The sequence below is a fragment of the Actinomadura monticuli genome (assembly GCF_041463655.1).
Classification (GTDB): Bacteria; Actinomycetota; Actinomycetes; order Streptosporangiales; family Streptosporangiaceae; genus Spirillospora; species Spirillospora monticuli.
This window is the reverse complement of the sequence record NZ_JAXCEI010000019.1, coordinates 1-114045: the sequence shown is the minus strand read 5'-3', so window position 1 is coordinate 114045 and position 114045 is coordinate 1. Positions and strand designations below refer to the sequence as shown.

At 68.2% G+C, this 114045-nt stretch carries 110 protein-coding genes and 4 pseudogenes (1 of these 114 only partly in view); 32 read left to right on the top strand and 82 right to left on the bottom strand.

Annotation, left to right across the window (positions count from 1 at the left end):
• From SM611_RS31915 to SM611_RS31785, 27 genes and pseudogenes are all read right to left on the bottom strand, one after another.
• Positions 1-919, bottom strand: partial view of a hypothetical protein gene (locus SM611_RS31915; RefSeq protein WP_371954035.1) — the 5' portion only. It extends 86 nt beyond the left edge of the window; only the first 919 of its 1005 coding nucleotides appear in the window; its start codon is at positions 917-919; its stop codon lies off the left edge, out of view.
• Between the two features lie 700 nt (positions 920-1619).
• Positions 1620-2108 (bottom strand): ATP-binding protein, encoded by a 489-nt coding sequence (locus SM611_RS31910; protein WP_371954034.1) that lies wholly within the window; start codon positions 2106-2108, stop codon positions 1620-1622.
• A 182-nt stretch (positions 2109-2290) separates the two neighbouring features.
• A complete protein-coding gene (locus SM611_RS31905; protein ID WP_371954033.1) occupies positions 2291-2992 on the bottom strand; it encodes a class I SAM-dependent methyltransferase in 702 nt (233 codons plus the stop codon).
• Complete coding sequence (locus tag SM611_RS31900; protein WP_371954032.1) at positions 2989-4083, bottom strand: Gfo/Idh/MocA family protein; 1095 nt, start codon at positions 4081-4083, stop codon at positions 2989-2991. The genes SM611_RS31905 and SM611_RS31900 overlap by 4 nt, the downstream gene beginning before the upstream one ends.
• Positions 4080-5219: an aminotransferase class I/II-fold pyridoxal phosphate-dependent enzyme gene (locus SM611_RS31895; RefSeq protein ID WP_371954031.1), complete on the bottom strand. Its 1140-nt coding sequence runs from the start codon at positions 5217-5219 to the stop codon at positions 4080-4082. The genes SM611_RS31900 and SM611_RS31895 overlap by 4 nt, the downstream gene beginning before the upstream one ends.
• Before the next feature lie 21 nt (positions 5220-5240).
• The gene (locus SM611_RS31890) at positions 5241-5870 is read right to left on the bottom strand and encodes a PIG-L deacetylase family protein (protein WP_371954030.1); all 630 of its coding nucleotides are present in this window, start codon (positions 5868-5870) and stop codon (positions 5241-5243) included.
• Positions 5864-6706 carry a 5'-3' exonuclease gene (locus SM611_RS31885; protein WP_371954029.1) on the bottom strand — a complete coding sequence of 281 codons (843 nt, stop codon included), beginning with the start codon at positions 6704-6706 and terminating at the stop codon, positions 5864-5866. The genes SM611_RS31890 and SM611_RS31885 overlap by 7 nt, the downstream gene beginning before the upstream one ends.
• Positions 6707-7822 (bottom strand): glycosyltransferase family 4 protein, encoded by a 1116-nt coding sequence (locus SM611_RS31880; protein ID WP_371954028.1) that lies wholly within the window; start codon positions 7820-7822, stop codon positions 6707-6709. It abuts the gene before it with no gap.
• Positions 7819-8376, bottom strand: coding sequence for a phosphoribosyltransferase (locus SM611_RS31875; protein WP_371954027.1), 558 nt, complete (start codon positions 8374-8376; stop codon positions 7819-7821). The genes SM611_RS31880 and SM611_RS31875 overlap by 4 nt, the downstream gene beginning before the upstream one ends.
• The gene (locus SM611_RS31870) at positions 8373-9320 is read right to left on the bottom strand and encodes a radical SAM protein (protein ID WP_371954026.1); all 948 of its coding nucleotides are present in this window, start codon (positions 9318-9320) and stop codon (positions 8373-8375) included. The genes SM611_RS31875 and SM611_RS31870 overlap by 4 nt, the downstream gene beginning before the upstream one ends.
• Positions 9317-10288 carry a glycosyltransferase family 2 protein gene (locus SM611_RS31865; protein WP_371954025.1) on the bottom strand — a complete coding sequence of 324 codons (972 nt, stop codon included), beginning with the start codon at positions 10286-10288 and terminating at the stop codon, positions 9317-9319. Before SM611_RS31865 ends, SM611_RS31870 begins: the two co-directional genes overlap by 4 nt.
• Before the next feature lie 53 nt (positions 10289-10341).
• On the bottom strand, positions 10342-10773 hold the full coding sequence (locus SM611_RS31860) for a DUF6884 domain-containing protein (protein ID WP_371954053.1): 432 nt from the start codon (positions 10771-10773) through the stop codon (positions 10342-10344).
• A 32-nt stretch (positions 10774-10805) separates the two neighbouring features.
• A complete protein-coding gene (locus tag SM611_RS31855) occupies positions 10806-11354 on the bottom strand; it encodes a formylglycine-generating enzyme family protein (RefSeq protein ID WP_371954024.1) in 549 nt (182 codons plus the stop codon).
• A 24-nt stretch (positions 11355-11378) separates the two neighbouring features.
• Entirely contained in the window at positions 11379-11978 is a 600-nt protein-coding gene (locus SM611_RS31850; RefSeq protein WP_371954023.1) for a reverse transcriptase domain-containing protein, read from the bottom strand.
• Between the two features lie 337 nt (positions 11979-12315).
• Positions 12316-13023, bottom strand: coding sequence for a 7-carboxy-7-deazaguanine synthase QueE (locus SM611_RS31845; RefSeq protein ID WP_371954022.1), 708 nt, complete (start codon positions 13021-13023; stop codon positions 12316-12318).
• Positions 13020-13421, bottom strand: a complete 402-nt coding sequence (gene queD, locus SM611_RS31840) for a 6-carboxytetrahydropterin synthase QueD (RefSeq protein WP_371954021.1) — start codon at positions 13419-13421, stop codon at positions 13020-13022. Before queD ends, SM611_RS31845 begins: the two co-directional genes overlap by 4 nt.
• A gap of 56 nt (positions 13422-13477) precedes the next feature.
• Positions 13478-14185: a 7-cyano-7-deazaguanine synthase QueC gene (gene queC, locus SM611_RS31835; protein ID WP_371954020.1), complete on the bottom strand. Its 708-nt coding sequence runs from the start codon at positions 14183-14185 to the stop codon at positions 13478-13480.
• 35 nt (positions 14186-14220) lie between these two features.
• Positions 14221-15156 carry a hypothetical protein gene (locus SM611_RS31830; RefSeq protein ID WP_371954019.1) on the bottom strand — a complete coding sequence of 312 codons (936 nt, stop codon included), beginning with the start codon at positions 15154-15156 and terminating at the stop codon, positions 14221-14223.
• Between the two features lie 46 nt (positions 15157-15202).
• Positions 15203-16474: an SAM-dependent methyltransferase gene (locus SM611_RS31825; RefSeq protein WP_371954052.1), complete on the bottom strand. Its 1272-nt coding sequence runs from the start codon at positions 16472-16474 to the stop codon at positions 15203-15205.
• Between the two features lie 33 nt (positions 16475-16507).
• Positions 16508-16666: pseudogene (locus SM611_RS31820) on the bottom strand (BldC family transcriptional regulator); the annotation flags it as partial.
• A gap of 87 nt (positions 16667-16753) precedes the next feature.
• Positions 16754-17992 (bottom strand): acyl-CoA dehydrogenase family protein, encoded by a 1239-nt coding sequence (locus SM611_RS31815; protein ID WP_371954018.1) that lies wholly within the window; start codon positions 17990-17992, stop codon positions 16754-16756.
• Positions 17993-18057: 65 nt separating this feature from the next.
• Entirely contained in the window at positions 18058-18645 is a 588-nt protein-coding gene (locus SM611_RS31810) for a GAF domain-containing protein (RefSeq protein ID WP_371954017.1), read from the bottom strand.
• The gene (locus SM611_RS31805) at positions 18642-19283 is read right to left on the bottom strand and encodes a GTP-binding protein (protein WP_371954016.1); all 642 of its coding nucleotides are present in this window, start codon (positions 19281-19283) and stop codon (positions 18642-18644) included. Before SM611_RS31805 ends, SM611_RS31810 begins: the two co-directional genes overlap by 4 nt.
• A complete protein-coding gene (locus tag SM611_RS31800; protein ID WP_371954015.1) occupies positions 19273-19677 on the bottom strand; it encodes a DUF742 domain-containing protein in 405 nt (134 codons plus the stop codon). The genes SM611_RS31805 and SM611_RS31800 overlap by 11 nt, the downstream gene beginning before the upstream one ends.
• 53 nt (positions 19678-19730) lie before the next feature.
• Positions 19731-20165: a roadblock/LC7 domain-containing protein gene (locus SM611_RS31795; protein WP_371954014.1), complete on the bottom strand. Its 435-nt coding sequence runs from the start codon at positions 20163-20165 to the stop codon at positions 19731-19733.
• A gap of 105 nt (positions 20166-20270) precedes the next feature.
• Positions 20271-21749: a histidine kinase gene (locus SM611_RS31790; protein WP_371954013.1), complete on the bottom strand. Its 1479-nt coding sequence runs from the start codon at positions 21747-21749 to the stop codon at positions 20271-20273.
• Positions 21746-22147, bottom strand: a complete 402-nt coding sequence (locus SM611_RS31785) for a hypothetical protein (RefSeq protein WP_371954012.1) — start codon at positions 22145-22147, stop codon at positions 21746-21748. The genes SM611_RS31790 and SM611_RS31785 overlap by 4 nt, the downstream gene beginning before the upstream one ends.
• A gap of 411 nt (positions 22148-22558) precedes the next feature.
• On the opposite strand from SM611_RS31785, the gene SM611_RS31780 reads away from it, so the two are divergent.
• Entirely contained in the window at positions 22559-23959 is a 1401-nt protein-coding gene (locus SM611_RS31780) for an NsdA family TPR-like regulatory protein (protein ID WP_371954011.1), read from the top strand.
• Complete coding sequence (locus SM611_RS31775) at positions 23956-24477, top strand: GNAT family N-acetyltransferase (protein WP_371954010.1); 522 nt, start codon at positions 23956-23958, stop codon at positions 24475-24477. Before SM611_RS31780 ends, SM611_RS31775 begins: the two co-directional genes overlap by 4 nt.
• On the opposite strand, the gene SM611_RS31770 is transcribed toward SM611_RS31775, so the two are convergent.
• Positions 24452-25480 (bottom strand): NAD-dependent epimerase/dehydratase family protein, encoded by a 1029-nt coding sequence (locus SM611_RS31770; protein WP_371954009.1) that lies wholly within the window; start codon positions 25478-25480, stop codon positions 24452-24454. The two genes, SM611_RS31775 and SM611_RS31770, sit on opposite strands and share 26 nt — an antisense overlap.
• 156 nt (positions 25481-25636) lie before the next feature.
• On the opposite strand from SM611_RS31770, the gene SM611_RS31765 reads away from it, so the two are divergent.
• A complete protein-coding gene (locus tag SM611_RS31765) occupies positions 25637-26380 on the top strand; it encodes an FkbM family methyltransferase (protein ID WP_371954008.1) in 744 nt (247 codons plus the stop codon).
• Here the strand turns inward: SM611_RS31765 and SM611_RS31760 are convergent.
• From SM611_RS31760 to SM611_RS31690, 15 genes are all read right to left on the bottom strand, one after another.
• Complete coding sequence (locus SM611_RS31760) at positions 26370-29831, bottom strand: hypothetical protein (RefSeq protein ID WP_371954007.1); 3462 nt, start codon at positions 29829-29831, stop codon at positions 26370-26372. The genes SM611_RS31765 and SM611_RS31760 overlap by 11 nt on opposite strands.
• Before the next feature lie 115 nt (positions 29832-29946).
• Positions 29947-32676: a BTAD domain-containing putative transcriptional regulator gene (locus SM611_RS31755; RefSeq protein WP_371954006.1), complete on the bottom strand. Its 2730-nt coding sequence runs from the start codon at positions 32674-32676 to the stop codon at positions 29947-29949.
• Positions 32673-33068, bottom strand: a complete 396-nt coding sequence (locus SM611_RS31750) for a pilus assembly protein TadG-related protein (protein WP_371954005.1) — start codon at positions 33066-33068, stop codon at positions 32673-32675. Before SM611_RS31750 ends, SM611_RS31755 begins: the two co-directional genes overlap by 4 nt.
• 44 nt (positions 33069-33112) lie before the next feature.
• A complete protein-coding gene (locus tag SM611_RS31745; protein WP_371954004.1) occupies positions 33113-33565 on the bottom strand; it encodes a TadE/TadG family type IV pilus assembly protein in 453 nt (150 codons plus the stop codon).
• Complete coding sequence (locus tag SM611_RS31740) at positions 33562-33954, bottom strand: TadE family protein (RefSeq protein WP_371954003.1); 393 nt, start codon at positions 33952-33954, stop codon at positions 33562-33564. Before SM611_RS31740 ends, SM611_RS31745 begins: the two co-directional genes overlap by 4 nt.
• 1 nt (position 33955) lies before the next feature.
• Positions 33956-34180 carry a hypothetical protein gene (locus tag SM611_RS31735; RefSeq protein WP_371954002.1) on the bottom strand — a complete coding sequence of 75 codons (225 nt, stop codon included), beginning with the start codon at positions 34178-34180 and terminating at the stop codon, positions 33956-33958.
• Positions 34181-34216: 36 nt separating this feature from the next.
• Positions 34217-35107, bottom strand: coding sequence for a type II secretion system F family protein (locus tag SM611_RS31730; protein WP_371954001.1), 891 nt, complete (start codon positions 35105-35107; stop codon positions 34217-34219).
• Positions 35104-35985 (bottom strand): type II secretion system F family protein, encoded by an 882-nt coding sequence (locus SM611_RS31725; RefSeq protein ID WP_371954000.1) that lies wholly within the window; start codon positions 35983-35985, stop codon positions 35104-35106. Before SM611_RS31725 ends, SM611_RS31730 begins: the two co-directional genes overlap by 4 nt.
• Positions 35985-37355 (bottom strand): TadA family conjugal transfer-associated ATPase, encoded by a 1371-nt coding sequence (locus SM611_RS31720; protein WP_371953999.1) that lies wholly within the window; start codon positions 37353-37355, stop codon positions 35985-35987. Before SM611_RS31720 ends, SM611_RS31725 begins: the two co-directional genes overlap by 1 nt.
• Entirely contained in the window at positions 37352-38161 is an 810-nt protein-coding gene (locus tag SM611_RS31715) for a hypothetical protein (protein ID WP_371953998.1), read from the bottom strand. The genes SM611_RS31720 and SM611_RS31715 overlap by 4 nt, the downstream gene beginning before the upstream one ends.
• Positions 38158-38751: an SAF domain-containing protein gene (locus SM611_RS31710; protein ID WP_371953997.1), complete on the bottom strand. Its 594-nt coding sequence runs from the start codon at positions 38749-38751 to the stop codon at positions 38158-38160. Before SM611_RS31710 ends, SM611_RS31715 begins: the two co-directional genes overlap by 4 nt.
• Before the next feature lie 119 nt (positions 38752-38870).
• A complete protein-coding gene (locus tag SM611_RS31705) occupies positions 38871-39446 on the bottom strand; it encodes a hypothetical protein (protein ID WP_371953996.1) in 576 nt (191 codons plus the stop codon).
• A 186-nt stretch (positions 39447-39632) separates the two neighbouring features.
• Positions 39633-40181 carry a hypothetical protein gene (locus SM611_RS31700; protein ID WP_371953995.1) on the bottom strand — a complete coding sequence of 183 codons (549 nt, stop codon included), beginning with the start codon at positions 40179-40181 and terminating at the stop codon, positions 39633-39635.
• Between the two features lie 697 nt (positions 40182-40878).
• Positions 40879-41778 carry a BsuBI/PstI family type II restriction endonuclease gene (locus SM611_RS31695; protein WP_371954051.1) on the bottom strand — a complete coding sequence of 300 codons (900 nt, stop codon included), beginning with the start codon at positions 41776-41778 and terminating at the stop codon, positions 40879-40881.
• A 200-nt stretch (positions 41779-41978) separates the two neighbouring features.
• Positions 41979-43121 (bottom strand): Eco57I restriction-modification methylase domain-containing protein, encoded by a 1143-nt coding sequence (locus SM611_RS31690; RefSeq protein ID WP_371954050.1) that lies wholly within the window; start codon positions 43119-43121, stop codon positions 41979-41981.
• Between the two features lie 2508 nt (positions 43122-45629).
• On the opposite strand from SM611_RS31690, the gene SM611_RS31685 reads away from it, so the two are divergent.
• Entirely contained in the window at positions 45630-46646 is a 1017-nt protein-coding gene (locus SM611_RS31685) for a DUF4238 domain-containing protein (RefSeq protein WP_371953994.1), read from the top strand.
• Positions 46647-46905: 259 nt separating this feature from the next.
• On the opposite strand, the gene SM611_RS31680 is transcribed toward SM611_RS31685, so the two are convergent.
• Positions 46906-49266, bottom strand: a complete 2361-nt coding sequence (locus tag SM611_RS31680) for an AAA family ATPase (RefSeq protein WP_371953993.1) — start codon at positions 49264-49266, stop codon at positions 46906-46908.
• Between the two features lie 559 nt (positions 49267-49825).
• On the opposite strand from SM611_RS31680, the gene SM611_RS31675 reads away from it, so the two are divergent.
• From SM611_RS31675 to SM611_RS31660, 4 genes and pseudogenes are all read left to right on the top strand, one after another.
• Positions 49826-51307, top strand: a complete 1482-nt coding sequence (locus SM611_RS31675) for a hypothetical protein (protein ID WP_371953992.1) — start codon at positions 49826-49828, stop codon at positions 51305-51307.
• Between the two features lie 275 nt (positions 51308-51582).
• The gene (locus SM611_RS31670; protein WP_371953991.1) at positions 51583-52008 is read left to right on the top strand and encodes a hypothetical protein; all 426 of its coding nucleotides are present in this window, start codon (positions 51583-51585) and stop codon (positions 52006-52008) included.
• A 333-nt stretch (positions 52009-52341) separates the two neighbouring features.
• Positions 52342-52587, top strand: coding sequence for a hypothetical protein (locus SM611_RS31665; protein WP_371953990.1), 246 nt, complete (start codon positions 52342-52344; stop codon positions 52585-52587).
• Positions 52588-52700: 113 nt separating this feature from the next.
• Positions 52701-52907: pseudogene (locus SM611_RS31660) on the top strand (helix-turn-helix domain-containing protein); the annotation flags it as partial.
• A 299-nt stretch (positions 52908-53206) separates the two neighbouring features.
• Here SM611_RS31660 and SM611_RS31655 read toward each other — a convergent pair.
• Complete coding sequence (locus SM611_RS31655) at positions 53207-54604, bottom strand: recombinase family protein (RefSeq protein WP_371953989.1); 1398 nt, start codon at positions 54602-54604, stop codon at positions 53207-53209.
• A 174-nt stretch (positions 54605-54778) separates the two neighbouring features.
• On the opposite strand from SM611_RS31655, the gene SM611_RS31650 reads away from it, so the two are divergent.
• From SM611_RS31650 to SM611_RS31640, 3 genes are all read left to right on the top strand, one after another.
• Positions 54779-55018: a hypothetical protein gene (locus SM611_RS31650; RefSeq protein WP_371953988.1), complete on the top strand. Its 240-nt coding sequence runs from the start codon at positions 54779-54781 to the stop codon at positions 55016-55018.
• An 800-nt stretch (positions 55019-55818) separates the two neighbouring features.
• Entirely contained in the window at positions 55819-57252 is a 1434-nt protein-coding gene (locus SM611_RS31645; protein WP_371953987.1) for an ATP-binding protein, read from the top strand.
• A gap of 250 nt (positions 57253-57502) precedes the next feature.
• Positions 57503-58615, top strand: coding sequence for a tellurite resistance TerB family protein (locus tag SM611_RS31640; RefSeq protein ID WP_371953986.1), 1113 nt, complete (start codon positions 57503-57505; stop codon positions 58613-58615).
• Between the two features lie 290 nt (positions 58616-58905).
• Here the strand turns inward: SM611_RS31640 and SM611_RS31635 are convergent, their stop codons facing one another.
• Together SM611_RS31635 and SM611_RS31630 are read right to left on the bottom strand one after the other, a co-directional pair.
• Positions 58906-59619: a hypothetical protein gene (locus tag SM611_RS31635; protein WP_371953985.1), complete on the bottom strand. Its 714-nt coding sequence runs from the start codon at positions 59617-59619 to the stop codon at positions 58906-58908.
• Positions 59620-60627: 1008 nt separating this feature from the next.
• Entirely contained in the window at positions 60628-61023 is a 396-nt protein-coding gene (locus SM611_RS31630) for a winged helix-turn-helix transcriptional regulator (RefSeq protein WP_371953984.1), read from the bottom strand.
• 108 nt (positions 61024-61131) lie between these two features.
• Here SM611_RS31630 and SM611_RS31625 point away from each other — a divergent pair, with 108 nt between their 5' ends.
• The gene (locus SM611_RS31625) at positions 61132-62049 is read left to right on the top strand and encodes an NADP-dependent oxidoreductase (protein WP_371953983.1); all 918 of its coding nucleotides are present in this window, start codon (positions 61132-61134) and stop codon (positions 62047-62049) included.
• Between the two features lie 65 nt (positions 62050-62114).
• On the opposite strand, the gene SM611_RS31620 is transcribed toward SM611_RS31625, so the two are convergent.
• The 5 genes and pseudogenes from SM611_RS31620 to SM611_RS31600 all read right to left on the bottom strand — a co-directional run.
• Positions 62115-62444, bottom strand: a complete 330-nt coding sequence (locus SM611_RS31620; protein ID WP_371953982.1) for an Imm51 family immunity protein — start codon at positions 62442-62444, stop codon at positions 62115-62117.
• A 144-nt stretch (positions 62445-62588) separates the two neighbouring features.
• Complete coding sequence (locus SM611_RS31615) at positions 62589-63182, bottom strand: hypothetical protein (protein WP_371953981.1); 594 nt, start codon at positions 63180-63182, stop codon at positions 62589-62591.
• A 128-nt stretch (positions 63183-63310) separates the two neighbouring features.
• Positions 63311-66028 carry a TIM-barrel domain-containing protein gene (locus SM611_RS31610; protein WP_371953980.1) on the bottom strand — a complete coding sequence of 906 codons (2718 nt, stop codon included), beginning with the start codon at positions 66026-66028 and terminating at the stop codon, positions 63311-63313.
• A gap of 38 nt (positions 66029-66066) precedes the next feature.
• Positions 66067-66942 (bottom strand): non-ribosomal peptide synthetase, encoded by an 876-nt coding sequence (locus SM611_RS31605; RefSeq protein ID WP_371953979.1) that lies wholly within the window; start codon positions 66940-66942, stop codon positions 66067-66069.
• An 88-nt stretch (positions 66943-67030) separates the two neighbouring features.
• Positions 67031-67809 (bottom strand): annotated as a pseudogene (locus tag SM611_RS31600) (AMP-binding protein); the annotation flags it as partial.
• A gap of 244 nt (positions 67810-68053) precedes the next feature.
• On the opposite strand from SM611_RS31600, the gene SM611_RS31595 reads away from it, so the two are divergent.
• The 3 genes from SM611_RS31595 to SM611_RS31585 all read left to right on the top strand — a co-directional run bounded on the left by SM611_RS31595 (position 68054) and on the right by SM611_RS31585 (position 70499).
• Positions 68054-68479: an MFS transporter gene (locus tag SM611_RS31595; protein WP_371954049.1), complete on the top strand. Its 426-nt coding sequence runs from the start codon at positions 68054-68056 to the stop codon at positions 68477-68479.
• Positions 68480-68529: 50 nt separating this feature from the next.
• A complete protein-coding gene (locus SM611_RS31590; protein ID WP_371953978.1) occupies positions 68530-69768 on the top strand; it encodes an MFS transporter in 1239 nt (412 codons plus the stop codon).
• A gap of 395 nt (positions 69769-70163) precedes the next feature.
• Complete coding sequence (locus SM611_RS31585; RefSeq protein WP_371954048.1) at positions 70164-70499, top strand: hypothetical protein; 336 nt, start codon at positions 70164-70166, stop codon at positions 70497-70499.
• Here the strand turns inward: SM611_RS31585 and SM611_RS31580 are convergent.
• The 5 genes from SM611_RS31580 to SM611_RS31560 form a co-directional block, all read right to left on the bottom strand.
• Positions 70439-71065 (bottom strand): TetR/AcrR family transcriptional regulator, encoded by a 627-nt coding sequence (locus SM611_RS31580; RefSeq protein ID WP_371953977.1) that lies wholly within the window; start codon positions 71063-71065, stop codon positions 70439-70441. The two genes, SM611_RS31585 and SM611_RS31580, sit on opposite strands and share 61 nt — an antisense overlap.
• 618 nt (positions 71066-71683) lie before the next feature.
• Positions 71684-72010 carry a histone-like nucleoid-structuring protein Lsr2 gene (locus SM611_RS31575; protein WP_371953976.1) on the bottom strand — a complete coding sequence of 109 codons (327 nt, stop codon included), beginning with the start codon at positions 72008-72010 and terminating at the stop codon, positions 71684-71686.
• 22 nt (positions 72011-72032) lie between these two features.
• Positions 72033-72527 (bottom strand): hypothetical protein, encoded by a 495-nt coding sequence (locus tag SM611_RS31570; RefSeq protein WP_371953975.1) that lies wholly within the window; start codon positions 72525-72527, stop codon positions 72033-72035.
• 657 nt (positions 72528-73184) lie between these two features.
• Positions 73185-73598 (bottom strand): DUF5994 family protein, encoded by a 414-nt coding sequence (locus SM611_RS31565; RefSeq protein ID WP_371953974.1) that lies wholly within the window; start codon positions 73596-73598, stop codon positions 73185-73187.
• 367 nt (positions 73599-73965) lie between these two features.
• On the bottom strand, positions 73966-74127 hold the full coding sequence (locus SM611_RS31560) for a hypothetical protein (protein ID WP_371953973.1): 162 nt from the start codon (positions 74125-74127) through the stop codon (positions 73966-73968).
• A 351-nt stretch (positions 74128-74478) separates the two neighbouring features.
• Between SM611_RS31560 and SM611_RS31555 the strand changes: the two genes are divergently transcribed.
• Positions 74479-74958: a DUF5994 family protein gene (locus SM611_RS31555; protein WP_371953972.1), complete on the top strand. Its 480-nt coding sequence runs from the start codon at positions 74479-74481 to the stop codon at positions 74956-74958.
• Positions 74959-75052: 94 nt separating this feature from the next.
• Here the strand turns inward: SM611_RS31555 and SM611_RS31550 are convergent, their stop codons facing one another.
• A complete protein-coding gene (locus SM611_RS31550; protein WP_371953971.1) occupies positions 75053-76762 on the bottom strand; it encodes a SpoIIE family protein phosphatase in 1710 nt (569 codons plus the stop codon).
• A gap of 343 nt (positions 76763-77105) precedes the next feature.
• Here SM611_RS31550 and SM611_RS31545 point away from each other — a divergent pair, with 343 nt between their 5' ends.
• Positions 77106-77513: an STAS domain-containing protein gene (locus SM611_RS31545; protein ID WP_371953970.1), complete on the top strand. Its 408-nt coding sequence runs from the start codon at positions 77106-77108 to the stop codon at positions 77511-77513.
• A gap of 112 nt (positions 77514-77625) precedes the next feature.
• On the top strand, positions 77626-78231 hold the full coding sequence (locus SM611_RS31540; protein WP_371953969.1) for a GAF domain-containing protein: 606 nt from the start codon (positions 77626-77628) through the stop codon (positions 78229-78231).
• A 317-nt stretch (positions 78232-78548) separates the two neighbouring features.
• Here the strand turns inward: SM611_RS31540 and SM611_RS31535 are convergent, their stop codons facing one another.
• Positions 78549-78845 carry a hypothetical protein gene (locus tag SM611_RS31535; RefSeq protein WP_138635671.1) on the bottom strand — a complete coding sequence of 99 codons (297 nt, stop codon included), beginning with the start codon at positions 78843-78845 and terminating at the stop codon, positions 78549-78551.
• 178 nt (positions 78846-79023) lie between these two features.
• On the opposite strand from SM611_RS31535, the gene SM611_RS31530 reads away from it, so the two are divergent.
• Positions 79024-79296, top strand: coding sequence for a hypothetical protein (locus SM611_RS31530; protein ID WP_371953968.1), 273 nt, complete (start codon positions 79024-79026; stop codon positions 79294-79296).
• A gap of 78 nt (positions 79297-79374) precedes the next feature.
• On the opposite strand, the gene SM611_RS31525 is transcribed toward SM611_RS31530, so the two are convergent.
• Positions 79375-79773, bottom strand: coding sequence for an STAS domain-containing protein (locus tag SM611_RS31525; RefSeq protein ID WP_371953967.1), 399 nt, complete (start codon positions 79771-79773; stop codon positions 79375-79377).
• Positions 79774-80139: 366 nt separating this feature from the next.
• Between SM611_RS31525 and SM611_RS31520 the strand changes: the two genes are divergently transcribed.
• The gene (locus tag SM611_RS31520) at positions 80140-81234 is read left to right on the top strand and encodes a fatty acid desaturase family protein (RefSeq protein ID WP_371953966.1); all 1095 of its coding nucleotides are present in this window, start codon (positions 80140-80142) and stop codon (positions 81232-81234) included.
• A gap of 969 nt (positions 81235-82203) precedes the next feature.
• On the opposite strand, the gene SM611_RS31515 is transcribed toward SM611_RS31520, so the two are convergent.
• From SM611_RS31515 to SM611_RS31500, 4 genes are all read right to left on the bottom strand, one after another.
• Positions 82204-82881, bottom strand: coding sequence for a hypothetical protein (locus SM611_RS31515; RefSeq protein WP_371953965.1), 678 nt, complete (start codon positions 82879-82881; stop codon positions 82204-82206).
• A gap of 143 nt (positions 82882-83024) precedes the next feature.
• On the bottom strand, positions 83025-83150 hold the full coding sequence (locus SM611_RS31510) for a hypothetical protein (RefSeq protein ID WP_371953964.1): 126 nt from the start codon (positions 83148-83150) through the stop codon (positions 83025-83027).
• Between the two features lie 217 nt (positions 83151-83367).
• Positions 83368-83589: an SPFH domain-containing protein gene (locus SM611_RS31505; protein WP_371953963.1), complete on the bottom strand. Its 222-nt coding sequence runs from the start codon at positions 83587-83589 to the stop codon at positions 83368-83370.
• 170 nt (positions 83590-83759) lie between these two features.
• Complete coding sequence (locus SM611_RS31500; protein ID WP_371953962.1) at positions 83760-84674, bottom strand: LysR family transcriptional regulator; 915 nt, start codon at positions 84672-84674, stop codon at positions 83760-83762.
• Between the two features lie 248 nt (positions 84675-84922).
• Between SM611_RS31500 and SM611_RS31495 the strand changes: the two genes are divergently transcribed.
• From SM611_RS31495 to SM611_RS31485, 3 genes are read left to right on the top strand one after another with little or no spacing between them, the layout of a single operon-like run.
• Positions 84923-86020 (top strand): fatty acid desaturase family protein, encoded by a 1098-nt coding sequence (locus tag SM611_RS31495; protein ID WP_371953961.1) that lies wholly within the window; start codon positions 84923-84925, stop codon positions 86018-86020.
• Between the two features lie 41 nt (positions 86021-86061).
• Positions 86062-86379: a UBP-type zinc finger domain-containing protein gene (locus tag SM611_RS31490; RefSeq protein ID WP_371953960.1), complete on the top strand. Its 318-nt coding sequence runs from the start codon at positions 86062-86064 to the stop codon at positions 86377-86379.
• 51 nt (positions 86380-86430) lie between these two features.
• Positions 86431-86646, top strand: a complete 216-nt coding sequence (locus tag SM611_RS31485) for a hypothetical protein (protein WP_371953959.1) — start codon at positions 86431-86433, stop codon at positions 86644-86646.
• A gap of 4 nt (positions 86647-86650) precedes the next feature.
• Here the strand turns inward: SM611_RS31485 and SM611_RS37655 are convergent.
• A pseudogene (locus SM611_RS37655) lies at positions 86651-86971 on the bottom strand (hypothetical protein); the annotation flags it as partial.
• A 92-nt stretch (positions 86972-87063) separates the two neighbouring features.
• Between SM611_RS37655 and SM611_RS31480 the strand changes: the two are divergent.
• Positions 87064-87321, top strand: coding sequence for a DUF6458 family protein (locus SM611_RS31480; protein WP_371953958.1), 258 nt, complete (start codon positions 87064-87066; stop codon positions 87319-87321).
• A gap of 426 nt (positions 87322-87747) precedes the next feature.
• Here SM611_RS31480 and SM611_RS31475 read toward each other — a convergent pair whose 3' ends face one another.
• The 3 genes from SM611_RS31475 to SM611_RS31465 form a co-directional block, all read right to left on the bottom strand.
• Positions 87748-88146, bottom strand: coding sequence for an STAS domain-containing protein (locus SM611_RS31475; RefSeq protein ID WP_371953957.1), 399 nt, complete (start codon positions 88144-88146; stop codon positions 87748-87750).
• 79 nt (positions 88147-88225) lie between these two features.
• A complete protein-coding gene (locus SM611_RS31470) occupies positions 88226-88804 on the bottom strand; it encodes a DUF5994 family protein (protein WP_371953956.1) in 579 nt (192 codons plus the stop codon).
• 47 nt (positions 88805-88851) lie between these two features.
• The gene (locus tag SM611_RS31465) at positions 88852-89205 is read right to left on the bottom strand and encodes a hypothetical protein (protein ID WP_371953955.1); all 354 of its coding nucleotides are present in this window, start codon (positions 89203-89205) and stop codon (positions 88852-88854) included.
• Positions 89206-89544: 339 nt separating this feature from the next.
• Here SM611_RS31465 and SM611_RS31460 point away from each other — a divergent pair, with 339 nt between their 5' ends.
• Complete coding sequence (locus tag SM611_RS31460; protein ID WP_371953954.1) at positions 89545-90237, top strand: hypothetical protein; 693 nt, start codon at positions 89545-89547, stop codon at positions 90235-90237.
• A 478-nt stretch (positions 90238-90715) separates the two neighbouring features.
• On the opposite strand, the gene SM611_RS31455 is transcribed toward SM611_RS31460, so the two are convergent.
• Positions 90716-92218 carry a cryptochrome/photolyase family protein gene (locus tag SM611_RS31455; RefSeq protein WP_371953953.1) on the bottom strand — a complete coding sequence of 501 codons (1503 nt, stop codon included), beginning with the start codon at positions 92216-92218 and terminating at the stop codon, positions 90716-90718.
• A gap of 246 nt (positions 92219-92464) precedes the next feature.
• On the opposite strand from SM611_RS31455, the gene SM611_RS31450 reads away from it, so the two are divergent.
• Positions 92465-93706, top strand: a complete 1242-nt coding sequence (locus tag SM611_RS31450) for an NAD(P)/FAD-dependent oxidoreductase (protein WP_371953952.1) — start codon at positions 92465-92467, stop codon at positions 93704-93706.
• A 148-nt stretch (positions 93707-93854) separates the two neighbouring features.
• On the opposite strand, the gene SM611_RS31445 is transcribed toward SM611_RS31450, so the two are convergent.
• From SM611_RS31445 to SM611_RS31430, 4 genes are all read right to left on the bottom strand, one after another.
• Positions 93855-94097, bottom strand: a complete 243-nt coding sequence (locus SM611_RS31445) for a hypothetical protein (RefSeq protein ID WP_371953951.1) — start codon at positions 94095-94097, stop codon at positions 93855-93857.
• Between the two features lie 51 nt (positions 94098-94148).
• Positions 94149-95105: a transporter substrate-binding domain-containing protein gene (locus SM611_RS31440; protein ID WP_371953950.1), complete on the bottom strand. Its 957-nt coding sequence runs from the start codon at positions 95103-95105 to the stop codon at positions 94149-94151.
• A gap of 20 nt (positions 95106-95125) precedes the next feature.
• Positions 95126-95866, bottom strand: a complete 741-nt coding sequence (locus SM611_RS31435; RefSeq protein ID WP_371953949.1) for a serine/threonine-protein kinase — start codon at positions 95864-95866, stop codon at positions 95126-95128.
• Positions 95867-96538: 672 nt separating this feature from the next.
• On the bottom strand, positions 96539-96829 hold the full coding sequence (locus tag SM611_RS31430; protein WP_371953948.1) for a P-loop NTPase family protein: 291 nt from the start codon (positions 96827-96829) through the stop codon (positions 96539-96541).
• A 29-nt stretch (positions 96830-96858) separates the two neighbouring features.
• Here SM611_RS31430 and SM611_RS31425 point away from each other — a divergent pair, with 29 nt between their 5' ends.
• Complete coding sequence (locus tag SM611_RS31425; RefSeq protein ID WP_371953947.1) at positions 96859-98091, top strand: glycosyltransferase; 1233 nt, start codon at positions 96859-96861, stop codon at positions 98089-98091.
• A gap of 49 nt (positions 98092-98140) precedes the next feature.
• On the opposite strand, the gene SM611_RS31420 is transcribed toward SM611_RS31425, so the two are convergent.
• Both SM611_RS31420 and SM611_RS31415 read right to left on the bottom strand, forming a co-directional pair.
• Positions 98141-99274, bottom strand: coding sequence for a DMT family transporter (locus SM611_RS31420; RefSeq protein ID WP_371953946.1), 1134 nt, complete (start codon positions 99272-99274; stop codon positions 98141-98143).
• A gap of 474 nt (positions 99275-99748) precedes the next feature.
• Positions 99749-101278 (bottom strand): serine/threonine-protein kinase, encoded by a 1530-nt coding sequence (locus SM611_RS31415; RefSeq protein WP_371953945.1) that lies wholly within the window; start codon positions 101276-101278, stop codon positions 99749-99751.
• A gap of 124 nt (positions 101279-101402) precedes the next feature.
• On the opposite strand from SM611_RS31415, the gene SM611_RS31410 reads away from it, so the two are divergent.
• The 4 genes from SM611_RS31410 to SM611_RS31395 all read left to right on the top strand — a co-directional run bounded on the left by SM611_RS31410 (position 101403) and on the right by SM611_RS31395 (position 104655).
• Complete coding sequence (locus tag SM611_RS31410; protein ID WP_371953944.1) at positions 101403-101744, top strand: ArsR/SmtB family transcription factor; 342 nt, start codon at positions 101403-101405, stop codon at positions 101742-101744.
• Between the two features lie 3 nt (positions 101745-101747).
• Positions 101748-102254: an SRPBCC family protein gene (locus SM611_RS31405; RefSeq protein WP_371953943.1), complete on the top strand. Its 507-nt coding sequence runs from the start codon at positions 101748-101750 to the stop codon at positions 102252-102254.
• Entirely contained in the window at positions 102254-102874 is a 621-nt protein-coding gene (locus tag SM611_RS31400; RefSeq protein WP_371953942.1) for a dihydrofolate reductase family protein, read from the top strand. The genes SM611_RS31405 and SM611_RS31400 overlap by 1 nt, the downstream gene beginning before the upstream one ends.
• A gap of 269 nt (positions 102875-103143) precedes the next feature.
• Entirely contained in the window at positions 103144-104655 is a 1512-nt protein-coding gene (locus SM611_RS31395) for an SDR family oxidoreductase (RefSeq protein WP_371953941.1), read from the top strand.
• Here the strand turns inward: SM611_RS31395 and SM611_RS31390 are convergent.
• The 6 genes from SM611_RS31390 to SM611_RS31365 form a co-directional block, all read right to left on the bottom strand.
• Positions 104622-105353 (bottom strand): vWA domain-containing protein, encoded by a 732-nt coding sequence (locus SM611_RS31390; RefSeq protein WP_371953940.1) that lies wholly within the window; start codon positions 105351-105353, stop codon positions 104622-104624. The two genes, SM611_RS31395 and SM611_RS31390, sit on opposite strands and share 34 nt — an antisense overlap.
• A gap of 14 nt (positions 105354-105367) precedes the next feature.
• Entirely contained in the window at positions 105368-106597 is a 1230-nt protein-coding gene (locus tag SM611_RS31385; RefSeq protein ID WP_371953939.1) for a hypothetical protein, read from the bottom strand.
• Positions 106594-107880, bottom strand: a complete 1287-nt coding sequence (locus tag SM611_RS31380; RefSeq protein WP_371953938.1) for a protein phosphatase 2C domain-containing protein — start codon at positions 107878-107880, stop codon at positions 106594-106596. The genes SM611_RS31385 and SM611_RS31380 overlap by 4 nt, the downstream gene beginning before the upstream one ends.
• An 80-nt stretch (positions 107881-107960) precedes the next feature.
• Entirely contained in the window at positions 107961-109010 is a 1050-nt protein-coding gene (locus SM611_RS31375; protein ID WP_371953937.1) for a hypothetical protein, read from the bottom strand.
• A gap of 80 nt (positions 109011-109090) precedes the next feature.
• Positions 109091-111226, bottom strand: coding sequence for a hypothetical protein (locus SM611_RS31370; protein ID WP_371953936.1), 2136 nt, complete (start codon positions 111224-111226; stop codon positions 109091-109093).
• Positions 111223-111951, bottom strand: a complete 729-nt coding sequence (locus SM611_RS31365) for a nucleotidyl cyclase domain-containing protein (protein ID WP_371953935.1) — start codon at positions 111949-111951, stop codon at positions 111223-111225. Before SM611_RS31365 ends, SM611_RS31370 begins: the two co-directional genes overlap by 4 nt.
• 284 nt (positions 111952-112235) lie before the next feature.
• On the opposite strand from SM611_RS31365, the gene SM611_RS31360 reads away from it, so the two are divergent.
• Positions 112236-112736 carry a Pycsar system effector family protein gene (locus SM611_RS31360; protein WP_371953934.1) on the top strand — a complete coding sequence of 167 codons (501 nt, stop codon included), beginning with the start codon at positions 112236-112238 and terminating at the stop codon, positions 112734-112736.
• A 28-nt stretch (positions 112737-112764) separates the two neighbouring features.
• Here the strand turns inward: SM611_RS31360 and SM611_RS31355 are convergent, their stop codons facing one another.
• Entirely contained in the window at positions 112765-113487 is a 723-nt protein-coding gene (locus tag SM611_RS31355) for a Crp/Fnr family transcriptional regulator (protein ID WP_371953933.1), read from the bottom strand.
• Positions 113488-114045 lie beyond the last annotated feature (558 nt).

The window sequence follows — 114045 nt, the reverse complement described above, 5'->3', positions numbered from 1 at the left end:
GGCGGGGGCGCTCGTTGGTCAGGACCGCCTCGCCCCGCCCGACGAGGGTGTCGAGGGCGTTGGCGACGGCCCCGGATGACCGGTCCAGGACCTTGGCGATCTCGCTGGGCGTGAACTCCAGGTCGGGGAACGCGTTCAGGTGCCCGGCGACCAGGGGCCGTAGGGGCGACGGCGCGCCACGGTCGCCGGTCACGCGCGGCGTCCGCGTCCCGGTACCCGTCCGGGTGCCGGTGGTGGCGCGCGTGGTGCGCCGGACGCTACCGGCATAGCGCGCGATGTCCTCCATGCCGCTCGTGATGCCCTCGTCGTCGTCGGCCGCGATCGCGGCGAGGGTGGTGGTGACCGTGCTCAGCAGGTCGGTCAGGATCACGCGGGCGGTTTCGCGCTGCTCGGCCTTGCGCAGCTCGGCGTCGACCCGCGCGCGCCGTTCGGCCTCCTCGTCCTGCGCCTTGCGCAGCGCCTCGGCCGCCGCCGCCCGCCGGTCGGCCTCGTCCGACAGGACCTGCATCGCGGTAGCGAGGGTGTCCGCTGAGATGACGCCCGCCCCGGTGGCGTCCGGTGCCGTCGTGGTGTCGGTGGCCGTGTCGTCCGCCGGGGCGGACGGGGTGGTGTCACCGCCGTCGGTGGTGGCCGTGGGGGCGACCGGCGACCACACGTCCGGCGCGCGGCCCCGACCGGTGCCCTCACCGGCCGCCCGGACCGCGCGTCCGGCGTCCGCGAACGCGTTCAGGGCTTTGGTCACGGTCGCGCGGCTGACCCCGGACGCCTCGGCCAGCGCCGTCACCGTCGCACCGTCCGGCGCGGCGTTCAGCGCGTCCCACACCGCACCGGCCGCCCCGGTCGGACGTCCGTCCGCCGCGCCGTCCGCCGGGGCGGTGGTGGCCGTGTCAGCGGTCGCGGTGGTGATGATGTTCGCCATTGTTTCTGCCTCCCGATTGGCGGCCGATTCGGCGGGACTTTCCCGCCCGGCGTCGTCCGCCATAACGACCATTGCTTGACGTCACGACGAATGCAACACGGAGCGCCGACCAATTTCGTCACCGGGACGACTGGAGAGGCTTACCTCAGTAAACAGAAATTTAATAATCCGTCCGAAAGTCGCGACGTCACCCCGGCTGGGGCACACGACCTCGGGCGACATTCCGCCAAAGTTCGACGCTCAGCCTCGCCCATTCGGGGCATCGACTCACACTGGGCGCGGCGCGAACTTCTCGCCAAGGCATCAATAGCGCGGCCGCATGGCAGCGCGCCGCCGGCGTCCACCCGAACTTAATTACTTGCCTGGATAGGCGATAAAAATCGATTTGGACCTTGGAATTGAGCGAGGTCCGCCGTGAACGGCTACGCCCCATGCATGTCCCCCTTCGGGGGTATCCGGGTGTACCGCCGCGTCACTCGAGGCACGGGCTGACCTGCGCCAACGGTGGTGCAAGGCGGGGGTGCCCATAGGCAACCCCCCGGTTGCGCCCCCGGTCACACCCCCGACCGGCCCCACCAGTTCATCCGCTGTGGACGAGCAAAGGTCCCGCCCGCACCTGGCCAAGGAGCGGACGGGACCTGGGCTTGGCCCTAGCCTTTGAAGGGCGGGACCAGCCTGCTATGGACAGGCTGGTCCCGCCCTATGCGGCAGGGTTCACCGGCGTGACCAGCGGCTGGTCCTCGTACGGCTTTTCGACGCAGATCAGGTCCGCCCAGACGGTGTGACCCTCGGCCGGGCTTCCATGGACGCCCAGCATCGCGGCGAGCTGGGAGACCGCCCGCAGGCCACGCCCGCCTTCGCTCTCGAGCAGACCGTCGAGGGGGTCGTGCCTCACCATGGGGTATCCGCCGCCGCCGAGGTCGCTGACGCCCACGTAGGCCAGGCCGCCGAGCACCAGCTCGACGGTGAACTGGCCTCCGTGCTGGCCCGACCGGGTGTGACGTACCGCGTTGGACGCCAGCTCCGTCACCACGAAGCCCACGTCCGAGGCGATCGAGGTCTCGGCGAACAGGAACATTGCGAACTGGCGCGCCAGTGGAATCTGGTCCGCCCGCCCTGGGAAGACGCGTCGCCACGACATCGACGCGCCCATAACCGAGGCCGTGGGTTCGAGGTTGAATCTCGGCATTCCTTGAATCCTCCTGATCGGCCGCCGCGCCGCCGCGTTCCGATGAGCGGCGAATTTGCGTGGCGAACCGGCCACCATCAAGGAACAGCTCGAATCGGTTTGTCAAGCATCCCGATTTTCATCCGCCGTAAGCCGTCTCAGGCGCATGGACGGCTCTCCGCCCCGTGCATCTTGAGTGCGCTCTATCTGTAGCGCGTCCTCCATATGGAGACCGTATTTTCTCCACTGACTGCCAGCCTCACCAGGTCGCCCCGGTAATTGAGCTGAGGAAGGATCTGAGCGTGGTTCAGCCCTGGATGTAGATCGGCGGAGCCGAAGCGATGTCGCGCGTCGTGCGGAAGCATGTTCACGGCGACGTGGTCCGCGACGGCGAAGAGGCGATCGATCAGCGCGGCCGGATCTGACGCATGCCCGAGCACGTCTACCGCGTAGGCCAGTTCGTAGCGACGTTGCCCCAACTCCGACATCTCGAAGACCCGGTCGCTGACGCCCACTTCCTCGGCGATCCGCCATCTCGCGTAGGCGAGGCTCGGGTTACGCAGATCGTAAGCGTGGAGGTCGTACCCGCGGCCGAGGAGTACCTGGGCGTCCAACCCGATGCCGCAGCCGACGTCGGCGATGCCGGTGAGTCCATGCTCGCCGGCGAAATCGATGAGCGTCTGGAAGAAGCCGTCCTTGGCGCCGCTGTAGTGGAACAGGGTGAGATCGTAGAGGTAGCCGACGCTGCGCTGGTAGAAGTGCGGGCGCAGCCGTGCCCACTCCTGATCCAGGAACCGTCGGAGTACCTGAGGGTTGGTGAGGGCGGGGTCGAACCTCTCACCCAGGTAGGAGGCGAGCGGCTTCCAGGCGTCTGCGACCGCGGGGTAGGCCCGCAGGGGGGTCATGGGGCCGCTCTCCGTGTGGAGACGCTCGGCCGATCTAACGTGACCTGCACGGAAGCGCCTGTCACAGCGGCTTCGCGAATGGCGTCCAGAATCCGGCAGACGTGCAGGGCCTGACATCCCGTCGTTCGATGTGGTTCCGCCGTGCGGAGCGCGGCAGCGAGTTCGAGCACGCCCATGCCCCGGCCGACCGGGTGGCCCGACCGCTCCGCGCCCGTGGGGAGATCCGTCCACCCGCTCTGGTCGCGGCACCGGATCCGTACTGTCCCCTGATGGAAGTTCGGGTCCGGGAGAACCAAGGTGCCCTCACTTCCGTAGATCTCGAGATGCGGGCGGGTGCTTGCCTGGACATCGCTACTCACAGTGAGTGCGATGGTCACACCTGCCGCCGATCGAAGGACGGCCTCGACATGGGTGAACGCCTTGGTGCGGAAGACCTGGCCGGCTCGGTTTCCCGACCGGATCGTTCGCCGTGCCACGGTGGTACCGGTGGCGGCGTCCACTTGCGCGATGGAACCGAGAAGGTGGACGAGTTGGGACAGGTAGTAGGGGCCCATGTCCGCCAGCGGACCCAGATCGGGCTCGTAGAAGCCTTCAGGTTCTGGATGCCATCGTTCGGGTCCGGCGGTGAGTAGTGCCGCCGAGGCGGCCGTCGGCTTCCCGATTCGCCCTTGCGCGATGGCGGTCAGCGCGCTGGCCGCCGGTGGGGCGAGGTAGGTGTCGGGTGCGCCGCCGACCAGCACCTGGTGGCGGTCGGCGAGGGTGAGCAGGCCGGCTGCGTCATCACCGGTCAGTGCGAGCGGCTTCTCGACGTAGACCGAGGTTCCCGACCTGACGGCGGCCTGCGCCACGGCGATGTGTGTGCCCGGTGGCGTAAGGACGATCAGAAGCTCGGCGTAGCCCTCTTCGAGCGTCTCGTCCAACCCGAGGGCATGGGGGACGCGGTGCCGTGCGGCGAACGCACGGGCACGTTCCATGTCGACGTCGACGCAAGCGACGACGTCGACCAAAGCGCTCCCCTCGAGCGTCCGGACGTACTCGTCGGCCACGGCGCCGCAGCCGACGATCGCGCAGCGCACGGGGTCCTTCATCATCGGCCTCCGGCGGGCAGCAGCAGACCCGCTTCTTCGGCGGCTTCTTGAAGGAGCCTCAAGAACGCGTCGTGCTCAGACGGGTCCAGAACTGGAATCTGCACATCGATGTACCGGTCCATCGCGATGGAAGCCCCGTCCGACCGCACCGGCCACGCGTCCTGGACGTGCAGGTCTCCAGCCGCCGGATGCCAGCCGCGGAGCCCGGCGGCGTACAGGCCGGCCCATAGTCGGCGAGCCGATTCCGCCGACGACCAGAACGTCCCGACGTGCGTGCCGTTACTGCCCGCCGATTCTCCGGCGGTGGGCAAGACTCGCTCGGCGACAGTGGCTTTCGCGAAGAGTTCCGCGACCTTGAACTGGAGGGGGCGGAGCATGGCCATCAGCTGATCGAGCTTCTGTAGCTGCGGGATGGCGAGCGCGGCGGCGGGTTCGCTCATCCGGACGTTACCTCTCCAGATAGCGCGCTCTGTCGCCATCCGTGTATCCCCGGAAAGGGATCTCATGCGGGCCATCAGTTCCGGGTCGTCGCAGAGTACGAGCCCGCCTTCCCCCGCCGCGATCAGCTTGTACGCCTGGCAGGAGAAGACGGCGACGGTTCCGCGTGCGCCTGCCGCTCTGCCATCGACGCTCCGTACGCCCCATGCCTGCGCGCAGTCCTCGATCAGCGGGATACCACGTTCCCGCAGTTCAACGGCTATGCGTTCTATCTCGGTCGCGGGCATCCCTCTCAGGTGGGCCACGACGACGGCCTTCGTGGCCGAGCCGATGAGGGGCTCCAGACCATCCCATGACGGCGTGAGATTCGACGTGACGGGGACGACCCGGACGGCTGCCCCGGTAGCGCTGGCAGCGGCTCCGACCGATACCCAGCCGAGGGCAGGAATCACTACCTCGGCGCCAGGCGCGGCCCCGAGGGCTCGCAGGGCCAGCTCGACGCCGGCGGTCGCGCTGGATACCGCCAAGGCTTGGGCACGTCCGGTCCTGAAGGCGGCGAGGCGTTCGAGTTCGGGCACCTGGGTGCCGCCGATAGCCGCGAGCCTTCCCGTGGTGACGACCTCGGCCATCCGGGCGAGCTGCGCGTCGGCGGTGATCCGGCCGTATTCGTAGGTGGCGGATTCGAGGAGATGGCTGGGCACGGGGCCTCCGGCTGTTCTTGGTCACAGGTGGGAGATGGAGGGCAGCCTTCCGAGCACGGGGATCGGGGTGAACTGTTCGGCGTACGCGACCCCGATACGGGCGCCCCAGAGCCGGGCGAGGGTCTCGGCCATGGGGCCGAAGTGATCTTCGATGGGCTGGGAGTTGTGGACGCTGAGGGCTCGCCTTTTCTTGGCGAAGGTGCTGCTGACGTCGATGATGGTTCCGGGGCTGGTCGGTCCATCGAGCGTGAGGCCGTTATAGGTCTCGCAGCCGTAGACGCGTCTGGGCCGTCCTGTTTCGATCACGGGATCCGGAAGGGCCTCCAGAACGGTCCGGCCGGTGCGGTGGTGGTCGGGATGCGTGTCCGTGAGGGAGTGCGTGATGAGCACCTCGGGCCGAAGGCTTCGCAGTATCCCGGCGAGGACCTCGCTTTGCAGTTCGGGCACAGAGTGGATCTCGGCGCCCAGGACGGCCGCTCCGGCGGCTGCCTCAGCGTCACGAACGGGGCCGTGCGAGGCGACGACGATCGCCACGCGTGCACCGTGCTCGGCGTGCAGCGCGAGCGCGCCGCCTGCCCACAGTTCGGCGTCGTCGGGATGTCCCATGACGGCGAGCACGGAGTCCGGCCAGGCCGAGCCGCCGCTCACCACAGCCCCAGCTTCTCGACGATCTCGGCGGGTGCGGGTAGCGCCGGGCTCGGAAGCCCGGTCGGAAGCATGGGCACCTGAACGTCCGAGCGAACCGTGATCAGGTCGCGCCAAGCAACGACCTGGTCGAAGGCGTCCCGGATACGCTGCCCCTTCGCTCCGGTCAGGCGCCCGGATTCAGGCAGGTCCTCCACGCTCAACCCGTCGGCGAGTACCGCGGCGGCGGTCTTCTCACCGATGCCTTTGACGCCTGGGATGTTGTCGGAAGGGTCGCCGCACAGTGCCCGGAAGCACGGCCACTGGGTGGGTGTGACGTCATGGCGTTCTTGTACTTGATCAGGGCCGATGAGTCGCCTTCCCGAACGCATGGCCGTGTTGAGAACGCGTGCTCCCGGGATGTCGAGCAGTTGGTAGAAGTCCTTGTCCATGGACATGATCAGCCGGTCGCGGCCGGGAGTCGCGTGGACGAGGGTGGCGATCACGTCGTCGGCTTCGGCGTCCTCGATCTCGATCCAGGGGAGCCCGTAGGCGTCCAGGCCGCGTTTGACCTCCGGCAGGGCGAGGATCGGCTTGAGCGCGTCCTCGTCGGTGGGCCGGTTGGCCTTGTAGCCATCGTCGGCTTCCTTGCGGGCGGTGGAGCCCTCCTGGCCGTCGAACACCACGATGACCTCTGGTGGCGCGGGGATCTCGTCACGGATCGCGACGCGCAGAAGCGCGAAGAATCCGAAGATGCCCGTCAGGTCTCGTGTCTTGTCGCGGGAGAAGATCGGCGCCGGGAATCCGTAGGCGGCTCGGAACACCAGGTTGTGGCCGTCGACAAGCAACAGTGGAACTTCCATTCACCACACCGCTTTCAAGAAGTGCTCAGCGATCGAGGTGGGCCGGAAGTCCCGTGAACGGTAGTACGCAGCCCGTGACGTGTGCAGATACGTTACCCGGTCCTGGACGAGAGCCAAGGCGGCTCGCCACAGCGCGCGGGGACCGGCCTCGCGCTCGACCAGGGTTCCTCCAGCGTCGTCGCCGGTGCCGATCAGATCGGGAAGGTTCCCCACGTCGTAGGCCACGACGGGGGTCCCGGCGTTCATCGCCTCAAGCGCCACCAGTCCGAAGCTCTCCGCGTGCGAGGGCACGAGCACGACGGCTGCTTTCGCGAGCCAGGCAGGGGCCTGCGCCCAGGAAAGCCGCCGGACGGACAACTGGGTCGGTGGAACGCATGCCCGCACGCAGCGGTCGACGATCGACTGCTGTGTCTCGTGGTCAGTGTCGAACGGAGCGGCGGCCAACATCATGTGAGCAGGCCGATCAAGACCGGCGGGTACGGATTTCAGTAAGTCGAGAACCCCCTTGTTGAGTGCCGGACGCGCGAGCGTGCGGAACGGGCCCTCGCGCCGAAGCCGTTCCCGCTCCCCCACATCGGCGGGGATCCGCTCGTGAAGCAGGGCGTTGGGCACTACCCGCCAGGAATCGGCCCTGTATCCGCGAGCTGCGGCATCGCCGATCAACGCGGGAGATGGTGCGATGACGCGGTCCGCACGGCCGATCGCGGGGTCCATGTCCTCACGGTGACCAAGGACATGGACCGCCAAGACCCTCCTGGCGTGGTGATCGGGCATGATGCAGCCCAGCCCCCAGAGAGCGTCGACGTAGACAACAATGTCGATCGCCTCGCGCGTGAGGATGCGGCCGAGTTCGGACCGGATCGTGTGGGACTCCCTGACGATGGCCTTCCTGAGAGCGGCATCGTCCATGGGGAACTCGACCCGCAGGCTCTGGAGCCGGATGGTGTCCGGGGACGGTGCGAGGTTGGCGGACGCGGTGATGATGATCGTCCGGCACCCCATGGCGTGCAACCCCATGGCGAGCGCACCGGTTGCCCTCTCCATGCCCGCTGGGGTGTCGGGCGCGTACGACACGAGAACGAAGGCAACCCGGGGGCTCGTAGTGCGGCCGATCACGAGCTGTTCACCTCCGTGGGCACCGGAAGCGTCCTGTCGTGCTCGTCGGGGTGATCCGGCTCCCAGGGGAAAACAACCCAATCAGCGACACTCCATACATGGAGATCCGGCGTTCCCGGTGGGGCCCCGACGTTCCGGCAAAGCGTGGCTGTGCAGATCTTGGCTTCGGGTTCGGTGAGCCAAGTAAGAATCTCGACCACGGCGGCCAGCGTGGCGCCGGTGCCGCAGATGTCGTCTACGACCAGGAAGGGCCCCGGACTGCCCATCAGCGGAATGAAGGAGGCGAAGTCGCACTGGACTTGGCCGGTGGCCTGGCAGTAGGTGGTGTCGTCGGGGTTATGACGGGCTGTGACGGCGACCGCGGGCGCCCCCACCTTGCCCGCGATCGCGGATGCCGGCGCTCGCCCACCGTTGGCGATTCCGACGATGGCCCCGATTCCACCGAGCCGAGCAAGCGCGGCTTCGGCGAGGAGCTCCACACCGGCCTGGTAGGCGGGGAGGGTGAGTCGCCACACAGCCCGGTGCTCGAACACCCGTCTCGCCATGTCGTTCATGCCGATCCGTCCGGACCGGTGAGTGCGAGGTCATCGGCGATGCGCAGAGGACGAAGCCCCGAGATCCCTTCCGCTGGGTAGCCGTTCCGCCAGATCCGGCCATCGGCGCGGACGACCGTGAAGCCTCCCGCGTCACCACGAGTGCGCAGACGCACGGTCGTCGGCGACGGAACGGCCAGTTCGCGAACAAGTTCCCGCGCCGCCTCATCGGTGAGCATCTCCGAAGGGCCGAGGCGGGTGCCTTCGCCGATCGGCAGCATTTGCAGGAACGTGACCCCGTTTACTCCGAGTTCAGCGGCCAGGTGCACAACCTCTTGCGCGAAGCGCCTGGTCGAGCCCATGAGCACGGTCTGAATCTGAACTCTCATGCCAGCGGTCACCGCGGCACGGATCCCCTCCACAGCTCGGGAGAAGGACCCCTCTCCGCGCCAGACGTCGTGTACTAAGGCGGCTGGGCCGTCCAGGCTCACCCGTACGGCGTCGATGTGCTCCGCCAGAGCGGCGGCGCGGCGCCGCAGATGCCATCCATTGGTGGTGACGCTGACGACGGAGCCCCGGCGGCTGAGGAGGCGCGACAGGTCGGCGAGATCACCGAGGAGCAGGGGTTCTCCACCGGAGATGTCCACCCCGAGTACACCGGCGGCCCCGATCACTTCGGCAATGCGCGCGCGCTCGGACGGTCCGGCTTCAGGGACGGTCTTGTCGTCCAGGCAATGCGGGCAGTGCAGATTGCAGCGGATGATGGGAGACCAGCAGACACTCAGCGGGAAATCGCCGTGGTGATCGCGCGGGACGACCACCGGAAGACTAGAGACCAGGCGGGGGTCGAGGACCACCCGGCCGGCCGGGATGCTCTCCTCGGACAGATGTGTGAGACCCGTGGCGGGATCGTGCACGAGTGTCGACTGGCCGCGTTCGGCGGCGCTGAACCGGGCGGTCTTCATCGCAGCACCTCGCATCGTGGGCGCAGGGCATTGGCGTAGGCGGTGAACTCGGTTGCGCGGCCAGCGGGGGCGGGAAGTTCCAGCAGGCGCCGGTACCGGTCGAGGGTCCTGGGCCAGGCGGCGAGCTTGGCCTCCCATTGCGCCGCGGCATCCGGCGGGTCCAGGTGGAACCCGACGGCCTGGCGGAGCGGCACGACCAACAGGCCGGCGGCGATGAGTTTCGCGCCGAGGTGGGTGTCCTCCATGCCCCAGCCGATCCGGCCGAACTCCGAATCGAAGCCGCCCACGTCCAGGACGGCCCCGCGTGGGACGCCGAGCAGGGCGGTGACGGCCATTCGCGGCAGGTCCCAGTCGTAGTACGTGCGACCGAATCCGAGGTCGCGGAAGTCTTCCGTATCGTCGAGCGGGCGGCCGTCGAGCGGCTTGTCGAGAACGAGCCCCGAGTACATCAGCCGCCGTCCGACCGGCGGCCTCCACCGGACTCGGTGATCTCCTTCCAGAACGGGTCTCGTCCCGGCAAGCAGGACTCCGCGTCGGTCGCCGAACGGAAGGTTGTGGCGGAAGCCGACGAGCACGAGGTTGCCCGCGGCACGAGCCGAGAAATCCGCGATCACGTGTTCGGGCAGCAGCATGTCCGCGTCGACGTACAGGATCGTCTCCGACACGGCGAGCGCCGTCCCGATGTTGCGCGCTGTGGCGGCTCCGGAGCGTTCCTTGATTCGGACGAGCCGAGTGACCGCCGGATGGGTCCTGGCAATGGCGGCGGTCTCGTCGGTACTGGCATCGTCCACGACGATGACCTCGAACCCTCCCCTGTCCGTCTGGGCCGCCAGGGCGTCGAGGACGGACCGGAGGCAGTGGCCGACGTTGTGGGCGGGAATCACCACGGACAGACGCCGACCGGTCGCGGGCCCCGCTGTGGCCGGTGCGTGCCACGGGTCACCGGTCAGGGCCTCGAAGCCCTCCATGACGCGCTTGTTCTCGTTGCCGCGGCGCCGCAACGCGTTCCGCAGTGACTCGGTCATGACCAGCCCCAGGTATCGAGAACGGCGGAGAACGCGGCCCAGTCCCGAGCGTCATCGACCAGGTGGAGGCACGGACGAATGTTCTGTGCGGTGAGCGCGCCGATGATGAGGCCCTGGTAGATGGGTTCCGCCGCTACGAGAACGGCCTCCGGCGGCCCTGACATCTCGACGTCGAGCCGCAGCGTCTCCGTCACCCGCGGACGAAGCTCAGCGGCACGGCATTCGGTGAGGACGCGGTCGTACGGCATCACCAGCCTGTCGGCCATGATGAGCCCGTACTCGGCCGACAGGATTCTGGTGCGAGCACCGAGCGCCGGATGGGCCTGGACGCGATGCCGCAGCTGCGGAAAACATCCGCCCTCGTACAGTTCCAAAGCCGGAACGGGCTTCCTGGTAGCGCACTTCCGGCGGGAACATCCCGCGATCACCAAGGGAGGGGCGAGGCTCCGGGATGACGTGCTCACGGCTCGCGCACCACCCGTACGCCGATGCCCCGCGAGCGCAGCTCGGCCGGGGCCGCGTTGAGGAAGGTGCACTGGGCGTAGAGGGCCGGCGAGTCGAACGAGCCGCCCCTGATCACGTAGCCGTTGCCCATGACGCGCGTTCCGGTCCACTCCCAGACGTTGCCGGCGACGTCGCGGACTCCGTCCGGTGTCGCGCCCTGTCGGTGCGCCGTGACGGGCGTGGGCGTATCCCGGCCCGAGTCTCGGAGGTTGGCCAGCTCCGGCGTCCAGGGCCGCTCGCCCCAGGGGTACCGGCGCCGCTGTGGTCCGGCCGCCATCCACTCCCACTCGCTCGATCTCGGCAGCCGACCACCGAACCGTGCGGCGATGGAGGCCGCCTCGTGCTGGGGGATCTCGGTGACGGGAAGGCCGGGCTCGCCGGGCAGCCCCAATTGACCGACCGTGATCGGCGCTTCCGTCCAGTAGAGCGAGGGGATGTCCAGGGGCCGTCCTTCATCACCGTAGCGACAGCATCCTCCGGGGACGAGAACCCAGTTCACGCCCATACTTCGTCCTCCTTCGCACACGATTCAGCCGCCGATGAGGAAGAGGTCTTCGACGCACGCGTCCGGACGTATCCGGCTCTTGGCCGTGTTCGCCGCCAGGTCGATCTCTGCGAGGGCCTCGGTGATCCGGGTGAACGCGTCCTCGGACTCCTCGCGGTTCCGGGCGAAAGCGCAGTAGTTGTCGGTGAACCGCACGATGCGCAGGTCGGTCAGCATCTGATCCGCTCGGACCAGGCGGAGGTTGATCAGTGTGGGCGCGAGTCCGCTTCCCGGAGCCATCGGCCAGGGCATGCCCGCGACCGCCGTGCGGAAGCGGTCGAGGAAGGTTCCGTCATGGACGTAGTCGGCGAGCCAATCGGTCACCTCTGCGGCGTCCGAGCCGAACGAGACACGCTCGGCGTCAACGTCCGCGACCCACCTGAATCCCGCCGAGTGATAAGTCATCGCGTGCCGGAGCGCCGTGATGCGGTTACGGCGTGCCCGGTAGCCCGAGACCCAATCGGCGAAGGCGTAGGCGTCCAGAATGGGCTCCACCGCGTTGCGCAGCGCACGCTGAACGATCCGATCCTCGACGGTGGGGATCACGCACGGCAGGTGCTTACCGGTGTAGGTGTTGAAGGGCACCGGACGGACCGGGCCGGGTCGCCAGGTGCCCTCCCGCAGGGCGCGCGCCAACAGGGGTATGCGCATGCCGGCGTCGCGTCGGTAATCGGCCCAAGTCACGTCGTCCGCGCCCGGAGCTGATCGCCGTCGCCCTCCTTCGCGCAGCGCCCGAACCAGAAATCGTGTGCCGAGAAATGGCATGAGCGAGTGGGATTGCGGTCCTCTGTGGGTTATCGTCATACTCGCCTGGGCGGTAGGAACGCTCCCTTCGCCTTCTTCATCCAGGGGCTCGCATCCCAACACGCGCGGCCCGGGACGAGGGGAAAGACGGCCCCGCTCAGGTCCGGCTCCACTGTTGTCACCGGCCACGGACATCGCCCCACAACAGGACATGTAGCCGAGGCGTCAGGTTCCAGCCGTGCGCTAGGACGTCTTCCGCGAGGTCTTGGGCTCGGCGTAGTACCTGGTCCGTCGTGACGCCCAGCGGCATCACCCAGATCGGCGCCAGCCCGTACGTGGTCTCAAGCTCGGCGACCTCGGCGAGGTCGTCTGGCGTGTCGACCACGAACTTGAACACGGCCTTGTCGGACTTAGCGAACGTCCGCAGGGCTTCGGGGTTGATCCTGCGCTCGACCGGTACACCGGAGTTGGCGAGCTTCGGGGAAACGTTGAAGCCCCGGGCGGCCGCGAGGATGCCCCTGCTCGGCACGATGGCGCCGTTGGTCTCGATCTCGACTCGCCGTTTGCGGGTACGGCACATGTCGATCAGCCAGACAAGCCGGTCCTGCTGCAACAACGGTTCACCACCGCTGATCACCACGAGCGGCGCGGGACGGGCGAGGACCTCGTCCAGTGCCTGGGACTGGCTCAACCGGCGGGTTTCGGCCGACAGGTCATGGCGTCGGGCGTCCCAGGTGTAGGGCGTATCGCACCATGAGCAGTTCAGCTGGCATCGGCTGAGCCGCAGGAAGACGGCGACTTCACCGAGGGACGGTCCTTCGCCCTGGAACGTCGGCCCGAAGATCTCCGAAACCAGAAGATCTTGATCAGCGGCCCTGCTCGTCATCGTCCCGGCTCCGTCTTTGGGGCGGTGGCGGCGGGCCGGTACTCAGCCCAGGTGGTTGCCGTCTCCGCCACACGAACAGCAGAGAGGTGGAGGCGAGAGCGACCAGGCAGGCTGGCGGCGCACTGCTTGAAGACCATCGCGGCGATACGTTCGCTGGTCGGGGGTCCATCCATCACGTCGTTGAGGTGACGGTGGTCGAGGTTCTCGCGGAGCCACCGTGCGGCGCGGTCCAGCTCGGCGAAGTCCGCGACGAACCCGTGGTCGTCCAAGTCATCGGCGCTGAGGCGAATCTGGACGGTGTAGTTGTGACCGTGAAGCCGTCGGCACTTGTGCCCGTCCGGCAGCCCCGCCAGCCGATGGCTGGCGCTGAAAGTGAACGTTTTCGCGATCTCGTACATGTGAGCCTCCTGGGAAGTGCGGACTCGATACCGCACGTCACATGTTCCAGATTTGGTCAGTCCTGGCCTGAGTCGATGTATTCGGTGGGGTCTCCCACACCCGCCAAGACGAATGCCTCTTTGCGCTCCGTGCATGTGCCGCACTCCCCGCAGTGCCTGGGCCCCCCGCGATAACACGACCAGGTGTCGGAGAACGGCACGCCCACCTCGGCACCGAGGCGGACGATGTCGGCCTTGGTCCAGTTCAGAAACGGCGCGAGGACCTCAAATCCATCGGCCAGGAATCCCTCGTTAGACACCGCGACCATCTGGGCGTACGCCTTGACGAATTCCGGGCGGCAGTCGGGATAGATCGGATGATCTCCGGAGTGCGCACCGAAGGCCACCGCCTCAGCCCTGGTCGAGACCGCGACCCCCACCGCCAGGTCCAGTAGCAGGGCGTTGCGGTGGGGAACGACCGTCACCTTCATCGACGGGTCGGTGTAGGTGCCAGCAGGGACGTCGACCCGCTCGTCGGTCAGAGCGGTACCCGCGAGGCGCTTACCGAAGTCCGAAATCTCGAGTTGGACGTACGGCGCCTTCAACACTGCGGCGGTACGTTTGAGGAAGGACAACTCGGTGCAGTGACGCTGACCGTAGTCAACGCCAAGCAGCGTAAGATTCCAGCCCTCGGTGCCCAGCCAGTAGGCCAGGGTCGTGGAGTCCAATCCTCCTGAGGCGACGACTACGACATCGCGCCTCGGCGCTTGGTCCGCTCGGGTCATGACTCCTTACCTCCTGTTCAATTGGCTAAATCGACCTAGGCGTCAACAGTCACGCTGATGCGTTTGTGGTCGGAGTCGGGGTGTTGGGGGTCGCGGAATTCGTGGACGCGGTACGAGCCGGGCACGTAGGCGTCACGGAGCGGGTCGTTGAGGAGGATGCCGTCGATGACCAGGCACTGACGGCCGTTGGGCCGCTCGATCTGCGTCGGGGTGAAGTTCTGAGCGAGTTCGGCGGCGTGGTGGAACCCGACGCCGCCTTCCCGCTCCTGCGTGGCGGGATTCCACCATCCGACCAGGGCATCCAAGGCGCGGGTGTCGTAGATGTGCGGGCCCGCCTGGCGGGGGCCACCTTCCCACTGGACGCGGTAGTTGATCGCGCGCGGGTTGTGCAGGCCGGGCTTGTTCATGTCGGTCGGCTCGAAGTGCGGGCCGCTGGGGACGGTGTTCCAGTCGCCCAGCAGCGCGCACGGGATGGCGGGATCGGCGAGCCGATCGAACCGCCGGTTGTCGGCGAGCCGGGTATCGCCGGAGTAGATGTCGCCGTGCGAAACGGCGATCCGGAACGGGTCGCGACGTCCGGGGAGGGTGAACAGCAGCAGGTTGCGGTTCCGCGAGGCGAAGTCGGGCAGCCGGTGGGAGTAGAACCGCCGGACCACGACCTTGGTGGGGTCGACGTAGATGACGGGCGCGAACATGCCCCACTCGCGAGGCAGCGAGCACGGGTGGGGGACGTATGCGGGCCCGCCCGCCTCCCGTAGCGCGGCGGCGGCCTCGTAGGCGCCCTCCATCCCGTTCAGCTCGTAGCGGTCGCCCTCACCGATCACGGCTATGTCGGGCCAGTCGCCATCGTGGAACATCCCGGTGACCTTGGTGTAGTCGTAGGGGCCGCCGTCACCGGAGTAGGAGGAGTAGCCGGCGTCGGTCCGGCCGCCATGTTCGATGTTGACGTAGCTGAGGCGCAGGTGGGTCATCGCGTGGACTCCTTCGAGCGAGACGAGGCAGGGCTGTGGGCGGGGCTCATACGGTCTTGGCCACGGCGCATCGCGCGTCGGTGTTGACGGGCCCTGTCGGGGGCTGGCCGGGCCGCCACAGCTCGGGTGGAACCAGGCCGGGCTGGACGGGGGTCAGGCCGGTGAAGAACTCGGCGATGCGGTTGGGGCCGCGGAGCCGGTAAGGGGCGGCGCCAGTGCCGTTGTAGGTCTCTTGCGCCCAGGTGAGCGCGGTTCGGGTGGGGGTGGCGTCTGACAGCGCCAGGTAGCTGCCCGCCGCCAGGGCGTCCATTAGACGGCGTACGACCGCGTGCGCGTCGTCGGTGTCGTCGATGTGGCCCATGACCCCGATCAGCAGGAGTGCCACCGGCTGGCTGAGGTCGAGATGACGGGCGGCGCCGGCCAGGACGGTTTCGGTGTCGGCGACGTCGGCGTGGACGAGGTCCGCGCCGCAGCCGGGGTTGTCGTTGAGGAGTTCTTGAATGCGGATGGTCACCAGCGGGTCGTTGTCGACGTAGACGGTTCGGGCGGCGGGGGCCGCCGATATCGCCACGGTGTGGGTGTCGGTGAGGTCTTTGGGCGAGGGCAGGCCGGGGCCGATGTCGAGGAACTGCCGGACGCCCTGCCGGGCGAGGTAGTCGATCGCCTGGCGCTTGAAGCCTCGCTGGCTCACCACCAGGTGCGCCAGGTCGGGATAAAGCTCCTGGAAGGTGTCGGCGGCGTCCCGGTCGGCCTCGTAGTGGTCGGCGCCGCCCAGGATGTAATTCCAGACCCGCGCCGAATGCGGCACCAGCCGGTCAACCTCGTCCAACGTGAGAGCCCGAATAGCGCCCCGCGACGAAGCCTGCTCCGGCAGCGGTCCGTACGGGTCGGGGTCGGGATGAAGCCTCGTGGTGTCCTGGACGTCCGGAACCAGCGGCAGTTGCGATACGGCGGGCGTGTCGCCGGGTGTCGGGCTATGCGCGGTGATGCCGCTGCCCGGCCCCTGGCCCTCCCGGGCTGCGGCGGGCAGGAGCGGTAGTTCGGTGGCGGTCGTGTCCGGTAGCGGGACGCCCGCGGTGTCCAGCACGGTGCAGGCGTAGTCGAATAGGTGGGTGGCGCAGGACTGCTGGAGCGAGTTGCTGAAGTCGCCGAGTTCGGCGGCGATGCGTTTCCACTCGTCGTCGGTGAGGTCGCGTCGCGTGAACTGGGTGAACCAGGTCCGGTCAAGGACGGCGGCGGCGAGGCCGTACCGGTCGGCCAGGTCCAGCAGCACGCGGGTGGGGTCGGCGCCGTAGTAGTCGTCGACCAGCGTCTCCATCTGGGCGTACCGGTCGGAGCGGCGTTCGGCGTTCAGCAGTGCGTAGACATCGCAGGCCCGGTAGCGACGGTGGCCTCCCACCGTCCGGATCGAAGCGAGCTTGTTTCCCTTTGCCCATCGGGTGACCGTCTTCGGGTCGACGCGGAACAGCGCCGCCACCTCGGCCGGCGTGAGCAGATCAGGTGAAGTCATAGGACCGGTGGTTTCTACGAAGGAGAGGGGAGGCGGTGCGGCCCCAGGGTCGGGGGCCTTCGGCGCTTCCAGGGGCCGCACCGCAGGTCAGGCGGCAGGTTCGTGCGCGGTTTCGGACCGGGAGGACGGAGGGCGCAGGGCGGTCAGGTGCGCGAACCGCACCGACCATTGGGGCCCGTGGACGATGCCCAAAACGGTCTCGGCCAGGCGCAAGAGCTGGATGTCTCCGGTTCCAGCGGGGGCATAGACGCAGGCGGCGTCGCGGTAGTACCGCTCTGCCTCGCGGTCGGTGCGCAACCCGGCGGCCGCGTGGATCTCCAACGCGGTGCGGGCCGAGTCCATCGCCGCCTCGACGTTGCCGTACTTGGCGCTCATCAGCTCGTCGTCACACGGCTCGCCGTGGTCGAGCAGGTGCACGGCGTGGTAGGCGGCCACACGTGCGGTGAGCAGCCGGTGCCGCATCAGCCCGAGCTTGTGCTTGATGGTGGGCAGCTCGGCCAACGGGGCGCCATAGCGGACTCGGGTGGTCACGAACTCGACGGTCGAGTCCACGATGGCCTGATGGATGCCCAGCGCTACAGCCGTCAAGTTGGGGCGCCCGTACAGGACCGACGAGCTGTAGGCGACGTCCAAGCCGTCGCCCTCGTCGCCGAGCCGGTTAGTGGCCGGAACCCGAACGTCCTCGAACACAACGTCGCCGAAGGAGAACCCGCGCAAGCCCACAGCGGACTGGTACGGCTCCACCCGGACTCCGGGCCGGCTAGCTTCGACCAGGAACGCCATCAAGCTCCGAGAACCGTCCGATTCGGCCGCGCTGCGGAACACGGCGCCGTGAACGTGCGCGGGGTGAGCGTTACCGACGTACTTCTTGCGGCCGTTGAGGACGTAGTGGTCGCCATCGCGGCGAGCGGTGGCCTGCATCCCCAGCACGTGCCCGCCCGAGCCCTCTTCGGTGGTGGCGATGGTGGGCAGACACTCGCCGGCGGCGATCGGAGGCAGCCACTGCTGTTTTTGCCGTTCGGTGCCGAAGTGCAAGATCTTGGCGACGCCGAGCTGAGAAGCCTGCGCGATCGCGCCCGCCGCTCCGCTCACCCGGGACAGCTCCTCGATGATGATGGTCTTGGCGAGATGACCGGCGCCCATGCCGCCGTACTGGCGGGGGATGGTCACCCCGATCCATCCCTGCCGGGCGATGAGGTCGGGAAGGACGGTGTCGACGACGGCGGAGGATTCCATCTCAGCGACCCGGGACGCGACCTCGGCGAGTCCGAACTCACGGACGGTCCGGCGAAGCTTGTGGTGGTCATCGGTCTCGAACACGAACATCCCCTTCCTCCTGGAGCTGCTGCCGGACGGTCGGATCCGGCAGACGTCATCGCGGCGGACTGGCATCAGTCGCTCTTCGCCACTGGCCCATGGCTGCCGGCGTCGGCTCGCTGCGCGAGCACGTCCATGAGTGCGTCACGGTGACGCTTGATGAGCGCGAGGGAGGTTTGGCCAGTCTCTTTGGGGAGCGGGTCGGTGCCAATGACGCACACGGTCCCCAGCACGGCCCCGGTCGGCTCATGGATGAGCGGTGCGCCCGCGTAGGTGCGGACCCCCAGCTTGTCGACCACAGGATTGGAGGCGAAGTGCGGGTTGGCGCACACATCGGACAGGATGAGCGCCTTGGTGCGGTCGAGCATCTCGGGACAGAACCCATGATCGGGCCGCATGGTCCGGTCCACCGCGCGCATGCCCGGCGGGATGTGCAGCCCGACGAACGTCTGCTCCTCCTCGGTAAACAGATTCACCATCGCGTACAGGTTCTGACCGTGTCCGCCGAGTCCCGCGGCGAAGGCGCCGGAGATATGAGTGGCGAACCGGTCGAACTCGGCGGTCGGCTCCCCCAGGCCGAGTTCGGCCAGCAGCTTCAGGCGCTGCTCTGCTGTGTCATTCCAGGTGGGGACGGACATGCCAGCGTCGGCGTCGTACCTCATACCGGTCCTCCCTGGGCCGTGAGCTGGTGCGGCCTTTCGGGCCCGCGCGGGTGGGTGAGTGCGTGGCCGACCAGGGCGAGCAGGACGGTGATCGCCGAGCGCGCGTCACGGGCGTCGCAGCGCACGACCGGCACGGTGTCGGGGATATCGAGGGCCTGGCGCACCTCCGCGCGCGAGTAGCGGTGCGGGGCGTCAGCGAACTCGTTGACCGCGATCACGAACGGGATGCCGCGCCGCTCGAAGTAGCCGACCGGTCCGAAGCTGTCGGGCAGTCGACGGGTGTCGGCCAGCACCACGGCGCCCACCGCGCCGTAGGTGAAGTCCTCCCAGTTGAACCAGAACCGGTCCTGGCCGGGCGTGCCGAACAGATACAGCACCATCTGCTGCTGAGGAAAGGAGAGGCGTCCGAAGTCCAGTGCGACGGTGGTGGTGGTCTTGTCCGCCACTCCGGCGAGTGAGTCGACACCGTCGCTGATCACGGTCAGGCGTTCCTCTGTGGTGAGAGGATCGATCTCGCTGACCGCTCCGATCATGGTCGTCTTGCCGACGCCGAATCCGCCACTGACGATGATCTTCACTGGGGAGGGCGCGGAATCGCATTGGCCGGGTTCGGTGGCCCGCGTGCGGTCAGGCGACATCCGACAGCCTCGTTTCCAGGCCAGAACGCAGCGCCTCCAGTAGTTGCAGATGGTCGGGCGCTCCAGGACCCGGAAGGGCCATGACCAGCGCGCCATGGTCGATCAGATCACTGAGGATGATCTTGGTGACCTGGACGGGGAGACCGAGGCGGGCGGCTATCTCGGCTACCGGGCAGGGCCGTTCGCGGCACAGCTCGACGGCGCGGGACGACTCAGGACCAAGCCCCTGCACATGTGCGTCTTCGGCGACTTCCAGCAGGGTCACGAGCCGCATCGAGTGCTGCGGGCGGGTCCGCCCACCGGTGATCGCGTAGGGGCGCACCTGTTCGGCGTCGTAGGTCTCCCACGCCTGATCCCACTCGACTGCACCGCTCGGTCCGGTTACGGCCGCCATGGCGTAGGGGCCTGGAGGGCGGCGCGGGTCATGGCCTGCTGGTCGCGGCATGGTCACCGGTCCCCGTCGGTGTGCCGGCCGCCGCGGGTCTCGGTGACCATGTGTTCGGCAACGCTCTTGACCAGCAGACTCATCTCGTAGCCGACCACGCCTGGGTCGGCCCCGGGCTCGGCCAGGACGCCGAGGACGCTACCGACCAGGCCGGATTCGCTGCCCGTCCCGGTCGTGGCGGCGTGATCGGCGCTCACGACGAACACCAGGACGCTGTTGTCCTCGATGATGGCCTGCCGGAAACCGCCGTCCGGACCACCGATAAGGGTGGCGGCGGACCGGGCGAGGGAGTGCAAGCTGGACATCCACGCGGCTGCCCGGTCTGCCCGGTCGGAGCCCAAACCCGACACCGCCATCTTCAGCCCGTCCCGCGACACCAGCACGGCGCCGATGACTCCCGTGACGCGACCGGTGAACTCCTCCAGAAGCCAGCTCAAGCCTTCACCCGTCCGGACCGATGCGGCCTGGAGTGGCGGGGCAGGTGGGGGTGTGGGGGTCGTCATCTGCGTGTCTCCATAGGTGTCAAACGCCTGGGGCGGGGGTCAGCCGGTCTCCGGCTCATGGGTGTCGCCGTACCGCTGGTCGCCTTTCCCGCGCCGGACGCCGGAGGCGAAGCGCGCCATCAGCTCCGGTCTTGGCGGCTGCGCCGATACAGGCGCCGGGGAGGGCTCGGGGGTCGGCTGTGGCGTCCCGCTCGAAGCGAGGCGTCGCTTAGCACGTCGAGGGAGTGGGGGGCGGTGACCCGCTGTCTGCGCCGACGGGTCGGTGGACGCCACTGGGTCGAGCGGCGCAGGTTGCTCACCAGCCGACGACCCGTCCGTGGCCGCACCGGACAGAGCCGGATCGTGTGGGGATGGCCGCAGTGGCGCAGACGTGGGAGGGCCGGTCGGGACGGGCGTACGGGGGCCCGCGGACACGCACGGCGACCCAACGGCGGGCACCGGGGACGCCAACAGGCTGCGCGGCAGGACCACCAGCGCGCGCATCCCTGGCGCTTTCGGGTGCAGCTCGATCTGGATGCCGTACCGGGCGGCCAGCCGGGCCGCGACCAGAAGCCCGACCTGCCCAAGCCGGACTTGCTCGCGCAAGCTGATCTGGAATGGCTCAGCCAAGATCCGCCGGACCACGGTAAGCCTTTCGGCCGACAACGCCAGCTCACCCTCGTCACGGATCTCCACGCCCAGGCCCCCGGGTGCAGGGACCGTCACCATCCGCACCGTGGTTCCCGAGAAGCGGGTGGCGTTCTCCACCAGCTCCGCCAGGATGTGAATCACGCTTGGCCCCGCGTACCCCGGGATTTCCACATCGTCGTCCGGCAGTGTCAGTCGGACCCGCTGAAACGCCTCGACCTCGGCCATCGCCTGCCGCAGCACCGTCGAGATCGGCATCGGCGCGGCGGCACGACGCGCGGTACGCCCGCCCAGCACCGCCGACCGCTCGGCCGCCCGGCGCAGTTGGGTCGCCAGATGATCGATCCCGTACAGATCCGCGAGCAGATCGGGATCCTCCAGGTCGTTCTCAATGATCTTGAGGCGCTCCAGCATCCGGCTCACCAGCGCGTGCACACGGTGCCCGACGTAGACCAGAACCTCACCGTCGGGCTCCTCTGGCGCGTCCAGCCGGGAGGCCGACGCGTGCAGCAGGCGGGTACGGGCGCGCACGTCAGCATCTATCGCGGCAGCGATGTTCTCGGCCGCCGTGACGACGTCACCACCGCGACAGAATGGCTGGAACCACCGGGCACCGATCGGTGCGTTGCGCAGTGGCCGCTGCCAGTGCCAGAACAGCTCGCCGGGATCGCGGGGGCCCGGCAGCAGCACCACCAGGCGACCCGCGTAGGGGCGGACGTCCGTGCGCTGGGCGGAGACCGCGCTCGCACCCACGGGGCTCCCCACGAGCGGCGCGCTCGATGCGCGTAACCCCCGGCTGGTGAGGCGCTCGACCAACTCGTGTGCATGATCGGGGGGCCGCCCGGACGGTTCATCGCCGCGCAAGTCGAACACCATCTCGCCGGCGCTCACAAGGCACCACCCAGCGAGGGCCCTTGCCCTTGTCTGGGGGCGCTTCCGGGGAGAGCGAAACCCACCGCCTTGCCGGGAAGCCCGGTTGTGTGCATCACCGTCGGGAAGGCACCACACCGACCGCCAGAAAGCTGGTGCACGATCATCAGGCCGTGACCATTCTCCTGCGGCGGCTCTTCGATATGAACCGCATCACTGGCCGGAACGTCAGAACGAAGTTTGGTGAACATTTCCGGGATACCGGCGAGGTCCTCGTCGGCGTCGATCACCTCGCACCAAACTGGGTGACCACCGGCCAGCAAGATACGAATCTCGTACGGGCCTCGGGAATGGGTGTCAGCGTTCGCGGCCAGTTCACCGACCGCCAGTTCCGCGTCCGCGATCCCGGACTCGCACACGCCGGCGGCCTCCAGTGCCTCACGAAGGACGGCCCTGGCACCCCGTCCAGCCCGTCCGGCTGGAAGAACATCCGCGATCAGACCGTGGTCTGAACGGAGTTGTGCGGTCGATCCGCCGGGAGGAACGTCGTAAGCCGCTGAATACGCCTCTGAGCCGCCAAGCCACGTTCGTCGCGTCCGGACCACAGTCACACCTCCCCTTGTCGTCGTGGGCCGTTGTCGCCGGCCGTTGCACCCTCAGTCGACCAGGGCGTGTTGTCGTCCGGTAGCGCAGCGCGACGTGAACGTCGTGAAGCTGCCGGATCACCTCGTGAAGGTCGTGAAGGTCGGCGAGAATGCACTCGCTGGACACTTCATTTGCCGTAGTCGTGGGGCTACCGTTCCCCAAGGACGCCAGTGGTGGGAGGCCCGATGCCCGAAGAGTCGTCGGCACTGGCTTTGGCGCTCGCACACGCAGGACTGAATCCACGTCAGCTCGCCATCGAGATCAACCGATGGCTGGACGGCAGGAATCTCAGCGACCGGCGGATTGATGTGACCGCGCCGTATTCATGGGTACGTCATGGATACAAGCCATATGCCCCGATTCCTTCGGTGGCCGCTGCGGTCCTGTCCGAAAAGCTCGGCTCTCCGGTCTCCGTCGATGAGCTCTGGCCTGCCCATCTGACGACCGATCCCGGTTCGCTGGCCGCAGTAGACGGGCTGGGTGGTTTCAAGACGGTGGACGACCCGCTCGCGGCGCTCGACGAGCTCGCCGCGCTCAGCGCCGGGTCAAACACGAACGTGGCATCGGCCAACGGGGTCGCCCTCACCGCCGCCGTCCATCAGGGGCTACAAGCCACGCTGCGATGGACGACGCCCGCTGTTTCGCACCGGGAACAAGTTCTTCAACCTCAGGTCGACGTCATCGCCGGGCACGTCACGGCCTTACGGAAGCTGGATGATCGGCATGGCGGCGGAGCGTTGAGCCTGCGCTACATCACAGGCCAGCTCCGGACTGTGCTGGACCTCGTCCGCTCGGCGGACTACGAGCCGTCCATCGGCAGGCAGCTCCTCACGATCCTGGCCGACCTCGCCCAGCTCGTCGGCTGGGTACATTTCGACGCCGGGCGCCAGGGCGCGGCGGAGCGGTATCTGCTGCTCAGCGAATGGGTGGCCAGAGGGCTGGGTGAGCACGGCCGCGCGGCGAACGCCATCGGCATGCTCTCGTACGTCTCAGCCTTCTCAGGGCACGGCCCCGAAGCCGTGAACATCTCCGCGGCCGCCGAGCAGACATGCCCCAAGGTCCCCGTGCTACAGGCTCGCGTGCTCGGCAGGAAGGCGACCGCCTACGCCGCAGCCGGCAACCTATCCGGGTTCCGGGCGGCATCCGATGCAGCCCGCTCGCTGCTGGACCGGCACCGCCCGGACGACGCTCCCTCTTACCTCTACTATCTGGAACCCGAGCAGCTGATCTCGGAGGCCGGGCAAGCGCTCATCGTGCTCGCCGAGCGAACTCCAGTCGGCCGGAAGGCGCTGCTCCGCGAGGCCATCGGACTCCTGACTCCGATTTCCGAGGTCGGGGCACGGCCCGACTATCCACGGTCCGCCCTCCTGCACGGCTCCTTCCTCACCAAGGCACATCTGATGTACGGCGACCTCGACGCTGCGGTACACACCGCACGGGCCACCCTGACACGGCTCCGGGAAGTCCAGTCCATCCGAGGCATCGCCTATCTTCGGGGGCTCCGCCCCGCGTTCGCTCGACGCAAGCGCTCCGAGGTAGTCTCGGATTTCCTACCGGAACTCGACTCAGCGTTGCCCCGAGCATGATCAATAGCAGTACCCGCGCTTCAGATACGCCCTTCGACCCCCGTCAGGTCACCCTTCAGCAGCGAGCGTATGACCACCCGGACGCCGCTGCCCTTGTCCGCGCTCTCTTTGACGACCAGGTCGAACGCTACGGCTACGCCGATCCGGTCGAAGCCGACCCCGCGGTGTACGTGCCTCCCGAGGGGCTGTTCCTCGTCGCCTACCACGGCGAAACACCGGTCGCGTGCGGCGGCTACCGGACACACGACGTCACGGCGAAGACGGTCGAAGTCAAGAAGATGTTCGCGTTTTCGGAGCTGCGGGGTAGTGGTCTGGGCCGTCTCATCCTCAACGAACTCGAGCGGCATGCCGCCCACGCGGGGTTCAAGTCGGTGATCCTCGAAACCGGCATTCGGAATACCGCCGCGCTCACCCTTTACGTCAGCGCCGGATATCGGCCCCGGTCCCGCTACGCCACCGGTTACCGAGACCCCGCAGTCAATCGGGCCTTCATCAAGAACCTGGTGCCCGGGAGCTGACCCGGTCCCACTCCGCCAGTAGCCGCTCTTCGCGTTCGGGATCGATGCCATGTTCCGCGAAACGCTCATGGTCTATTGGGCGCCCACCGGCTTGCAGCCAAGCCCATGTATCGCACACGGTCTCCAGAAGCGGGCGGGTGCGCAGCCCCGCAGCCTGAGCGCGACCGGTGTCCATACTCCAGGCAGTCGGCAATGCCCGCCAGAGCGGAAGTTCCGTCCATTCCGTGACGCCCCGCTTCACAAGCCACTGTTCGTCCGCCCAGACGAACTCAGCCGAGCTGCCGGTAACCTCAGCGCAAGCGTCCAAGAAGTCGCCGTAGGTGTCACGTCCCACAGGAGCCGCGACGTTGAAGACACCGGCGTCCCCTCGCATCGCTCGATCAACGGTGAACTCGGCGAGGTCCCGGACGTCCACGGGTTGAAAACCGCGATCAGCCGGCGCTGGGGCCAGCACCCTCCCGCCCCGAGCGATCCTCCCCAACCACCAGGGGAGGCGCCCTACGTATTCGCGAGGCCCCAGTACGACGTGGGGCCGGATAGTCAGGACGTCATCACCGAATTCGCGGCGGATCGCCTTCTCACACCCGACCTTCAACGGGCCGTAGGCATCCGGATCCCACCGCCGTGTACCTGGTTCATAATCAGGATCGCCGTCCCAGAGCGGAGACGCCTCGTCCACCGGCTCGTACGGCCAGTCTCGATAGGCAGAGATCGTTGATATGAAGACGTAGCGCCGAGTGACGGGAGCCAATGCCCGCGCGACATCGCGGACGATAGCGGGCACCGATCCCGCCACATCCAGCACCGCGTCCCACGGACCGTTTTCCGCCAACCGCAGAAGATCCGCGTGATTCTCCCAGTCCCCTTGAACGAAGTTGACACCGCTCGGCACAGGGCCAGAACGTCCTCGGTTGAAGACCGTGACCTCCGCATTCCGATGGATGGCAGCAGAGACGATCTCCCGCCCGACGAACCAGGACCCGCCCACGACCAGCAACCGCATAGCCGCCATTGAAGCACGGACGAGCAAAGTCCTACTGGAAACGGCCTTCGCCGCTAGACAGGCGGCCGACCGTCTCTCGTTAGTAGAAGCGCGGGCCGAGACTGACGCGCGTGGGCTCAAACTGGGGGCCGACGAAGCGGCCGTAGGTTGGCGAGTGTGAGTGGTTACGACTTGATCGCGTACGCGGGGAACGCGGAGGACGTCGTGCTGATGCGCGCCTTCGCCGGCCGTCGGGGTGGGTTCTTCGTGGATGTCGGCGCTGGCGAGCCCGTCAGCGGCTCCTTGACGAAGAACCTTGTGGACGGTCTGGGTTGGCGAGGGGTCAATATCGAGCCATTGCCCGAGCGTCACGCGCGCCTTCGTCAGGCCCGGCCCCGCGACGTGAGCCTGTGTGTAGCCGCTGGAGATAAGCCGGGCGCCGCAGAGTTCTTCCGGGTCGTCCCAGGACCAGGAAAGACGGGCGGTGGCGGGCTCAGCACCCTGCGCAGGGATGTCTTGGGTGGGCATCTCGCGGACGGCTGGCGCCACGAGGAACTACGGGTCGAGGTCGTCACCCTGGAGGCGATCCTCAGCGCACACGCGGAAGAGGGTTTCGATCTGTTGAAGGTCGATGTGGAGGGGTCTGAGGCTGCCGTCCTGCGGTCGGCTGACCTGCGGGTGTGGCGTCCGCGGGTGATCGTGGTCGAGGCGACGGTTCCGCTAACGGCCCGGCCGAGTCACGAGGAGTGGGAGCCTTATGTCCTGGCGGCCGGGTACAGACTCGCGCTGTTCGATGGTCTCAACCGCTTCTACGCACGCGATGATGAGTCCGATTTGTATGAGCGGCTCTCGGTGCCTGCGAACGTGCTGGACAACTACATCCCGTACGCGTGCGCCCGCCGGGCCGGGCTCATCGAGTGAGGGTGAGCAGGTCGGGGCGGTGGTCGCGCAGCCATCCCGTGATCCATGCTCCGTCTGTATCGGCGAGCCCGAGGGCTGGGGCGTCGATGAGGCGGCGCAGCATCATCAGCGGCAATAGCACCGCTAGAGCGTCCTGGTCAACGCCGTCGTGACCGTAACCGTCCAGGAGGGAGTCGGGTTCCACTCCGCGCGGCATGTCGACGGCCAGCGACCATGCGAGGTCGAGCATCGGAGGGCCTGCCTCGGTCGCGCCCGGGTCGAGCAGCCCGGTCAGGGTGTCGCCGTCGAAGAGGGTGTTGTGGCAGACGGCGACGTCGCCGTGGATCGCGGTCATGGGGAGCCCTCGGCATGCTGCGTCGACCTGTTCGGCGATGGCCGGGTAGGCGTTAGGTACGGAGGTCCGTGCCCAGCCGAGCAGAACGCCCAGCGCGCCGGGGTCGTCCAGGCGCAGGCCCTCGCTGGGTGGCCGGGAATGCCAGAGCCGGAGCTGGTGGCCCAGGTCCCGCTGACGTGCGGGTGTCGGACGGTCCGCGGGCATACCCGGGAGGCGTTCCAGGACAGCCCACCAGGTTTCTCCGGCCGTTCCCGCGTCGAGCAGGCGAGGCGCCAGGACGCCGGCCGTGACGCGTAGCTCCTCGAAGGCATGGACGGTCTCCAGGCGTTCGTGCAGCCGCCGGCGCACCTTCACCACCGTCCGCACGCCCGGCACGACGCCATCGGAACCGAACGTCGCCAGCGCGGCACCGAGGTCACGCGGGCCGTCGAACGCCGGGCTGGCCATCGCGCCGCGGATCGCGGCCTCAACCAGCGTGTCGGGTACGCGGCCGGTCGGGATCAGGCTGTGCCGGTCGCCGACGTCCAGCGGGCCGCAGATCGGTGCCTGTAGTCGCGACAGTGCCTGCGACCAGCGACGTCGCGCGGATTCGGGGTTGTCCAGCCATTGGATGGCGGTGAAGTCGGCGTCTAGCCCGGCCCAGGACCGGGTGACCGGCTTCCAGATGGGAAGGCAGTCCTCGCCTAGCCTTTGTGCGGTGCGGGCGGCCTGCTCCGTACGTCCGCTGGAGGCATCGAGGAGGATCTGCAGCGCCTCGACGGGCAGCAGTTCGCGGGTGGCCCCGAGCTCACCGAACCGGTGCGCCGCCGCGTCCAGGAGTTCGGCGGCGGTGCGGCGTTCGCCTCGCAGCGCGCGGGCCATCGCCTCGGCCATGTCGCACTGGGCGAGGCCGATCGGTTCGCCGGCCGTGGTGTTGAGTTCGCGTGCCCGGCCGAGGAGCGCCAGCGTGCGGTCGGGGTCGAACCACATCAAGGCCAGGAGCAGGTGCCGCAGCGCGCGAGCTTCCCACAGGGGGGCGCTGGCTTCGCGTGCCGCCTCCAATGTCGTTTCGAAGAAGCGAGCGGCCTCGGCGAACCGGGCGTTCTGCAGGTGTGCGTGGCCGAGCAGGTCGGCGGCCCGCACCTGGTCCGGGCCGTTCTGCGATGCGCCGTCCATCAGCCGCGCCACAGACCGGTAGTCGCTACGGCGTAGCGCGTTGTCGGCCAGACCGAACCGCGCGTTCGCACCGATCAGGGACGTGGGGTCGATGCCGGACAGGTGCGCGGCGGCCTCTTCGACCCGTCCGATGATGTGCGCGCGGCTCGCCAGCTCGTGCCGGTAGTAGTCGGCGAACGGTCCGTCGGGTTCGCCGATCAGCTCGCGTAGCTCGCGGTAGCGGTCCTCGGCGTTGACGTCACCGCGGGCCGTCAGTCGCGCGACGGCTGTCAACCGGTCCAGCTCGGGTGACGCGGGCAGCTCGGGCAGAGACGACAGGACTTGCCAATGCCCGAGCACGGTGAGGCTGTAGGCGACATCACCGAGGGACTCCGGCGTGAGCCGTTGCTCGTCTGCGGCGCTGAGGACCAGCAGGAACGCGGCCACGCATTGCCTGCTCCGCACGCCCAAGGGCAGTGGGTGATCGGCGTCGTCGTCCCAGACCGTCAGCGCGGCACGCGTCAGGTGCTCGATGGCCCGTTCGGTGTTGCGGGCGCGCTCGGTCTGTGTCCAGCCGTCGTCGGTGTCGGAGTCGCAGTCGATGACGCTGCGGCGCAGGTTCTCGTGCAGCCGGTACGGCGGCCACACCGTCTCGTCTCGCCGGACAAACGGGCGCTGAACGAATCTCTCGATCTGCCGGAGCCGCAGATGCGGCAGCACCGCGTGCAGGACGTCCTCGTCGAACGCCTCCAGTAGCGATGCGGCCCGCAGCAGGTCGCGGTCGGTCGCGGACAGATCCCGCATCGTCCGCAGGACCAGCTCAGGGAAGCCCAGCCCGAACACGTCCGCGGGCGGGACTTCTCCCCGCGCGAGGTACTGCCCGAACAGCTCGGCCGATAGATCGAGGTAGAGCGGTGAGCCACCCGACCCGGCGATGATCCGTTGCCGGATCTCGGGCCCGATCGCGGGGGTTCCGTCGATGGTGAGCCGTGTCGTCAGATACGTCTCGGCTGATGCCGTGTCAAACCCGCCGAGGCCGAGCTGGTCGTCGTGGGCGAGTCCCGGCCAGCGGCGCTCCCCACCGTAGGTCAAGGCGACGGCCTTGCCCGGGTCGTGCCAGCGCAGCGCGAGTCGCCCGGCCGCGATGAACACCACGTTCGGCATCAGATACACCAGCCGCGAGACCAGGTCCTCCAGGCCGCCGCGTTCGGTGGGCGGACGCTGGACGTTCTCCAGCGTGTCCAGCACGCACAGCGCCAGCGACGGGTTCTTGCGCCTGGCTCGCTCCAGGTCGGCGGCCAGCAGCACCGGCATGTAGCCCAGCATCCGATCCGGGTCCTGCTCGCCGAGGATCGGATCGAGGGCCGGCAAGTCGGCACGCAGCCGTTTCAGCCGGGCCTTCTGCGTAGCGGTCTTACCGAGGAGGTTCAGCGCCCAATAGGCCACCGAGAGCGCGCCGAAACCGCCCAGAAGTTGATCGACAGCGTCTCCGACCTGCTCGGCGACCCCGAGTGACTCCGCCGTGGTCTCCTTCTGCAGAACCGCCGTCAGCGACTCCCCGGGGTGCTTGCGCTGCCAGTAGACGGCCAGCGCGACGTCGAACGCGGGCCAGGACTTGGCCAGCGGCGCGAGGGCGGCGCGTACCCGCAGCAGGACGGCCTCGAAGCTGGAACTGGCCGGGTCGGCGAAGTCCAGTACCGCTCGCGCGCCGCGCGGCGGCAACCCGTCCAGCTTCCCGGTCACCGCCAGTTCTGCGACGTGGCGGGCCAGCGTGGACTTGCCGATCCCGCCCTCGCCGGACACGGCGATGAGGTTGGACGCCGGCCGCTGGAAATCGAGCAGTTCGTCGACGGTCCACGACCGTCCGGACAGCTGGACGAACCGGTCCCGAAAGGCCCGGATCGGCCCTTCTCGGTCGGTGAAGACCTGCTGGACTTCGAATGGAGCGCGCGGCCCGTAACTGAAGAACTGGTCGACGTCCACGCCGATAGCCGATCACATCCCCTCGGTCCTGACAACGCGCCGCCCGTGCACAAGCCCCTACCGGATGCTTGCAGGAAGCCAGCGTTCGCGCGTGTGTTGAGCGCAGGCTCCGTCCTTAGGGTCGGTTCGACGTCCGCATTGCGGAACTGGCGAGCTTACGAGTCTCATCGTCGGGTTCGGCGTTGAGTTCATCGAGGCGGGCCGTGAGGAGTCCGTAGGTACGGCGGACGGCGTCCAGACGGTCGAGACGGACTTGTAGCCGCATGACGTGTCGGTAGAGGGGCTCGGAGTAGGGATCGCGAGTGATGGCCTGTTCAAGCACCATCAGCGCCCGCTCCGGATCGTCTTCCTGAATGAGCCGGGCGAGGTTCACGAGGGCGTCGCCGACGGTGCGGCACAGGAATTCGCGATGGGCCTCGGCCCATGGCTGTGTGAGGCCAGTGGCGAACTCACCGGCGCAGCGGTCGGCCACGAGCGTGAGCGCCCTGATCCGGGCGGCGTCGTCGTCGGCTTGTTGGGCATCGGCAAGGGCGCCGGTCAGTTGCCAGAGGTCGATGTCGACGACGTCGGGATCGATGCGGTAGCGGCCAGCACTGTGGATGACGTACATGGGACTGCTGAGTCCGGTCGTGCTCCGGAGGACGTTACGGATGTTCGTGACGGCGGTGTTGAAGGCCGAGATGACGGTTTGGGGGCTCTCATCTGCCCAAAGGTCGGCGCTGGCCCGGTCACGAGTGACGCCATCCGGGTGGAGGGCGAGATAGGCGAGTAGGTCGCGGGCACGCTGGCGTAGCCCCGTCTTGATCGGGCCGTCCGCAGTGGAGAGACGAACGTCCCCAAGCACTTCCAGACTGACCGGGCGGCGCGATGCGCCTTCGGATGGGCGCGGCGGCGGGACGATGGCCGAGGGAGCCTCGGATTCGGGCGTGGGGCCGGTGTTTGCTGGCGAGGGTGCTTCGGTGCCGGTGGCGGTTCGGATGGTCCGGAGCATCTCTGCGGCATCGTCGGTGGTGAGGTGGAACAGGCTGGCCCGGGTGAACCGCGCGGCATTGGGGCCGTCAGTGTTCGTGACGGTCGCGTCGGTGGCGAGTTCCACGCTGGTGCCGGACGTCCAAGCACCGAGCACCAGGACGCCGAGGCCGAAGCGGCACCCGAGGGTCGCGAGGGCGTCCACCCGTGCGTTGTCGGAGGGTATGGAGGCGACCAGCAGCACGGTCGGCAATGGCTCGGCAGGGTCGTCGGCGCGTAGTGCGGCTACATCGGGCTGTTCGGTTGTCTCCAGGATTCGGCCACGACGGAGGAGTTCCGTTTCTAGATGGTTGATGGCTTCGTGCAGGGAGGACTTGAGGGTCAATCCGTCGTGGGCCGTGGACAGGTCGGTGATGTCGTCGCCTGGGAAGAGCGCCTGTGCGTCGGGCTGCGGGATGATGACCTCGGCTCGGTAACGGTGGGCCTTGGCCAGGAGTTCGGTGATGATGGCTCGGGCGGCAGCGTGCGCGCCGTTCCCGGACAGGCCGAGGCTGAGACCTGCCAGGGGGATCGTGACGGCCTGGCCGTCGCGGGTGCCCACGACGAGGTGATCGGGTTCCGGGGTGAGTAGGTCCTTGCGGATGAGTTCCGGGTCGGACGGTACGGGCGCCTCGCGAACGACGTACGTGTCCAGGTGCGCTTTGCGGGCTCTCAGGACTGGGGCTGGGATCGGGGGTTCGGGAACGTGCTCGGCGGCCTCGGGATCGCTTTTCAGTGGACGCCGGCGGCGTCGGTGCAGGCGGGTGGCGGCTACGGCCACGCTGAGTGCGGCGGCGAGACCGAGGCCGATGCGCGAGCCGGAGGGTAGGGAGATCGCCAAGGGCGAGCCCGCATCATCCAGGTCGATCGATGTCGAGGGTGCTGGGCTGTTGGAGTGCTCGGCGGGCGGCGCCACGACCGGGCTCTGCACCAGCGACTCTGTCGCCTTGCCGGACGTAGAACCGGGTGGAGTGGGGGCGCGGGTACCGCTCTGCTTGCCCTGCTCGGATGGGGCCGTGTGTGCACCTGCACGCGGCGAGGCCGGTCGCGAGGGGGAAGGCGTGCCACCCGGCGCGTTGGGGCGTGGGAGTCGTACGCGTTGGCCCGGGTGGATGACGTCGGGGTCGGTCAGTGCGGGGATTCCCTCGGGTTGGTCGATGTTCCGGCTGCTTTTGAAGATCTCGGGGTATTGGTCGCCGGAGCCGTAGGTGCGATCGGCGAGGCCCCAGAGGGTCTCGCCTCGCTTGACGACGTGGGTTCGCGCCTCGTGGTGGTCGGGCTTCGGCTGGGCTGTGGGTTCGTCGGCGAGCAGCGGCGTCCATTCAGCTTCGGTTGGTTCCCGTGGCGGTGTGTCTTGCCTGGGCGATAGGGAGCCCACGTCTGGAACGGCGGGATGGGCATCGGCGGTGACAGTGTGCGTGTGCGTCGCGGCAGTGGCAGAGGCCGAAGCGCTGAGGGAGGCGACGGCGCTGAAGGTGAGAGTGGCCGTGGCGACCAGGTTCCGGACCAGTTCTTGGAGCGGCCGGACCGGGCGCGGCGCGGCGGGCCGGGAGCGTCCGGCCAGGTAGTTCACCGCCTCGGCGCAGACGATGACGATGAACAGGCACCATGTGGCCCAGCCGATGAGGCAGATCGTGGCCAGGAACACTCTCTGGTCGGTGTCCTGCCGCATCAGGGTCGCGCTGACCTCCTCCCAGGACGGGATCCGGTCCGGGATGGGAGAGCCACCCATGGCGTACATCGCGGCAGGAAAGCCGACTAGGAAGAACAGGAAGACCGCAAGAGCGGTGAGTCCGCGTGCGAAGTCGGCGAGGCGGCTGCGTCCGGTGTAGGTCACGGCTGGCGGGTTCCTTCCACTCCGGTGGTCAGGTTCGCGGTCGCGCTACCGTCGGCGCGCAGGACGGATATCCCGATCACCGGCAGGAACCGTGCGGGGCGGGTGGTGGTGACGTGGACGTGGATGGCGCGCGTTCCGGACGTGGTCACGGTGCCGCTGTAGCCGCTGGACCGCAGGTAGGCGCGCGCCGATCGGATCGCGGCCTCACGGTCCACGACGAACTGTCCACGGGTGTAGGCGCGGTTCCGGTCGACTCGTCCGGCTCCGGCACGGGCGGCTTCCTGCGCAACGGTGTTGGCGTCTTGCCGGGCTTCGAGGGCCTGCTCAAAGTCGACGACGGCACCGAAGAACACCACGACGACCAGCGTGATGATGACGGCGAAGACGCTCACGCTTCCGCGCTCGGGTCGTTGCCGGAGTCGGCGCAGGCGCCTGGTCATCGGGTGCCCCGGTAGGGGTCGATGGGAGACCGATGGGTCTTGGTGACCGTCCGGGCACCGGGCATCCCGGGCAGCCCGACATCACTGAGCCGGATTACGCAGGTCACCTGCGCCGACACCGTGGCCGGCTGTCCGACCGGACGGTTGAAGCCCGACAGGTCGAGTCGAATCGAGGGCGCGCAATGCAGGCCGCGGTCGCGCAAGGTGCTCATGGCGCTGGTGTTCGCCTCGGCCCGCGCCTGGTGGGCGGTGCGGGCGATGGACGCTTGCCGCGCGGCATCGGCGGCGGCTTGTGCGACTACGGCACTGCCGTGCGTCACCCGCATCACCACGAGCAGGCCGGCGAGGAGCGTGATGAACACTGGTGCGAGGATCGCGGTCTCTACGACCGCGTTGCCCGCGTCGCCAGCCCGGTCCGCACGTTCCGGCGTCCCGTTCCCCGCGATCACGTCGGCCCTGGGGTGGTGAAACGTTCACGGGTGCCGCGCACGGTGCCGGTAACGGTGATGTTGACGCCCGGCAGCAGCGACGGCGCGCGCCCGGCCACCCGCACGGTGACGGTGTTGGCACCGGACACGGTGACGCTGGGCGCGTCCAGGACGGGTTCGTGGTGGGCGAAGGACGCTGCGGCGTCGCGTCCAGCGGCGAAGGTGCCCTGGCGGGCACGTGCGACGCGAAGCCCTTCTTCAGCGGCCGACTGAGCCACATCCCGCGCCACTGACACCATGACCGCCTGAGCGAGCGCCAGGAACAGCAATCCGACGACGGGGAAGGTAATGGCCGTAGCGACGGTGGCCGATCCTTTGTCCCGGCCTCGTGCTCGTTCGCGCACGGTCATGTCACGGGCCGCTTGCGCCGGGAATCTTGTCGATCCAGCCGTGGACCTTGCTGGACACGGCCAGGTAGACGGCGAACGCCAGCCCGGCGAATCCGGCCACGAGGATGATCGTCTCAACGACCCCGGAGCCCCGGTCGCCGCGGTCTCGCAGGTCGGTGGCGAGTCGCTGGCCTCGGTCATGGACGGCGAGCGCTACGCGGATCGCCGCAGCGTTGAGTGTGCTCATGGTCCCCCGATGCGTTGGTGCGGTCGTCCGGGGCGCTCAGCCGGACGCGAGAAGTTTGGAGAAGAACGGGAAGCCGACCAGGATCACGAAGCCGAGCATGAGCAGGCTGGTCGGTACCCACATGGCGGTGGTGCGGGAGTTGGCCTCGGCGCGCGCGGCGGCGGACGCCTCGTGCCGCATCGAGGTGATCTTGGCGACCAGGACGTCATGCATCTTGGCGCCCTCGCTCCCGGCGATCTCTGCCGTGTGCGCCAGGTCGATCAAGTCGCGGACACCGATCTCCTCGCCGAGCTGGGCGAGGGCTCGCCAGGGCTGTTGCTGGGCGTTCCGGGCGCGCGTCAGGGCCTCGTGGATCCGCTGGAACGGCCACCCCTCGGTAATCGTCGCGGGGTTCTCCAGCGCGGCGTTCAGCGCGGCTCCGGCCTCACGCTCCAGGACGACGAGCTGAAGGTAGGACGTGAAGGCGTACCGGAAATCGCGGCGGCGCTGGCGAGCCTGGGACCGCACATTCAAATCCGGGACCAGCCACAGCGTCGCGGCCAGGACGAACCCGGCGACAACCGGGAACATCCACGACGGTGAGCCGCCGGCCACCGCCACCAGGCCGCTGAAGACCGACGGCACGACGAGCCCGGTGATGAACAGGGTCAGCTTGTCGAGCATGAACCGTTCCACCGGGCGTCCGAGCAGCGCCAGATCAGTCCGGGGAACGGCGAGCAGCCCGGCCGGACGCGCGACACGGTCGACCAGCCACCGTCCTACGCTGTCCCGGGTGTTCAGACGCTCGCCGGTCGGCAGGTGACTCGGCACGAGCTGGACGCGGGCCAAGGCAGCGTCCAGCCGCGGCGGCGCGGGCCGGAGTTCGCCGATGAGCACGATGAGGCCGACAGCGACCAAGCACCCGGCGAAGGCGGCGAGCACGGTCACAGCTCGGCCCCCTGATCAGCGGGCGCGCGACGTGCGGTGTGCAAGAACCGCGCCCCGGTCGACAGCACAGACAGCCGTCGCATCCAACAAAGACCTGCCGAGTAGATCGCGGCTACCACGGCCATAACCGTCTGCCCGAGCGCGGTGCCGTAGGGCGCGGCGAACGTCTGCGACGAGGCGAACAACGCGCTCAAGACGACGACGGACGCGACGATGACGATCAGCGTCGTACGCAGCCCCGCGCGTTCAGCCTCGACGTCCCGGCGGACGAGAACCTCGTGTTCCACCGCGTCGGCAAGCATGCGCAACGCCTCTCGTGTCCCGGGGCCACGCCGCCGTGAGGCCAGCACCAGCGCGCATGCGATCAGATCGGCGATCGGGTCGTCCAGCTCGTCGGCGAACACCCGGAGCGCCTGCTCGGTGTTGGCGTGGTTGTTCAGCCGTTCCGAAAGGACGGACACTGGCGCGCGGATCGCCTCGGGCGCGATGCGGGCACTGTCGGCCAAGGCTTGCTCCAGGCCGCGGCTGGCGCCCATCATCTCGGCCAATCGTCGGGACCACTGCGCCAGTGCCTCCAGGCGCGCGATCCGGCGTTGCGATGCCCGTCCCGACAGCATCGGCGGAACCGCGTACGCCCCGGCACCCATCGCGAGGGCGGCGACCGGCCAGCCGGACAGCAGGAACACCGCGAGGGCCACCACGGCGGCGGCGAGCAACCGGTTACGGCGTCCAGGCCAGGCCGACGACCGCAGAACCGTCTGCAACCGCGACGGCGGGCGCACTCGCCGTTCCGCGGGCTCGGGTGCCCGAAGTCCAACCACGATCGCGAGGACGGCCCCGGCGGCGCACAGTCCGGCCAGGGCGGCGAGCAGGCTCATCACAGCCAGCCCCCTGCGTCCGGACTGGGCTTGAGTATCTCGGGGTCGAGCCCCTGCGCCACGAGTTCATCTAGCAGGGCGGCGCTGATGTGACCGCCCGCCGGTGTGGCTCGTCCGTCGGCCCCCGGAGTGAAGATGAGGTTGCGGGTCGGTTCGACCGCGTCCGCCGGTGGCCCGATCTCCATCACCTGCGAGACGAACCGTTCGTTGCTCGCCTGGTCGCGCTCCAGGTAGACGATCAGGGGCTCTGCCAGCCCGAACATCAGGTGCACGTCATCGGCCCCGAGGCCGATATCGGCACGGCGGCCGAGCTGGACAACACGGCTGAACACGTGTTCCGGCCGGTGGACGTGAAGGGTGCACATCGAGCCGCGCGCCCCGGAGTACATCACCTCCAGCATCGGCGCCAGCTCCCCATGCCGCGCCTCGCCCACGATCACCCGGTCGGGATTCAGGCGCAGGCACGCCGGCACCAGGTCCTGCAATCGGACCTCGCCCGCACCCTCGGCGTTGGCCTGCCGGGCCTCCATGGCGACGACATCGTGATGGCGATGCGCCAGACGCGGGTCGTCCAGAAACAGCTCGAAGTCGCTCTCCAACGTGATGACCCGCTCCTCGGGCGGAATCTCGTTGGCCAACGCGCGCACCAGCGTCGTCTTGCCGGTGTTGACCTCCCCGCACACGATGACGTTGCGTCGGGCCCGGATCGCCGCCTTCAGGAACGCTTCGAGGGGCTCGGTCAGGGTGCCGATGTCGGTGAGCTGCCGCAGCGTGACATCCACCAGCCGGTGTACGCGGATCGCCAGATGCGGGCGCCTGGACACCCAGCCCACCACGGCCAGCCGGACGCCGTCGGACAGCGCGGCGTCCAGCAATGGCGAGGCATGGGAGAACTCGCGGCCGGTGTTCCCGCGGCGCGCCAGCAGTTGAACCCACTCGATGAGGTCGTCATCGGTTTCGGCGACCGGTGGCCCCGGTCGCTTGGTGCCGTCGGTGTAGCTGATCCAGGTCTGTCGGCAGCCGTTGACGACGATGTTCTCGACGTCGGAACGGTCCAGGTACGGCTGCAACGGGCCGAGCCCGAACCTGCGGTCGAAGACCAGCCGAGCGATCTCACGCAGTCCCTCCGCCGACATCACCCGTCCGGACGCCAATAGCCCATGCGCCCAAGTCTGGACCTGCGTGTCTATGAGTTGCCGTGCCCGTATCCGGTCGATGCCGTCGACTAGGACGTCCACGAGCTGCGCGGAGACGTCACGGACGGCCGCCCATACGTCCGCGTCACCCGCCTCTTCAGGTGGTGTCGCCGCCGTGGGGTCGGCATAGCGGACTCCCTCCGGCCTGGCGAACGTCCAGCCGGACGCGCTCACCGGTCACCCCAAGCGCCAGCACCGGATAGAACCGGGCTGCGCTCGCCTCCATCATCCGTCGACAATGACTCGTTGGTCGCCCGGAGGCGCCGGCCGAGACATTTGAACGAGCGAAGAAGCAGCGAAGTCCTGAAGGTCCTGCGGGGCCGAGCACCATCGGAGAGCACCTGGGCGTCGGCGGGCGAGCACGGCAGCTCGGCCAGCACCGGTGTCCCAAGAACGCGCTCGACCTCCGCCGCGCTGTATGGCCCATCCATGAGCAGACACAACCCGATGGTCACGCGATCGTCCACCAGATCCCTCAGGGCATCGAGGCGCGGCCCGGCGACATCGACCTGCGTCAACGTCGGCTTCAACACCATGACCACGGTCTGCGCGGCCCGCAGCAAGTCATCCGGCGTGTCCTGCCCACCAATGCGCCCCAGGTCCGCGATCACATCACCCGGCCGAGACACCAACGCCCCGGCCAGTCGGCCCCACAACGACCCAAGGCGCACACCGTGCCGAGGATCGCGGACACCGTGCAGCAGCTCCACGAAGTCCGCGCCCGGAACAGGGACCACATACTCCTCCAGCGGAAGCCGAGCGGCCGACCCCGACTCGGCGGCCATCGCCAAACCGAGCAACCCCGAGCCGGCCGACTCGCGAAGCCGGTCCGCCATGAAGCCCGGCAGCACACGGCGCCCCATCGGGTCGCACTCAGCCAGCAGCAGCTCGCTCGGCCAGGTCATGGCCAGCCCCAACGCGGTAGTCGTGACGCCCGGCGATCCGCCCGGCGAGACCATGCAATGCAGCGCCACGGTCAACCCCGCCTTTCCGTCACCACGAGGACGACCATCCCAGCGGCCGCCTGCCGCGCCACGGCGCTGCTGTCGGCATCGGGCACGATCAAGGACACCGTCATCGCGCCCTCGGCGTCCGGTCCGTCCACCTCATCGACCACCGCGGCGACATCCCGCAGGGCGGTGGTCTGTGCGCGGCTCTCCGAAACGCCGGCCACGGGTTCCTGTCCCTGATTGCCGAAGGTGAACACCACCCGGACACTCCAGCCGGGAGCCAGCCCGGGCGGTATCGCGCTCGCTTTCAACGGCACGGTGACCAGTGCCCGTCCCTCAGGAGGGCTCTGTTCCGTCGTCAGTTGCGATGCCGCCAGGAGCGTTCCCTTCCGCAGCCCCACGGCGGCCCGCTGCCCGACGATCTGCTCGAGTTGGCGGCTCGGGATCACGGTCACGCCCGGCACCACCGGGACGCGAGCCCTGTCGAGATCGGCTTGCGTGATCTTGTGCCCGACCGCGACATCACGTGCCACCCTGACGACCGAGACCCGTTCGCCCGAGGAGCGGAACAGGTACACGTTGGCCGCCACAGCCAGCACCAACAGCAGTACCGCCGCCACGATCACCCCTGGACGGCGCTGCCGTGCCAGTCGCTTGGACGACGGCGCACCCGCACCGCCAACGGTTTTGGCAGCGATGGGCCCCGGCAACACTCGGCCACTCGATTTCATACCTATCCTCATCCGTAAAGGGCCTGTGCCTCGGCCACCCGCAACCGGAAGGTCGTGGACCGGCTCAGCGGCGGAAGCGCACCACCGGATCCGTCAGAAGCGCGCCACGTGCCGCCCCACAGCACGGTCACTCGCACCCGATACGCCTGACCGGGCTCACGCAACGACGACCGCGCGAAGGTGTAGGAACAATCGGTGCGCTGCGACGCGGCCGACCGGGTCTTGTCATAGGCCGTACCTGGTCCCGAGCATCGGACGACCGTCTCGCCGGGCCCCGGGGCGATCGTCATGCTCTGCGGACGAGCAGTCACCTCAACCCACACGTTCCGAGCCGCCGCCCGACCGCTCAGCGGAGGCCAATTGGTCACCCAGAACCACTCGGGCAGCCCCACCAGTCCGCCGCTCTGACGCGGCGGCGCCGTCCGTACAGTCGGCGCCGGAATGGGCATACGCGCCCACTCGGTCAACGCCAACTCGGCCGGAGAGACCCCGCCGCCGCCCTCACCCGCTTCCGGGCAGACCACCTGCACGTATTCACTCAGCGCCTGGCAATCACGCCGGACCGGCTCCTGCGGAGCCTCCACGTAGCCCCCACCCGACTGAGCGGCAGGCGGTCGCCGTCCACTCGCAGGCCGGCCGCCGTCCTGGGCACCGAAGTTGTAACTGTAAAAGTTCGCGTCTGGCGGAATTGGATCCTGCGGCGGCGGCGCTGCGACGAAAGACGAAATCAGAAGACCAACTCCGAGCATGGGCGCTACGACTTCCACTCGTCAGCACCCTTCCCCGATCATGATGGACTTCCTGACCCGCCACTTCCCATCAGAGCCCTTCACCAAGAGCGCCTTGGCATGCCCCTTCCCAACCCCACGTTTAATCTTCTTGCCCGTAATCGAGTTTCGAATTCCAGCGCCACTGGAGTTCTGGCAGTCAAAAACCGTGGCGCCACTCGAAGTCAACTGGACACTTCTTATGTGAACAACCACGCGGCCATAAGTCGTGATGTGCTGCTTTTTCATCACGTCAATACGTCGCATCACACGCGAGAGCTGAGGATCGACCATGACCGTAGCGAGGTCACGCTTACGAGACTCAACGGGGAGAGAATCCGCACGATCCAGCATAGCGACGAACTTTGTGTAAGCCGACGCCACAGCATCCTCATTCGTCACTGTCGATGAGGGCAACGGAGTAATAGAATTCGTCGACGAAGGCAAGGCAACAGCTTCCAGACCCCCACCGCAACCCGAACAGATCAAGATCGCGACCGCGACACCGAGCCACCAAAACCGATGCGCCACCCGCTTGTCAGTACCAGACAAGTCCCACCTTCATGCACTTGATCGTTTGCGCGCGTTACCGCGACATCAACGTCGAGCGATAGTAGGTGCAGGTTGGCCACCTTGCCTACACGTCACAGCGTCAGGAAGGTAAATCTCTTCACAATAAAATTCGGACCATTCACCATAAATCCCATGATATGCACAGTCCCACGACTCGCATCGATCCGGCAGAAAGTCAGAGGGTATGCCGCAACTCGAAGCCCCGTCCTGGACTTACTGGCCGAACAGCGGATCGGACGGAATCACTGCAACCGTGACAGACTCCCAGCGCTCATGAATGTACCGCGCCGATAGAGTTCACCCTACGCGTCCATCATGATAGTTACCGGCGTATACCGCCCGCACCGTGATAGCATGATGCGTCTGGATGTCCTCAAGACCATGTCTCTGGTCTCAACCACGGTGCATAAGTCCACGTGTTACGACATCTACGCCGCCTTGGCGATTTACGGCAATCCGCGTCGAGCGTACCTCAGCATCGAATCCGGAGACTACAAGATGAAGCGACCACCTCCCCATCTAGAGAGTGTGATCGCGACAGTAAACAGACAATCTATCAAGTGCTCAATAGATAGCATTCGACTCGATTGCACGAGCCGACCAAACTTAGAGTATTAGTATTCGATCACACAGAACCGGGAATTCCACAGGCGGAGTGCATTTGTCCTTCAATAAGCTATTCTGACGTGCCTATCTCTCGCCAGGAAAGTTCACAGTCGGGCTCAGCCGAATACCAGGCAAACGTTCCGACCGCAAGATCCTTTAAGCGCCGTCGAGACGCATTATCGTTCCGATCAATAAAAGCGGACAAGAACCGGCACGATTCAACCGGAATCCGCTGCTCCGTTGCCCAACGTAGCAACTGACGGCGCCGGTCCTCCGTAACCGGTCCGTCCGACGCAACTGCTTCGACAACCCAAAAGGTAGCCGGTTCAGCGCCGATATCTACGATTACAGCATCTGGCAATAGATTTCTAGCGTCGATCGCTATATTAAGCGCACGAAGACGTGCTGCATCAGCGATGTACACCTTGTCGCCGGGCTCGGAAATCGAAAGTACCACCGGATCCAAGAGGCGCTTAGGGGCCCACTCCTCAATCACCCCACGAAGGATCATCGAAGCATCGCCTGGCTCGAGTGAGCGCATCGTCCCATCTGGGAGTCGAACGTCAACCGCATGCGCTGCTCGTTCCCGATTACGGTACGTCGCGATACGCAGTCGGTTGCCAGGTGACATGTGTGAATCGCGCCACTCCTCGACAGCAGGGAGCAGTGCGTCAGCCGTCAGAGAAGGAGCGAAGAGATCGGCGAACGTCTCGGTCAAAGCCCAACGGGGCCGGCTACTCGTGGTCGGGATTCCTGGACGAAAACGAAGCGCCCCGTGGTCCATCCACGCTGGGAAGGTCTCGTCTCGAAGAGTCTCTCGAGAGTTGTCTCGGTACCAAGAGGCGGCTTCAGGAAGTCCCCATTCTTGTTGGAGCGCTTCTACCGCGCGCCGGCCTCCGGGTCCCAGTGCGGCCTTGCGCCAAGCCACTCGGTCGGCAGGGTCCTCGCGCGCGTAGACGTCATCACTCATCCATAGGCAGAGACTCGGTCGTGCCCACGTAGCTGTTGCTGGCAGATCGTCAATGTCCGGTACAACCGCATCGATGTAGAGCATCGCTGCCAGAGCAGCGGCGGCGAGTGGATTGGACAGGACCGGATCGAAGGCTGCCCGGGGAAAGATCAGCGCGAGCCGGTCCTTACATTCCTGTCGTGGCAACAGTGGTCGCACGGTCAGTCCCTCGGTGTGTAGGCAGCAGCGACAGCGCGCTGTAGCTCCTCTCCAGAGAGACTATTCCACGAACGGACGATTTTCGCATCTGGGAAGGGCAATGACTCCAACTCGTAGGCGCTCACTGCTACGGAACCAGAGAAGCAGCGCATGACCCGGTCCAGGGTCTCAGTCCACAGTACAGCGGCGAGCGTCTCAGGGGTCAACAGGGGTGCGTCATGGATCGGACGCAGAACGTTGACATGGTTCTCGACAACTACCCCCCCACCCCACTTGTCGATAAGGCTCTCGGAAAGATGCACCGCTACTATTCGGCGCGGCTGTTCTGGAGCTGTTGTTCGCTGCACCAGGACTGCGGGACTTCTTAGGACTAGCACTTTCTCGTCAGTGCCTTGTAGTCGAATGTAACGCAGCTCATCGCGGGCTTTGTCGCGATGCAATCTCCCTCCGTCAATATCGGCTGCCCATATAATGCGCGTTGCTCCCCTCAATGCGCGAAATGTGAGGTCATCTTTGCGCCTGTTCCACACAAGCGGGCCGGTTGAGCAGCGATAGCCAATGTCGGCTAGCCGCAAAGGAAGGCGAGCTGCTGCGGCTCCAGTAGGCGCATCGTCAGCACGCCGAGGAAGAAGCCACGGACCAGCACCACGGGGTGACTTTACCTTTGCAACTTCTTCAATATTTCCATTGATACTCGCAATAGCCGTCCGTCGCGGTCTACGTCGACTAAACACAGCAAGGCAGGTTTCCTGGATAACGTCTGCGAACGAACCATCTCGATCGACCACAAAAGTTGCCTCACGAAGAGGGGCTTCTCTCGACAACGTCTCACGCAACTTGGAGAAATAGAGCCCACTCGTGAAGCTTGTCGGAACAAGTGCCGATAGGACACCCTCGCTGTCCAAGTCGTCAAGCGCGGAAGCTATAAAAAGGCTATACAGGTTCGCATGCCCGTAGAGAATATGCGACCAGCGCTGACGCTCTTCAGAGGCCAGCCGGACCCGCCCGTACGGAGGATTCTGAAGCTCAACGCGAGCTAGTCGGCCAGACCTTTCCAATCCGTCACCACATCGAGCCAAAGATGGAAACGGCCTGCGTCTCGAAGCCGGTACGGCTGCCAAGAGTGGCAATGCCTCGGCTGCCATCACGATATTCGCTAGCCACACGGCATTGGGATCCGAATCCACACCTTCGATGAGGTTTGGTAGCGCGGCCAATGCAACCTCGGCATCCGTCCGAGCAGAAGCTCTGACGTATTCTCTCAGAGGAGGCAACAGCAAGGCTCCTGCACCACACGCGCGGTCACGAATAAGTCCGGGAAGATGGGTTGCCTTAGCCGGAAGTTGCATGGATCGTCGGGTCATGCTCCAGAGATGCTCCGCAAAGTGACTAGGCGTGTAGTGTCGGCCATGTCTAGCACGAACACCCGGCGATAGGGCCGCAACGTATGCCGCACCTAGTTGTTCGCCGGATGTTTGTTTGTTGATAGACGGGTCGGATGCAACCAGGAGTGTTGCCTCGGAGAGGGAGTTTTCGACGGCTACATCCACGTCTAGCCAGCGGCCCGCCAAGCCGGCCTCGCGTGCCCGGGATTCCCACCAGGCAGGGACGCCCGCTAGTACAGCAGCAGCCTTCTCAGGCAGGGGACCTGCAGGATCTGGTCCTGCGACATTGCTACGAGAACCCCTGGAGCCAAGGGCACGGGCACTCAACGGAACCGTCATCTCGGCTTCTCCAACAGGTGACAGCGCGCAATCATGGCCTGAGTCTGCCACAAGCCGCCGACATTTTCAGCAGAAACAAAAGGAGAGCTTGGTTCGGCACTAATGACGCTTGTTCATGACATTCTCAACTATATATACGCAACCAGAACATTTATACACTTACTTGATTATAGCAGTAACGTCATGGTTGCATCCTACCGCCCCCCTCCGAAGCCGCCGCGATTAGGTACTCATCACCCCTTGAGGCAAGCGCGGATGCTGCGTGATTACCAGAGACCAATCGTTTAACAATTTTTCCGTCGATGTAACATGTGAGCGTTGAACGGCGCCGCTCCCAGCCCGTGTGTTTCTTAGAGACAGATACGCGTAAATGACGATGGCGATAACGCAAGAGTAGCTTGACTTCTAGTCCTCGATGCGCGGCAACTCTTATCCGCGGTTCCTTCGAATGTCTCTCGACCTGAACCTTCCAGCCATTCAGGCGAAGTATTGATAGGTCCGACAGAATCACAGGTGGAAGCTGAACCCAGTCAGCCGGATCCAGCACGACGTACATACACGTAATCACACCAGAACCAAGACACGATTGCAAGAAGATTCGCAACAGCAGTAGCAATGTCGCGTCCCCAGTCAGGAGCTCATCACCGTGCTCCCGCATGCTCTCTAGAAGTCATCTCCGAGGCTGGGGAGACCTGAGTCCCGTGACACAGGGCTGTTCCAGTTCCCCTGCCGCAGCCCTGTCTTCCCAGCCTCGTTGCTTGGGCGAGTCACCACCAGGCCAGACCTGTCGCGGCACGCCACAGCACGTCGCGATGGCCGCAAGTGATCTCCGCGATGTCCCGACAGGTCCCAGGGGTGCTATCAAGGCAGCGGCAACTACTTGAGCGGAAGCCCCTGGTTGTAAAGCCCGACCGCATCGTTGCTAGCTAGCTAGCGGTGGGCATCATCGACGGTGAACGTGCGGGCAATCAACAGCCAGCCGGTCGTCGCGCGGGCGCCGCTTCTGCCTCCGCGCAAGTGCACCTCCTACCTACTCGAACCGACGCTGGGTAGATCTATCTCGCACCTTGGCGCCAGTTGGCACTCGGGCCGGGATGCCGCTAAGTCCTAGGGGAGGTGTTTAGCCCACCGGGACGCGGTAGACGTCGCCGATCGGTGATGTCCGCATGTGACATTGGACGCCGGGGCGGGATGAGACGCCTCAGGAGCTTGCGGTCGGCGGCCTTCGCCGGGTTGAGAACCGGCAACCCCCGTGCGCCTCACAAACCTGCGGCCGTGCGCCGGCAACGCGCACGAGAACACCTCACTCCACGTCGAACCGCCAGACCTGCCCGGACTTTAGTACTGGCACCGAGACGAGCGTTGATGTCCCCCGGTCCGCCACCGGTACGAACCGGTCGACATCCCGCCCTCGGCCCCGGATGGCACAGGGGGCGGCAGTCGAAGAGCACGCAATGAGCGCGCCGTACAACAGCAAACCAAGGGTGCGTCTTCCCCAAGCAACAGCTCGCCACCGCCCTCAAGGCGCTCGTGTAACTCGGTCCCGCCGCGCCTGGCCACATCGACATCGCCGACGAGTAAACTCCAGAAAGTCGTGGACGAGGACCATGTCCAAGACAGGTTGTACACGCCCAGCACCGCGAGCTGGCACGACTCATGTTTCGTGTTGCAGTGCATGGACCTCTTGGTGTCGATAGACTTCTTTCGTGTTTGCTCAGCTGAGCACGGCCATTTGCTCATTGGGCGATTGGTGGTCGCGTTGGTCCTCCGCCGCCAACTACTTGCCTCGTCCCGATCCGGCATACCTTCGCGTGATCGAGCAGCGCGCCAGCGGCAGCAAAGCACCTTGACGAAGACAGAGAACTCTCACCACCTCTCAACCATGGAAAACAAGTAGCGTACGAGCGAGTTTTCAACTATCATAAATTTATGAAAAAGATCCAAAAATTAAAGCGGCGTCACCACACCGTGCCACGCTTCCACTTGAAGCGATTTGCAAATGAACACGGGCGACTAATTCGCGTGGCTCTACCAGGAGATAAAAGCCACCCCATCTCTGTGAACGACGCAACGGTAGAGAAGGATTTTTATCTCCTCGAGGACGAACAGGGGACTCAAAGCGATGCCCTCGAAGACCTATTAAGCGAAGTTGAAGGCAACGCTGCAAAGGGTGTCCGCAACATAGTTGACGAACACATTTGGCCAATCACAGGTAAGACCAGAGAAAGCGTCGCCGCCTGGGCGGCAAGTCAGGCACTCCGCACAACTTCTCAACGGCAATCAAGTAGTGAGATCGCCGACATAATGTTGAAAATGCAGATTGGCATAGGCGGGAAGCCTCAAGTACGGCATGTACTTCGCGACCGCCTGGGTCGAGAACCGACCGATTCAGAAGTGGCCACCAATTGGGCTACGCTTAGCAACTTCGATTCCTACGCTGTTGAGTCCCACCCACATAATCACTTGAAAATCATGCTTTCCCTTTGGCCGGATACTACGGCGATGTTCTGCGCCCGGGGATGGACAGTCGTCCGATTCGAGCGTAAAGCTTTAATCACTTGTGATGCTCCCGTCTACCTAGCGCCTGCCCCGGATCACCCCGAGTGGGCCGGTATTGGACTAGCAACAGCAGGAACGATACTTGTCCCGTTGGATCGAAGGGTTGCGCTTCTCATGGGAGAGGTCGGAGCTCCCGACGCGAGAGCAGCAGGGACAACCCTGCTCTATAAGCAGTACAATCAAGCACTGGCGTGGAACGCTCGCACGGCAATCTTTCATCACCCAAACGATCCACTTTTCGACGGGCTAGAACTACCAGAGCCCAAGAAGCGCATCATGGGAGGGTACGACCAAGTCAAAGACCTGATTTTTCCTGAAGGAATTGGCGCTCGATTTAAAGCCGCGAACACAAAAGCTGCGACTCCACAGGCCGATACCGATGCATGAGGTTTTATTTGTTCCCACCGTGATGCGGTAGACATCTTGTTTGCAGTCAGGGGCGGCACCCCCGATAGCATCAGGCCCGCATGCGGGTTGCTTGCGGACCCGGACTGCCACGACGGATGCGGTACGGATGACTAGTCCCCCACCGTGATGTTGCGGACTTCGCCGATCGGTGCGACGGCCGCCATGGGCAACGTTTCCCCCAAGCCGAGCTCTTCGCGTTCCCATGGGGTAATCCTGTGTCCGAGCGGCCACGACCAATTTACTCTTCCTGAGCCTTGTTGACCTCGCGGTAGACGAGGGTCTCCAATGCGTCGCGGAAGGCGCGGAAGTCTTTGATCGGTTCGGTTGGCTCCTCGTCTAGCTCGAACGTGCGTCTCACGGTCCGGATCTGACTCTTTAGGTCCTCGGCATCGATGGAGTTGTCGAGACCCGCCTCGATCTCTTCGAGCAGTAGTGTGGCCTCTTGCCGGGTCGCGCCAGCCGCGTAGTCCAAAATGAATGACCGCTTCAGCCGCTTGATCTTGGCGCTGGTCTTCTCACTGGTGATCTCCCGCATGGCTTGGCGTTGCCTGCGGCCCAGCTCGCGGAAGAGCATCCGGAAGTTGCCATCCATGGTCGCTGTCACCTCGCCGCGGTCTTCATCGTTACGGACGATGTCCATCACACTTCTGGCGAAGCCCACCTTGTCCAGATGGAACCCGGCTATCTTGCTCGCGGCGGCGGCTTCAAGGGCGTCATGAGTGCCGGCGCAGTCCGTGAAGGACACATCCTTAGCCTTGAGTGTCTGTATTTTGGCCGCTTCGTCTGGTTCCAAGAAGTCGGCTGCGTACCGCTTAACCGCCGCGACACCGATATCAAGCGGTACCAGATCCTCGATGGCAACAACGTTGCCGCTAGGGAGCGTGCTCACGATGTCTTCCGTTGGAAGATCTCCCAACTGAAGGACGAACTTCGAATCGATCAGCGGCTTGCCATTCGGTCCGCGTTTGAGTGCCTTGCGTGCCTGGTTACCCGAGTCGTCGCTGTCGAGTAGGACGATGACGGCGGGTCGGTCGACGTCCCTACCCCGGGCGAGGTAGACCAGGTACGGGATGTGCGGCGCCGAGCCCGCTGGCACCAGCGTCAAAGTGTTGAGGTCCAGACTTTCCAGCGACGCTATTCTCAGCCGCCGTAGACGCGCGGACATGCCCGCGAGCAGGATCTGGTCGGACATGCCCTCCAGCATCAGGTTGCAGTTGCTGATGAAAGTCGTCTCGCCGACAAAGCTGCCGAACGCCGATCGCAGCGGTTCGTAATGGTTGCGCGCGGCGTTGCGCACCACGCGGGTGCCTTCGTCGCCCTCGCCCTTCTCCAGGACCCGGATGCGTTCACCGTGGTTCTTGTCGATGAGGAACGGGGAGTGCGTCACGTAGACAACCTGACAGGCTGCACGGTCAGGGTCCTGCGGGTCGGCGAAGTCCTCGAAGATGCGCAACAGATCCTGCTGGCCGGAGGCGGACAGATAGGCGTCTGGTTCATCCATCAAGAGCACCTCACGAGCGCCGGACTTTGGTGCGTCATGAGCGAGGTACTGCACGAAGTAGCTGAGGAAGTACTTCAGGCCACCACTGCGCTCGTCAGCGGAGTACTCCGTGCCGGTCCGGTCCCTGATGGTGAAGACCAGATCCTGGTCACGCAGGGTCAGCAGGAGTTGGAACTGATGGTCCTGAGACCACCACTTGGGGAAGTTGAGCGATTCCGCCAATGCGCGGTTCATCCGCTCAACAATCCCGTTGGCGAAGCCGTCCTTACTGGCGTCCACAGCCTTCAGAAGCTCCTGGAAGGCTGTCCTGTCGATCTTCGCCACCTTCAGCAACAGGTCGTCGGCGAGCGCGAGCTGCTTGTCATGCTCCTCGGTCGGCTGGCTCGCCGCCGTAAACGCGGTCATGAGCCTGGGCGCCGCCGCGGTGATCTGCTCCTGAGAGCCAAACCAGGACGGGGCGTTATCAAAGATGGTGTTGAGGAAGGACTGGCGCTCCTTGCGGGGACCGGTTCGCAGTGACCTCTTTCCCTCGGCCAGATACTTGACCGGCACGCTCTCCGGAAGCGCAACCGTTGCGTCGATCTCGAACCACTGGGGCAAGATGCCATCGAGGAACTTCTTCTCCTTGATGACATACTTGACCCACTCGTCGCCCTGCCGGACGTAGACGATGGGGGCCCTGGCCCCGATGCGGAACAGCGAGAAGCTGTCGACTTCATCGTCGAGCGCAGCTTTGCAGGCTTTCGCCAAGGCTTCCCGGTCGCTCACCTCCAGTTCCTTGAACTCCAGCCCGAAGTCGGGGAACGCCATCGACCTGTCCACAGCGAAGAACTGCGAATACCGACAGAAGTCGCCGCGCTCGATAGCTTGACCGGTGAGCGCGTGCTTGATGGCCGAGAGCAGTTGACTCTTGCCGGACTCGTTGGCCCCGACCACGGTGGTCACGCCGTCTTCGAGTGGCACCTTGACGAAGGGATACTGCAAGCCGTCGGGCTCCAGCACATCCCAGGGATCGGGGACGAATCCTTCATGCGCCTTGCGGAGGTAGTCGAAGTTGAACGAACGGAAGAAGCGGATGTAGACGGTAGCGATGAACATCCATGCCTCATTCCGTCCGGGCGATGCTCGACATCTGGTCATGTTACTGCTCGACTACGACAGTCGGGCAGGCGTTCGGCCATGAATCCCGTCGTCGATCGGCCTCGGCGATCTTTCAAAGCGAGTGTCTGCTGCGGCAACGGAAGGGACCTGGGCTTTGGTGACGAGGCTGGATCGGGGGGCCATGGGCCGTAGACGCCTTCTGGCGACCTCGCCCGACATGGCCCGGTCGGACGCATCCGTGCTCCAGCCTGCCCGCTCGGCCACAGTGTGCACCCGGAAGGGATCGGGGCGCGACTGCGCCTGATCCCGCTCCTGCACGCTGCCACCTCCAACCGGTCGGTCGTGGCCTGCTCCCTGCACCCGGCAGGAGCCATTGTGGTGACGAGGAGCCGGTGCACTCGGCAGGCGTCGGCGTCTTCCTCACTTCCTCATCGACTCCAGGACGTTGTCCATGTACTGCGCGGCGGACGCAGCGCGGTAAAAGCTTCCTGCGGGCGGCTGGCTGAGTGTGGCATCCTGAACGGTTCGGCATTTCTCCGACCGACCGGGGGCGGTAGTGCAGGAGTTTCGTTCGCTGGAGCAATTGCGGGACGTGGACGAGCGGTCTCGCCTGTTCGGGCCGTTCGGCTTGGGTGCGGCGCTTTCGGATGACGACACCGTTCAATTCGCGCAGGCGGTACTCGCCCAGGGCTGCAGCCTGAAGGCCCCGGTAGGAGACGCCACCCGCCGAGCGCATGAGCGCCTGTGCGGGGCATTCCTGCTGGGGGCATTGTCGTATGAGCAGTACACCCTGGTGGAGGAACGGGCCCCGGTTGTGCTGGAGTTGGCCCTGCGGGAACGGTTCATGCAGTGGAGCGGTGGCTCCGTCACCCTGCAGACGCAACCGGGGACCGCGCGCCGCTACCAGGTGGCCTCCTACGAGCAGGTACAGCAGACGACCGCGCGGCTGCGCGCCGCCGCCCGTTCGGCGACCACTCGACGCCAGGGCCGCGGTCGCGTGCGGACGCCGCGTGTTCTGCTCCACGTCGATGAGGCAACCATGGTGCCGTTCGGCGGGGGACTGGCGGATCTGCGCGGGTGGGCGCGGGCGGCGGGGCTGCTGCGCGGGCAACGCAGCCGTTCCCGTGAGCAGTCGCTGGTCAAGCTCCGCAACGAAGTCTGCCACCCCAGCTCCAGTGCACTGTTCACCCCGGTCGATGCCGCTCAGACGCTGCGTCTGGTGACCGAGTTCGTCAACCAGCTGTGGGGCAGCCCGACACCCGGCGGGCAGATGTTCCCGGCGCCGCTGCAGCGGACCATCGTCGCGATCAGCTGGAACGACACTGGCACGGTGCGGCAGGAGCCGGCCGGCAACCTGCTGGCAGACTCGGCCGACGACGGCCACGAGCACGTGATGGTCCGCAGCGTGTGGAGCGACCCGGTCACCGGTGGCCCCGACGATCGATGGTGGAGCGATTTCCGGGCCCGCTGGGAGACCACCACCTACCCGGCCGATTACCTGTGGGGTCCCGGGTCGCGCAGCAGCGCCGCGGCGTGGCTGCAAGGCTTCGCGGCGCCCCACGCCACCACCGGTGAAGTGGTCGACGACGCGGTAGAGGTGATGGACCGGGTGTTCCTGGTCGTTGTCCAGTACGACATCGTCCGGGCTCCGATGCGTCCGCAGGTCGCCGCCGGCCTGGCCGCGAGGCTTCCCAAGACCCCGGCCACAGCCGCAGCGGCGGAGGCGGAGGGGGAGGGGGAGGGGGAGGGGGAGGGGGAGGAGTGCGCCGGCGTCTGGCACACCGTGTGCGCCGACACCCCTGCCGACGCCTTCGGACACGTCCGCGCCCGCACCGAACACCGCAACGGCGGCGGCCACTCCGCCTGCGGAGAGTGCCGAGTGTGCCCGGCCCGGCAACTGGGGGAGGGCACCCTGTCGCAGGCACTGGCGGCAGCCGAGAAAGTCATGGGCACGCTGACCCCAGCCGACCCGCCGCCGGTCGCCGTCCCCTACCTGCGGCACTGGCCCGCCTCAGCGCTGCCCGACCCGCCCGGGTGATCAGGTGTTCCCCGCGCGCACGTGGAGGTACGTTTGGATCAGTTAGACTGAGGAAGCGCGATAGTCGATGACTGAACGCAATCGCATGTGAAGACAGGCGCTCGCTACCCGAGCACCCGGCGGGATAATGGTCCATCCGCTGTGAAGGCGGGAGAACCTACCGCAGACGGTGGAGCTGCCCTGATCGGATGCGAGACCTAACTAAAAACCGGCATACGCCACCGTCAGACCACTGCCTTTCTCGGGTCCCGCAGTCGGTCTCGGAGGTCTGTGCCGTGTCCGTCTCGCAGCTATTCGTCGCCCTTAAGTCCCTGGCTGACTCGCCGTGGGTTGTTGTTGTGGTTGTGCTGCTCGTCCGCTTTCCTCGCATCGTCGCCTCGCTGCTCGTCCCTTTTGCCACCTGGCGGGCGCTGCGAGATCCCCAGACCGTCCAAGGGGCCGCGCTGGATAAGAGCCGCAGCCATCGTCTGGCGGTCTTGACGGTCATAACCTCCCTGCTCAAGAAAGACGCGCAGGACCAGACGGCCACCGACACCGCAGGATCGAAGCCGCCGCTACCCAAAGGCGACCACTGCTGCTACCGGTCGCGGAATTCCTCGCGCTGGCCGCCACCGTGGTCAAAACCGCCCGCCGAACCGTCCCCTGGCCCACCAGGCGCGGCCAAGGGGCTGACCGGCACGAGGAGGCAAACGACGCGTTAGCCTCGGTCACGCCGCCGGCGTGCTGGACGGCGCGGCCCTCACCCCGCACACCTGGCGCCAGCAGGATCACCCACATGCTCGACGCGCTGTATGAGCGAACGGCGAGGCCGCTGCCTGCAGGAGGCGGATCACTTTCCGTGTCTCGGAACGATCTGTTGCGGCTGGTTGCGGGCGCGCCGTTGCGTGAACCACGCGGCGTGAGCGGGGCGTCTGATCGGCATGGGTGAGGTGGCGCCGGGCGGCGCGACAGAAGGTCCTGAGCGACCGGGCGAACAAGGAAGACCGCAACCAGCGAGGGAAGAGGCAGCCGGGCTGTGGCCGATCCGGCGGGCGTTGACGACCGCGAGCATCACCGCGGTGACGGGCTTGATGACGGCAGTGCTGGCGGTGCTGGGCTTGCCGCACCTGCAGCACATCGAGGCTCTGCCGCTCTCCCAGCTGCTGGACGTTCTCAAGCTCGTTCTCGGGACCGTCGCCGGCGTCGGCGCGTTGTTCGCGCTGGTGATGACCTACCGGCGGCAGCGCCTGGCCGAAGTCGCCGACGACCGGGACCAGCAGCGCGCTCGGCTGGACGCCTAGCTGTACTCGGTCGTGAGGTTGGTGACACGCCGGGGCTGGGGGTTGATCAAAGCGAAGACCTTCGAGTGCGGTGGAGATAGCCGTCTTCACCTGTCTCGGAGGTCTTCACGGGCCACGCTAATGCACGGTTGACCGTCCACGGCCGTCGTCTGCTGGTCGAGCGTGTCCGTGTGCAGGGACGCCCGGTCGCGCACGTCGCGCGGAAGTTGGGAGTGTCGCGGCAGTGCGCACATCGCTGGGTGCAGCGCTATGACGCCCACGGGCCGGCCGGGCTGCACGACCGCAGCTCGCGGCCGCGAGGAGCATCCAAGTCTTCGCCCATACGCATCACGTGATCGGGCCTTTTAATCCGTGCCGCTAGGACAGCGGCGGGAACTTGAGAAGCTCCTGGGCTCGAATCAGCAGTGGAATACCACTATGCCTAGTCTTTGCACTCTGCCTGTCTTCAGACAATACGGATCCCGATAACGTTGGCCCGTGCGCACATGGGGCGCACGGGCCGTAACACGGCTGCATTGGGGATGGTTGTCGCTAGTCCCCCACCGTGATGCGGTGGATGTCGCCGATCCGGACGGCGGGCGCCATGTGCAATTGGTTGTGGTCGCCCTCGGACACAGGATTACCCCATGGGTGACGCGAAGAGCTCGATCTGGGAGGTTGTTCCTATAGCGGGCTCTTCTTCGTTGTTGCCGACCACGGTGCAAGATGACCTGTCGCAGACTATGGCGAGACCGTTGCGCTTGAGGTGTGCGACGAGTTCATGCGGGGAGCGGGCTTCGCCTCGTCGTGGTGAAAGCTGCCGCAGCAACTCGTCGAACAGCTGGTCTTCTCGGAGGTAGAGGTTCTTCGGCGCGTCGGGAGAGCGCGGCTTGGTGCTGTTGTAGCCGTGGCGGCAGCGATAGCCGCTGCGTCCGTTGACCCAATGGGAGTCCATCCGCCGCTGGCAGAGGCCGCATAGGAGCAGGCCGGCCAGGAGGTATACGCGGACGCTCCCATCGCGGGTGGGTCTGGCGGCGCGGATCGTCTGCGCGGCGACGAAGTCGGCGTCGGAGACCAGTGCCGGATGGGCGGGCTTCTTAGAAATCGCCCATCCCGCGGTCGTGTCGTCGAACCCGGCCTGCCGGTCCCAGACTTGACGGCCGGTGTAGCGGGGGTTCTCCAGGATCGTGGCGACCGTGTTCAGCGTCCAGCCCTGCCCCGACCGGTGGGGATTTCGCTTTTGATCGACACGGGAAGGGCAGGGGACGCCGCGTTCGTTGAGTTCGCGGGCGATTCTGGCCACGCTCACGCCGGAGAGGCGGCGCGCGAAGATCCATCTCACGTGCGGAGCGGTCAGCGGGTCGGGATCGAGGCGCCGCAGGCGACGTCCCCATTGGGCGTGGGCCTGGTTCGGGTGCGGACCGGCGTCCACGAGCCGGTACCCGTAAGGGGGCCGGCCGCCGAGGTAGCGGCCCTGCTCGCAGGCTTGGATGCGCATCGCGGCCAGGACACGGTGCCGTGCACGCAGCACCTCGCGCCGCGATTGCGCGCCCAGCATCATCATGAGCGCACGGTGCGCCGGCTCGTTCATGTCGATGGGACCGAACGCCTCCGGTAGCCACAGCCGGATGCCATGGGCGTCCAGGAGGGGAGCGAGCGCGGCGAACTGGTTTCCGGAGAACGCGCGTTCGTACTCTCCGACCACGATGGCATCGAAGGTGCGGGCCGTCAGGGCTTCGAGTAGTGCCGCCGCCTGTGGACGTCGTGACCACGGCACCTCGCGTGAGCATCCGGCGTCGAAGTAGTCGGCCACGATCGCGCCTTCACCGGTGATAAGAGAGTCGGCGGCTTCGCGCTGCCACCCGTATGATGTCCGCCGATCCTGGTGACCGGTGGTCGAGGTCCGCCCATAGAAGGCGAAGCGCAGGCCGTTCCCGGCCGGTCGGGCACCGCTGGTGACCTTCCGGCGGCCAGCCCGCCCCTTGCGCTTCGCCCACTCGCCGAACGGGTCATGGGACGGCTGTTCTCGGATCGCCATCGTGGAGGCCTCCCGGGGGACGAGGTGATACGCCGATCTGACGTCATGAGTCTTCGGCTATGACGCCGAAACATCGGCGTCGTCCCAGGGCGTTTACGATCGACGGTCGTGGCGACGAAGCGAATGAACAAGGACGCGTTCTAAAGGGAACTGGCCGGTCTCGACGATGACGCGTTGAGGAAGCTGCTGTGGACGTTGTGCTGGCGGGGCACCAAGCAGCTCCGGGAACGCATCGAGACCGAACTCCAGCCCGCCAACACCAAGCCGGCCGTTGCCGACAAGGAGCGGATCGACCCCCAAGAGGCCTTGCGCGACGTCACCGACTTCGTGTCACTCGCCCGCGCGGGCGCCTACATGGCCGGGGATCGGCGCGTATCGCCCAAAGAACGCAGTCGGTGGCGCTTCACCTTCTAGCGTCTGGCCAAGGACGCACGCTCCGCGCTCGCTCTCGACGTCCCGGCCGGCGCCGCCGCACTTGAGCAGCTCATCGACCTGGCTTGCGAGGTCAAGAGCTACGATCTGTTCCATTCTGAGGATCCCGTGGAGGCTGCCGGCTTCGTCGTCTCCGATGCCGTCGCCACACTGTGGCAAGGTCTGCGCGGCCACCACGGGTTCACCGGTTTCGCGCGGCTGGCCGCGCCGCAGCTCATCCGCTGGGAGCAGGGAGCACGGATGAACCCGTTCCGGATGGGGCCGCCTCAGCGAGAAGGAGACCACCCTCGCCACCGTTCTTGCCGGGCTGCTGCGGGGCAGCGACGCCTGGGCCGACTTCGCCGGCCACTACCTGACAGCACTCGACCAGGCCCGAACCGCCGCCCCCGGGATCTACGGCGTCGACGCCGATTACTCTCGTAGGGAGCGCACCGGTGATCTCTCGGAGTGGCATCTGCTTCAGCTCGAACGCCTGGAAGGCACCGACGCCGACCATCTGCTCGACCGGCTCGTCACCCATCCCAACTCGCCGGTCCCGAACTCACCTACATCCAAGCCCGCCGCACGATCCAGACCGGCGCTCCAGACAGAGCTCGTGCCCTGATGCGCGACTGTCTGAAGGAGTTGCCCGGCCATGAGGGCTTCCTCGCGTTCGCGAAAAGGATCAGCACCCAGTGAAGCTCACCAACGTCGCCGGCGCGCAACTGAGCGGACGACCACCCCAAATGCAACTGAATCGACGGCAAATGTAACCGCACCTCCGTTACATTTGGTGCGTGAGCATGAATCTGGACGACCTGGTGGAACGTCTGCGCACAGCGGGCGGCGACTCGTCGGACGTGGAGGTCAAGTCGGCCGCCGGCGGGCTACCGCAGTCGCTGACCTCCACACTCAGCGCCCTGGCGAACCTTCCGGGCGGCGGCACGATCATCTTGGGGCTCGACGAGGCGACAGGCTTCCGACCCGTACCGCTCACCGACCCGCAGAAACTCAAGCAAGGCATCGCCGGAAAGGCACGCTCGTTCACCCCACCCGTCCGGATCACCGTGGAAGACGGGGTTGTCGAGGGAATGCCGGTCGTCGTCGCGCACGTTCACGAGTGCGATCCGTCGGCGAAACCGTGCCGCGTGACCGGATCCGGCACGGCCTACCTGCGCGGGTACGACGGGGACTTCGAACTGTCGGCCCTTGAGGAGCAGGCATTCCTCGCCGCACGGCAGCCGCCCCTGTTCGACCGGGCCCCGGTCGACGGCGCCACCCGCGATGACCTCGACAGTCATCTCGTTGAAGGCTTCCTGCGGTCGGTGCGCGAACGGGACCCCCACGGGCTGGGCCGTTTCCGCGACAGCGCGGAACTCCTCCGCCGCGCGGGGGTGACGACCTCCGACGGAACGCCCACGGTCGCCGGCCTGCTGTCCCTGGGCGTCCACCCGCAGGAATGGTTCCCGCGGTTCCTCATCCAGGCATCGGCCGAACCACTGCCGAACGACCCGGCGGGATCACGCGCCCGCAACCAGGCCACCATCACCGGCCCGATCCCCCTCATGCTCGACGAGGCACTCGCCTGGGCGCGACGGACCTTCGACACCGCGATCGTCTCGGCATCCGACGGCACCGTCCACGACGAACCGGCCTTCCCCCTCATCGCCTTCCGCGAGATCATCGCCAACGCCCTCGTGCACCGCGACCTCGACCACTGGTCGGCTGGCATGGCCGTCGAGGTACGCCTGCGCCGTGACCGCCTCATCGTCTCCAATCCCGGTGGTCTTTACGGCATCACCGTCGAGAGACTCGGCCGCGAGGCCGTGACCTCGGCCCGCAACGCCCGGCTCGTCGCCATCTGCCAGCATGTCCGCACCCCCGACGGCGGCGCCCGCGTCATCGAAGCCCTCGCCTCCGGCCTCCCCATCGTGACCAGAACCCTTGCCGAAGCAGGACTCCCACCCGCCCACTACATCGACGCCGGCATCCGCTTCACGGTCCTCCTCCGAAGGGCCGCCTCCACCACTCGGCCCGGCGTTGACCTCAACCAGACAGAACTGCGCGTCTACGACGCGCTGGCGACCGGAGCACGTACCGTGGCGGAACTCCAGGGTCAGCTGAACCTGACCGCCCCCAACATCCGCAAGGCCCTCCGCGAATTGCGCCGCGGGGGACTCATCGAACAACACGGCGGAAGAGGCCGAACGACCACCTACTGCCGACCGACGGACTAGCCACCCTCACCCTCGACCGTGAGCCCAGCTGTCCGTGCTACGGGGGGACCTCACTCGCGTCGGGCGATGGTGGCATGGAGTTCGGCGCCACAACACTCAACTTCGCGACCGCCCTGCTCTGCTGGTCGGCAGGCTCGTGTCGGGTGGACAGGGCACGAAAGCGCTCATCGGTTTCCTTGTCGGTGCGCTCGTCAACTGCCTATATATGGCAACCTTGCAGGTCACTGAACAATCTAGGAGGAAACCCGCCGTGACCAAAGCACTGCACGGCTCCCTCAACTCCGACGACGATGCCGACCGTGAGGCTGTCGAACAGGAGCGCGCCAAACTGCGAGAGTTCGTCAAAGGGCTGAGCACGGACGACATCAAGTCGGGCGGCTGGTTCACGAAACTCTGCACCCAAGCACTGCGGTCGTACACCGAGAATGCCACCTGGGAGTATTTCCAGCAGAAGTACAAGGGCATGCCCGCGGACGGTATCGTCGAGCAGCAGATCAAGCTGGCGGCAAAGTACGCTGCGCTCGAAGGCGGAATTACCTCCAGCATCTACACAGGGACGATCGCCGCGACCATCGGGTCGTTGGGTGGCGCCAGCCCCGCCACTGTTCCAGCCGGATTCGTCACGTTCATGGTCGACCTCACGTATATCTCCCAGTTGCAGATGCGGCTGGCCCACGACATCGCCGTGATCTACCGGATTCCACTGGACGTGAACGATCCCGAGGACATGTTGAAACTCATCCGGGTGGCATTCGACATAAAGGCCGGAGAGGTCACCCGCAGCGGTGTGGCGAAGTTCATACCCGGCCTGGTACGGCAAGTCCTCAAGAAGTACTATTCCGGTCCGGTCCTCGCCGCAGCGAAAAGCCTTCCGTTCGTTGGGAAACATCTCCTGCAACGCAACATCATCAAGTTCACCATCCCCGGCATCGGGGTCCCCCTCACCATCTTGGTGAACCGTTACACGACCTTGGTCGCGGGACGCCATGCCCGATCCGTATTCCGTGGCGAAGCACGAGTGATCGAACTCGCCGACACTTTGATCCGACGCACACGTCACCTGCAACTGATGCTGTGGGTCGCGTGGCTCGTCATCAACGCGGACGGCAAGATCACTGACGCCGAACGCCTGCTGTTCCAGCAGCTGACGCGGCTCGCCAGGGAACGGCATCAGGTCAACGACGAGCAACTCGCCAATGTCATCGACATCGACCCGGACGACGTATGGCAACGCCTCGACGCCGAGCCCGGAGATCTCAGCGACGTTGTCTACGCCGCCGAACGGGTCGCTACCGTCGACGGAGATCTCAACACGCACGAGAAGGCAGTCATCGCCGAGCTACAGCGCCGCTGCCACCGCTGAACCCACTGTGCTCAGCCTCCGCGAAGGCCGAGGTGTCCCATACCGGCAATATCACAGTTGGTCCGTCGAATGCAGCCGGCGTCACCGGGCAGCCAGCATTTCCCGTCAACAAACTCAGACCTACGGCAGATCCGATACCGGGTTCCGAGCAAGCGCAAGATGGCGAAGAAGCTTACCTTGTCTTCCTTCTGCGTTCCCGCGTGTGACGTTAAGGTTAAGCCCGCACGCAGATTTGGAAGCTGCGTGGGGCTCACATAAATCCGAGCGGTGAGCTGCAGACTATGCGCCAATCAGAATTCGGTAAGGCTCACCGAGCGGTGAATGGGCGGGCCATGTGCTGTCCGATCGTGTCGCCCCTCGGACACGTACCGTTTCCCCAAATCCGGGGTCATGGACGTCACGACGCGATCCGGGTCGAGGTCAGCCTCGACCCGGATTTCTTGTTTGTCCGGGTGGTAGACGAGCCGGATTCCGAGCGTCTGGTAGACGGTCTGACGGGCCTGCGGGCTCGCGTCCTTGAGCACCCGCACGAGATCACCCAGTCCGGCGATGAGCGCGTCGATCTCCTGGCCGGTCAAGGTCCGGCGGCGCTGGGCACCGGCCGTGCGGAGTTCTGCTCGGGCCGCGGTGAGGTGGGCTTCGGTCTCGGCCATCCACTGGGCGATGGTCGCCGGGTTGGCCCCGGCCTCAAGCGCGGCGCGGTGGCGCGCGAGTTTTGTCTCGCAGTCGGCGATCTGGGCCTTGGCGCGTATCGCGGCGGTGTTGGTCGGCGGCTCCTGGGCGCTGTGGATGTCGGCGATCGTCTGCTTGATGCGGTGCGGTGCCAGGACCTTGGCGGGCCAGGGGTCGACCAGCGCGGTGACCTGGTGTTCGCGGACGAAGATGTTGCGCGGGTGCTCGACCTTGTTGGCCAGCGCGTACTCCTCGGGGTAGCGGCACCGGAAGTAGACGTAGTCCTTGTAGGTGTGGGCCTGCATCTTGCGGTCGCACAGCCCGCAGTACATGACTCCCCGCAGTGCGTAGGAGTGCTGGTCTTCTCGCGTGCCTTGGTGCCTCCACGCTGGCATCGGCGTCCGACGAGCTTGCCTTCGATCTGGTCGAAAATCTCCTTGGCGATGATGGCCGGATGGACGGGCTCCATGGAGAACACCCACTTGTCCCGGTCGTTCCAGCGGAGCTTGGTGATGTGGCCGAGAGAGACGTCGTTGACGTCGAGGTGAGGGGCCACGCGTTTTCCGTGCACCATGAAGCACCACCCACCCGGCCCGAGTCACGATCTGTTCAAGAGCCGCCTGCCAGTTCGGAGACCGACAGGCATCAGCGTCCTGAACAGCGAGCCTGCTTGGCACCCACCGTCACTCCTGGTAGTCAAGTGCAATGATCCATGGCTCTGACGCCGAGGCCCTTGCGCGGTTACCACCGGAGCCCGATGAGCCATGGCGAGTCCGCCGCCAACGCAGGCATCGTTGGCGTTCCCCTCACCGCCGTTGGACGGCACTTCTGATCACTGCCGTCCTTGCATCCCTCGGCACCGCCGCCATCCTCCAACCCGGCGACGCGTCAGCCCCGCCGTCACCACGCCCCACCCACACGGCAGGCACCGGAAACCAGAGCCACCAACCAAGCCCGTCCCCGGCCCCGCCGACCCTTGCCTCCAAGCGGCCGGAGTATGCCGGCCGTCATCACCATCCGCATCGGCAGCATGCTGCACCATCCGCATCCGCACGAGAGACACCCGCACAGGCCAGGGCCGGCTCCGGCGAGCACCGCTCCCCATCGCTGCGCCCACCGAGCATGAACAGACAAGAGCGCACCACCCCGCGCCGCCCCCGCTCACGACCACAAAGGCCGCAACGCCCCCATCGGGCACCAACCTGGGTCCACGCCGAATGCAGCCGACGCTTCCCTCACAACGCCACCCGCCGAACCGCGTGTATCGCCGCGGTGCGCACATACCTCGGCCGGTGACCGGCACCTGCCGCCTGGGTGCGTCCGGGCGCCCTCCGGTTTTATCAACGTGCGTCGAATTGGGCGCGGGCCTCAAAGACACGATCCATGTGCGTCTCTGCCCAGGTCTTGATCGCGACCATCACCGGGAACAGGTCGTGGCCGAGCGGAGTGAGCGCGTAGTCGACGCGGACCGGCACGGACGCGGTCACCGTCCGGGTGACCAGACCATCGCGTTCCAGCGTGCGCAGGGTCTGGGTGAGCATCTTCTGGCTGACGCCCGCAATGCGGCGGGCGAGTTCGCTGTGCCGCTGCGAACCGTCGGCGAGGGCCGCGATCACCAGCGCCGCCCATTTGTCGGTCAGCGTGCTCAGCAGCTCCCGAGTCGGGCATGCCGCCAAGAACGCATCATAGTCGCGCTTGGCCTGCTCTCGACGCTGCGCGGCCGTCGTTGTCGCCACGTTCCACCTCTTAGGTCGGTGCCCTAGGCACTCCAAGGTACCTACTTCCTCGCAGCGCCCCCACGTCCCTACCGTGGGACACCACGACATACAGCGGAGGGCACGACGATGCGCGCAGTCAGCTATTCACAGTTCGGAGGGCCGGAGGTCCTCTACGTGGCGGCGGACCTACCGGTACCCGAGCCAGGGCCGGGGCAGGTACGAGTACGGGTCGCCGCATCCGTTGTGCACCCGGTCGACCTCATGATTCGCGCCGGCCGATTCCCGGCGCCACTGCCGACCCCGCTGCCGTACACACCCGGGTGGGACGTGGCGGGCGCGGTCGACGCGGTGGGGCCGTCCGTCGGGGATTTCGCCGTTGGTGACGCTGTCATCGGCTTCTCGCCATGGATACGCACCACCGTCGGTACTCACGCGGAGTACGTGGTCCTGGACGCCGCCTGGCTGACCTTCGCACCCACCGGCATTCCCGCCACCGAGGCCGCGGCCCTGCCGACCAACGGCCTCGCCGCCGCCCAGGCCCTCGACCTGCTCGCGCTCCCGACGGGCTCGACCATGCTCGTCACCGGTGCCGCGGGGCAAGTGGGCGGGTTCGTCCTGGCCCTGGCCCGGGCAACGGGCCTGCACGCCACGGGACTCGCGGGGGTCGGCGACCGCGAGTTCATCCAGTCGCAGGGCGCGGCGTTCCTGCCACGATCGGACGATCCGATCGCGGCCGGGCCGGACGGCTTCGACGCGGTCGTCGACCTGGCGATGATCGGCCCCTCATTGATGGAACTGGTCAGGGACGGCGGCGGCTATGTGGCGGCTTCGCCCCCGTTGCGCCCGGAGCCGGCGCCGGGAATCCGGACGTTCGCCCTGGATGTGCTACCGGACGGCTCCCGGCTGGGCGATCTGGCCAAACGAGCGGAGAGCGGCGAGATCCCGCTACGGGTCGCCGCGGTGCACTCCTTCGCCGACGCGGCGGCGGCCCACGACCGACTGGCCCAAGGCGGCGTGCGAGGCGCCGTGGCGGTCGTTCCCTGATCTGCCACGCTGAGTCCCCCACGCACTCATCTGCCGCGGGCGGCGGGGCCTGGGTGGGCTGAAGATCAGTCGTCGAACTCGAAGCCGCTGGCCTCTGCCGAGGTGATGAGCGTGCGCATGCGATCGCCGTCGGTGGTGACAGGGGTTATCAGTTCGGCCAACTCCTGGAGTACGGTTCGGTCCTCGCTGTGCGCGCAGAACATGCCGCCTTCGGGGTCGTAGGCGAATCGCCCATCGAGGGCCGGAGCCTCCGTGCTCACGAGGAACTGCGCGACACCCTCCCAGAAATACCCGTTCGGCTCGTGACCAAGCTGCTCGACAAGCTCATCCACTTGTGTCGTGCCCGCATCCAGCAGCAACGAGAACCTCCCGGGCATGGTTTCGATCAACCGCATCTGAGTCATGAAGCGTTGCAGTCCCGAAGCCAGAGGGCAACCTTCCGCGACCCACGACAGAGCGCCGCGGCACCACGGTCGCCCAGACCGAGCCCAGCCGTCCGCGCATGCCGCTTAGGGTGCGGGTTCGCTTTGGATCGTTGTTCAGTCCTTAGCCTGTACTGGAATGAGGAGCCACCGGGCGAAGCAGTTGTCCTCGTCGAGTTCGGTATACCAGCGGACCTTGAGCTGGTACGTGGTGTGCGCGGTTGCCAACAGGAGGCCCGGCTCCACACCGCGAGACGGTGGGCCGTGGACGGTCGGCACTGGTCCAGGCTGGGCCGCGAGCAGGGGCACGGAATGCGGACCGGTGCCGTCGACCGCGGCACTGAAAATGGCAAGCATGCCACTGCGCACGGTCAGCGTGTCTCCGTTTTCGTCCTGTGTGGTCGGGTAGTGCAGCGCTCTTGCCAGTGCTTCCGGATAGTCTGCACCGCTGGCCTGGACGATGGCGATGGGGCCGCTCGCCGCCTCGAAGACCTCGATCCAACTGTCGTCGCGGACGACGCCGTCGCCGCCGACGAGGGCTGCTCGTCCGGTGCCGACGAAAATGCTGGTGTCCTGCTGGCCGAGTTCGACGATCCGGTCGAACTCGTCGTCGTTGAAGCCGTGCCATGCCTCACGAAGTGCGGCGTCGAGTGCGAGAAACGGTTCGCCGTTGGTCCAGAGCCGACCAACGTGTACCCATGAGTCTGACATTGCCCCAGTATCAGGGACCGGTGTGCGAGCCACCTCGACAAGCACGGGCACGGGCAAGGGCTCTCGACAGGGCTTGGCCCGTCGCCCGCTCGGCGACCGGCGCACCAGCGGTCCGATGCGTCGAAGACCTAGGAGATGGGGATGATGGTGTGTCGTGCGCCGGCCGGTCCCGCCGGAAGGCGGATCGTGAGGGTGCCGGTGGCGGTGTCGTAACTCCATGCCATTGCGGACAGGGTCTTGCCGTCAGCGGTGACCGTGCGGGGGCGCCTGGTCCCCCGCAGGCTGACGGTGTAGGCGCGCGTGCGTACCGCACCCGGATATGCGCCTTGCCGAGCGGCGATGTCGATAGTTCCAGACCTGTAGGTGATCTGGGTCGTCGTGTGCTCGCCGCGCTGGTATGCCTGGCCGTTTCCGGCGTCCTCGTACAGCGTGAAGGCGCCGTCGGCTCCCGCGCCGACAACGAGGGTCACCTGGTCAAGGGGGTTCTGGGACGCGTTGTCGACGTAGTTGGTCCGCTGGGTGAAGATGCCCCCGGCGCGGACGAACAGCGGCATGCTCTCCAGGCCGGAGACAATGGTGTGAGTGCTGGGGCCCTGATAGGTCCGGCCCGTGAAGTAGTCGGTCCATCGACCGGGTGGGAACCACACTTTCGTCTGTGCCGTTCCATTGGTGTTCGGCCGGGTGACCGGTGCGACCAGCAGCGAGTCACCGTAGGTGTACTGGGTCGAGTTCTCGTAGGCCTCCGCCTGACCGGGGTAGGAAAGGTAGAGCGGGCGCACCATCGGCAGGCCAGTGTCTCGTGCCTGCCGTGCGAGCGAGTAGGTGTAGGGAAGCAGAGCCTCCCGCAACTGGAGGAACTTCGTCGCCGCCCGATGTGCCTGCGGGCCGTAGTCCCACGGTAGGCGCTCCCCGTTGAAGGAGTGGAGGCGGAGGATCGGCTGGAATGTGCCGAGCTGGATCCAGCGGGTGTAGTAGTCGTCGTCCAGGTGCTGTTTGCGGAAGCTGCCGATGTCATGACTGACGTACGACATCCCAACGGATCCTTCGGCCGCGCTCATCTCAGCGGCGAACGCCAGGAGCGGCCAGGTCGATTCGCTGTCGCCGGTGAAATGCACGGTCGAGCGGTGCTCGGCCCACGGTCCCGAGGGATACACGGGGGAGCCGCCCTGCCCGGTCAGACCGCCGACCAGCGCGCTTCCCATCCGGGAGAGGACATGTCCGCGCTCGCCGAGGCTGTCGCCACGTGCGGCGTAGAGGTAGTTGATCCAGGAATCGGGAGTGACGCCGCGTGTGGAGACCCGGGCATCTTCGCAGCACCAGTCCAGCCACCAGCTGTCCACGCCTTGGCGCTCGAAGGGCCGGTGCAGGGCGAAGTAGGCATTGACCTGGTCCGGGTCACCCCAGTCGAACACCTTGCATAGGTTGACCCCCGCCAGGCAGAACGAGTCCTTGAGCTTCCCCTTGGCGATGGCGTTGGTCTCGCCGAGTTGGGGGTCGTTCAGGGGAATGCTGGGGTGGACGTTGAAGTTCAGTTCGAGTCCCTGGTCGTGCGCCCATCGGGTGAACGTTTCCGGGGCGGGGAAGAGCTTGCGGTTCCAGTTCCAGCCGTTCCATGTAGAGGGGGACTTGAAGTCGGTGTCCACCGAGAGGGTGTCCAGCGGCACCTCCTCTGCCCGGAACCTGGGCAGTAGCCCCTGCCGGTAGTCCTGCGTGCTGTAGGGGTGATACCGGGAGAACCAGACTCCGAAGTGGGAACGGGGCAGCAGGGGGGCGGGTCCGGTGAGGTCTTTCAGATCGGTCAGGGCCTGCCGGTAGTCGCTGCCGTAGCCGAAAAGGTATCCGTCCTGGTAGGGCTTGCCCGCATGGCCGGGGCGCTGGGTGATGCGGTGCGCCGCCGGATCGAACAGCGCGGTGCGACTGTCGTCGAGGAGCGCCCATCCCTGTCGGGACAGAATTCCGGGTTCCAGCTTGGCAGGGCCGGACTGGTAGTCCAGGCCGCGGCGGTAGCCGCCGAGCTGTGGATATGCGGGGTAGGAGGTTCCAGGGGGCACGACCGACAGATTGTCGACGTTGACGTGCCCGGAATCGTCGGTGCCCCGCTCCAGTGAGATCGTCGTGTCGCCCTTCCTCAGATGGACGGTTGTCTCGGCGACACGCCAGTTGCTCCAGTCCCCGGTCTTCGGCAGTGTCAGTTGCGCGGCCCTGGTGTCGCCGACCCGGACGCCGAGCGTACGGGTCTCGTCTTTGAGATCACCTCCCCGGGCGTTGGCGTAGCGCGCCGCAAGCCGGTAGTCACCATCGGCCGGGACGTCCACGAGCCGGAACGAGGCGGACGCCTCCCGCCGATCGAAACCGGCCGTGAAGCCCGCCCCGGTGAACCCCTCATGATCAGACCCGGCCGCGGCTCCTCCGGCCGCTCGCCCGTCCTCGGCCTCGCAGCGCGTGCCGAAGGAGCAGACGCGGTCCGCCGCGGTCCACGCGGGGCGGCCGACGGCGCCCCCGGCAAGCTCGACCCGCAGGTTCGAGGCGGTGAAGGCACCGGAACCGCGCTTGTAACGCAACGTGAGCCGGTGCGTACGGATCACCCTGTCCCCGCCCTCGGTCCAGGTCCGGAACCGCGTCGGCACGGCTTGGCGGCCGGCCACGTTGAACGTCGGCCGGTCCTCGAACGTCCCGTCGCCGGCGTACTCCAGCCGGATCAGCGTCGAGCTCAGGATCTGGAAACGCGCATCGCCCTCGTACACCGAAGGCACCGATGCCGCCCGTGCCTCCTGGGCCGGTACCGCCGGCGCGGCTCCGGCGAGCAGCACGGCCCCGGCGCCGACGGCAAGGCGGTGTCGCTTCATGAGGCTCCCATGCTGCGAACGACTTACACAGAAGCTAACTAAATTCGCATACGCCCGTCTAGAAGAGACTGTGGGTCGGGCCCGACTAGCAGCGAGTGGCCGCCGAGGTCGAAGAAGTCGTCCTCCACGCCGATCCCGTCCACGTCCAGGACCTCGGCGAACGCGGCGCAGAGCGCGGCCTCGCGGTCATCGCGGGACCGCCGGTCCGGCCTTCCGGCCGGGGCGGGCGGAGCGGGCAGCGCCTGCCGGTCCAGCTTCCCGTGCGCGTTGACCGGCAGTGACTCCATCCGCACGACGGCGGCGGGCACCATGTAATCGGGCAGGGCCTGCGCGCCGAAGTCGCACAGGGCGGCCGCGTCCCAGCGCGCGCCGTCCACGGGCACGACGTAGGCGACGAGCTCCTGTCCGCGTGCGCCGCCGGAACGGGCCACGACCGCGACGCGTGCCACATCGGGATGGTCCGCGTAGCGGCTCTCGACCTCGGCGGGCTCGACCTGGAAGCCGCGGATCTCCACCTGGTCGTCGGCGCGGCCGAGGAACTCCAGGTTCCCGTCCGGATCGCGGCGCGCCAGGTCGCCGGTGCGGTACATCCGGCCCGGCCGGAAGGGGCATGCCACGAACCGCTCGGCCGTACGTACGGCCGCGCCGAGATACCCGCGGGCCAGGCCCGGCCCGGAGACGTAGATCTCGCCGGGCACACCGTCAGGGGGCAGCCGGAACGCCTCGTTCAGGACGTACACCTCGAGGGCGCCGAGCGCGACGCCGATCGGGACCGTGGCCGCGCCCGGCGGGCAGCGCCAGAAGGTGCACGTCGTGGTCTCGGTCGGCCCGTGGAGGTTGTCCAGGGGGATGGAGAACGTCGCGTGGAACTTCTCGGCCACCCAGGGCTGGAGTGCCTCGCCGCTGCACAGCACGCGGCGCAGCCCCCAGCCCCCGGCAGGACGCGGCGAGGGGTTCGTGCAGGAAGGCGTCCAGCACCGATGGCACGAAATGCGCGGTGGTGACCTCGGACTCCGCGGCGAAGGCGGTGAGCCGTGCCATGTCGCGCTGGGCCGCGCCCTCGGCGATCGCGACGGACGCACCGGTGGTCAGCGCCCAGAACATCTCCCACACCGCGATGTCGAATCCCGGTGAGGTCTTGTAGAGCACCCGGTCGCCCGGGTCGAGCCCGTACCGGGACTGCATCCACCACAACCGGTGGCTCACTGCGTCGTGCCGGAGGGCCACGCCCTTAGGACGGCCGGTGGAGCCCGAGGTGTAGTTGATGTAGGAGGCCCGGTCGGGATGCTGGCGATCCTCCTGGTCGGGCGGGCTGCCGGGGCCGGAGGCATCGGTCGCCTGCTCGTCGACGAGCAGCCGAGGACGGCCTGGCGCGATGTTCGCCAGCCCGGGCGCGGTCGCGGCGTCGGTGAGCACGAGCACCGGCCGGGCGTCCTCGGCCATGAGCGCGAGGCGTCCGGGCGGGTGTTCGAGGTCGAGCGGGGGGAGCAGGCACCCGTCTTGGCGACGGCCAGGGAGGCGATGACCGAGCGCGGCGACCTCGGCAGGGCGAGCGCCACGACGTCCTCGGGGCCGACGCCCTCGGGGCCGACGCCCTCGGCGATCAGCCGCCGGACGAGCCGGTCGGCCGCCGCCGAGATTTCGCGATAGGTGCGATCAGGAGCGTTCTCGGAAACGAGCGCGATAGCGTTGGGAGCAGTGGCCGCCTGCTCGTCGAACTGTCGGGGAATTGACAGGAAGGCATACTCCACAAGACCCTCGTCCCTACCATGTTGACCCATGCATAAGCGCAAAGTACACGGCAGTGTCAAAAATGTAATGACATTAAGGGTACGTTCACATCATCGAAGATACTACAAGTAGAAAGTTGATCGTCAAGTGCAAAGGACGGCCACTCCTCGTACTCTCGACAGTGTCGTGACATGAGGAGTGCGCGGCGCGGAAGACCAAGGAAAGTAAAGTCGGCTACAGAGGGGAAGCACGAAGGAAGAGCCGGTAGCTGCAGGGGAGACGACTTCCGAGGAAATTCCCCTACGCCGTAACCGCAACTTCACGTTGCCGTGGAGTGGTCAGATCATCTCTGATCTGGGTACTCGCGTGACGACCATCGCATTTCCCCTGCTGGTCATCTCCATGACCCATTCACCGGCCAAGGCGGGCATCGTCGGATTCTGCGCGACGTTACCCTATGCCCTGTTCTATCTGCCCGCCGGGGCATTGCCGGACCAGTACGACCGCAGGCGCGTCATGCTGATCTGCGAGGTCGGCCGCTTTCTCGCTCTCGGCAGCCTGGTCGTGGGCGCGTGGGCGCTCGCCGCCGGGGGGGCCGATAACACCTTCCACGAATGTTCGTGGCGCTTCTCGCGGACCAGCCGTGGAGGTTTCCGCAGGTCGTCTGGTGGCGCGCGCAGTGGGACGCTGCCCCGCCTTTCTCGCTTGGGCGAGATGTGATACAACTAGTAACGCATGATACGTGCTGTATCATCTGGAGGTATTCATCCATGGCGACCAGCGAACAGGAGTCGGTCCCGACCGCCAAGGTCGAACAGGACCGGCTGTCGCGACTGCTGATGATCCTGCTTGCCACGGCGGTCGGCGCGGCGGTGGCCAACCGGTTCTACATCGAGCCGCTGCTCAGCCTGGTCACGCACTCGTTCAAGGTGTCCCCGACTGCGGCGGGGCTGCTGGTGACGAGTGCGAACGTGGGCTACGTCCTCGGCCTCATACTGCTGGTGCCGCTCGGCGACCTGCTGGAGCGGCGTCGGCTGCTGACGGGCATGTTCCTGGGCGCCGGGGTGGTGGCACTGGGGTGTGCCGCCGCGCCAGGGCTGCCTCTGCTGGCACTGGCGCTGGCCGGCCTTGCGATGCTCTCGGTCTGCGCACAAATCCTGATCCCGCTCGCCGCCACCCTGGCGGCTCCCGAGGAGCGCGGCCACGTCGTGGGCTTCGTGACCAGCGGGCTGCTGGTCGGCACGCTCGGCGCGCGCGCCGTGAGCGGGTTCGCGGCGGGGGTGGCCGGGTTCCGGCTGATCTTCGTCGTCGCGGCCGTCGCGATGGTCGTGCTCGCGCTGCTGCTGCACCGGACCCTGCCGGCCCTGCCGTCGGCCCAGCAGACCAGCTACCGCGCGCTGCTGGGGTCGGTGCTGACGCTGGTGGCCCGCGAGCCCGAACTGCGCAGGCGCATGGCCCTGGCGTTCCTCCAGTTCGCCGGGTTCACGGTGCTGTGGGCTCCGATGGCCTTCCTGCTGTCCGGCTCGCCGTACCACTACGAGCCGACGGTCATCGGCCTTTTCGGACTGTTCGGCGTGGCCGGGGCGCTGGCCGCCCCGTGGGCGGGGAAGCTGGGCGACCGCGGCCGCAGCGGGCTCACCGTCACCGTGTCGTTGCTCGTGATGCTCGCCGCCTGGGGGCTGATCGCCCTCGGCGGCAGTTCGCTGATAGCGCTCATCGCCGGGATCGTGCTCCTGGACGCCGGCTTCCAGGGCGCCCACATCAACCACCAGCGGACCGTCTTCGCGCTCCAGCCCGCGGCGCGCAGCCGCGTCAACACCGCCTACATGTTCGCCTTCTTCCTCGGCGGGGTGGCCGGATCGACACTGGCCGCGATCGTCTACAACGCGGGCGGCTGGTCCGGGATCTGCGTCCTCGGCGCCGCCCTTGCGACCCTGGCGTTGGCCATCTGGGCGCTCTGGAGGCCACGCCGTCCCGAAGGCGGTGCCGAGAGCACGGAACGAGCCTGACCATGCCCCGCACCCGCCCCGAACACCGCACGGACCACATGGCCGGCCGACTTGGCATGGCTCAGCCGGACGCGATGCTCGCCGGGGCGTTGCGCAATGTGTCCCGGACGCGAACGCGGAGCCAGACGTGCGTGACCGCCATCGGCGAGGCTCTCCGGGACGACCATCCGGCCCGGCTGCGCGCCCGTTTCGACATGGACGGTGCACTCAGCCGGGCGGAGCTGGCGTTCGTGGAACTGCTGAACCATCCGATCCGGAAAGAACGCCTACGGCACGCGGGACGGCCGCTCCCTCGGGGAGGACCTGGCCGCCCGACCCCGCACTGTCGAAGTCCTTTGACGAGATGATGGCGTTCAAGCTTCTTCGACCCGCTCCCGCCCGGCGCCGACGCATACCTGCTCTCCGACGTCCTGCACGACTGGGACGACTCCACCTCGAAGATCATCCTGCCGGCGCTGCGCCGAGGCCGCGGGCGACCGCGGGCAGGTGCTGGTCATCGGCGAATTCGGCCCGGACGGCGAGTCCCCGAGCACGGCCATGGACCTGCGGATGCTCGTCCTGGTGGACGGGCGGGAACGCCGCGCCGGCGAGGTCCTGGAACTTCCAGCCGATCTACCGCGATATCGTCAACCGCCAGCCGGATCTCCTCGGATAGGTGGGGCGGAGGAGCTCAGTCGAGCCGGATGACGCCGCCGAGGAGCGTGACGACCAACGGGCCCAGTTCGGCGTGACCGAGACGGAGACGTGTCGCCATCTCGTCGCACGCGGGGAAACCGGTGACGGCCCCGATGGCGGCGACGGCCTGCTCGACGTCCAGATCGTCATGCAGCCGTCCGGCCGCATCCAGCCGACGGACGAACGCACCGATCTGGTCGAAGCGCCACTGCTCACGGCTCTGCACGACGTGCCCGGCCTCCGGGTCCACGGTGGCGAGGCCGAGCAGCCTGCGAAGCAGGTCGGGATCGGTGGCCCAGAATCGGCACAGCTCCACTACCAGCTCGCGGAACGCCGCCACCGGATCGTCGACGGCCAGCGCCGCCTCGACGCCGCTGACCAGCCGCGCACGCTGGGCCAGGTCCTCGGCGACCGCGTCGAGCAGCCCGAGCTTGGACGAGAACTGCCGGTAGATCGTCACCCGGGTGATCCCGGCGTCCGCGGCCACCTGTTCCAGGCTCAGCCGGTGATAACCGGCCTCGATCAGATGCTTGCGCGCGGCGGCGAGGATCGCGCGCCGGGTACGCGTGACTCCCGCCGCGCGAAGCCCCTGCGGGGCCTCGCTCGCACTCCTTTCGCTCACGCACTCATGCTACAACCTGTAACCAGTCGCCGAATCGCACCCTTGCAACCGCGTTTTCCCTTACCGCCCGCCACCTCCGACAAACGAAACCAGCGCGACCTGTCCGGACTGGTCGGCGATCCCCAGGTGCATCTGGTCGGCGCGGCACGGCCGCATCGCCACTCGCCGAGGTGTTCGTGCGGAAGGTGGGCGCGTAGCTGCGCGCCCATGTGCTGGGCGAGCGGGAAGTGCGGGACGCACCCGACGGCGCGCCGGTCGAGTTCGGCCGCCGCCCCCAGGACGGCGGAGTTGGTTGTGAACGCCTCGGCGATAACGTCGCCCTCGCCGGTGGCGATGGTGATGAGGTGGCTTGCCAGCCCGGAGCTGATGGCGCCCAGGTGCCGTTCGCAGGTCGGGTGCGTGGTGCGCGATGGGCGGGACCTTGGCACGGTTGCGCGTCGTGGTTGGGCTGGTCAGTGGTGTCGTCCGGGCAGAGCCAGACGCTGAGCGGCAGGAGCTGCCGTGCGCCGCTGGCGGGTGTCGGGTTCGGCTTGTTGGTGCTGGTCAGCCAAGGTGTCCTCTTCGGATACGCGTAGAGGGACCCACCCGGCTTAGGTGGGTCCCTCTACGCGTGTTCGGCTAGTGAGCCGCTTCGTACTGCTCGATGATGTTGGCGGGGATGCGCCCGCGATCGTTCACCTTGATTCCGGCGGACCTCGCCCACTCGCGAATCTCGGCGCTGCGCTCCCGGTTTCCGGTGCCGCGAGCGGTGGCCTTGCCGCCTCGGATGGCCTTGAGCCGACGCCCGCTGTCCATGTATGGGTGCAGAGCGCTGCGAAGCTGGTCGGCGTTCTTCTCGCTGAGGTCGATCTCGTACGCCTTGCCGTCGATGGCGAACGACACCGTCTCGTGGGCCTCGTCCCCGTCGAGGTCGTCTGTCATTTGAACTATGACCTTCTGAGCCATGCGTTTTCCCCTCCTCATCGTGTTACTGAGTGACTTTTACGGTAGCCGATTCCGGTGCGTAGTCGATCCGGAAGAGCAGCATTCCGTTTCGGCCCTCGACGGCGATCGCGCCTGGTTGGTCGGTTGGTACGTCGTAGCTGATCGTTCCTGATATGTACTGTCCGGGTCCGGGGCTGTCCTGACCGAGAATGCTATCGGGGAGGCCCTTGGCCTCGCAGACTCTGCCGATGGTGTCAATGCTGCACACCACCTTGCCGTCTGCGCCTACCCAGTGTGCAGAGGTGCAGGTGTCCCCCTCAGCCGTGCCCACGTTCTTGATATCGAGTACGAGGCATACGAACTCGCCGTTCTGGGCTCGCTGTGTCTCGTCGGTAAACCTGTCGGTGTAGGTCTTGAACCTGTCGATCTTCTTGAGGGTGAACTGTTCGCTGGCCGTGCTCGACGCGTCGGTTCCGCTGTTGCTCAGGTTCACAGGCAGGGGCTTGCCGACTACCAGCGTGGGCAACACCTGCTTCACGGATCACTGGCAGGAGATACGGCTAAAGGCACGCATGTCCACAGCGCAGTTCGCCCGTTCCGCATCGTTCTCCGCTGTCGGCGCTTCCGCTGCCGACGAGTCGTTTTGGCGGCCGCGACTTCTCACTTTCTCCGCAGGCAGCAGGGCGCAACGGCTCGCCTCGGAGTTTTGATCTTTCTTGGTGCGGCACTCTGGTGTGCAGCTGTTCATGCTGGTCAGCGGCGATCTCAACACATGTGCGCGCTTGACCTCAGAGCGCCGACAGCATCCCACTACGTCGCCCTGACCCCGGCGGGGGCGGCTGTCCCCTGAGTTTCCATGGATGCGACGGTCATCGGCGCGAGCGATGAATCGTGCGCGGAGTGCCTGTGTCCAGAAACCAGGTCGCACAGCTTGACTGGGAAGCGGCCGGTCGCTGCTGGGGGCCGCGCTGGCCGATCCAGGGTCGTCCGCTCCTCCCCGAACTGGGCGGACCTGGATCGGCGGCGCACCCCTCCTACGCCGACGGGCGCCAGCGCGTCCGCTGGTAACTCACGGGCCGGGCGGCGTCCGGTTCAGCGTGCCGGGGGGTGTTCTTTCAGCCGTCCCCCATCAACTTCCCCGGCGTCCTGCGTCGTCGCTTGTGTCCGGGTGGGGTGGCGCGGGCCGGTCGGCTTGTCAGGGGCGGGCGGCTGTTTCCAGGGTGGCTCGTGCCGCCGCATCGTCGGTTGAGGCCGGGACGGTGAGCAGGTCTACGCGACGGCCGTCGGCATAGATCGCGGTGAGCAGTCCGGCGGGAAGGTTGCCGAACCAGCTGAGCAGCACCTCCCTGGTGTCCTCTGGGCCGTCGACGCGCAGTCGGCGCGGATGGGCGGCCCAGTCGGTCGCGCGCAGCATGATGTGGACGATGAGGCGGTGCTCGTCGGACGGGCCCTGTGCTTGCAGTGCCAAGACCAGCCCGGGCAACTCCATGGCCGGATCGACCGAGCGGGGCCACCAGACACCGTCCAGCGGCGTGCGACTCGAACCGTCTTGCATCGGACCAACGCGGTCGGTCGGGGCCGACGGCCGCATCGCCAGCCGAGGAGTCATGGACGGAGAGAAGCTGATGGTCGTTCTTCGTTCGGCAGTGGTTCGCATAGGTCTGCGCCCCTCTCCCGGGTGGCGCGGACGGCGACCCCGGGTGCGTTGTCGGCGGGGACGGGGCCTGCCTGATGCTTCGCTACCCCAACAGATGCGGCAGAAGTGATTCTCCTTTTCGGACACAGGGCGGCAAAATGCAATTGCCGTTTACTGAACTTCTCTTGGCCTTCGCTGAGCGGCACTACCCATGTTGCATGTCAGACGATCCGGAATGCGGCGCGACCACTACCGGGCTGCAGCCTGGGCCGTGCTGGCGGATGCCGGACGTCACCGCGGCGGCTGTGCGCTCTTCGCCTCCGCCGGATGCGGCGTACTCTCAGAATCGGCGACGCCGCCACAGGCCCGGCGAACCGGCGCCTTCACGGCGTCGGCGCGGCTTCGTCCCGTACATCAGGACGAGCAGGATCACTCCGGCGAGCAGAGCGGCCGCGGCCATGATGACCGCCATCAGCGGCGTGGCGGTCTTCCACAACACCATGAGGACGATAACCGCCACAGCGATGATCGCCAGGGGTCCGGCAGGACTCATGGGAGACGGTCGCAGAGCGCAGTCGCGGCGGGCGGGTTCCGGAAGGGGTACGGCGTTCCCTGCAAGAGCCGGTGTGGCGAGTCAGCCGGGCGGGACGACGTCATTGGCCGGATGACCGCAGTCTACGCGCGTCGCGGTGATTCACCTCCGGGTGATGGCCGAACGCCTTGACCCCGCCGAGGGCTTCCGGTGACGTAGTGTGGTGCTGCCGAGGGCATCTCGTGCGTAGGCAGCATTGCCGGCGCCGTCCTCGGTGATGTACTGCCCGGCCCTCGACAGGCCGAGATTGGGGCCTCCGACATGGCCCACAGCGTCCCGCTCGCGGATCCCACCGCCGCGACCCCGGCGCCTCTTCTTCCATCTCCGGCGGCGGCGCGGTTGCGGCTGACGCCGGGCGGCGCCGGACGCGGGGTCATGGATGGCGGCTGGTGGCCGCGGTCCCGCGACGCCTCGGCCGAACTCACCGCATTGGTGACCGCCCTGGCCGGGCGGCCGGGCATGACCGCCAGCCGCTTGACCATCGACGTGGGCGACTGGGACCGCGTGCCGCTGCGCATCGCCGTCCTGGGCCGGGAGATCGAAGTGGGCCGGCTCCCCCGCCTCGACCACATGGTCGCGGTCTCCTGCGGCCGCGCGGAGCCGCTCCTGCTTCTGGTCGTGCCGCCCGAGACGCACCCGGCCTCGGCGGAGGCGGCTCTGGCCAGGGCGGCCGCCGGGGTCGGCTTCGCACTGCCGGAGGAGATCCTGGCCTCCTGCGACATTTCCACCGCCCGCCCCTGAGCCGTCGCTCCCACGACGCCCCATCGCCCGACCGTTCCGCGGCCCCGGCTTCTGGCCCTGCGGCCCGGTAGCGGCGCGCGCGTGCCCGCGGCCGTCAGCCGGGGATGCGGAGGGCGAGGAGCGCGACGTCGTCCTCGCCGCTGGGCTCTATGCGCTCCAGGAGCTGGTCGCACAGGTCTGGCAGGGGAAGCTGGGCCAGGTGGGAACCGTGGCGGCGGAGGCTGGTGAGGCGGTCGGACAGGTCGGTGTCGCGGGTCTCGACGAGGCCGTCGGTGTAGAGCAGCAGTGTGGACAGGGGTGGAAGGACACGAGCGCCGTCGGGGCGAGTCCCGGTGAGGTCGGGGTCGCCCAGGAGCATTCCGTGCTCGTCCAGGAAATGCGTGCCGCCGTCATCGGTGATCAGGAGCGGCGGTGGATGGCCGGCGTTGCACCAGCGCAGCCGCCACAGCCCGCCGGGGGCCTCTTCGACGCGGCCGAACACGCCGGTGGCCAGGTCGGCGTCGCTGACGCCGGCCATGACGCCGTCCAAGCGGGCCAGCACGGTGCTGGGCAGCGCGGTCGTGTCCCAGGCCAAGGCCCGGAGCATGTTGCGAACCTGGGCCATGCGGGCCGCGGCCTGCAGGTCGTGGCCCACGATGTCCCCGATGACCACCCCGATGGCGCCACCGGGCAGCGTGAAGGCGTCGTACCAGTCGCCGCCCACCCAGCTGACTCGGGCCGCGGGCACATACCGGGCCTCCAGCCGCAGCTCGCCCGGCTGCGGCAGAGGGGTGAGGAGGTTGCGCTGCATCGCCTCGGCGGTGTTGCGCTGCTCGACGTACAGGCGGGCGTTGGCCAGGACAAGGCCGGTGCGGCGCGCGACGTCCTCGACGACGAGCCGGTCGTTCGGCCCGTAGCCGTGCCCTGGGCGGGAGTAGCCCAGTGTCAGCGCGCCGTAGGTCTCACCTCGGGCGGCCAGCGGGGCGATGATCGCGCTATGGGCGTCCATGACCTGGAAGAGTTCGCGCTGGGCGGCGTCCAGCGGTTCGTCGGAGCGCACGTCGCCTTCGCCGCTGACCACGACCGCCGCACCGCCGCGCAGCACCTGGGCCAGCGGTCCCCGCGGCAGGCGCGGGAGCGGCGGAAGCGGCCCCTCAAGCCCGGCGAGGTCGGCGGCGGACAGTTCGTGGTGCGTCGCGGCCACCCTCTCCACGCGGCCGTCGCGAACCAGCAGATCGACCTCGGCCCAGTCCCCCAGATGGGGAACCACGAGCCGGACCAGCCGCCGCAGTGCCTCCTGCTCGTTCAGCGTGGACGACAGCACCGTCGTGATCTCGGCGACCAGCCGCAACCGGGAATTGGCCCGCTGCACTCGCGCCATCTGCTCGCGCCGCTCGCGCTCGATCTCGACCCGGTCGGCGGCATCCTGGAAGACGACGACCAGCCCGCCCACCACCCCGTCCGCAGGCCCGGCCCGGCCCGGGCCCCCGGTGTAGATCGGCGCCGACGACCAGGAGCACATCATCAGCCGCCCGTCCCGGCGGGCGAACCGCTGGCCGTCCCCATGATCGGGAACGCCGGTGCGCAACCCGCGCATGAGGCGGCAGTCCTCTTCGGGGGGGACGTGCCCGTCGGCGTCCCGGTGCAGAAGCCGGTGCATCGACCTGCCCAGCACTTCGTCGCGGGTGTAGCCGAGCAATTCCCGGGCCCGCGGGTTCCACGCCGTGATCCGGCCGTGCTCGTCGGTCGCCAGCACTCCGGAGTGCATCGACTCCACCAAACGATCAAGAATGGCGCCCTGCCGATCGTCCAGCTGCCCTGTCATGCTCTCCCCCCGATCGGACACCAGACCCATTCCCCTCGGCACATCCCGGACACTCCACGCCCGAGCCGTCCACCGGATCCGCCCACCGGGATCCGGAGCGATACGCCGTCCCTGCGCCTTTCATCGTTCTCGCCCCGGGCGCGTTATCAGGAGCGCCCACAGGAGTCCTCGATCGTCCAGGCTCGTCTCTGAAGCCGGGGCCAGTCGGACCCTCACACACAGCGCGATGGCAAGGCAAGCGCGTAGACTCACGGTGACGAGGGTCTTCTCGATGCGGGCGGCCAAGCCCGCATCCCCTGGTTTCTCCATACTCGGGCGCTTCAGCCCAGACAGGTCCGGCGCCATGACGCCGCAACACCACCTCGTCCAGACGGCCGACCACTCCGCCGAACCCGTCGACCTGACCCTTGAACGGCTCAGCGAGCGCACCGTCATCGCCATAAGCGGCGAAGTCGACGCGACCTCGACCCCGTTCCTGCGTGAACGCCTGTACGCCGCGCTGCGGGACTGCGGCGCGCACGTGACCGTCGACCTGTCGGACGTGACGTCCTGCGACGCGTCCGGGCTGGCGATGCTCATCGGCGCACACCACCGGGCCGAAGCGACCGGCACCACCCTGACCCTCGCCCACCCTCGCCCCCAACTGGCCGAGCTGCTGCGGGCCACCGGACTGCACCGCGTGTTCATGGTCGGTTCCTCCGCCGCGGGCGCCCAGGGCGCGACCCCGGACATCCGGTCGACCGCGGCCTGACCGGGCGCAGGCGCTCGCACGCACCCGAACCGGGCCGCGGCCAGTGCGGATCTGCGGCCCGCGACCTCAAAGCTCGGCCACCGCCGGCCACAGAAGAGAGCGGGATGACGACATGACCGGCGACGAACTACCGGCGACCGTCTGGGGCCCATCGGGCATGGTCCGGGGCGCGGCCGACCGGCGGCGGCTGACCGCCTCGTTCGACCTGATGGCGGCGGTCCTGAACGGGACCACCGTGCCCAGCCTGCTGAAGCTCGTGGCCGAGCGGGCCCGCTCCATGGCAGGCGTTCCACTGGCATTCATCGCACTGCCCGCCGAAGAGGCCCACACCCTGCGGATCGATATCGCGGTCGGTGTCGGCAGCGACCGGATACGCGGGCTGACGGTCCGGCGCGGGCGGTCGATGCTCGGCCGGGCGTTCAGCTCCCGCCGGGCCCTGTCGGCGCGAATCGTCACCGATCAGACGCTCAGCGCCCTACCGGCCGGGCCGATCCTGATCCTGCCGCTCGACAACGGCGAAGCCACCCACGGGGTCCTCGCCGTCCTCGCGCGGCCGAACGCCGAGCCGTTCAGCCCCTCCACCGCCCGCCAACTACTGCTGTTCGCCGACACCGCCGCCCGCCTGGTCCAACTCGCCGAAGACCGACGCACAACCACCCGGCCAGACAGCCCGTGCGCACCCATCATCGCCCTCCGCCCCCCACCCGCGCGAAGATGACACGACCAGGCGGAAAACGGGGCCCGGGCCTCGTCCTGCCGCCCGCGATGGGCTTCGAGCACGGTGTCCGGCCTGGAATCCGAGGAGATCTGCGCGCGGCGGGCTCAGTACGGCGAGCCGCCGATCTCCGGACCCCGCCCGCTCCCGCCGTGCCCTGGTGCACCGTGGCTGTCAAGCCGGCGGCGCGGCACATCCCGACGGTGGACTGGTTGAACTCCGGGACCGTCATCTCCTCGGCCGGCAGCGGCGGCTCGCGGGCGAGGGCATCGACCGGGACGGCGTCCAGGCCGGCGAACCGGTGCCCGCGCGGCATGCCCCTAGAGGGGTTCGCTGGTCCAGCTCCAGACGCCTCCTTCATATCGCGGGCGGACGAGTTGCCCGCCGCTGGAGTCGGCGAGCTGGGCGACGGTCTGGATCAGCCGGCGGTGGAAGTCGTCGGGCGGGCGGGCGTCGGACGAGCCCTCCAGCAGGGTCACACTGACCTTGGCGTCGTCGCGCAGCTGCGCGGTCAGCCGTCCGGTCCCGTCTAGCCGGAGCATCACGATCGCATCGGCGCGGACCATGTCATGCCCCCCGCCGGCCTCGATCCAGACCTGGTGCATCGTCCCGCTCACCGGCCCCATCTCCTCGGCTCAGGCTGTCCGTCAGCCCCTTACCACCCACCATAAAGGGCCCGGGATCACGTCGTCACAGGCTGACGCCCCTCCCGCCACGATCGCGCGGCCCCTCACGACTCTGCACATTGTCAGGCACTTGGAGTTGCCACCGGTGTCGGAGGGCACATAGACGGCTATGGGGGAACTGAGCGCACCCGGGGACGCGGTCGACCGCAGCGAAGGCTTCGGCGAGCGGCTGCTGGGCCAGTTGCTGGACCGGGCGCACGAGATGCCGCCGCAACTCATCGCCCCCTGGTGGTCGAGGGAGCTACGCGCGATCGGCGGCCGGGACGTCTCGATCCTGCTGCAGGACTACGCCCAGCTCTCCGGCCGGGTCGACCGAGCGCCCAGCACGATGTGGTTCCTTGCCCTCGGCCGCGTCAGGAGAGGAAGGCGACCGCCGCGATGAGCGCGCAGACGAGGGCGACCGCGATGGCCATGCCGCCGACGAGACCCCTCATCAGCCGCAGATATTCGTCCTTCATGGTCATCGGGCAGGCGCTTCCGAGAGCGAATCCGGATCGGGGTAGACGGGGAGTGCGCGGTCGAGCGCGGTGGCGCGGAGCAGCGCGGCGACCTGACTGCGGGGGGCGACGAGCCGGAGGGTGATGCCGAGTACGGCGGCGCGGCGCCGGATGCCCACCAGTACGGCCAGTCCGGCCGCGTCGGCGGACGCCACCTCCCCCAGATCGAGGATCAGCAGGCGGCCGCTGCGCCGCACCGCGCCGAGCAGGTGCTCGCGCAACGCTGGAGCCGCGGCGCCGTCCAGGGCGCCCGACAACGCGACGATGGTGTGGCCGGGGCGCTGGCGGACGGGCGTGCTCACCTCATCGGGGGCCCGGGCCAGAGCTCGGGCAGGACGCGGGATGGTGATGAGAGCGGTCATGGCGATCTCCGATCGCAGATGGTCGATGGTGCCGGGCGGCCCGGGGCGCCGGCCCGGTCCGTCGGGCCGGGTGGTGAGGCGAGGGCGGCCAGCAGGTCAGGGGTGTGCAGGAGGTTGTGAGGGTCGGAGGCCGACTCCATCGACGCCTCAGCTTCTTGCCGGGGCGTGGCGGCCGGGACGGTGAACAGGTCCACGCGCCGGTGCCGGCAGACGGCACCCGGGCTTACCGGCCCACGGCCGCCCGGCGATCAGCTCCGCCGATAAGCCCTGCTCAGATCACCTGTGTCGGCATCCCAGGCCAGCGGTTCTACTGGAAGTGACAGGCGTGCCCTCTCGGGAATGCTCGCCCGAATGGAAGAGGACAGTGTGACCACAAGCGCGACCACGGACACTCCGACCCCCCGTGGTGCCCCCGCCCAGGGCCGTGGCGAAGCGGTTCCGCGGGGCAGCGACTACGCGCTGCTGTCCCGCGAGGTGAAGCGGGCCGGGCTGCTGACTCGGCGGCCGGGCTACTACACAGTCAAGATCGTCTCAAATCTCGTCCTGCTGGCGGCCGGTTGGGCGGCCTTCGCGCTGATCGGGCCGTCCTGGTGGCAACTGGCGGTGGCGGCGTTCCTGGCAGTCGCCTTCACGCAGACCGCGTTCCTCGGGCACGACGCGGGCCACCAGCAGATATCCGGCTCCAAGCGGGTGAACGAGCTGCTGGGGCGGCTGCACGGCAACCTGCTGGTCGGGCTCAGCTACGGGTGGTGGATCTCCAAGCACAACCGGCATCACGCCCATCCCAATCAGGTCGACCGCGATCCCGACATCGCGACCGGAGCACTCACCTTCACCCGCGAGAGCGCTCGGGCCCGGCACGGCCCCGGCGTCTGGCTGGCCCGGCACCAGGCATGGCTGTTCTTCCCGATGCTGCTGCTGGAAGGGTTCCATCTGCATCTCGCGGGAGCCCGCGCCCTGTTCGGCGGCACGGCCACCGCGCGCGGGCCGGGCAGGGCCCGCTTGGCCGAGGGCGGTCTGCTGCTCGCCCACATCGGCGGATATCTCACCGCACTGTTCTGGGTACTCCCTCCACTGCAGGCCGTGGGCTTCCTCCTCCTCCAGCAGGGCCTGTTCGGCCTGTACCTGGGCTGTTCGTTCGCCCCCAACCACAAGGGCATGCCGATGCTCGGCAAGAACGACAAGACGGACTTCCTGCGCCGGCAGATCCTGACCGCGCGCAACATCCGCGGTGGCCGGATCACCGATTTCGCGCTCGGCGGGCTGAACTACCAGATCGAGCACCACCTGTTCCCGTCCATGCCGCGGCCCAACCTGCGCCGCGCGCAGACGCTGGTGCGCACCTTCAGCGACCGCCACGGCATCGCCTATTGCGAGACCGGTCTCCTCCAGTCCTACGCGCAGGCGCTGCGCCATCTCCATGCGGTCGGCGGGTCGTTGCGTCCCGAACTGGAGTACTGACCCCGCCGGCCGGTCACCGGAACCTTGCGTGACCGGACCCGGTCACTCCATCGACACGCGGTCACGGGATCGGGAAGCGGGATGGAATTGTTAGGCGGGCGTTGGGCGCGGTGGGGGCTGGAGCCGGTCTATGGCGGATCCCGTAGAGGACTCGAACCTGCACGGCGGCAGGCCGGTCGGCGAGCCACTGCCGCCGGATACGCTCGCCACTGCCAAGGAAATCTTCGTCGAGCTCTACAGCGACTGTGGCCGCGCACGAGGCCATCATTCGCAGAGCAGGCCCCGGACTGACCGTGCGGTACGGCCGCCGGTCGGTAACGGCGGGTGAGGCCCCGCGGGCGATCGCCATGGCCACCGCTTTCGACAGCCCGAAGGAGGAGGTGGTCAGGAATATCCAGTTTCGCCGCCGCTCTCCCCACGTCCCCATCGCAGTCTCGGAGGGCGGCCAGGGCTCCCCACCTTGGCCGACAGCGGCTACGAAGGTTCGGAATCGGCATTCTCACACCGGTCAGAAATCCGACCGGCGGCCAGACCCTCAGTATCGACAACCGCGCCTTCAACCGGCTCCCGGTTCAGAACCGTCGGTGAGCGAGCTGGTCAAGCAGGCCACTGAGCAGATCCCGCAGTCGGTACGGGCGGAGATGCGGCTGGCAGCGGCGGAGATGAAGGACAAGGGCCGTCACGCCGGTTCGGTGCGGGCCTGTTCGGAGGGTCCGGGCTGGTGGCGCTGTACGGGGTGGGGGCGCTGCTGGCCGGAGGGATCGCGGCGCTGGCGCTGGTGCTGCACGGAAATTCGACGACGAAGAGCGCCAGGAATCCAGCGAAACCGAACGGCAGCAGCCCTGAGCCCGTGCCCGGCGCATGGTGCGGCCCCCGTCCCAGGAAGGACGGAGGGCCGCACGGAGGGGATATGTCGTTGAGGGTCGGTGATCCGCCGAGGCCTGTAGTCAGGTCGTTCAACCCCCTTCGCTACTCACGACCGCGTGGACGCCCCGTACCGCCGAGGCGGCGCCGGAGTTGTGCGCCCGGTCCGGCATGCCCCCCATCTCCTGCCGGCTGCCGGTCGTCGTGGCGTGGGCGCTCCTGCTCCTCCCATTGGGGAGCGGCAGTCGAGCCGTGAGCGCGGTCTTCCGCCGGTGCGGCGCGCTCCCTCTCCACTCGTCCCGCCTCGGCTCGCTCCACTCGTCCTGCCTCGGCTCGCCGTGCCTCACGCACGCCGACCACCAGGAAGCGCCCCAGTGCCACGGCTGCGAGCATGATGATGACGGCGCCGAGGCCTTGGAAGAACGACAGCTGTTCGGCTATCTGCCGCGCCTGGCCGCCGAGCGGCTTCCCTGCACCGGCGTTCCAGAGCGGAGCGATCGTGGTGCCCACGACGAACCACAGACCGCCGAGGGCGGCCAGCCAGGAACCGAGCACCGCGACCGGGCGGTTGGCGCTGGCCAGCAAGAACAGCCCGCCCACGAACACCGCGATCGCCGGAAGGATGGACAGCACCAGGCGGTCGGAGTTGTACACCCATGCGTCGCCCGACCCGAACCCGAAGTCGAAGTAGGGGCCGACGAACGGAATGAACCCGCCCCACAGCGCCAGCAGCATCAGCAGCAGGCCGTTGAGCAGGCCCCGACTGCGCGGGGTCTTCAGCATCCGCGACATGCGAGTGCGCGGCGTGCTCTTGCTCCCAGTCATAGGAACCCTCACCGACTAGGTCCAAATTGCCCTACTTTGTACCGTTTCGGGTCTACCCGGTGCGTCGCCGCACAACCGACCCGGCCGCGCAAAGACTTCGGTCAGGACGGGCTCGGCGGCGTCTTGTCGGGGCGGCCGCGATCGGGCCAGTGGACGTCGGTGGCCCAGCCGAGGCGTTCGAAGAGGCGGATCAGTTCGGCGGACAGGTCGATCTGGCCTCGCTTCAAGCAACTGGGCGGTCATCGGCCGCGGTGATGACCCCTTTTGCGGATCGGCTGTTTCCCACCCGGCGCGGGCGGGATTCACTTGGAGCGAATGAGAAGCCCCGTTCCCGTGCTCCTGCGGAACACACCGGGGCCCCTGCCTCGACCGGTCCGGAAGACCGTTGCCCGGCAGCCGTCCAATCAAGGTTCGTCTAGAAGCTCGGTCCGCCTTGAGGCGGGCTCAACAGCGCCGGATCGGCATCGTGACGATCCGCAGCGTCACCCGCCGCATCACGTCCACCACCGGGATGATCAGCCGCAGGCCGGGCTCGCGGACGCCGCGGACCCGGCCGAGCCGGAACAGCACCCCCTGCTCGTACTGCTTGACGATCCGCACCGCCATCGCGAGCAGCAACAGCGCCACCAGCACCACGATCACGACAACGGCGATCAGGATTCCCATCGGATGCTCCACTCGGTGGGGGTCCGGGCCTGGACGGGCCGTGTGGAAGACCCCGGTTACAGACAATCCCGTGCGGCAGCCAGGGGATACCGCCGATACGGTCTGAGCCGATCACCACGACCGATCACCGCGCGGGTCGGGTGGAGGCCGGTGGGTCGGTGGCCGGTGAGTCAGCCGGCCGGCTGGCCGGCGGTGACGAGCCAGCGGAGCCGTTCGGACATGCCGCGGGCGCAGGCGACGACGGCGCGGACGTGGTCGGAGTCGTCGTCGGCGCGCCACAGGATCGACCAGGGGTAGAAGGAGGCGGGTTCGGTGAGCGGCCGCCAGATCGTTCCCGGGAGGGCGGATATGCAGGAGGAGGGCACGCAGTACAGGCAGCGGCCCTGGGCGACCAGGGTGGACGCGGCGCGGATGCTGTCGACGGTGCCCTGGTGCACCGTCGGGGTGAAGCCAGCGGCGCGGCACATCTCGACGGTGAACTGGTTGAACTCCGGGGCCTTCATCTCCTCGGCCAGCAGCAGCGGCTCGCGGGCGAGGGCCTCGACGGGCACCTCGTTCAGGTCGGCGAACCGGTGCCCGCGCGGTACCAGGACTCCGAGACGGTCCTGGCGGAACAGATGTGAGGCGATCCCGCTGGGTGCCTGTGCGGCGCGGCCGATGCCCACGTCGAGGCGCCCGTCGACGAGCTGCTGGTACTGCTCGGGGACACCGGTCTCGACCTGGTGGATCACCAGCTCGGGGTAGCGCGCCTGGGCCTCGTGCAGGATCTGCGGCATCGAGTCGTAGCTGGCGTCGATGATGCCGACGCGCAGCGCCGGTGCGGTGCCCTCCGCGGTCCGGGCGACCTGGGCCGCGCGTTCCACGTGGGAGAGGATCTGCCGCGCCTCGACCAGGAAGGCCGCCCCGGCCGGGGTCAGGGCGACATAGTGCGTGGTGCGCTCGAGCAGGCGCACGCCCAGTTCCCGCTCCAGCCGCTGCACCTGCTGGCTCAGCGCCGACTGCACGATGTGCTCGCGGGCCGCCGCGCGCCCGAAATTGAGCTCCTCGGAAACGGCCACGAAATAGCGGAGCTGGCGCAGTTCCACGTCGTCCGCCTTCCGGGCCGAAACAGCGAGACCCCTCCAGCAGCGTACATCGCGGCGTGCACCCGGGGCTCCGCGTCGCCGGCCGACGGTTATCGCCGCCGCTGATGACTCTTGCCCGCATTGCCTGGTTCGGTCAGGCCGAAGATCGGGCTCAACTGGTCGTAGGCGCCTTCCACGCGCCCGAGCCCGCCGGTGGCGTTCGAACCGGTCGTCCCTCACTGGAGGGCATCTATCAGGAGTCGAAGACCATGACCGCGATCCTTCCCGCAGGCGGCCCCCGGAGCGGCGCGCCGGACCAGACCCGCGGACCGGGCAGCGTCCGAGGCAGCGACTACGCGGTGCTGTCGCGGCAGGTGAAACGGGCCGGCCTGCTGGCCCGGCGTCCCGGCTACAACTGGGCGAAGGCCGCGACGAATCTGCTGTTCCTCGCCGCCGGCTGGACCGCTTTCGTGCTGGTCGGCCCGTCCTGGTGGCAGCTCGCGGTGGCGGCGTTCCTGGCGGTGGCGTTCACCCAGACCGCGTTCCTCGGCCACGACGCGGGCCACCAGCAGATCTCCGGTTCCAAGCGGGTCAACGTCCTGCTCGGGCGGCTGCACGGCAACCTGCTGGTCGGCCTCGGCTACGGCTGGTGGGTCGCCAAGCACAACCGGCACCACGCCCACCCCAACCAGGTCGGCCGCGATCCCGACATCGCCGCCGGCGCGATCGCCTTCACCCGCGAGAACGCCCAGGCCCGCGGCGCCCCCGGCGTGTGGCTGGCCCGCCGCCAGGCCTGGCTGTTCTTCCCGATGCTGCTCCTGGAAGGGTTCCACCTGCACCTGGCGAGCGCCCAGGCAGTGGTCGGGCAGGGCGCGACCTCCCAGGCGAACACCCCGGGAACGACCCGGCTGGTCGAGGGCGCCCTGCTGCTCGTCCATGCCGCCGGGTACCTCACCGTGCTGTTCTGGGTGCTGGCTCCCGCCCAGGCCATCGGCTTCCTCCTGCTCCAGCAAGGACTCTTCGGGCTCTACCTGGGCTGCTCGTTCGCCCCCAACCACAAGGGCATGCCGATCTTCGGCAGGGACCACGGGTCCGACTTCCTGCGCCGGCAGGTGCTGACCGCGCGCAACATCCGCGGCGGCCGGATCACCGACTTCGTGCTCGGCGGGCTGAACTACCAGATCGAGCACCACCTCTTCCCTTCCATGCCGCGCCCCAACCTGCGCCGCACCCAAGCCCTCGTGCGCGCGTTCTGCGCCCGCAACGACATCGCCTACTGCGAGACGAGCCTGCCGGGCTCCTACGCCCGGGTACTGCGTCACCTGCACGCGGTCGGCGGTCCCCTGCGCCCGGAACTGGAGTACTGACCCGGCGACAACGCAACACGACGCCCGGAAGGGGTGGTTTGATGAACAACGAGATGAGGGTCCACGCCATGGCCTCGGGCGTGCCGCACAGCCCCAACGGCTCGGCGCCCCGCTGCGAGCATCTGGACGGCCTGACGCCCGTCACGCCACGATCACGCGGTTGCGCGGCGTGTGAGGCGCGGGGTGACCGGTGGGCGGCGCTGCGGCTGTGCCTGACCTGCGGCTGGGTGGCCTGCTCCGACGACTCGCCGCGCCGGCACTCGCGAGCGCACTACCAGGAGACCGACCATCCGCTCGCCGCCGCCATGGCACCGGGATCGACCTGGAGATGGTGCTACGTCCACGAACGTCTCGTCTAACGATCTCGATACGTGGAGTTACCGTCCGTGCCGGAGGGCACATAGACGGGTGTGGGTGAACTGATCGAGCCGAAGGAAGCGGTAGATCGCAGCGAAGGCTTCGGTGAGCGGCTGCTGGGACAGTTGCTGGACCGGGCGCACGAGATGCCGCCCCAGCTCATCGCGCCGCTAGTGGCCGAGGAGGTCCGCGCGATCGGCGGCAGGGGACGTCTCGATCCTGCTGCAGGATCCGGTAGCGCCATCGGCGCGGTTGGACTTCGGGGATGAGGACGGCGACCTGCCGGTCTCCCTGTTGCGCTCGCCGAACGTAGTGGACGATCGGGTGGACCAGTGACCGGTGCGGGCTGTCGATGGTGTCCAGCCGGACGCCGGGGTCCCAGGCGTTCCGCCGCGCGCGGAAGGCGGCCCTCTCCTCGGGTCCGGGGACGTCCCGCGCGAAGCTTCTGTGCGCAGGCTCGCTCGGTCCGACCGGTGGCGTCGGCCGGTCATCTCCTGAAGAGAAGAGACGTTCGGAAATCCGCTGTTTCCGCTGCGGCCGTGGGGCGGTTGAATGGTGCTGAAACGAGCATGCGAGTCCATGACCATAAGGCACGTCTGGACCGAATTCACGGCTCGTGCAAGGAGTCCCCTCATGGGCATAGACGCCTGGTTCATTGATGTGATTTCACCGAAGGGCGGCGTGTGATGCCGATAGCCGGTATCGCCCTCCTCGTGGTCGGCGCGATTCTCGTTTTCGCCGTTACCGGGTCGGTGAGCGGTATCGATCTGCACGCGGTGGGCGCCATCTTCATGGTCGCCGGCGTGGCCCTGCTACTGCTTCCGCTGGCCCTGCGCGGCAGGCCGCGTCCGAAGCGATGGTCGGCCCGCAGCCGCCAGGACGCCATCGACGAGGCGCATGCCAGGCAAAGACGGCAGAGGGTGCCCGATGACCATGAAAAATGAATACCTTCGGCTGGTGATGGGACTCATCGGCGGCATGGTGATCGCGGTGGCGATCGTCTGCGTGCTCATCGCGGCGGTCGCCGTCGTCGTTTCCTGACAGGATCACTGGTCGGCGGCTGGGTCCCGTGGCCACCAGGCGAAGGAGTGGACGTACCGGACGCGCCTGCGGGAGGGCCGGCGTCCATACGTCAGGGCAATGATGCCGTGGCCGTCCGCGTGGCCGGACGGATGCCGGCGGCCCCGGAAGGGGGCCCGGGTGGCGCGGATGCGGCGGCGCGGATCTCGCCCAGCAGCAGGCGGCCGGATGCGCACAGTTCCAGCCGCAGATCGACCGGGCCGTGCGCGGCGGCACGGGTGAGAAGATCGTGGACGAGCGCCGTTCAGCTGGTCACTGAGGTCCCCTGCCGCTGCCCGGCGCCCATGCGGTCATGCGGCGAGCCCGGCGCGGACTGCCCGAGCGGGCAGGACGATGAGCGCGCGGTCGAGCCTGGTGCCGCGGACCAGCGCGGCGACCTGCGGGCCGGGGGCGGCCAGATGCAGGGTGATGCCGAGTCCGGCGGCGCGGCGGCGGATGCCGACCAGCACGGCCAGTCCGGCCGTGTCGGCGGACGTCACCGCGCTCAGGTCGAGTATCAGCAGGCGGCCGCTGTGCCGCAACGCGCCGATCAGGTGCTCGCGCAGCGCCGCGGCGGCGGCGCCGTCCAGGGCGCCCGACAGCGCGACGATGGTGTGACCGGGACGCCGGTGGGCGGGCATCCGGACCTCGTCGGGGCCTCGCATGAGATCCGCGGCGGCGGGCGCGGTGGTGGTGGTGAAGGTGGTCATGGCGATCTCCGATCGCAGATGGGGCGGAAGTTCCGTGCCCGGACGGCCGCACGACGGGCCGGCCGGGCAACGGGGCGAATCAACGTGTCGCCGGGTCGCCTCGAAGGCGTCCGCCCTCGGATTCCCAGGCGTCCTCTGAGGCGTTCTGGCCGCCGGGCCGGTCCGTCCGGCCGGGTGCTGTGGTGAGGGCGGCCAGCAGGCCGGGGGTGTGCAGGTGGTTGGCGGGGTGGGACGCCAGTTCCATCACCGCCTCGGCTTCGGCGCGGGTCGTGGAGACCGGGACGGTGAGCAGGTCGACGCGCCGCCCGTCGGCGTGAATCGCGGTGAGCAGACCGGCGGGGAGTGAGTCGAACCAGCTCAGCCGCACCACCCGGGTGTCGGCCGGGCCGTCGATCCGCAGCCGGCGCGGGCGGCTGGCCCAGTCGTCGACCCGGAGCAGGACGTGGGTGATGGGACGGTGGTCGTCGATGGGTCCGTGGTCCTGCAGGGCGAGGATCAGCCCCGGCAGCTCCGCGGCCGGGTCGGCCGAGCGGGGCCACCAGGCGCCGTCCAGCGCGGTCCGCACCGAGCCGGAAGGAGCCGCGGGGCGCAGCCGCAGCCGTGGAGTCGAGGGCGGTGACAGGCTGATCGTTGTGCGGCGTTCGGTGGTGGTCCACATGGCCGGCACCTTCTTTTGGATTTCGATCGAAGCGGCGAGCCGGTTCCTCATCGGAGGCGCTTGCGGGTCAGCGGCCGCAGTTGGGTGAGCCGGGCGGTGCCCAGAATCAGGGTGACCGCGATTCCGGCGGCCATCGCGGCCAGGAGCACGAGCGCCAGCGGCAGGACACCGCTCATGCCGGCGAAGGAGATCCGCGTGTCGCCGGTGTTGCTCACCACGACAACCATGAAGACGGCCGAGATGACCGCGACGGCCCACATCCCGGACCACGCCACGCTGGTGCGGGTCACGATCATCGCCTGCGGGGCCGGCCGGGTCTTGTGCTGACCGGGCGAGCCGGGGCCGGGCTGGAAGCCCGCGCCGGGACGGCCACTGGTGCGAGGCTCGTACGAATTCGGCATGACTCCCCCTCTCGGGGGCGAGCCGGTGTGACGGAACAGCCTCAGAACGAGGATGTCATCGTTGCCGGATAATTTGATTCTATCCGACAATTCATAAATATTTGCAATTTTCTAAAGAGATTTTTCGGGAGGTGCGCAGGAACACGGGATCAGGATTCGTCCGAGTTCCGGGCGGCGGTCATCGGCGCAAGTGATGGCGTGTGCACACCTTGACTGTTTCCCGCCATCAGGCCGTCCGACTTGAATGAGAAGCGGCCGGTCACCGCTGGGGGCTGCGCCCGGTTGGTCCAGGGTCGTCCGCTCCTCCCCGAGCCGGCGGCCCTGGACCGAGGCCGACCCGTGGTGAACGAGACCTTTGGCAGGATTTCCGAACAGGGAGTTGAGCCCCATTACCGTCCAAGACCGGGTCCCCGCGACCCGAACCTCGAAATGCCGCCCCCTCCCGGCACGCCGGACCGGGCCGACCACGAACAGCGGCCCTCAAGCGCGGACGCCGTTCCCTCCTCGCCGGTGTTCGCGTCAGTCGGCCTGCCCGCGCCCACACCGCATACCGTCCGACAGGCGCGCGCCTTCCTGACCCCCCGCCACGCCACCGGCGTGGACGAATTCCTCTGGCAGTCCAGAGAACGGCCGATGCCCGACCGCGACGCCGTCGACGCCGTCATCGACACCGGCGACCGGGCCCAGCACGGGACCGGCGACAGTCCCGAGCCGGTCGAGGTCGCCGCGGCCCTGCTGGTGCTCAGCGCGGTCCGCCTGAACCTGGACCAGACCGAGGCGCGCCTGCTCAACACCGCCCAAGCCGCCGGCATGGGCTTCGAACAGATCGCCGCCGTCCTCGACCTCAGCGTCGAGGACGCCGAAGAACGCTACCGGCAACTCAAACCCCGCCTGGACGAACCAGCCGCCACAACATCCACACCGCCGCCCCGCCGCGCCGCCACCCCCGGCAGATCCCCCCACCGGCCCGGCACACGGCCCACGGACCAACCGACCTGGGACGAATTGGACGACGAAGACTGGGGAAACTGATTACACCGGAAAACTGGGCGCGGTCATCTTCGTGGCGGGCGCGGAGATCAACGTGGTGCGTGGTCATCGCCGCGCTGTGGATCACAACGCGAACCCAACGCGGTGACCAACAGCAGCAGCAACGGAAACAGCTACGTCAAGGCCCGAAGGGCATGGTGGCGGCGGTGATTCCGGAGGGCTGTGCCAGGTCGTGCGTGTCGCTCGACACCACAACGACACGAGCAGCAGCTGGAGAACCGGCAGAAGTCGACAAGCAGGAAGTGACCGAGGTGGTTGCCCCAAGCGTGGGCGTTCGATCACGTCCCCAGTGTCCACCCCTCGCACCTACTCAGCCAGGGAGCGGTAGTCCCTGGCTAAGAAAAGCGCCGAGTTGTTGGACGTCATTCTCGGTGGCTATCCGACCGGGACTCGGCAGATGCCGCCGATCGGGGTTGACGTCGGCATGTGCCGTCCGGAAGATCCACGGCGCCTCGGCCGGTCAGGGTGCCGCGTCCGGGTCGCGGCGCCGCGCGTCGCGCAGCACGTCGTCCAGGTCGCCGAGGCGGTCGAGTTGCTTGACGGCGCGAGCCGTGCGGTGGTTGCGCGCCAGCCGTTCGCGGTGGCGGTGCATGAACTCCCAGTAGCCGGCGGTGTAGGGGCAGGCCCGCTCGCCGACGCGTTCGGTGGGCCGGTAGGCGCAGAGGCCGCACAGGTCGCTCATGCCGTTGATGTAGGCGCCGCCGGAAACGTACGGCTTGGTGGTGATGCGGCCGCCGTCGGCGTACTGGGACATGCCGATCACGTTGGTGAGCATCACCCAGTCGTATCCGTCGACGAAGCAGCGGTGGAACCAGTCGGTGACCGCCGCCGGGTCCCAGCCGCGTTGGAGGGCGTGATTGCCCAAGATCATCAACCGGGGTATGTGATGCACCCAGCCCCGGTCGCGGACCTGCGCCAGAGTCGTTGACAGGCAGCGCGCCTGCACGGCGTCGGCGTCCAGGTGGGCGAACCAGCCCGGCAGTGGCGCGTGGTGCCCCAGGGCGTTCGACTCGCGGTAGCGGGGGCCGAGGTACCAGTAGAGATTCCACATGTACTCGCGCCATCCGGCGACCTGCCGGACGTAGCCCTCGACGGAGTTGAGCGGTGCCTCGCCCGCACGGTAGGCGTTCTCGGCGGCCTCGACGCATTCCGCCGGATCCAGCAGCCCGAGGTTGAGCGACGCGGACAGCAGACTGTGGCTCATGGCCCAGTCCTCGGCCAGCACCGCGTCTTCCCACCGGCCGAAGGTGGGCAGGCGTTTCCGCACGAATGCGCGCAGGGCTCGCCGGGCCTCGGCGCGGTCGGCGGGGAACAGGCGTGGTCCGTCCCGGCCGACGAACGCTACCTCTCCGCGCCGCTCCCACCGGTCCAGGTCGGCCCTGACCTTGTGATCGATGGCGTCTTCGCGCGGCCGGTAGGGTGCCGGCACTGGCAGTGCGGCGGCGTCCTTGGGCGGGGCCTCGCGGTTGTCGGTGTCCAGGTTCCACTTCCCGCCTGCGGGTTGTTCGCCGTCCATCAGCAGGTCGTGGGCTCGGCGCACGTGCCGGTAGAAGTCCTCCATCCGCAAGTGCCCGGCGGAGTCCGCCCATAGGCGGAACGCGTCCGGTTGCACGAGGAAGCCGCGCGGTGGCAGGACCTCCACCTGCTCCAGCCCCTGCACGAAGCGGAGGGCGGCGTGGGACGTGGGGTGATGGACGGTCACGGGCGCGTCGCCGACGGCCTGGTTCAGGCCGTCGCGGTAGGTCTCCGCCTGGATGTAGCGGACCCGGTCGCCGAGTTCGGCCGCGCGGTGCCGCATCGCGGACAGCAGCAGGTGCGCCTTGGCACGGTGGAAGCGGCGCCGGCGGAAGACCCCGCGCGACTCGATCATGACGATCTGAGTGTCGGGCCGCAGGAAGTGCGGGCCCACCTGGTCCCCGAACAGCCAGTGGAACGCGGCCTTCGAGCGCTCGTGCGTCCCCATGCGCATCCTCCCCCGAGATGCCTGGACGTCCGCCCAGTGTGGCCCACGGGCCGTCGCGGGCACAGACGGCGCGCTGACCGGCGAGGCCGACGAGAGCCGCACGCGCCCCCGGCCGGGGCCAGGCTCGGAGTGACCACGGACAACGGGGGCATGGTGCCCCACGAACGGATGTTGCCGAGTCGATCGCGCTGAGCAGGAGAAACCGGCGGCAGGTGGCCGGGACGGCCGCTCCGGGAAGGGGAAGCGATGCCCGAAAGCGTCATCATCGTTGGGGCGGGACTGGCCGGGTTGGCCTGTGCCGTGCGACTGCACCAGGCCGGTTTGCCGGTTCGGATGCTGGAGGCGTCCGACGGGATCGGCGGCCGGGTGCGCACTGACGTGGTGGAGGGGTTCCGCCTGGACCGCGGTTTCCAGGTCTTCAACACCGCCTATCCCGAGGCCGAACAGGTCCTGGACTTCGCGGCTCTGGACCTCCAGCCGTTCTCGTCCGGCCTGCTGGTGTTCCACCGAGGCCGCCGGGAGCGGGTGATGCTGCCATGGAAGCATCCCGAGCACGCGTTGAGCGGTGCCCTCGCCGAAATCGGCACCATCGGCGACAAGGCGGCGCTGGCGGCGATGACCGCCCGGGACCTGGCCGCCTCCGGTTCCTGGCTGCGCGACTGTCCCGAGCGGAGCACCTACGACGAACTCCGGCTGCGGGGCCTGTCCGATGTGATGATCGACCGGCTGCTGCGCCCGTTCCTGTCCGGCGTGCTGCTGGAACGCGACCTGGAGACCTCCAGCCGGTACTTTCACCTGATCTGGCGGTCGTTCGTCCGCGGCACCATCGCCCTCCCCGCGCTGGGAATGGGCCGCATCCCCCGGCAGCTCGCCGACCGGCTGCCCGAAGGGACGATCTCGCTCAACACGGCCGTCCGGGAGATCACCCACGACGGCGTGCGAACCGGCGACGGCTCCACCGTCCAGGCCCGCGCCGTGGTCGTCGCCACCGACCCCGTGCAGGCGGCCCGGCTACTGCCCGAGGTCGAAGCACCCGTCATGCGCGCGGTGACGACCTTTTACCACGTGGCCCCTTCCTCGCCGCTGCGTGAGCCCATCCAGATCATCGATGCCGAGGGCGTCATCACCGACACGCTGGTCCTCACCGACGCGGCCCCGCGCTACTCCCCGGACAGCCGCGCGCTCATCTCGACGTCCGTGCTCGGCCTCGATGCGGACGAACCACGCGTGCTGGAGCGGTTGACCGAGATCTACGGCGACACCTCCGGATGGCGGCTCATCGGGACCTATCCCGTCGAGGCGGCTCTTCCCGCGATGCCGCCCCCGCTGCGGATGCGGCAGCCGGTGCGGCTCCGGCCGGGACGGTACGTCTGCGGCGACCACCGCGACACCGGCTCCATCCAGGGGGCCTTGGTGTCGGGACGCCGCGCCGCGGAGGCCGTCCTCGCCGACTCCCGCCTGCGGACGACCGTCCGGGTCTCGGGATGAGCGAGGCCAGCCGGATCTACCGGCCACCTGCGAGATCCCGCGCCGTGAGCCGGTGTCCCGTGCCCACCGGCGCGTGGAGTCGTCCCGACGTGATTTGACTCGGCCGAGAAGTCGGCCGCGGTTGGACGTGACACGGGGTCGGCGGGGGTCACGGTGACGCCTGTGGCGCCTCCTCGGGCAGTCGATCAACACAGGAGTACTTCTCGACCAGTTCCGCGGTCGGCTTGAAATGCGCCCTATCCAGGTTTCCGAAATTCTTCTTGAAGACGCCGTTCCACTCGCTGCTCTTGAGATAGTTCTGGAGCGCCGCTTTTATTTGCATGCACTCTTTTCGATGCCCATCGGGCAGCGCAATCCCCCAGCTCTGCTTCTCGTCCGAAAAGCCCTTCACCGAAGCGCCCGGGACGACGACCAGTTCCGAGTTGGAGTGATGCGCGAAGCCCTACAGGAGCAGTTCGTCCGAAAAGACCGCATCGACTTCGCCTCTCCTGAGTTTGTCCACGCACTCACTGGCACTGCTCGGCGAGTTGAAGAGTTGCCCTTCCGTTCTTTTCAGGATCTCCTCTGACGTGGTGCCGCCCCAGGTGCACACCTTCATCGCCTGGAGGTCGGACACGTCTTGCAGCCTGGGGTGGCCCCGGCGCAGCAGGAACCCGGTGCCGGTCACAGCGTATGGACCGATGAAGTCCTTGCCCTCGTTGTCCATCCGTTTCTGGGTGATCGAATACGTGGAGACGATGAAGTCCACGTTGCCCTCATTGTTTCCGATGAACGCAGTCGCGCGCTGGCTGGAGCTCAAAGGTTTGAACTCGGCCCTCTTGCCGAGCGCGCCGGCGACCATGTTCGCGATGGCGACGTCCAGCCCGGAGCGTTCCGAGTACGAGGTCTCTTTGTAGCCCGTACCGGGTTGGTCTTCTTTTGTGCCGAAGCGCGCGATGTCGCCCGGCGGCCAGAATGCCTGCTGTTCACCGGGGTGCTCCCCGCCGCTCGACGAGCGGAATGACTCCTGCGCCAGCAGGAACCCTGCCGCCAGGGCGAGCAATACGAGAGCAGATACGGTGACCCGGGCATTCCGGCGGCCGTACCGAACGACCCGTGAGCCGAGCCCACCGGGGAGTGACGTGGCTGCTTTCGCGTGTTTCGATGCACGCGGTCCCGCCTTCTCCCGACGGGTTTCCGATGCTCCGCCGGACGGCGGCTCCGCTGAAGAGTCGGGGGAGCCGTCCTCGGGCGGGCGCGCGGCCGTCGCCGTGGAGGACGGCCCGGGGAGCCATCGACGGCGGATGAGTTCGGTGGTCGCCTCGTGCGGAGTCAGCTCACCCACGAGCCGGACGAGCAGGTTCTCGGCGGTCGGCCGCCGAGCCGGGTCGGGATCCAGCGCCGACTCGACGATGGGCACGAGCTCGTGCGGCACACCTGTCAGGTCGTACTGGGCCTGCTTCGCCCGGACGGCCAGTACCTGCAGCGTGCCGGAACCGAACGGGTTGCGCCCGGTCGCGGCGTAAGCGACGAGGGCCCCCAGGCGAAGATGTCACCGGCCGTGCCGACCCGTCCCTCGAACGCGAACTCGGGCGCGACATAGCCGGCGGTGCCGATGACGTTGCCCGGCTGGGTGATGGGGAGGTGCGCGTCCAAGGCCCGCGCGATACCGAAGTCGATCACGCGTGGTCCGTCGGCTGCGAGCAGGACGTTGCCCGGCTTGAGGTCTCGGTGGACCAGGCTGACCGCGTGGATCGCGACCAGGGCGGCGGCCACTCCCGCCGCGAGGCTGTGGAGCGCATGCGGCGGGAACACGCCGTGCGCCTCGATGTACCCGGCGAGGGACGCCCCCTCGATGTAATCGGTGACCAGGTAGGCGAGCCCGCCGGTATTTCCGTGGTCGAGCACGCGCGCGGTGCAGAAGGACGCGACGCGCCTCGCGTAGGCCACCTCCGAGTCGAAACGCGCGGAATAATGCGGGTCGTCGGTCAGTTGCGGGCTGATCACCTTGACGGCGCCTCGCCGCCCGTCCGGATCCCGCCCCAGATAGACCACGCCCATGCCGCCCTGGCCGAGCCGGCCGAGGAGTTCCCACCTGCCGATGGAGACCGGGTCGAGCGGGTCGAGCGGGTCCGGGAAAGGGGCGGCGTCCGACCACCCGTAAGAGTCCGACGAGCTCACCAACCCGACCTCCTCCAGTTGGAGTCTTCACGGCGCCCTTTCGAGTCACCGTGATCACTGCTTGCGACAGGCCGCTCGCAACCCCTGGCCCATGCGCCGACCCCAGACCGGCCGCACCGACATGGCCGCGGCGAACAGGCGATTCCGTCCGGTCTCCGGGCAGAGGGACCGCATGGTCGGCACCCCTTCCGCGAGTCGTGAGGTCTTCCTGTGAGACGCCGTGCGGTTGCCCATAGTTCAGGAGGACGAGGAAGTTGTCGAATGCTCCAGAGCGCGCTTCCGCGGCAGCGTCACCGCACCGGAGCGCGTTCATTACTGGAGGTAGGAGGCGAATGTCAACTTTCTTCGAAAGATTCACTTCATCTTGCTCGACTTCGCATCCCACCGGCCCAGTCTCGTCCGCCTCGAAGGAGCAACAATGATCCGGGACGAGTAGGAATATGTGTGGGAATATGCACGGGGCGGCTGGGTTCGTGGCAGGTAGCGCGCCGCTCGGGCAGGGTGAAGGTCCCGGGGCCGGTCGGCTCTGCAATTCCCAGCCGGCTCGCCGAGGTTCCTCGCGAACGCCGTCGGGCGCGGTGGGGCGGGCTGGGCGACCGGCGCTTCGGCTCCTCCTGGCCGCGCCGAGTGCCTGCGCGCCCAGGGCGTCTCGTCGGGGCCGGTTTGAGGCGGTCAGTCGTCCAGGTCTCGGCGTTGCCTCATGCGGCCGCCCTCGCCGAGCTCGACTACGGTGTCGACGCCGATCCGGTCGAGGAACGTGAAGTCGTGGCTGACGACGAGCAGTGCGCCGCGGTATGCGTCGAGGGCCTCCGCGAGCCGTTCGACGCTGGCGATGTCGAGATTGCTGGTGGGCTCGTGTTCACACTCACCGGCGCCGCTTCCTCTTGTTACGGCGACGTCACCGTCATTCCCGACACCCGTCGCTAATGTCTCATGGGTGAGCGAGCTGAGGCGAATGGTCATTCCAACGGTGGGGGCGTAAGGAGGTTCGGATGCGCATCCTGGTCCTGGCAGTGGGGTCGCTTGGCGACGTCGCGCCCTATACGGGGCTGGCGGCACGGTTGGGCGAGGCCGGTCACGAGGTGGTGCTCGCTGCGCATGCGCCGTTCGAGGATTTCGTCCGGCGACGGCACCTGCAGTTCCGGCCGCTGCCCATGGACCTTCGGGCTGAGCTCGGCTCCTCGAAGGGCCGGCAGGCGCTGGGCACATCACCGCTCGCCTTGGCGCGATTCGCGCGGATGTACGCGGCGCGCTGGGCCGAGATGGGCGATGCCATCGTCGACGCGGCCCGGGATATGGACCTGTTGCTTCTGTCCAGCATGGGGTGGCTGGGCATTCATGTCGCGGAAGGGCTGGGCATTCCGAGCATGGGCGTCTACTTGCAGCCCATGGACCCGACCAGGGAGTTTCCGCCCGCGATGATGACGACCCGTTCGCTGGGCGCACGCGGCAACCGCGCCGCCGCGAAGGCGCTTCGGGCTCTGGGACAGGCGCCCTTTCGGTCCGTTGTGAAGGACCTGCGAAAGCGCCTGGATCTGCCGCCGATCGGTGCCGCCGCCCTGTTCCGGCGGCTCGAGCGTGATGCCTGGCCGGTGCACTACGGTTTCAGTCCGCTGGTGGTGCCGCCTCCCGGTGACTGGCCGTCCGGACGAAACGTCACCGGCTACTGGTGGCCCGAGCCCCTCCCCGGCTGGACGCCCTCGGAACGGCTGGTCGACTTCCTGAAGTCCGGGCCGCCCCCGGTGTACGTCGGCTTCGGCAGTATGAATGTGGGCGATGGCAGGCGGGTCGGCCAGATCGTGACGGCGGCGCTACGCGAGGCGGGCGTTCGCGGAGTGGTGCAGGCCGGATGGGGAGACCTGGTCGCGGACGCGGGCGACGACATCCTCACCATCGACGAGGTTCCGCACGAATGGCTGTTTCCGCACACCTCGGCGGTCGTGCATCACGGCGGGGCGGGGACGACCGCGGCGGGACTCAGGGCAGGCGTCCCGTCGGTCATCGTCCCGGTGGCCGCGGACCAGCCGTTCTGGGCGTCCAGAGTGGCCGCGCTCGGTGCCTCACCAGCCCCGATCCCGCTCAGGCGCCTCACGTCCGAAGTGCTGGCCGAGGCGATCCGGGACGCGTCCTCGTCCTCCTGTGCCGTACGGGCCCGCGATATCGCGGCACGCCTCGCGGAGGAGGACGGCGCAGGACGGGTGGTGGACGCCGTCGCTCGCCTCTGAACCACGGCGAAGGTCGCCCGCACCGCGCGTCGGGGGCCGGTCACCGCCCTTACGGCCTGCCTGGACCGCGTGGGTCGCGGGCATCGGTTCCGAGGGGCTGAGGCGCTTCTCGTCCTATTCGCTCTCGCGCGATGCGGTCGCGCAGGCTCGGTGGCTTCATGCCGAACGGGCCGTGCTCCCCGGGGGCGGCGGCAAGGCGTTCCGAACCGACCGCACCACGCCCGGAGGGCTGCATGGGAAATTGCGGGTTCGGGTCTGGGCGCAACGCGGAGGTCGCGGACCATTCGCCGGATGCGCGCCGGGACGGCCGAGTGGGCCGTGTCCGCTCGTGACGGGGGAGGAACCAGATGGCCGCGAGATTCAGCAGCAAACCGCCCGCCAGACACGCCAGGGGCTCGACGCGTGGTTGCCATCCGTGCCCGTAGAGCGCCGTCGAGACGAGCAGCATCTGCGGGTTGGCCGTCATGATGACGAGGAATCCGACGATGAGCAGGCGGCAGCGCTGAAAGGCGATCTGTATCTGCCCCGCGGCCAGCGCGGTCGCGGCGCCGAACAGGTAGGGACCGGGAGAGACGACGAGCTCGTCGAGTGGGGCCTTGACCATCGCCATGCCCGTGAGCACGACCTCGCCCGCGCCGATCAGCATTCCGGCGCTGATCCCGTAGGTGATGCCGCTGAGCGGCCGTTCGTGCGCGCCCTTGGGCCTCAGGTCGCTGATGAGGAACAGGACGGCGGGCAGGGCGAGCGAGGGGCCGATCGCGGCCAGCAGCAACGGCTCCGCGGGGGTCTGGTCGAAGGTGCGCGCGCTGCCGGCGGCGCGGGCGTAGAGGACGATGGCCACGACGCCGAGCACCATGCAGAACGTTTCACGGCGGCCGAGCCGCTCGCGCAGGCCGATTCCCGCGATGAACGGCAGGAGCACCAGACCGGCGAGCAGCGCGGGCTGGACGGCGGACAGCGGGAGCGCCGTGAGTGCGATGAACTGCAGCCCGAATCCCGCGCCGATGATGGTGAAGCCGATCGCCCACGTCCGGCTGGAGAGCATCGCGATGGCAAGCGCGAAGGGCCGGGCGCCGTTCAGCGGAGGCATCTGGTTCGTGGCGGTCTTGAGGAATGCCATGCCGACGAAACAGGCGCCGGTCGACAGGAACGCGACGATCGTCGCCCAGTGTCCCAGTTCCATGCTGCGCTTCTCCTCGCCGTTGAGGTTCCGGGAGCGGGCACCGGGCCGGGAACCCGGTAACGGAGCCCGTGCCCTTGATCACGCCGCGGCGACCGTCGCGGCGGGACGCGGTGCAATCGCGCGATGCTCGAGAATGGAACCTGAACGATCGCCTCGCCTGTCCCTCCCCGGCACCTCTAACCTACATTGATGTCGGTTATTTGGACCGTAGCACCCGCGATCGGCGGCGTGAAGACCGGAAGCGAAGCGGCACTGATGCCGCGGACGCGGACGTGAAATTGATTCGGAATACTCGGGATCGAAGCGAAGACGCAGGAGAGCTTCACCCATCAGGTCGTCACGGCACCCCGCAATGAGCACGAGGGCATTCTTAACCGACATGACTGTCAGTTAGTACCTCGGCGACACTGCCGATCTCGGGCGATCTCGTGCCTGGACCTGCGGGCCGCGTGCGCCAGCGGCTCGCCACCCTCGTCAAACGCCGCGAGACCGCGGTGACGCCTCGGTGCGGGGCAGGGGCCGACCCTCGGCCGCCCGCCGGGTCGCGATCTCGCGGACGCAGTACATCGCGATGGCCAGGGCGCCGGCGGGGGCCGTGCCCGCTTGCGGGTTGACGAAGGCGATGTAGGGGGTGACGGAGACGGCGACGTCCAATTGGGCGGCTCCGGTGTCGAACAGGGCGATGGCGTTGAAGGCCACGAGAGCGTAGCCCGCTCTGCGGGTCCAGAGTCCGGTCCGCGGTGCGAGGACGGCGACCATGACGAGCAGGCTCGCCAGAGCGACGGTGGAGATGCCCAGCTTCCACCAGTACAGCCCATAGTTCCCGTAGTCCCGGGCCGTCCTGGCGATCACGATGGCGTAGATGGCGAACACGAGCAGCGGCAGGACGAACCGGGTCGTCTTCATCACCGACGCACGCCAGGCCGGGCGCGACATGACGACGAAATAGCCGATGAGCCAGGCGGTGGAGAGAGTGACCACGAGGGCGCCTGTCGCCGCGTCGGAGGCGTCGAAGCGACCGTTCAGGTTGATCGAGACCAGGATCGCGGTCGCCACCACGGTCAGCAGCCACACTGCGACCGGCAGCCAGGGGCCGCCGACGGAGGTGCTCCTGGCGGCCGAAGGCGGGGAGGCGTGCCGGGTGAGCACCTCGGTGGGTGCCGGCCGGTCGAGTCGCCGTAGGGCATGGGCGACGTCAGCGGCGGTCCTGTACCGCCCGGCCGGGTCCTTCTTCAAGAGTCTGCCCAGGAGGGCGTCCCAGGCGGCGGGGATGCCGGGCCGCACCGCACTGGGGACGGGTGGTTCCTCGCTGAGATGGGCCGTCAGGTAGCCGACGCCGTCGGGCGCCTGGAAGGGCAGCCGCCCGGTGATCAGCTCGAACAGCAGACACCCGAGTGCGTAGAGGTCGCTGCCCGGCTCCGGGTGGCCGCGCGCCTGCTCGGGGGCCATGTACGGGGGCGTGCCGACGATGAACCCGGTCCGGGTGAGGCGGTCGGCGGTCGCGTACGGGTCGGCCGCCCGCGCGACGCCGAAGTCGAGGACCTTCACCGCGCCGGTGTGCGTGATGAAGACGTTGGACGGCTTGACGTCCCGGTGCATCACGCCCGCCGCATGCGCCTCGGCCAGGGCTTCGCAGATCTGCGCGCCCCACCGGGCCGCCTCCGGCAGGCTGACGTCGCCGCGGGCCAGCTTGGCGTCCAGGCCCTCGCCGCGGACCAGTTCCATCACCAGGAACGGGGCGTCGCCGTTCTCGGGGCCGCTCTCGCCGAGATCGTGGACGGTCACGATGTGCGGATGCTGCAGGCGGGCCGTGATCCGGGCCTCGCGCAGGAACCGGGCGCGCGCCTCGCTTCCGCGGCTTCCGCCGCCGCCGAGCATCGAGATCACCTTGACCGCGACCCGCCGGTCCAGCGTCTCGTCCTGGGCCTCCCAGACCTCGCCCATGCCGCCCTCGCCGAGCCGCCGCACCAGGCGGTAGCGGCCTCCCAGGACGTGATCCCGCACTACGACCCCCTCGGCTCGACCTCGCACGATCATGCCACGCCGTCAGGGCGGCCACCGCAGGTGCTTCCTCGCCGTCCGCGCCGCGGAGCGTTGACGCATTCCCATATGGGTATATGATGAGGCCATGGCACGAGCAGCGACGACGTCGGACGTGTTCAACGCGATCGCGGAGCCGCAGCGCCGGGAGATCCTGGCGCTGCTGCGGGCGGGCGAGCGGCCGGTGACCGAGTTGGCCCGGGAGCTGGGAATGACCCAGCCGGGGGCGTCCAAGCACCTGCGGGTACTCCGGGAGGTCGGGCTGGTGCGGGACCGCAGGGCGGGCAAGCAGCGTCTGTACGGCCTGGACGCCCGCGGGCTGCGGCCGGTCCACGAGTGGACCGGCGGGTTCGAGCGGTTCTGGAACGAGAGCTTCGACCGGCTGGACGCGTACGTGCAGGACCTGAAGCAGACGAGACAGGAGGAATAGCCGATGAGCGCGATGGGACGAGGTGCGCCGGCGCGGTCCGCGACGGCCGACCGGGAGATCGTCATCTCCCGGGTCATCGATGCCCCGCGAGAGCTGGTCTTCGAGGCGTTCACCGAGGTCCGGCACCTGTCGCAGTGGTGGGGGCCGGAGGGGTTCACGACCACCACGGCGTCGTTCGAGTTCCGCGTCGGCGGGGAGTGGGACTTCGTGATGCACGGGCCGGACGGGACGGACTACACCGAGTGGATCACCTGGACCGAGATCGCCCCGCCGGAGCGGCTCGCGCTGCTCCACGGTGAGTCCCGCGGCGACCCGAACGCCTTCGAGTCGGTCCTGACGTTCGCGCCCGACGGCGCGGCGACGCGGATCGAGATGCGCACGGTGTTCCCCACCAGGGAACTGCGGGACGAGGCGGTCGAGAAGTACCACGCGATCGAGGGCGGCCGGCAGACCCTGGGCAACCTGGACGCCTATGTCACCGAGATCGTCCGGAAGGGAGCGGAGGACTGATGGCCGGGAACGTGTTCTTCAGCGTGTCGATGTCGCTGGACGGGTTCATCGCCCCCGGCTCCCTCGGGGAGTTGATGGGGAAGCAGTGGATGGAACTCCAGCAGTGGGTGTTCCCGCAGCGGTTCTTCCGGGAGAACCTGAAGCTCGGCGAGGGCGGTGAGGAAGGCCGCGACAACGACATCCTGCGGGAGACCTTCGAGCGCACCGGCGCGAGCGTGATGGGCAAGCGCATGTTCGACGCCGGCGAGCGGATGTGGCCGGAGGAGGCGCCGTTCCACACGCCGGTCTTCGTCGTGACGCACGAGAAGCGCGACCCCTGGGAGCGTCCGGGCGGGACCACCTTCCACTTCGTCAACGACGGCATCGAGTCCGCGCTCGACCGGGCCCGCGAGGCCGCCGGCGACCGCGACGTCCGCGTCGCGGGCGGCGGGGAGACGATCGTGGAGTACGTGAACGCCGGCCTGATCGACGAGTTCTCGATCGCGCTGTCGCCCGTGCTGTTCGGCTCCGGGGTCCGCCTGTTCGAGGCGGTGGACGCGGGCCGCGTGGCCCTGGAGCCGGTCCGCACGGAGTCCTCCCCGAGGGCGACGCACCTGACCTACGCCGCCCGGAAGCGGTAGGGGCGGGGCGGAGGCGGGGTCAGTCCCCGCCGCGCAGGTGCCGGGCGAGGTAGTGCCCGGTGATGGACGCGGGGTCGCGGGCGAGCTGGGCCGGAGTCCCGGTGGCGATGATCCGGCCGCCCGCCTCCCCGCCGGTGCGGTGTGTTTCCGCCGCGGCGGCCCGGACATGTAACCGCCTGCGGGGAAACCATCGGGGGGAACATGCTGATCAGCGACGTGCACCGGCCGGACGTCCGCGACTCTCCGGCCGTCCCGGGAGCGGACCGGCCGTGACGCGCGACGAGGGCGCCGGGCCCCTGTGCCTGGTGACGGGAGCCAGCGGCTACATCGGCGGACGGCTCGTCCCCGAGCTGCTGGCCGCCGGTCACCGGGTGCGGTGCATGGCCCGTTCGGCGCGGCGGCTGCGCGATCATCCGTGGGCCGGACGGGTCGAGATCGTGGAGGGCGACGCCACCGATCCGGCGTCGACCCGGCACGCCCTGGACGGCGCCGACGTCGCCTACTACCTGATCCACGCGATCGGCGGCGCGGGCGGCTTCGCCGAGAACGACCGCCGCGCGGCCCGCACCTTCGCCGGGGCGGCTCGGGACGCCGGCGTGAAGCGGCTGGTGTACCTCGGCGGCATGGCCCCGCAGGAGGAGCTGTCGCCGCACCTGCGGTCCCGCGCCGAGGTCGGAAGGATCATGCTGGACAGCGGCGTGCCCACCGCGTGGCTGCGCGCCGCGGTGATCATCGGTTCGGGTTCGGCGTCGTTCGAGATGCTGCGCTACCTGACCGAGCGGCTGCCGGTGATGGTCACGCCGCGGTGGGTGCGAACCCGCATCCAGCCGATCGCGATCCGGGACGTCCTGCACTACCTCGTGGCGTCCGCGGCCCTCCCGCCCGATGTGAGCCGCGGCTTCGACATCGGCGGGCCCGACGTGCTCACCTACGTGGGCATGATGCAGCGGTACGCCGCCGTGGCGGGGCTGCGCCGGCGGATCATCATCCCGGTCCCGGTGCTGAGCCCGGCGCTGTCGAGCCTGTGGGTGGGCGCCATCACCCCGGTCCCCGGCGCTCTCGCGCGTCCGCTGGTGGAGTCGCTGCGCAACGAGGTCGTGTGCACCGACGACGACATCGGCCGGTACGTCCCGCCGCCGCCGGACGGGCCGACCGGGTTCGACCGCGCGGTCGAGCTGGCGCTGCGCCGGGTCCGGGAAGCCGACGTCGCCACCCGCTGGTCGTCGGCCAGCACCCCCGGCGCCCCGAGCGACCCGCTGCCGACCGACCCGAGCTGGGCCGGCGGCAGCCTCTACACCGACGACCGCTCCTGCCGGACGGACGCCTCGGCGGAGCGACTGTGGGAGGTCGTCGAGGGGATCGGCGGGGAGCGCGGCTGGTACTCCTTCCCGGTAGCGTGGCGGGCACGCGGCGTCCTCGACCGGCTGGCCGGCGGGGTGGGACTGCGGCGGGGCCGCCGGGACCCGCGCCGGCTGCGCATCGGAGAGACGGTCGACTTCTGGCGCGTGGAGGAACTCGAGCCGGGACGGCTGCTGCGGCTGCGCGCCGAGATGCGGCTGCCCGGCCTGGCCTGGCTGGAGTTCAGAGTCTCGGAGGACGACGGCCGCGCCCGGCTGGAGCAGCGCGCCCTGTTCCACCCCCGGGGCCTGGCCGGCCACGCCTACTGGTGGACGTTCCTCCCGTTCCACAACCGCGTCTTCGGCGGCATGTGCCGAGGCATAGCCCACGCCGCCGAAGAACCGCAGCCTCAGTCGACGTACTCCAGCGGCACCGACGTGTAGCCCTCCACCTCATGCGGCACCTGGAGCCGCCGCACCTCGGCGGACGCGACCAGGGTCTGCATCACCGAGGTGAGGGCGCCGGACAGCGCCTTCTTGTTCTCCTCCTCCCTCCCCGGCTCCGCCATGTACGCGGCGAGCGTGCTGACCTCCTTCAAGATCGCCTCGCTGGCCTCGCCGAAACCGTAGGTGAGGAGGTTGGGATGCGGGCGCCACCCGGGATCGCGCAACGCGGCCAGGGACGAGCGCCAGGTCTTCCCGTCGCTCGGGATCCCGTCGGTCAGCAGGAAGACCACCGGCCGGTACGCCCGGACGCTCTTGCTCTTCAATCCGTCGACGTCTTGCCCGATCCGGTCGCGCAGCAGGTCGAACATCGCGCCGTACGCGGTCAGTCCTCCGCACGTGACCACCGGCAGCCCGGTCAGCTCGGAGATGTCGGTCATCGGGACGACCACGTGCGGACTCGTGTTGAACGAGATGATCGACAGGTGGACGAACTCGGCCACCCGCGGGCTGGCGTACAGGGTGTCGACCACCTCGGTCAGCGTGTCGTTCAGAAGCTTCTCGTATGGCCCCATCGAGCCGGACGTGTCCAGCACGAGATAGGTCGGCAGGCCCTTCTGCCCGCCCGAGTCGTGCCGCTCGGCGTCCCCGGCCGGCACTGTGTCCGCCTCGGTGCCCCACTCTGCGTACCGTTCCATTCCTTCTCCTCACGTCAGGACCGCATTGCGATCGCGATGATCAGGGCAATGAGCAAGAGCGCGGTGATGACCCATGCGGGAGAGCAACCCGCGCCCACGGGGTCTGTTGGACGGACCTGTTCGGGCCTGGCCGCGGACGGCGGCTCGTGCGGGACGCGCTTCGGCATGTCCGGCCGGGAGGCGGCCGGTGCGCCCTGCCGCACGGTGTGCGGGAGCCGCGTCCGAGCCGGCGGGCGCTTCGGAGTCCGCCGGCCGGCCGGCCGCCACGGGATCGTTCCCGTCACGTTGGCCCCTGCCGGAGCCGCACCGTTCAGGCGCCGACCGGCGGGCGAGGTACCAGAACCGGCCGTGGGACGCCGCGCGCCGGCGGCGGACGTCCCGTCCATCGACGCGAGGATCTCCTCCAGCCGGGGGCGCGCTTCCATCGTCGGGGCGTCGACGCACTTGGCCAGCAGGTCGGTGAGCTCCGGCAACGCCGGGTAAAGCGCGGCCATCTCCTCGACCGCCCTGCGGCGCTCCTGCCGGAGACCGGTCGTCGTGCGGGCCACGAGCAACGCCACCTTGTACCGGTCCGTATGGGTGGTGAGCGGCCGCGACCTGTCCGCCAGCGGGTCGTCCCAGTTGTGCGTCTCCAGGTGGTCGCGTCTGCCCATCCGGGCGGTGTCCATGTCGATCACCAGGACGCGGGCGGTGCCCGGGGCCCAGAACGCGTTGGCGAAGGACCAGTCCCCGTAGACCAGGCCCTGGCGCTCGAAGAGCGCCGCGACCGCGACGATCTCCCGCATCGCCGCGAGCCGCAGTTCCGGCGTCGGCACCGGCAGCCCGAGCCGCTTGATGTCCCGGTCGGGGTTGGCCAGCAGGTCCACCTCGATCGTCTGCCGCCGCTTGCGGCCCTGCAGCAGCGAGAGATTCCACGAGAAGATGTCGTCCGCGCGCGCCATGATCGTGCCGACGGTGCGGTATCCGTCGACCACGCGGGCGACGGGCCACGCGACGCTCCGGTCGACCAGCGCCAGGTCGGTCGGAGTCATCTGTCCGGGCAGCTCGATGAGGTCGTCCAGCGCGATGTGCCCGACACGCGCCGAGGACTTGTAGCGTTTGACCAGCCATCCCGGTTGGCCGGGGGCCTCGTGGATCAGCGACGACTCGCCGTTGTCGCGGGCGATGACGGCGGACGCGCCGTGCTCCTCGACGTCGCGCAGGGGCACCGTCCGGGGGAATGGGGAGTCCGACCAGGTCCTCACCGAGGCCCTCCCCCGTCCGGGCACCACACGACCACCGCGGTCCGGTCGTCCAGTTCTCCCTTCGCCTCGAAGCCCACGTCGTCCACGAAGTCGCTGACATGCGGCGGTCGCGCCCACCGGCGGGCGAACCACGCGCCGAGGTCCATGTGTTCGAGAGCGTCACCGATGCCGTCGGTCGTCAACGCCAGCACGGCGCCGGGTTCGAGGTGGAACGAGGCTCCGGCGGGATGCGGATGATGAGGCAGGAACGTGCTCAGGCGGCTGGGGTCGTAGCCGCCCCGCACCTCCCCCGCGACCTGCCGCCATGACGATGACTCGCGCATCCATGCGCCGACGTCCGCGATCGACCACACGCGCGCGCGCCGCGCGCCGTCCGCGGCGGGGTCCAGGTCGACCGCGGCGGCGAGGACCGCCGCACGCACCGCCTCGGGATCGAGTCCGCGCTGCCGCGCGGCACCGACCATCTGCCGCGCGGCCGAGACGAACCACTCCCGCACCCGTGCGTCCGCCGGCGCGCCGGCGGCCTCCGACCACAGGTGCCGGACGAGCGCGGCCGTCGCGACGTTGGCTCCCATGTGAGAGTGCGTGCTGTCGGACATCCCGTCGGCGATCGCGACGACCAGGTGGCGGCGGCTACGGTCCACGGCGATCCGGTAGGCGTCCTGGCGCGGTGCGACGGGCTCATCGCACCGGTGACCGGGGCCGACGATCGAGGCGGCCCGTACCTGGAGGCCGCCGACCTGGGCGACGTCCGCCGTGATGCCGGACGGGCCGGGCTCGGGCGGCAACAGCCAGGGCCGCCGGTGGGCCGCGCCCGACGTGCCGAGTGGCCTGGGGAAGCTCCCCGCAACTCGGTGCGCGTGTGCGGGCGGCGCCGTCCGCTCACCAGGCGCCCCCGGCTCCTCGCCCGCATCTGCGGCGGGCGGCCCCTCCGGTGCGGGCCCGGGAGCGGCGGCGATCGCCGCGCTGCGGGCCAGGCTCTTTCCGGGCTCGGCGGGCGGCCCGTCAGGTGCCGGGGCCTCGCACGGCGCGGCGAGTGCCGGCGTCGAACGATCGGTGGACTGGTCGGCGCTCACGTGCCGCTCCTCTCGATGCCGAACCTTGGCGAGGTCCTCCCTCCGCGCCTGGAGCAGGAGCAGGCAGATGAGCGGGGCCGTCACGATGGCGAGGCAGATGCCCGCCGCGGCTCTGTCGAGCCCGCCCAGCAGGCCGCCGAGGGTGCCCGCGAGCAGGAGGAGAAGGGCGGCGGCCGCGACCGCCGCGCGCTGCCTCCGTGCGTACATTGCCCGCTGCGGCCCCGTGTGCGATCTGGCGCGCGTCCTCTGCCGAGACCTCCAGTCGCTGCCGGCGGTGTCGCCGCGCCTCATGCTTCCCGGTCTTCGTCACGGCTTTCGAGCGTCCTCCAGCCGATCACGCCGTTGCCCGCCGACGGCTCTCCAGGAGCCGAGGCCGTGGGCGGCGGAGGCGGCGGCGGGGGCGCGGACGGTGGGGTGGACGGCGCGTCGATGTACGACCACTCGGACGGGGCCTGCTCCGACGCGCCGTTCCCGTTCACGTCGGTGCTCGCGTTCGCATTCCGGTCCGGACGAGGGCCGGGGATCGACGGCGGCGCGGGCGGCGCCGGAGCGGCGGCCGGCGCGCCGAAGGCGGTGACCGCCTTCGTGTCCGCGACCCGCTCCAGCGGTTGGAGCAGGAGGCCGCGCATGTTCTCGACGTCCGCTTCCTGGATGAAGCCCTCGCTGACCATCCGGTCGAACAGCGCCATCTGGGCGTTCTGCGTCATCTCCCGGCGCTGGCCGATCATCTGCAGGACATCGCCGACCTGCTCCGGGTTCCGGGTCAGGAAGAGGAACAGCAGGTCGTCCTCGCCCTTGGCCGTCCGGCGCAGCGCTTCGAGGCGCTGCCGCTCGAGCTCCACGTTCTGCCGGTCGGTCACCATGTTGCGTTCCAGGCCGCGCGTCTTGTGCTGGAACTCCGCCGTGTGCTCGTCGATGTGCAGCCGGACCGCGACCGTGAAGAGCGTGATCCCCTCGTCCAGGACGAGCGGGCCGCGCGACTGCATGTCCTGCAATTCGCGCTCGGCGGTGGTGCAGTCGTCGATGTCGTACCGGCGGGTGACCTGCCAGAAGCGTTCGAGGAGGCGCGACTTGACCGACTCCAGCGCGTCGTCGAGCGCGTAGGTGACGATGACTTCGGGAGCGGTCACTCCCCATGTGACGTCCGCTTCGAGCTGGAACCGCATCGCGTCGTACCGGCTCGGCACGCTGGCGCTGACGGTGTCATGGTGGCGACGCACGTCGACCAAGTACCAGTTCTTGTACTTGGGGACGTCGAACATCGACGCCCGGCCGAACGGGGGGACGGCGACACCGCCGCGATCGGAGTAGACGATCGCCATGCCGGGTGAGGGCATCGGACCTCGGTCGCCGAACGTCACGGGCCCCGAAGCGACGATGAGGTCGGACGCTGAGGGGGCGGATCGCTCGTGCGGGTTCATCGGAGTGTCCTCCTCGCGTGAAGGGCCGCGAGCACCGCGACCTTGCTTTTTGGAGCGTGCGACCACCGCGACGCGGTGATGTGGATGATGCGGCCGGTGCGTGGGTCGAAGCCGACGGCCCCCATGAGCCAGCCGAGGAGGTCGGGACCCGACGGGGTCTCCTCCAGCAGGCGCGCCCATTCCCCGAGCACGTCCTTGGCGGCGTCGTGGAGGTCCGCGGAGTTCAGGGTCGCGTGCCACAACCGGACGATCCGGTGCGCCATGGCAGGATCCCTTTCGGCATGGCACAGCAAGGTCGGCCGCCACGTGCCGTCCGCGGCGAACTGGCCGAGATCGGCGGCGGCCAGCAGGAATCCGAGCCGGCCGGTGACGCGGACCCCTGGCCGGCGGCTGCTCACCCAGTCGGTGAGCAGGCCCAGCGCCGCGGACGCGAATGCGCCGTCCCGGTACTCCAGCATCTCGGCGACGCTGGTGCACACGGCCTCCTTGACCTCCGCACGGTCGTCCTTGGCGAGTTGCTCGAGCAACGTCAGAGCGTCGGCGCAGCCTTGGGCCCCGTTGCCGTCGCCGTCGCCGTCGCCGTCGAGGGTGACCCGCCAGGCGCGGGCGGCGGTCGCGCGCAGGAGCGGCCTCGTGTCGTCCGCGCTCCACGCGTTGACCAGGCCGGTCACGGCGTCCCGCAACTCCGGGCGTTCGGCGACGACGCTCAGCGCCGTTGCCGCGGCATCGCGTGCCTCGTCGTCATCGGACCGGGCCCACGGCAGGATGATCGCGGAGCGGATCTGGTCGAACGACTCCGCTGCGAGGATGCCGGTCGCGACCGCCGCCCTGATCCGGACGGTGGGAACCTCGCTGCGCACGCAGAGCCGCAACCAGTTCAGCAGTTGCGGCCTAATCGGGTCGTACTCCTCCCAGACGAGCCGCAGCAGCCGCCGGGCCAGCCCTTGTTCCTCGAAACGCACGACGAGTCCCGGCGCGGTGCCCCCGTGCCGCGCGGGCAGTTCCGATCGGACGAGGTGTGCGCCGATCGCGCGGAGCCGGGCGCTGCGGGTGCCGCCGAACGGCGCGGACTCCTGGGGCGGCTGGTCCTCGGGTTCGAGCCTCCGGGTGAGCAGTTCCGCGGAGTTGGCGACCAGGTCGTAGTGCTCCCCGCCGAGTGTCGCGACCGCGATGGCGAGGGTCTGCGTCGCGAGGTCCCCCATGCCGCTGAACCACCGCTCCAGATCGGCGACGCGGCGCACCGTCAGCCGGGCGCGGACGGTCTCGGCGACCGGCTCGCTCGCATCGGCGAGCAGCCGGGCGAGCCGTACGGCCTGGGCGGGCGGCGCGTCCCGCAGGTGGTCACGGCACAGGGTCGTGACGTCGGGATCCTCGAGCAGTTCCAGGGCCCGCGCATGCGTCGCCTCCGCCGCGAGGTGCGAGCGCAGCACCTCGCGCGGGTCGGGCGGTGACACGTCCACGACGTGCGGCTCCAGGTCCGGGTCGGTGAGGCCGGCGGTGTCGGTGGTGGTGATGACGAGCCTGCGGTCGGCGCCGAGTTCGGTCGCGAGCCGGTCGAGGTCGAACGCTCGGAGTTTCGCCGCGGCCTGCGGGGGCGGGTCGGCCAGAAGGTAACCGCCGGGGCCGAGGTCGGCGCCGGTGAGCGAGCCGAGGTCGGTCTCCGGGTGCAGCCGCCGCACTTCGCCGAGGGCGAGGCCGAGCAGCAACCGACGGGCGAGCGCGTACCTGCCGGTCCCGTCCGCTCCGCGCAGGAGCACGACGCGGCGGTCGCGCACCGCCGCCATGGCGAGGGCGAAGTCGGGCGGGGCGGCGAAGCGGCGGTCGAGCGCCAGGTCCTCGTCGGTGAGCGCCACCATCCGGATGCGCGCGACCGTGCCCGTGACGGTGATGTAGTTGATCTGATCGCGGCCGACGAACCGGTCGGCCGTCACGGTGGCGCCCGCGAAGTTCGATCGGGCATCGTGCTCGGCGCCGAGCCGCTCGCCGGTCTCGCCGGGGTGTGCGGCGCGGTGCGAGAACTGCCGGCCGAGGTCCTGCGCGTCGCGGGGCTCCGGGCTCTCGGCGTCCGGCGGCGCGGGGTCCTTGGGCTCGCCGGCGGCGCCGTCCGGCGGCTCGGGCCCCTCGACGGTCACCGGTCGCCCCCATGGCCGTAGTAGTTGGTCTCGTCGCGGCCGACGAAGTGGGACGTATGGATCTGCGCGCCCGCGTAGTCGCCGACGGAACCCTCCGCCCGCGGAACGGACGGCTGTGCGCCGGGAGCCCCGGGGGGAGGAGAGGCGTCCGCATCGGTGCCGGTGCCACCGCCGGGGCCCGGGGCTACGCCCCGGTCGTCATCGGTGCCGGCGGTGTCCAGGTCGATCCCCTCCAGGTCGTGACCGGGCACGAGGATCCAGGCTTGGCCCTTGAACTCCTTCATCCGCACGGTCACCTGTCGAAAGTCCGCGGGGTCGAGTGTCGTGTGCTCCTCGGCGACCGTCTCGGCGAAGACCCGCTCGGAGAGGACGACCGCGAGCGGGGCACCCGTGCCGTCCAGCGCACGGCGCAGCGGCTCGCTGTCGCACAGCCTGCTGGCGACGACCAGCCCCGCACCGGCGTGGCCCTTCGCCGCCGGGAACGCGGGACCGTAGTGGACGGCCATGCGGAGCCGCAGCTCGCGGCCCGCTGGGACATCCCGGTTGTGTCGGCGGAGTTCCGCGTACAGGTGCCGGACGTAGTCGTCCACGACACGCGGCTCGGGCTCACCGTCGGGAAGGACCGAGACCTCTCCGTCGCCCGCCTCCTGGATCCACCAGCTGGAGCGCCGGAGCCCGGCCCGGTCGCCCGCTCGGTCGAGCACCGCGCTCAGATCGCTCTGCATGTGCCGTTGCCAGTTTCCGGTGGCGCCTCCGTAGCCCTTCGCATCGAGAGAGACGACCAGTTTTCGTGCGAAGTCATCGCCTTCCGCCACTGCGCCCAACCCCTTCGTCGGTAGGTGTTGGCGGAAAGGTTGCCACCACATACTGGGACAGATATCGCATAAATACGGCATCTCGCCGTTCTGGCCTCAGTGATTCACACCATGCACCGGAGAACGCCGGATTAATACGAGATCGCCGTTCGGCGGACCGGTTTCACTGGTTCCGAATCGAATGGAGGAGGCACATGAACCAGCCCGAGACGGAGACGGCGAAGCCCGCGGATGAGACGTCCGATGTCACATCGGACGACGTAGCGGTCGCCCTGGCGGTCATGGCGGCCGGTCAGGCGTACGTGCAGCAGGCGGACATGAAGGTGTCCATCCTCATCGCGCTCCAGGCCGGTGCGATCATCGGGCTGACCGCCGCTCGCGCGGCCGGCTCTCACCCCGGGACGGTCTCCACCGCGCTGTTCGGGGCGTTCCTCGCCGCGTCGCTGGTCGCGGGAGCCCTGCTGCTCCTCGCGTTGCGACCGCGCCTCGCCGAGGACGCGGCGCCCAGCAGCTACGGCATCGTGCGCATCCCGGAACGGCCGCCGGCGGGCGCCGCCGCGCAGCGGGACGAGGCGTGGGCGATGGCCCGGACTCTCGCGGCCCTGGCGGAGGCGAAGTACCGGCAGATCGGACGCGCGATCCCGTGGACCACGGCCGGGCTCATCGCCGGCACGGCGGCCGCGCTCCTCTCCTGAGTGGCCGTTCCCTTTCGGCGGGCCCGGTCTAGACGCTCACGTCGGGCTCGGCAGCACGGCGCAGCCCGGCCTCATCGGTGATCACGATGCTGCGGTAGGCGGAGATGATGAGCCCGTCGCGCTTCAGCATGGACACCGCCTGGTACACGGCGTCCTTGCCGGCGCCGATGAGCATGCCCAGTTCTTCGTGGGAGAGCGCGACGCCGAGGGTCGTGCCGGACGGCTCCACACGCCGGCCGTGCTGGTCGGATAGCACTAGGAGGAGCCGGGCGAGCCGGACATGCACCGGGAACCCGGCGAAGTCCAGCCGGCGTTGATTCGCCCACTGCAGCCGGTCAGCGATGGTGGCGTTGAGGGCGAGCCACGCCTGCGGATTCTCCTGCAGGAACGCCAGAAGCGTCATCGCCGGGACCTTGTGGGCCCAGACCTTCGAGCAGGCGGTGACGGTGGCCGAGCGCGGCTGCCGGTGCAGCGCCCCGAGTTCGCCGACGATGTCGCCGGAGAGCCGGATGCCGAGCAGCCCGTCCCGGCCGTCCGCCAGGCGGCCCGTCACCTTGACGCAGGCAGTCGAGTCGGGGGTGCCTGAACGCAGGATGAAAGCGAAATCGGTGAGGGGGTCGTCCTGCCCGATCAGGACGGTGCCCTTGGGGAAAGGGCTCGCGGGCGCGACACGGAGCAGCGCCGTCCGCATCGGGGCGTCCATCCGAGAGAGCAGCGTCCCCGCGACCCACTTGTCCATCACGTCGTTCATCTGCACTTCCGCCCCCAAGCAGAGTTCGCAGTCCGGGAGCCCAAGAGCATCATAAGTCAGACTAAGAGGTCTACGTCGGTTCTTTGCTCACGAATCGACACCCGGACATTCGGAGGACCACCACCAAGATCAAGAAAGTCGTCGACATCGGCGATCTTGATCGGCCCGGCCGGTCCGTGATTGCCGCATTCTCAGCGAACGGATTCGCCGTCGAATGCCGGGAAACCGACGCGCCGATTACGGTGTCGCCGCGGCGGAGCAGGCGGGAGCTCGCGCCTGCCATGACGGCGGGGGCGCGCCGTTCGTGCGGTCGAGCGCCCAGGAGGTGCCCGCCGCCGTGGGCGGGCGTGCCTGCGGCTTCGCGATCCTCGCCGCGCTGGAGGAGTTCGGCTCCGAGCGGTGCTCACCCGGATCCTCGGCTAGCCGCGCTCCCGGCGGGTCAGACATCCCTGGAGGTTGGGATGTCAAGCGGCGAGGTCGTGGTGGTGGTGTGACCAGGCGGTTGCCTGGTCGTAGGGGGTTTGGGTTTTGAGGCAGCCGTGGAGGATGCCGACGAGG

Excerpts from the sequence above, each read along its gene's own strand:
- SM611_RS31355 (WP_371953933.1), bottom strand. The coding sequence starts at position 113,487 with ATGAACGACGTGATGGACAAGTGGGTCGCGGGGACGCTGCTCTCTCGG.
- SM611_RS31775 (WP_371954010.1), top strand. The coding sequence starts at position 23,956 with ATGATCAATAGCAGTACCCGCGCTTCAGATACGCCCTTCGACCCCCGT.
- SM611_RS31590 (WP_371953978.1), top strand. The coding sequence starts at position 68,530 with ATGGCGACCAGCGAACAGGAGTCGGTCCCGACCGCCAAGGTCGAACAG.
- SM611_RS31780 (WP_371954011.1), top strand. The coding sequence starts at position 22,559 with ATGCCCGAAGAGTCGTCGGCACTGGCTTTGGCGCTCGCACACGCAGGA.
- SM611_RS31515 (WP_371953965.1), bottom strand. The coding sequence starts at position 82,881 with ATGCTGAAGACCCCGCGCAGTCGGGGCCTGCTCAACGGCCTGCTGCTG.
- SM611_RS31420 (WP_371953946.1), bottom strand. The coding sequence starts at position 99,274 with ATGGAACTGGGACACTGGGCGACGATCGTCGCGTTCCTGTCGACCGGC.
- SM611_RS31365 (WP_371953935.1), bottom strand. The coding sequence starts at position 111,951 with ATGCAGAGCGATCTGAGCGCGGTGCTCGACCGAGCGGGCGACCGGGCC.
- SM611_RS31845 (WP_371954022.1), bottom strand. The coding sequence starts at position 13,023 with ATGACGAGCAGGGCCGCTGATCAAGATCTTCTGGTTTCGGAGATCTTC.
- SM611_RS31430 (WP_371953948.1), bottom strand. The coding sequence starts at position 96,829 with ATGACCATTCGCCTCAGCTCGCTCACCCATGAGACATTAGCGACGGGT.
- SM611_RS31380 (WP_371953938.1), bottom strand. The coding sequence starts at position 107,880 with ATGTACGCACGGAGGCAGCGCGCGGCGGTCGCGGCCGCCGCCCTTCTC.
- SM611_RS31830 (WP_371954019.1), bottom strand. The coding sequence starts at position 15,156 with ATGACCCACCTGCGCCTCAGCTACGTCAACATCGAACATGGCGGCCGG.
- SM611_RS31410 (WP_371953944.1), top strand. The coding sequence starts at position 101,403 with ATGGCACGAGCAGCGACGACGTCGGACGTGTTCAACGCGATCGCGGAG.
- SM611_RS31685 (WP_371953994.1), top strand. The coding sequence starts at position 45,630 with ATGAAAAAGATCCAAAAATTAAAGCGGCGTCACCACACCGTGCCACGC.
- SM611_RS31550 (WP_371953971.1), bottom strand. The coding sequence starts at position 76,762 with ATGACAGGGCAGCTGGACGATCGGCAGGGCGCCATTCTTGATCGTTTG.
- SM611_RS31885 (WP_371954029.1), bottom strand. The coding sequence starts at position 6,706 with ATGGAAGTTCCACTGTTGCTTGTCGACGGCCACAACCTGGTGTTCCGA.
- SM611_RS31825 (WP_371954052.1), bottom strand. The coding sequence starts at position 16,474 with ATGGAGACGCTGGTCGACGACTACTACGGCGCCGACCCCACCCGCGTG.
- SM611_RS31620 (WP_371953982.1), bottom strand. The coding sequence starts at position 62,444 with ATGCGGTTGATCGAAACCATGCCCGGGAGGTTCTCGTTGCTGCTGGAT.
- SM611_RS31565 (WP_371953974.1), bottom strand. The coding sequence starts at position 73,598 with ATGACTCCTCGGCTGGCGATGCGGCCGTCGGCCCCGACCGACCGCGTT.
- SM611_RS31815 (WP_371954018.1), bottom strand. The coding sequence starts at position 17,992 with ATGTTCGTGTTCGAGACCGATGACCACCACAAGCTTCGCCGGACCGTC.
- SM611_RS31475 (WP_371953957.1), bottom strand. The coding sequence starts at position 88,146 with ATGACCACCTTCACCACCACCACCGCGCCCGCCGCCGCGGATCTCATG.
- SM611_RS31455 (WP_371953953.1), bottom strand. The coding sequence starts at position 92,218 with ATGGGGACGCACGAGCGCTCGAAGGCCGCGTTCCACTGGCTGTTCGGG.
- SM611_RS31555 (WP_371953972.1), top strand. The coding sequence starts at position 74,479 with ATGGCCCACAGCGTCCCGCTCGCGGATCCCACCGCCGCGACCCCGGCG.
- SM611_RS31855 (WP_371954024.1), bottom strand. The coding sequence starts at position 11,354 with ATGGGCGTGAACTGGGTTCTCGTCCCCGGAGGATGCTGTCGCTACGGT.
- SM611_RS31610 (WP_371953980.1), bottom strand. The coding sequence starts at position 66,028 with ATGAAGCGACACCGCCTTGCCGTCGGCGCCGGGGCCGTGCTGCTCGCC.
- SM611_RS31465 (WP_371953955.1), bottom strand. The coding sequence starts at position 89,205 with ATGCCGAATTCGTACGAGCCTCGCACCAGTGGCCGTCCCGGCGCGGGC.
- SM611_RS31655 (WP_371953989.1), bottom strand. The coding sequence starts at position 54,604 with ATGGCGATCCGAGAACAGCCGTCCCATGACCCGTTCGGCGAGTGGGCG.
- SM611_RS31530 (WP_371953968.1), top strand. The coding sequence starts at position 79,024 with ATGGGGGAACTGAGCGCACCCGGGGACGCGGTCGACCGCAGCGAAGGC.
- SM611_RS31505 (WP_371953963.1), bottom strand. The coding sequence starts at position 83,589 with ATGGGAATCCTGATCGCCGTTGTCGTGATCGTGGTGCTGGTGGCGCTG.
- SM611_RS31490 (WP_371953960.1), top strand. The coding sequence starts at position 86,062 with ATGAACAACGAGATGAGGGTCCACGCCATGGCCTCGGGCGTGCCGCAC.
- SM611_RS31770 (WP_371954009.1), bottom strand. The coding sequence starts at position 25,480 with ATGCGGTTGCTGGTCGTGGGCGGGTCCTGGTTCGTCGGGCGGGAGATC.
- SM611_RS31805 (WP_371954016.1), bottom strand. The coding sequence starts at position 19,283 with ATGTCGCCTGACCGCACGCGGGCCACCGAACCCGGCCAATGCGATTCC.
- SM611_RS31870 (WP_371954026.1), bottom strand. The coding sequence starts at position 9,320 with ATGAAGACCGCCCGGTTCAGCGCCGCCGAACGCGGCCAGTCGACACTC.
- SM611_RS31725 (WP_371954000.1), bottom strand. The coding sequence starts at position 35,985 with ATGAGCCTGCTCGCCGCCCTGGCCGGACTGTGCGCCGCCGGGGCCGTC.
- SM611_RS31810 (WP_371954017.1), bottom strand. The coding sequence starts at position 18,645 with ATGAGGTACGACGCCGACGCTGGCATGTCCGTCCCCACCTGGAATGAC.
- SM611_RS31495 (WP_371953961.1), top strand. The coding sequence starts at position 84,923 with ATGACCGCGATCCTTCCCGCAGGCGGCCCCCGGAGCGGCGCGCCGGAC.
- SM611_RS31865 (WP_371954025.1), bottom strand. The coding sequence starts at position 10,288 with ATGGAGGGCTTCGAGGCCCTGACCGGTGACCCGTGGCACGCACCGGCC.
- SM611_RS31480 (WP_371953958.1), top strand. The coding sequence starts at position 87,064 with ATGCCGATAGCCGGTATCGCCCTCCTCGTGGTCGGCGCGATTCTCGTT.
- SM611_RS31900 (WP_371954032.1), bottom strand. The coding sequence starts at position 4,083 with ATGATGAAGGACCCCGTGCGCTGCGCGATCGTCGGCTGCGGCGCCGTG.
- SM611_RS31635 (WP_371953985.1), bottom strand. The coding sequence starts at position 59,619 with ATGTACTGCGGGCTGTGCGACCGCAAGATGCAGGCCCACACCTACAAG.
- SM611_RS31400 (WP_371953942.1), top strand. The coding sequence starts at position 102,254 with ATGGCCGGGAACGTGTTCTTCAGCGTGTCGATGTCGCTGGACGGGTTC.
- SM611_RS31360 (WP_371953934.1), top strand. The coding sequence starts at position 112,236 with ATGAACCAGCCCGAGACGGAGACGGCGAAGCCCGCGGATGAGACGTCC.
- SM611_RS31390 (WP_371953940.1), bottom strand. The coding sequence starts at position 105,353 with ATGGAACGGTACGCAGAGTGGGGCACCGAGGCGGACACAGTGCCGGCC.
- SM611_RS31695 (WP_371954051.1), bottom strand. The coding sequence starts at position 41,778 with ATGAGTGATGACGTCTACGCGCGCGAGGACCCTGCCGACCGAGTGGCT.
- SM611_RS31560 (WP_371953973.1), bottom strand. The coding sequence starts at position 74,127 with ATGGTGTTGTGGAAGACCGCCACGCCGCTGATGGCGGTCATCATGGCC.
- SM611_RS31625 (WP_371953983.1), top strand. The coding sequence starts at position 61,132 with ATGCGCGCAGTCAGCTATTCACAGTTCGGAGGGCCGGAGGTCCTCTAC.
- SM611_RS31800 (WP_371954015.1), bottom strand. The coding sequence starts at position 19,677 with ATGGCGGCCGTAACCGGACCGAGCGGTGCAGTCGAGTGGGATCAGGCG.
- SM611_RS31450 (WP_371953952.1), top strand. The coding sequence starts at position 92,465 with ATGCCCGAAAGCGTCATCATCGTTGGGGCGGGACTGGCCGGGTTGGCC.
- SM611_RS31470 (WP_371953956.1), bottom strand. The coding sequence starts at position 88,804 with ATGTGGACCACCACCGAACGCCGCACAACGATCAGCCTGTCACCGCCC.
- SM611_RS31375 (WP_371953937.1), bottom strand. The coding sequence starts at position 109,010 with ATGCCCTCACCCGGCATGGCGATCGTCTACTCCGATCGCGGCGGTGTC.
- SM611_RS31690 (WP_371954050.1), bottom strand. The coding sequence starts at position 43,121 with ATGGCAGCCGAGGCATTGCCACTCTTGGCAGCCGTACCGGCTTCGAGA.
- SM611_RS31740 (WP_371954003.1), bottom strand. The coding sequence starts at position 33,954 with ATGACCGTGCGCGAACGAGCACGAGGCCGGGACAAAGGATCGGCCACC.
- SM611_RS31525 (WP_371953967.1), bottom strand. The coding sequence starts at position 79,773 with ATGACCGCTCTCATCACCATCCCGCGTCCTGCCCGAGCTCTGGCCCGG.
- SM611_RS31645 (WP_371953987.1), top strand. The coding sequence starts at position 55,819 with ATGAATCTGGACGACCTGGTGGAACGTCTGCGCACAGCGGGCGGCGAC.
- SM611_RS31545 (WP_371953970.1), top strand. The coding sequence starts at position 77,106 with ATGACGCCGCAACACCACCTCGTCCAGACGGCCGACCACTCCGCCGAA.
- SM611_RS31680 (WP_371953993.1), bottom strand. The coding sequence starts at position 49,266 with ATGTTCATCGCTACCGTCTACATCCGCTTCTTCCGTTCGTTCAACTTC.
- SM611_RS31910 (WP_371954034.1), bottom strand. The coding sequence starts at position 2,108 with ATGCCGAGATTCAACCTCGAACCCACGGCCTCGGTTATGGGCGCGTCG.
- SM611_RS31615 (WP_371953981.1), bottom strand. The coding sequence starts at position 63,182 with ATGTCAGACTCATGGGTACACGTTGGTCGGCTCTGGACCAACGGCGAA.
- SM611_RS31875 (WP_371954027.1), bottom strand. The coding sequence starts at position 8,376 with ATGAACGACATGGCGAGACGGGTGTTCGAGCACCGGGCTGTGTGGCGA.
- SM611_RS31405 (WP_371953943.1), top strand. The coding sequence starts at position 101,748 with ATGAGCGCGATGGGACGAGGTGCGCCGGCGCGGTCCGCGACGGCCGAC.
- SM611_RS31575 (WP_371953976.1), bottom strand. The coding sequence starts at position 72,010 with ATGGCTCAGAAGGTCATAGTTCAAATGACAGACGACCTCGACGGGGAC.
- SM611_RS31735 (WP_371954002.1), bottom strand. The coding sequence starts at position 34,180 with ATGAGCACACTCAACGCTGCGGCGATCCGCGTAGCGCTCGCCGTCCAT.
- SM611_RS31905 (WP_371954033.1), bottom strand. The coding sequence starts at position 2,992 with ATGACCCCCCTGCGGGCCTACCCCGCGGTCGCAGACGCCTGGAAGCCG.
- SM611_RS31540 (WP_371953969.1), top strand. The coding sequence starts at position 77,626 with ATGACCGGCGACGAACTACCGGCGACCGTCTGGGGCCCATCGGGCATG.
- SM611_RS31425 (WP_371953947.1), top strand. The coding sequence starts at position 96,859 with ATGCGCATCCTGGTCCTGGCAGTGGGGTCGCTTGGCGACGTCGCGCCC.
- queD (WP_371954021.1), bottom strand. The coding sequence starts at position 13,421 with ATGTACGAGATCGCGAAAACGTTCACTTTCAGCGCCAGCCATCGGCTG.
- queC (WP_371954020.1), bottom strand. The coding sequence starts at position 14,185 with ATGACCCGAGCGGACCAAGCGCCGAGGCGCGATGTCGTAGTCGTCGCC.